Source organism: Krasilnikoviella flava (assembly GCF_900167525.1).
GTDB lineage: Bacteria > Actinomycetota > Actinomycetes > Actinomycetales > Cellulomonadaceae > Isoptericola > Isoptericola flavus.
In genome coordinates this window covers 397,539-512,881 of sequence record NZ_FUZQ01000003.1, presented here as the reverse complement: position 1 = coordinate 512,881, position 115,343 = coordinate 397,539, and the positions used below count along the sequence as shown (strand labels likewise).

99 protein-coding genes (2 of these 99 cut by a window edge) are annotated in these 115,343 nt (G+C 72.5%); 62 read left to right on the top strand and 37 right to left on the bottom strand.

Annotated features, from left to right (window positions below; translation table 11 throughout):
* The 4 genes from recF to dnaA form a co-directional block, all read right to left on the bottom strand.
* Positions 1-1,018, bottom strand: partial view of a DNA replication/repair protein RecF gene (gene recF / locus B5Y66_RS10290; protein ID WP_079574116.1) — the 5' portion only. 173 nt of this gene lie to the left of the window's left edge; only the first 1,018 of its 1,191 coding nucleotides appear in the window; it begins with the start codon at positions 1,016-1,018; its stop codon lies off the left edge, out of view.
* A gap of 82 nt (positions 1,019-1,100) precedes the next feature.
* A complete protein-coding gene (gene gnd, locus B5Y66_RS10285) occupies positions 1,101-1,994 on the bottom strand; it encodes a phosphogluconate dehydrogenase (NAD(+)-dependent, decarboxylating) (RefSeq protein ID WP_079574114.1) in 894 nt (297 codons plus the stop codon).
* 40 nt (positions 1,995-2,034) lie between these two features.
* Positions 2,035-3,168, bottom strand: a complete 1,134-nt coding sequence (dnaN, locus tag B5Y66_RS10280) for a DNA polymerase III subunit beta (protein WP_079574112.1) — start codon at positions 3,166-3,168, stop codon at positions 2,035-2,037.
* A 639-nt stretch (positions 3,169-3,807) separates the two neighbouring features.
* Positions 3,808-5,223 carry a chromosomal replication initiator protein DnaA gene (dnaA, locus tag B5Y66_RS10275; RefSeq protein ID WP_079574110.1) on the bottom strand — a complete coding sequence of 472 codons (1,416 nt, stop codon included), beginning with the start codon at positions 5,221-5,223 and terminating at the stop codon, positions 3,808-3,810.
* Between the two features lie 408 nt (positions 5,224-5,631).
* Between dnaA and rpmH the strand changes: the two genes are divergently transcribed.
* The 8 genes from rpmH (at position 5,632) to B5Y66_RS10235 (ending at position 11,601) form a co-directional block, all read left to right on the top strand.
* Positions 5,632-5,769 carry a 50S ribosomal protein L34 gene (rpmH, locus tag B5Y66_RS10270; protein ID WP_013840089.1) on the top strand — a complete coding sequence of 46 codons (138 nt, stop codon included), beginning with the start codon at positions 5,632-5,634 and terminating at the stop codon, positions 5,767-5,769.
* 3 nt (positions 5,770-5,772) lie between these two features.
* On the top strand, positions 5,773-6,162 hold the full coding sequence (rnpA, locus tag B5Y66_RS10265) for a ribonuclease P protein component (protein WP_079574108.1): 390 nt from the start codon (positions 5,773-5,775) through the stop codon (positions 6,160-6,162).
* A complete protein-coding gene (gene yidD, locus B5Y66_RS10260) occupies positions 6,159-6,488 on the top strand; it encodes a membrane protein insertion efficiency factor YidD (protein WP_079574106.1) in 330 nt (109 codons plus the stop codon). Before rnpA ends, yidD begins: the two co-directional genes overlap by 4 nt.
* Before the next feature lie 57 nt (positions 6,489-6,545).
* A complete protein-coding gene (gene yidC / locus B5Y66_RS10255) occupies positions 6,546-7,481 on the top strand; it encodes a membrane protein insertase YidC (protein WP_079574103.1) in 936 nt (311 codons plus the stop codon).
* 23 nt (positions 7,482-7,504) lie between these two features.
* Positions 7,505-8,035, top strand: a complete 531-nt coding sequence (locus tag B5Y66_RS10250; RefSeq protein WP_079574101.1) for a Jag family protein — start codon at positions 7,505-7,507, stop codon at positions 8,033-8,035.
* Positions 8,036-8,113: 78 nt separating this feature from the next.
* Positions 8,114-8,779, top strand: coding sequence for a 16S rRNA (guanine(527)-N(7))-methyltransferase RsmG (gene rsmG / locus B5Y66_RS10245; protein ID WP_079574099.1), 666 nt, complete (start codon positions 8,114-8,116; stop codon positions 8,777-8,779).
* A gap of 310 nt (positions 8,780-9,089) precedes the next feature.
* The gene (locus B5Y66_RS10240; protein ID WP_139820841.1) at positions 9,090-10,031 is read left to right on the top strand and encodes a ParA family protein; all 942 of its coding nucleotides are present in this window, start codon (positions 9,090-9,092) and stop codon (positions 10,029-10,031) included.
* 163 nt (positions 10,032-10,194) lie between these two features.
* Entirely contained in the window at positions 10,195-11,601 is a 1,407-nt protein-coding gene (locus B5Y66_RS10235) for a ParB/RepB/Spo0J family partition protein (RefSeq protein WP_139820825.1), read from the top strand.
* A gap of 2,546 nt (positions 11,602-14,147) precedes the next feature.
* Here the strand turns inward: B5Y66_RS10235 and trxA are convergent.
* The 6 genes from trxA to B5Y66_RS10205 form a co-directional block, all read right to left on the bottom strand.
* Entirely contained in the window at positions 14,148-14,480 is a 333-nt protein-coding gene (gene trxA / locus B5Y66_RS10230) for a thioredoxin (protein WP_079574095.1), read from the bottom strand.
* A gap of 33 nt (positions 14,481-14,513) precedes the next feature.
* Positions 14,514-15,563: a thioredoxin-disulfide reductase gene (gene trxB / locus B5Y66_RS10225; RefSeq protein ID WP_079574093.1), complete on the bottom strand. Its 1,050-nt coding sequence runs from the start codon at positions 15,561-15,563 to the stop codon at positions 14,514-14,516.
* Between the two features lie 105 nt (positions 15,564-15,668).
* Complete coding sequence (locus tag B5Y66_RS10220) at positions 15,669-17,630, bottom strand: protein kinase family protein (protein WP_079574091.1); 1,962 nt, start codon at positions 17,628-17,630, stop codon at positions 15,669-15,671.
* 148 nt (positions 17,631-17,778) lie between these two features.
* On the bottom strand, positions 17,779-19,572 hold the full coding sequence (gene murJ / locus B5Y66_RS10215; protein WP_245807039.1) for a murein biosynthesis integral membrane protein MurJ: 1,794 nt from the start codon (positions 19,570-19,572) through the stop codon (positions 17,779-17,781).
* Positions 19,569-21,947: a DUF6049 family protein gene (locus B5Y66_RS10210; protein ID WP_079574088.1), complete on the bottom strand. Its 2,379-nt coding sequence runs from the start codon at positions 21,945-21,947 to the stop codon at positions 19,569-19,571. The genes murJ and B5Y66_RS10210 overlap by 4 nt, the downstream gene beginning before the upstream one ends.
* Positions 21,948-21,957: 10 nt before the next feature.
* Positions 21,958-22,608, bottom strand: a complete 651-nt coding sequence (locus tag B5Y66_RS10205; RefSeq protein WP_079574086.1) for an NUDIX hydrolase — start codon at positions 22,606-22,608, stop codon at positions 21,958-21,960.
* An 82-nt stretch (positions 22,609-22,690) separates the two neighbouring features.
* Between B5Y66_RS10205 and B5Y66_RS10200 the strand changes: the two genes are divergently transcribed.
* Complete coding sequence (locus B5Y66_RS10200; RefSeq protein WP_281251996.1) at positions 22,691-24,181, top strand: CCA tRNA nucleotidyltransferase; 1,491 nt, start codon at positions 22,691-22,693, stop codon at positions 24,179-24,181.
* Positions 24,182-24,231: 50 nt separating this feature from the next.
* A complete protein-coding gene (locus tag B5Y66_RS10195) occupies positions 24,232-25,572 on the top strand; it encodes an MFS transporter (protein ID WP_079574082.1) in 1,341 nt (446 codons plus the stop codon).
* 70 nt (positions 25,573-25,642) lie between these two features.
* On the opposite strand, the gene B5Y66_RS10190 is transcribed toward B5Y66_RS10195, so the two are convergent.
* Both B5Y66_RS10190 and B5Y66_RS10185 read right to left on the bottom strand, forming a co-directional pair.
* Complete coding sequence (locus tag B5Y66_RS10190; RefSeq protein ID WP_245807038.1) at positions 25,643-27,196, bottom strand: MDR family MFS transporter; 1,554 nt, start codon at positions 27,194-27,196, stop codon at positions 25,643-25,645.
* A gap of 278 nt (positions 27,197-27,474) precedes the next feature.
* The gene (locus B5Y66_RS10185) at positions 27,475-28,809 is read right to left on the bottom strand and encodes an MFS transporter (RefSeq protein WP_079574080.1); all 1,335 of its coding nucleotides are present in this window, start codon (positions 28,807-28,809) and stop codon (positions 27,475-27,477) included.
* Between the two features lie 216 nt (positions 28,810-29,025).
* Between B5Y66_RS10185 and B5Y66_RS23230 the strand changes: the two genes are divergently transcribed.
* Genes B5Y66_RS23230 through B5Y66_RS10155 form a run of 6 tightly spaced genes read left to right on the top strand, consistent with a single transcriptional unit; the run spans position 29,026 to position 36,890 of the window.
* Positions 29,026-31,524: an ROK family protein gene (locus B5Y66_RS23230; RefSeq protein ID WP_079574078.1), complete on the top strand. Its 2,499-nt coding sequence runs from the start codon at positions 29,026-29,028 to the stop codon at positions 31,522-31,524.
* 30 nt (positions 31,525-31,554) lie between these two features.
* Positions 31,555-32,856 (top strand): ABC transporter substrate-binding protein, encoded by a 1,302-nt coding sequence (locus B5Y66_RS10175; RefSeq protein ID WP_079574076.1) that lies wholly within the window; start codon positions 31,555-31,557, stop codon positions 32,854-32,856.
* A complete protein-coding gene (locus B5Y66_RS10170; protein WP_079574074.1) occupies positions 32,853-33,848 on the top strand; it encodes a carbohydrate ABC transporter permease in 996 nt (331 codons plus the stop codon). The genes B5Y66_RS10175 and B5Y66_RS10170 overlap by 4 nt, the downstream gene beginning before the upstream one ends.
* Positions 33,841-34,731, top strand: a complete 891-nt coding sequence (locus B5Y66_RS10165) for a carbohydrate ABC transporter permease (RefSeq protein WP_079574072.1) — start codon at positions 33,841-33,843, stop codon at positions 34,729-34,731. The genes B5Y66_RS10170 and B5Y66_RS10165 overlap by 8 nt, the downstream gene beginning before the upstream one ends.
* A 9-nt stretch (positions 34,732-34,740) precedes the next feature.
* Positions 34,741-35,853 carry a Gfo/Idh/MocA family protein gene (locus tag B5Y66_RS10160; RefSeq protein ID WP_079574070.1) on the top strand — a complete coding sequence of 371 codons (1,113 nt, stop codon included), beginning with the start codon at positions 34,741-34,743 and terminating at the stop codon, positions 35,851-35,853.
* Positions 35,850-36,890 (top strand): Gfo/Idh/MocA family protein, encoded by a 1,041-nt coding sequence (locus B5Y66_RS10155; RefSeq protein ID WP_079574068.1) that lies wholly within the window; start codon positions 35,850-35,852, stop codon positions 36,888-36,890. The genes B5Y66_RS10160 and B5Y66_RS10155 overlap by 4 nt, the downstream gene beginning before the upstream one ends.
* Positions 36,891-36,977: 87 nt before the next feature.
* Here the strand turns inward: B5Y66_RS10155 and B5Y66_RS10150 are convergent, their stop codons facing one another.
* Together B5Y66_RS10150 and B5Y66_RS10145 are read right to left on the bottom strand one after the other, a co-directional pair.
* Positions 36,978-38,069, bottom strand: coding sequence for an inositol-3-phosphate synthase (locus B5Y66_RS10150; protein ID WP_079574066.1), 1,092 nt, complete (start codon positions 38,067-38,069; stop codon positions 36,978-36,980).
* Positions 38,066-38,740 (bottom strand): PadR family transcriptional regulator, encoded by a 675-nt coding sequence (locus B5Y66_RS10145; protein ID WP_079574064.1) that lies wholly within the window; start codon positions 38,738-38,740, stop codon positions 38,066-38,068. Before B5Y66_RS10145 ends, B5Y66_RS10150 begins: the two co-directional genes overlap by 4 nt.
* Before the next feature lie 315 nt (positions 38,741-39,055).
* On the opposite strand from B5Y66_RS10145, the gene B5Y66_RS10140 reads away from it, so the two are divergent.
* The 6 genes from B5Y66_RS10140 to B5Y66_RS10115 all read left to right on the top strand — a co-directional run bounded on the left by B5Y66_RS10140 (position 39,056) and on the right by B5Y66_RS10115 (position 44,631).
* Positions 39,056-41,590, top strand: coding sequence for a transglycosylase domain-containing protein (locus B5Y66_RS10140; protein WP_079574062.1), 2,535 nt, complete (start codon positions 39,056-39,058; stop codon positions 41,588-41,590).
* A gap of 157 nt (positions 41,591-41,747) precedes the next feature.
* Positions 41,748-42,038 (top strand): 30S ribosomal protein S6, encoded by a 291-nt coding sequence (gene rpsF, locus B5Y66_RS10135; protein ID WP_079574060.1) that lies wholly within the window; start codon positions 41,748-41,750, stop codon positions 42,036-42,038.
* A 104-nt stretch (positions 42,039-42,142) separates the two neighbouring features.
* On the top strand, positions 42,143-42,694 hold the full coding sequence (locus tag B5Y66_RS10130) for a single-stranded DNA-binding protein (protein ID WP_079574058.1): 552 nt from the start codon (positions 42,143-42,145) through the stop codon (positions 42,692-42,694).
* A gap of 89 nt (positions 42,695-42,783) precedes the next feature.
* Positions 42,784-43,020 (top strand): 30S ribosomal protein S18, encoded by a 237-nt coding sequence (rpsR, locus tag B5Y66_RS10125; protein ID WP_079574056.1) that lies wholly within the window; start codon positions 42,784-42,786, stop codon positions 43,018-43,020.
* Between the two features lie 20 nt (positions 43,021-43,040).
* On the top strand, positions 43,041-43,490 hold the full coding sequence (gene rplI, locus B5Y66_RS10120) for a 50S ribosomal protein L9 (protein WP_079574054.1): 450 nt from the start codon (positions 43,041-43,043) through the stop codon (positions 43,488-43,490).
* A 256-nt stretch (positions 43,491-43,746) separates the two neighbouring features.
* Positions 43,747-44,631 carry a phosphotransferase family protein gene (locus B5Y66_RS10115; RefSeq protein WP_245807037.1) on the top strand — a complete coding sequence of 295 codons (885 nt, stop codon included), beginning with the start codon at positions 43,747-43,749 and terminating at the stop codon, positions 44,629-44,631.
* Between the two features lie 149 nt (positions 44,632-44,780).
* Here B5Y66_RS10115 and B5Y66_RS10110 read toward each other — a convergent pair whose 3' ends face one another.
* Positions 44,781-48,803 (bottom strand): carboxypeptidase regulatory-like domain-containing protein, encoded by a 4,023-nt coding sequence (locus B5Y66_RS10110; RefSeq protein WP_079574050.1) that lies wholly within the window; start codon positions 48,801-48,803, stop codon positions 44,781-44,783.
* Between the two features lie 363 nt (positions 48,804-49,166).
* Here B5Y66_RS10110 and B5Y66_RS10105 point away from each other — a divergent pair, with 363 nt between their 5' ends.
* Positions 49,167-49,814, top strand: coding sequence for a winged helix-turn-helix domain-containing protein (locus B5Y66_RS10105; RefSeq protein ID WP_079574048.1), 648 nt, complete (start codon positions 49,167-49,169; stop codon positions 49,812-49,814).
* Positions 49,815-49,858: 44 nt separating this feature from the next.
* On the opposite strand, the gene B5Y66_RS10100 is transcribed toward B5Y66_RS10105, so the two are convergent.
* Entirely contained in the window at positions 49,859-51,163 is a 1,305-nt protein-coding gene (locus B5Y66_RS10100) for an MATE family efflux transporter (RefSeq protein ID WP_079574470.1), read from the bottom strand.
* A 450-nt stretch (positions 51,164-51,613) separates the two neighbouring features.
* On the opposite strand from B5Y66_RS10100, the gene B5Y66_RS10095 reads away from it, so the two are divergent.
* From B5Y66_RS10095 to B5Y66_RS10055, 9 genes are all read left to right on the top strand, one after another.
* A complete protein-coding gene (locus B5Y66_RS10095) occupies positions 51,614-54,685 on the top strand; it encodes a replicative DNA helicase (RefSeq protein ID WP_079574046.1) in 3,072 nt (1,023 codons plus the stop codon).
* 369 nt (positions 54,686-55,054) lie between these two features.
* Positions 55,055-55,390 (top strand): carboxymuconolactone decarboxylase family protein, encoded by a 336-nt coding sequence (locus B5Y66_RS10090; protein ID WP_079574044.1) that lies wholly within the window; start codon positions 55,055-55,057, stop codon positions 55,388-55,390.
* Positions 55,391-55,395: 5 nt separating this feature from the next.
* Entirely contained in the window at positions 55,396-56,547 is a 1,152-nt protein-coding gene (locus B5Y66_RS10085) for an AI-2E family transporter (RefSeq protein WP_079574042.1), read from the top strand.
* A gap of 141 nt (positions 56,548-56,688) precedes the next feature.
* Positions 56,689-57,168 carry a potassium channel family protein gene (locus tag B5Y66_RS10080; protein ID WP_079574040.1) on the top strand — a complete coding sequence of 160 codons (480 nt, stop codon included), beginning with the start codon at positions 56,689-56,691 and terminating at the stop codon, positions 57,166-57,168.
* Between the two features lie 280 nt (positions 57,169-57,448).
* Positions 57,449-57,760 (top strand): hypothetical protein, encoded by a 312-nt coding sequence (locus tag B5Y66_RS10075; protein ID WP_245807036.1) that lies wholly within the window; start codon positions 57,449-57,451, stop codon positions 57,758-57,760.
* Between the two features lie 67 nt (positions 57,761-57,827).
* Positions 57,828-58,550 (top strand): AAA family ATPase, encoded by a 723-nt coding sequence (locus B5Y66_RS10070; RefSeq protein WP_079574036.1) that lies wholly within the window; start codon positions 57,828-57,830, stop codon positions 58,548-58,550.
* 130 nt (positions 58,551-58,680) lie between these two features.
* Positions 58,681-59,004 (top strand): DapH/DapD/GlmU-related protein, encoded by a 324-nt coding sequence (locus B5Y66_RS23130; RefSeq protein WP_079574034.1) that lies wholly within the window; start codon positions 58,681-58,683, stop codon positions 59,002-59,004.
* Positions 59,005-59,096: 92 nt separating this feature from the next.
* The gene (locus B5Y66_RS10060) at positions 59,097-59,696 is read left to right on the top strand and encodes a dihydrofolate reductase family protein (protein ID WP_079574032.1); all 600 of its coding nucleotides are present in this window, start codon (positions 59,097-59,099) and stop codon (positions 59,694-59,696) included.
* Positions 59,697-59,738: 42 nt separating this feature from the next.
* Positions 59,739-60,485 carry a sulfite exporter TauE/SafE family protein gene (locus tag B5Y66_RS10055; protein WP_245807035.1) on the top strand — a complete coding sequence of 249 codons (747 nt, stop codon included), beginning with the start codon at positions 59,739-59,741 and terminating at the stop codon, positions 60,483-60,485.
* A gap of 24 nt (positions 60,486-60,509) precedes the next feature.
* On the opposite strand, the gene B5Y66_RS10050 is transcribed toward B5Y66_RS10055, so the two are convergent.
* Positions 60,510-61,856 carry a threonine/serine exporter family protein gene (locus tag B5Y66_RS10050; RefSeq protein WP_176168837.1) on the bottom strand — a complete coding sequence of 449 codons (1,347 nt, stop codon included), beginning with the start codon at positions 61,854-61,856 and terminating at the stop codon, positions 60,510-60,512.
* 168 nt (positions 61,857-62,024) lie between these two features.
* Here B5Y66_RS10050 and B5Y66_RS10045 point away from each other — a divergent pair, with 168 nt between their 5' ends.
* From B5Y66_RS10045 to B5Y66_RS10030, 4 genes are all read left to right on the top strand, one after another.
* Positions 62,025-63,323, top strand: a complete 1,299-nt coding sequence (locus B5Y66_RS10045; protein ID WP_245807034.1) for an ABC transporter substrate-binding protein — start codon at positions 62,025-62,027, stop codon at positions 63,321-63,323.
* Positions 63,320-64,237, top strand: a complete 918-nt coding sequence (locus B5Y66_RS10040; protein ID WP_079574026.1) for a carbohydrate ABC transporter permease — start codon at positions 63,320-63,322, stop codon at positions 64,235-64,237. Before B5Y66_RS10045 ends, B5Y66_RS10040 begins: the two co-directional genes overlap by 4 nt.
* Positions 64,234-65,136 carry a carbohydrate ABC transporter permease gene (locus B5Y66_RS10035; protein WP_079574024.1) on the top strand — a complete coding sequence of 301 codons (903 nt, stop codon included), beginning with the start codon at positions 64,234-64,236 and terminating at the stop codon, positions 65,134-65,136. The genes B5Y66_RS10040 and B5Y66_RS10035 overlap by 4 nt, the downstream gene beginning before the upstream one ends.
* Before the next feature lie 79 nt (positions 65,137-65,215).
* Positions 65,216-67,624, top strand: coding sequence for a glycoside hydrolase family 31 protein (locus B5Y66_RS10030; protein WP_079574022.1), 2,409 nt, complete (start codon positions 65,216-65,218; stop codon positions 67,622-67,624).
* On the opposite strand, the gene B5Y66_RS10025 is transcribed toward B5Y66_RS10030, so the two are convergent.
* Positions 67,625-68,650: a LacI family DNA-binding transcriptional regulator gene (locus B5Y66_RS10025; protein ID WP_079574464.1), complete on the bottom strand. Its 1,026-nt coding sequence runs from the start codon at positions 68,648-68,650 to the stop codon at positions 67,625-67,627. It lies immediately after the preceding gene.
* A gap of 55 nt (positions 68,651-68,705) precedes the next feature.
* On the opposite strand from B5Y66_RS10025, the gene B5Y66_RS10020 reads away from it, so the two are divergent.
* The 4 genes from B5Y66_RS10020 to B5Y66_RS10005 all read left to right on the top strand — a co-directional run bounded on the left by B5Y66_RS10020 (position 68,706) and on the right by B5Y66_RS10005 (position 73,625).
* The gene (locus B5Y66_RS10020; protein WP_079574020.1) at positions 68,706-70,583 is read left to right on the top strand and encodes a glycoside hydrolase family 2 protein; all 1,878 of its coding nucleotides are present in this window, start codon (positions 68,706-68,708) and stop codon (positions 70,581-70,583) included.
* Entirely contained in the window at positions 70,580-71,746 is a 1,167-nt protein-coding gene (locus B5Y66_RS10015) for a trans-sulfuration enzyme family protein (protein WP_079574017.1), read from the top strand. The genes B5Y66_RS10020 and B5Y66_RS10015 overlap by 4 nt, the downstream gene beginning before the upstream one ends.
* A gap of 71 nt (positions 71,747-71,817) precedes the next feature.
* On the top strand, positions 71,818-73,053 hold the full coding sequence (locus B5Y66_RS10010; RefSeq protein ID WP_079574015.1) for an MFS transporter: 1,236 nt from the start codon (positions 71,818-71,820) through the stop codon (positions 73,051-73,053).
* A complete protein-coding gene (locus B5Y66_RS10005; RefSeq protein ID WP_079574013.1) occupies positions 73,050-73,625 on the top strand; it encodes a TetR/AcrR family transcriptional regulator in 576 nt (191 codons plus the stop codon). The genes B5Y66_RS10010 and B5Y66_RS10005 overlap by 4 nt, the downstream gene beginning before the upstream one ends.
* Here the strand turns inward: B5Y66_RS10005 and B5Y66_RS10000 are convergent.
* From B5Y66_RS10000 to B5Y66_RS09990, 3 genes are all read right to left on the bottom strand, one after another.
* Positions 73,603-74,769 (bottom strand): M15 family metallopeptidase, encoded by a 1,167-nt coding sequence (locus B5Y66_RS10000; protein ID WP_079574011.1) that lies wholly within the window; start codon positions 74,767-74,769, stop codon positions 73,603-73,605. The genes B5Y66_RS10005 and B5Y66_RS10000 overlap by 23 nt on opposite strands.
* Before the next feature lie 256 nt (positions 74,770-75,025).
* Entirely contained in the window at positions 75,026-75,652 is a 627-nt protein-coding gene (locus B5Y66_RS09995; protein ID WP_079574009.1) for a DUF305 domain-containing protein, read from the bottom strand.
* Between the two features lie 100 nt (positions 75,653-75,752).
* Positions 75,753-76,217, bottom strand: coding sequence for a hypothetical protein (locus tag B5Y66_RS09990; protein WP_079574007.1), 465 nt, complete (start codon positions 76,215-76,217; stop codon positions 75,753-75,755).
* A gap of 122 nt (positions 76,218-76,339) precedes the next feature.
* Between B5Y66_RS09990 and B5Y66_RS09985 the strand changes: the two genes are divergently transcribed.
* Positions 76,340-76,660 (top strand): DUF4235 domain-containing protein, encoded by a 321-nt coding sequence (locus tag B5Y66_RS09985; RefSeq protein ID WP_079574004.1) that lies wholly within the window; start codon positions 76,340-76,342, stop codon positions 76,658-76,660.
* Positions 76,661-76,681: 21 nt separating this feature from the next.
* On the opposite strand, the gene B5Y66_RS09980 is transcribed toward B5Y66_RS09985, so the two are convergent.
* The 3 genes from B5Y66_RS09980 to B5Y66_RS09970 form a co-directional block, all read right to left on the bottom strand.
* The gene (locus B5Y66_RS09980) at positions 76,682-76,975 is read right to left on the bottom strand and encodes a DUF4287 domain-containing protein (protein WP_079574002.1); all 294 of its coding nucleotides are present in this window, start codon (positions 76,973-76,975) and stop codon (positions 76,682-76,684) included.
* Positions 76,975-77,379: a cupin domain-containing protein gene (locus B5Y66_RS09975; RefSeq protein ID WP_079574000.1), complete on the bottom strand. Its 405-nt coding sequence runs from the start codon at positions 77,377-77,379 to the stop codon at positions 76,975-76,977. The genes B5Y66_RS09980 and B5Y66_RS09975 overlap by 1 nt, the downstream gene beginning before the upstream one ends.
* A 142-nt stretch (positions 77,380-77,521) precedes the next feature.
* Positions 77,522-78,139 carry a TetR/AcrR family transcriptional regulator gene (locus B5Y66_RS09970; protein ID WP_079573998.1) on the bottom strand — a complete coding sequence of 206 codons (618 nt, stop codon included), beginning with the start codon at positions 78,137-78,139 and terminating at the stop codon, positions 77,522-77,524.
* Positions 78,140-78,215: 76 nt separating this feature from the next.
* On the opposite strand from B5Y66_RS09970, the gene B5Y66_RS09965 reads away from it, so the two are divergent.
* The 8 genes from B5Y66_RS09965 to B5Y66_RS09930 all read left to right on the top strand — a co-directional run bounded on the left by B5Y66_RS09965 (position 78,216) and on the right by B5Y66_RS09930 (position 88,457).
* Positions 78,216-79,076: an alpha/beta fold hydrolase gene (locus tag B5Y66_RS09965; RefSeq protein ID WP_079573996.1), complete on the top strand. Its 861-nt coding sequence runs from the start codon at positions 78,216-78,218 to the stop codon at positions 79,074-79,076.
* 32 nt (positions 79,077-79,108) lie between these two features.
* Positions 79,109-80,281, top strand: coding sequence for an ROK family transcriptional regulator (locus tag B5Y66_RS09960; RefSeq protein ID WP_079573994.1), 1,173 nt, complete (start codon positions 79,109-79,111; stop codon positions 80,279-80,281).
* Positions 80,282-80,327: 46 nt separating this feature from the next.
* Positions 80,328-81,575: a Gfo/Idh/MocA family protein gene (locus B5Y66_RS09955; RefSeq protein ID WP_079573992.1), complete on the top strand. Its 1,248-nt coding sequence runs from the start codon at positions 80,328-80,330 to the stop codon at positions 81,573-81,575.
* A gap of 75 nt (positions 81,576-81,650) precedes the next feature.
* A complete protein-coding gene (locus B5Y66_RS09950; RefSeq protein WP_079573990.1) occupies positions 81,651-82,562 on the top strand; it encodes a carbohydrate ABC transporter permease in 912 nt (303 codons plus the stop codon).
* A gap of 12 nt (positions 82,563-82,574) precedes the next feature.
* Complete coding sequence (locus tag B5Y66_RS09945) at positions 82,575-83,537, top strand: carbohydrate ABC transporter permease (RefSeq protein ID WP_079573988.1); 963 nt, start codon at positions 82,575-82,577, stop codon at positions 83,535-83,537.
* A gap of 11 nt (positions 83,538-83,548) precedes the next feature.
* Positions 83,549-84,907, top strand: a complete 1,359-nt coding sequence (locus B5Y66_RS09940) for an ABC transporter substrate-binding protein (protein ID WP_079573986.1) — start codon at positions 83,549-83,551, stop codon at positions 84,905-84,907.
* A gap of 31 nt (positions 84,908-84,938) precedes the next feature.
* The gene (locus B5Y66_RS09935; protein ID WP_079573984.1) at positions 84,939-85,931 is read left to right on the top strand and encodes an ArsR/SmtB family transcription factor; all 993 of its coding nucleotides are present in this window, start codon (positions 84,939-84,941) and stop codon (positions 85,929-85,931) included.
* A 105-nt stretch (positions 85,932-86,036) separates the two neighbouring features.
* Positions 86,037-88,457: a glycoside hydrolase family 43 protein gene (locus B5Y66_RS09930; RefSeq protein ID WP_079574462.1), complete on the top strand. Its 2,421-nt coding sequence runs from the start codon at positions 86,037-86,039 to the stop codon at positions 88,455-88,457.
* Between the two features lie 92 nt (positions 88,458-88,549).
* Here the strand turns inward: B5Y66_RS09930 and B5Y66_RS09925 are convergent, their stop codons facing one another.
* Positions 88,550-89,536 (bottom strand): LacI family DNA-binding transcriptional regulator, encoded by a 987-nt coding sequence (locus tag B5Y66_RS09925; RefSeq protein WP_245807033.1) that lies wholly within the window; start codon positions 89,534-89,536, stop codon positions 88,550-88,552.
* Positions 89,537-89,711: 175 nt separating this feature from the next.
* Here B5Y66_RS09925 and B5Y66_RS09920 point away from each other — a divergent pair, with 175 nt between their 5' ends.
* From B5Y66_RS09920 to B5Y66_RS09885, 8 genes are all read left to right on the top strand, one after another.
* A complete protein-coding gene (locus B5Y66_RS09920) occupies positions 89,712-90,665 on the top strand; it encodes a carbohydrate ABC transporter permease (protein WP_079573980.1) in 954 nt (317 codons plus the stop codon).
* A 3-nt stretch (positions 90,666-90,668) separates the two neighbouring features.
* Positions 90,669-91,583: a carbohydrate ABC transporter permease gene (locus tag B5Y66_RS09915; protein ID WP_079573978.1), complete on the top strand. Its 915-nt coding sequence runs from the start codon at positions 90,669-90,671 to the stop codon at positions 91,581-91,583.
* Between the two features lie 87 nt (positions 91,584-91,670).
* A complete protein-coding gene (locus B5Y66_RS09910) occupies positions 91,671-93,014 on the top strand; it encodes an ABC transporter substrate-binding protein (RefSeq protein ID WP_079573976.1) in 1,344 nt (447 codons plus the stop codon).
* A gap of 80 nt (positions 93,015-93,094) precedes the next feature.
* Complete coding sequence (locus B5Y66_RS09905) at positions 93,095-94,882, top strand: glycoside hydrolase family 35 protein (protein WP_079573974.1); 1,788 nt, start codon at positions 93,095-93,097, stop codon at positions 94,880-94,882.
* A gap of 1 nt (position 94,883) precedes the next feature.
* Positions 94,884-96,152, top strand: coding sequence for a galactokinase (gene galK / locus B5Y66_RS09900; protein WP_079573971.1), 1,269 nt, complete (start codon positions 94,884-94,886; stop codon positions 96,150-96,152).
* Between the two features lie 84 nt (positions 96,153-96,236).
* The gene (locus tag B5Y66_RS09895) at positions 96,237-99,518 is read left to right on the top strand and encodes an RICIN domain-containing protein (protein ID WP_079573969.1); all 3,282 of its coding nucleotides are present in this window, start codon (positions 96,237-96,239) and stop codon (positions 99,516-99,518) included.
* Between the two features lie 53 nt (positions 99,519-99,571).
* Complete coding sequence (locus tag B5Y66_RS09890; RefSeq protein ID WP_079573966.1) at positions 99,572-100,777, top strand: MFS transporter; 1,206 nt, start codon at positions 99,572-99,574, stop codon at positions 100,775-100,777.
* A 61-nt stretch (positions 100,778-100,838) separates the two neighbouring features.
* Positions 100,839-101,207: a DUF5808 domain-containing protein gene (locus B5Y66_RS09885; protein WP_245807032.1), complete on the top strand. Its 369-nt coding sequence runs from the start codon at positions 100,839-100,841 to the stop codon at positions 101,205-101,207.
* 54 nt (positions 101,208-101,261) lie between these two features.
* Here the strand turns inward: B5Y66_RS09885 and B5Y66_RS09880 are convergent, their stop codons facing one another.
* Both B5Y66_RS09880 and B5Y66_RS09875 read right to left on the bottom strand, forming a co-directional pair.
* Complete coding sequence (locus B5Y66_RS09880; protein WP_079573964.1) at positions 101,262-102,038, bottom strand: thioesterase family protein; 777 nt, start codon at positions 102,036-102,038, stop codon at positions 101,262-101,264.
* 167 nt (positions 102,039-102,205) lie between these two features.
* Positions 102,206-103,093, bottom strand: a complete 888-nt coding sequence (locus B5Y66_RS09875; protein WP_079573962.1) for a helix-turn-helix domain-containing protein — start codon at positions 103,091-103,093, stop codon at positions 102,206-102,208.
* A 112-nt stretch (positions 103,094-103,205) separates the two neighbouring features.
* Between B5Y66_RS09875 and B5Y66_RS09870 the strand changes: the two genes are divergently transcribed.
* Positions 103,206-104,423 (top strand): multidrug effflux MFS transporter, encoded by a 1,218-nt coding sequence (locus B5Y66_RS09870; RefSeq protein WP_079574457.1) that lies wholly within the window; start codon positions 103,206-103,208, stop codon positions 104,421-104,423.
* Between the two features lie 45 nt (positions 104,424-104,468).
* Positions 104,469-105,488, top strand: coding sequence for a zinc-dependent alcohol dehydrogenase family protein (locus B5Y66_RS09865; RefSeq protein ID WP_079573960.1), 1,020 nt, complete (start codon positions 104,469-104,471; stop codon positions 105,486-105,488).
* Positions 105,489-105,501: 13 nt separating this feature from the next.
* On the opposite strand, the gene B5Y66_RS09860 is transcribed toward B5Y66_RS09865, so the two are convergent.
* From B5Y66_RS09860 to B5Y66_RS09840, 5 genes are read right to left on the bottom strand one after another with little or no spacing between them, the layout of a single operon-like run.
* Positions 105,502-106,143, bottom strand: a complete 642-nt coding sequence (locus tag B5Y66_RS09860) for a LysE family translocator (protein ID WP_079573958.1) — start codon at positions 106,141-106,143, stop codon at positions 105,502-105,504.
* A 43-nt stretch (positions 106,144-106,186) separates the two neighbouring features.
* Positions 106,187-107,431, bottom strand: a complete 1,245-nt coding sequence (locus B5Y66_RS09855) for a Fic family protein (RefSeq protein ID WP_079573956.1) — start codon at positions 107,429-107,431, stop codon at positions 106,187-106,189.
* A 28-nt stretch (positions 107,432-107,459) separates the two neighbouring features.
* Complete coding sequence (locus B5Y66_RS09850) at positions 107,460-108,614, bottom strand: NAD(P)/FAD-dependent oxidoreductase (RefSeq protein WP_079573954.1); 1,155 nt, start codon at positions 108,612-108,614, stop codon at positions 107,460-107,462.
* Positions 108,604-108,846: a helix-turn-helix domain-containing protein gene (locus B5Y66_RS09845; RefSeq protein ID WP_079573952.1), complete on the bottom strand. Its 243-nt coding sequence runs from the start codon at positions 108,844-108,846 to the stop codon at positions 108,604-108,606. Before B5Y66_RS09845 ends, B5Y66_RS09850 begins: the two co-directional genes overlap by 11 nt.
* Positions 108,846-109,325 (bottom strand): DUF2975 domain-containing protein, encoded by a 480-nt coding sequence (locus B5Y66_RS09840; RefSeq protein WP_079573950.1) that lies wholly within the window; start codon positions 109,323-109,325, stop codon positions 108,846-108,848. The genes B5Y66_RS09845 and B5Y66_RS09840 overlap by 1 nt, the downstream gene beginning before the upstream one ends.
* A 164-nt stretch (positions 109,326-109,489) precedes the next feature.
* Between B5Y66_RS09840 and B5Y66_RS09835 the strand changes: the two genes are divergently transcribed.
* Positions 109,490-109,951, top strand: coding sequence for a DUF1330 domain-containing protein (locus tag B5Y66_RS09835; protein WP_217700771.1), 462 nt, complete (start codon positions 109,490-109,492; stop codon positions 109,949-109,951).
* Between the two features lie 34 nt (positions 109,952-109,985).
* Here B5Y66_RS09835 and B5Y66_RS09830 read toward each other — a convergent pair whose 3' ends face one another.
* Positions 109,986-110,459 carry a DinB family protein gene (locus tag B5Y66_RS09830; protein WP_322788696.1) on the bottom strand — a complete coding sequence of 158 codons (474 nt, stop codon included), beginning with the start codon at positions 110,457-110,459 and terminating at the stop codon, positions 109,986-109,988.
* 122 nt (positions 110,460-110,581) lie between these two features.
* On the bottom strand, positions 110,582-111,247 hold the full coding sequence (locus B5Y66_RS09825; RefSeq protein ID WP_079574451.1) for a hypothetical protein: 666 nt from the start codon (positions 111,245-111,247) through the stop codon (positions 110,582-110,584).
* A gap of 110 nt (positions 111,248-111,357) precedes the next feature.
* On the opposite strand from B5Y66_RS09825, the gene B5Y66_RS09820 reads away from it, so the two are divergent.
* Positions 111,358-112,599: a low temperature requirement protein A gene (locus B5Y66_RS09820; protein ID WP_217700770.1), complete on the top strand. Its 1,242-nt coding sequence runs from the start codon at positions 111,358-111,360 to the stop codon at positions 112,597-112,599.
* Here the strand turns inward: B5Y66_RS09820 and B5Y66_RS09815 are convergent.
* Together B5Y66_RS09815 and B5Y66_RS09810 are read right to left on the bottom strand one after the other, a co-directional pair.
* Positions 112,523-113,380 (bottom strand): alpha/beta fold hydrolase, encoded by an 858-nt coding sequence (locus B5Y66_RS09815; RefSeq protein WP_079573946.1) that lies wholly within the window; start codon positions 113,378-113,380, stop codon positions 112,523-112,525. The genes B5Y66_RS09820 and B5Y66_RS09815 overlap by 77 nt on opposite strands.
* Positions 113,381-113,421: 41 nt before the next feature.
* Positions 113,422-114,282 carry a CPBP family intramembrane glutamic endopeptidase gene (locus tag B5Y66_RS09810; RefSeq protein ID WP_079573944.1) on the bottom strand — a complete coding sequence of 287 codons (861 nt, stop codon included), beginning with the start codon at positions 114,280-114,282 and terminating at the stop codon, positions 113,422-113,424.
* A 156-nt stretch (positions 114,283-114,438) separates the two neighbouring features.
* Here B5Y66_RS09810 and B5Y66_RS09805 point away from each other — a divergent pair, with 156 nt between their 5' ends.
* Positions 114,439-115,029: a sugar O-acetyltransferase gene (locus B5Y66_RS09805; RefSeq protein WP_079573941.1), complete on the top strand. Its 591-nt coding sequence runs from the start codon at positions 114,439-114,441 to the stop codon at positions 115,027-115,029.
* A gap of 3 nt (positions 115,030-115,032) precedes the next feature.
* Here B5Y66_RS09805 and B5Y66_RS09800 read toward each other — a convergent pair whose 3' ends face one another.
* Positions 115,033-115,343, bottom strand: partial view of a VOC family protein gene (locus B5Y66_RS09800; protein ID WP_079573939.1) — the 3' portion only. It continues 112 nt past the right edge of the window; the window shows 311 of its 423 coding nt (coding positions 113-423); the start codon falls outside the window, past its right edge — the gene reads right to left on this strand; its stop codon occupies positions 115,033-115,035.

The window sequence follows — 115,343 nt, the reverse complement described above, 5'->3', positions numbered from 1 at the left end:
TGAGCACCGGGTCCGCGTCCGTGTCGAGGTCCGGGTCCCAGAACGCGGCGTCGGGCACGTGCTCCGGGTCGTCACCGCCACCGAGCAGTCGGTACGACGCGAGGCGCAGCGCAAGCGCGAACGACCACGACTCGCCGTGGCTCGCGTACCCCTTGGCCGGCAGGCCGGCCAGGGTGAGGACCAGGTCGTCGCGGTGCGGGCCGACGAGGCTGACCCCGCGCTCCAGCTCCTGGGGCCGGGACTCGGCCATCGCCTCCAGGATCGCCTTCTCGAGGTCCTCCGCCGCCGGGGTCGCCCCGTCGCCGGTGCCCGGCACGCTCGAGCGGTACGCGAGCTCCGCGTCCCCGTCCGCGTCGCTGACCTGCTCGTACGCGGCCGCCACGTGCGGGCGCAGGGCCTCGACGAGCGCCAGGCGCATGGCGAGGATCTGCCCGCCCAGCTGGGCCGCCCGTGCGTCCCACACCTCGAGCGTGCTGATGTCCTCGGCGCCGCCCCCCGAGCGCCGGACTCCACGCAGCGACTTGAGCAGCGCCGACCGTTGCCGCACGACGCGCTCGTAGTCACCCAGCAGGCCCGCGGCGCGGGGGAGGAGCTGCACGACCAGCTGATCGAGGAAGCGCCGGCGCCCGTCGGGGTCGCCCTTGACGAGTGCCAGGTCCTCCGGAGCAAAGAGCACGGTCCGCAGGATGCCCAGCACGTCGCGCGCACGGCCGAGCTGCCCCCGGTTCACCCGGGCCCGGTTGGCCTTGCCTGCCGTGATCTCCAACTCGACGGTGGACGCGCGCACGCCCCGCACGATCCGGGTCCGCACCACGGCCCGCTCGGCGCCGGACCGGATCAGCGGCGCGTCGTTCGCGACCCGGTGGCTGCCGAGCGTCGCGACGTAGCCGATGGCCTCGACCAGGTTGGTCTTGCCCTGGCCGTTGCGCCCGACGAACGCGTTCGGGCCGGGCTCGAGCTCGACGTCGGCCGCGGCGTAGGACCGGAAGTCGAGGAGCGACAGGTGGGAGACGTACATCAGCCTTCTCGACGGTCGAGCCTGTCGAGACCGCCTCGTGCCGGGGGCCGGGTGGTCTCGACAGGCTCGACCACCAGGGACATCACTGGGCGGGCTTGACCGCGTGCCCGCCGAACTGCTGGCGGAGCGCTGCCACGGCCTTCATCGCCGGGGACTCGTCCTGCCGGGAAGCGAACCGGGCGAACAACGCCGCCGAGATCACGGGGAGCGGCACCGCGTTGTCGATGGCCTCGTCGACGGTCCAGCGGCCCTCGCCCGAGTCGTCTACCCAGTCGTCGATCGCCGCCAGCGCCGGGTCCTCCTCGAGTGCCTTCACCATGAGGTCCAGCAGCCAGGACCGCACGACCGTGCCGCGCATCCACGCCTTCATGGTGCCGTGCACGTCGGTGACGATGTCCTTGGCCTCGAGCAGCTCGTATCCCTCGGCATACGCCTGCATGAGGCCGTACTCGATGCCGTTGTGGACCATCTTCGCGAAGTGCCCCGCACCCACCTCGCCGGCGTGCACGAAGCCCTCCTCGCGCGGACCCTCGGGACGCAGCGCGTCGAAGACGGGCATGAGCGTCCGCACGTGCCCGGCGTCGCCCCCGCACATCAGGCCGTACCCGTTCTCCAGGCCCCACACACCGCCCGAGACGCCGACGTCGACATACCCGATCCCGCGCTCGGCCAGCTCCGCGGCACGGGCCTGGTCCTCGGGGTAGTGCGAGTTCCCACCCTCGACGACGACGTCGCCCTCGCCCAGCAGCGTGCCGAGCTCCTGCACGACGCCGCGCGTCGGGTCGCCCGCCGGGACCATCACCCACACCACACGACGGTCGGCGGGCAGTGCGGCGACGAGGTCGGCCAGGGACGCGACGTCGGACACCTCGGGGCGCGGGTCGTACCCGGTGACCTCGATGCCGCCGCGGCGCAGCCGCTCGCGCATGTTGTTGCCCATCTTGCCCAGACCGACGAGTCCGATGTGGCTGACCATGGGTACCTCCGTGAGCGTGCGAGTGTGCGGGGGACGCGTGTCAGCCGGCGAACCGGATGGGCACGAGAAGGTAGCGGTACTCCGACGAGTCCTCCCCGTCGAGCGACTCCTGGCCGGTGAACTCGACCGGCTTGTTCGGGTGGGTGAACGACAGGCGGACGAAGTCCGTGCCGAGCGCGCCCAGGCCGTCCAGCAGGAACTGCGGGTTGAACGCCACCTGGATGTCCTCGCCCGCGAGCACCGCCTCGAGCGCCTCCGACGCCTGCGCGTCGTCGCCCTGGCCTGCGTCGAGCACGACCTGGCCGTCCGTGAACGACAGCCGGATCGGGGTGTTGCGTTCGGCCACCAGGGACACACGCTTGGCCGCCTCGATGAGCGGGCCGGTCGCGACCACGGCGTGGATCGGCGTCGCGTCCGGGAAGAGCCGCCGGACCGGCGGGTAGTCGCCGTCGACGAGCTGCGACGTCGTGTGCCGGCCGCCGGCCTCGAAACCGATCAGGTCGACGCCCTGCCCGGTCGACAAGCCCACGTTGACCAGCCCGCCGCCCCCGCCGAGCGACTTCGCGACGTCGGTCAGCGTCCGGGCGCGCACGAGCGCGACGGCGGAGTAGCCCGGGGTGGCCGGGGTCCAGGTCAGCTCGCGCAGCGCGAGCCGGTACCGGTCGGTCGCGATGAGGGTGATGCGCTCACCCTCGATCTCCATGCGTACGCCGGTGAGCAGGGGCAGCGTGTCGTCACGGCTCGCCGCCACGCTGACCTGCGCGACGGCATGCGTCAGCGCGTCGCCCGTGACGGTGCCGGTCAGCTCGGGCATCTGCGGCAGGGCGGGGTAGTCCTCGACCGGCATGGTCAGCAGCGTGAAGCGCGAGGCGCCGCACGTCAGGACCACCTTGGTGCCCTCGAGGGTGACGTCCACGGGCTTGTTCGGCAGCGCCCGCGAGATCTCCGCGAGGAGCCGGCCGGAGACCAGCACCGTGCCCGGCTCGGCGACCTCGGCCGGGATCGCGGCGCGGGCGGAGACCTCGTAGTCGAAGCTCGACAACCAGATGGTGCCGGCGGTGTCGACCTCGATGCGCACGCCGGCGAGCACAGGTGCCGGCGGACGCGTGGGGAGCGTGCGCGCCGTCCAGGTCACGGCCTCGGCCAGGACGTCACGCTCAACCCGGAACTTCATCCCACTCCTCGCGTTGTCGACTCGTGTCGTCGATCGATGTGGACGGACGGGAGGCGCGTCGTGCCCGGCTTCCCGGACCGTCGGAGATGACCAGACCTGCCTCGTCGTCCGAGCCAAACCCTACGCGAGACAAGGGCTCTTCGGCACGTGCTCGGTGGTCGGAGGGCCCGCGGTCGCCTGGATCGTCGCGCCGCCCTGATGAAGGTGTGTGGATTTCTCTGATGATCAAACGTTCGTCATCGTCATAGGACCTGTGGAATCTGGGGATGACGAGTGTTTCCCCAGGTCAGAGCACATTTTGGGCTGTGGAGGCTGTGGGGGCGGCCCTGTGGACGACGCCCTGCGCCTGTGGGCGACGGAATTCATACCCACAGCCGTCCACCGATCGGGTCCTCGTCGTCCACGGATCTGGGCCCGTGATCCACAGCCGTCCACAGCTTTGTCCACAGGTGTGTATCTCGGCGATGCCGTGAAACGGCGAGTTTTCCACGATTGTGCTCCACAGGGCTGGGGACAACTGGGAGAAAACGGCGGCACGGCGGCCCACAGGGTGTGGGTGGAGATGTGGAGAAACGCCAGCGGGCCCAGTCACACACCCTGTGGAGAGCGTGGACGGGCCCGCGAGGAGGTCCGAGGCGGTCAGCCGCGGTGCTGCTGCTTGATACGGCTGGTGAGCTCGGTCACCTGGTTGTACGTCGAGCGACGCTCCGCCATCTGGCCGGCGATCTTCTTGTTCGCGTGCATCACCGTGGTGTGGTCGCGGCCGCCGAACTGCTGGCCGATCTTCGGGAGCGACAGGTCCGTGAGCTCACGGCACAGATACATCGCGATCTGGCGTGCGGTCACCAGGACGCGGGAGCGCGAGGACCCGCACAGGTCGTCGATGGTGAGTCCGAAGTAGGCCGCCGTCTGCGCGATCACCATCGCAGGCGTGATCTCCTGCGTGTCGTCGTCCGTGATCAGGTCCTTGAGGACGATCTCCGCGAGGGCGAGGTCCACCTGCTGCCGGTTGAGGTTCGCGAACGCCGTGACGCGGATGAGCGCGCCCTCGAGCTCGCGGATGTTCGTCGAGATGCGCGACCCGATGTAGCTGAGCACCTCGGCCGGCACGTCGAGCCGCTCGCTCGCCGCCTTCTTGCGCAGGATGGCGATCCGCGTCTCGAGGTCCGGCGGCTGGACGTCGGTGATGAGGCCCCACTCGAACCGGGAGCGGAGGCGGTCCTCGAACCCGTTGAGCTGCTTGGGCGGGACGTCCGACGTGATCACGACCTGCTTGTCCGCGTTGTGGAGCGCGTTGAAGGTGTGGAAGAACTCCTCCATCGTCTGTTCCTTGCCCTGCAGGAACTGGATGTCGTCGATGAGGAGGACGTCGACGTCGCGGTACCGGCGCTGGAACGCGCCGGCGCGGCCCTCGCCGATGCTGTTGATGAAGTCGTTGGTGAACTCCTCGGAGTTCACGTAGCGCACCCGCACGTGCGGATAGAGGTTGTGGGCGTAGTGGCCGATGGCGTGCAGCAGGTGCGTCTTGCCGAGCCCGGAGTCCCCGTAGATGAACAGGGGGTTGTACGCCTTGGCAGGCGCCTCGGCCACGGCCACGGCAGCGGCATGGGCGAAGCGGTTGGACGACCCGATGACGAACGTCTCGAAGATGTACTTCGGGTTGAGCCGCGTGGGCTCGGCCGACTGCTTCGGGTTCGGCGGCAGAGGCGGCGCCTCCGGCTCGTCGGGGACGCCCGGCTCGAGGGGAGCGGTGTAGTCCTGCGAGGGACCGGTGAGGGTGTCGCTGCTGAGCTCGGGGTCGACCGTGATGCCGAAGCGGATGTCCCGACCCAGCGTCGACGCCATCGCGGAGACGAGCTGGTCGCGCACGCTGGTCTCGAGGTAGGCCCGGGTCTGCTCGTGCGGCACCGCGATGAACACGGTGTCCTCGAGGATCGCCATGGGCTTCGCGAGCTTGATGAAGGCGAGCTGCCGGGCCGTCATGTCCGGCCGGGCCTCGAGGGTGGCGAGCGTGTGTGCCCAGACGTCGGTGATGTTCTCGTCCGGCTGGGCCACGGGCGTCGTCCTTCGGGTCGTTCGGGATGGGGAGCGAGGTCGCGAGTCTGCCACGCCGGAACTCCGTCCACAGCGTTGTCCACATGCTGTGGAACCTGTGGATAAAGCTGTGGGCGATGACCGAACGGAGCAGCCGGCGCGACGTCGCCCCGAGATGCGTGAGGTCCTCCACATCGTAGCCACCGCCCGCCGCCCGTCGCCCCCGGGCCGGTTTGACCTGAAGGGGCTCCGCGGCGTAGCGTCATACAGCCGTTCCAGGTCCTTTTGCGCGCCCTCAGCCGGGCTGCCGGTCCTTGGGTCGGCCCGGTCGTGCTTTCACGTCTCGTACGTGAGGTCCGACCTGCGACAAGACCCCTGCATCGTCGAGGAACTGACGGTGTACTTCCCCGACGTTTCTTGGAGTACCTCGTGAGCAAGCGGACCTTCCAGCCGAACAACCGCCGTCGTGCCAAGACCCACGGCTTCCGGCTGCGCATGCGCACCCGTGCCGGCCGCGCCATCCTGGCGAACCGTCGGCGCAAGGGTCGCGCCGAGCTTTCTGCCTGACGGATGCTGCCCGCGGCGCACCGACTGCGCCGTTCCGTCGATTTCGAACGGGCGGTGCGCCGCGGCACGCGTGCAGGTCGATCGACCGTGGTGGTCCATCTCCTCGTCGACTCCGACGTCGGCCCTTCGGCCGACGGCTCGGGTGTCACGGGCGATGAACCGCCATTGGTCGGTCTTGTCGTATCCAAGGCCGTGGGGAACGCCGTGCACCGCAACCAGGTGAAGCGTCGCCTGCGCCACATCGCGGCGGCGCACCTCTCCTCTGTGCCGGCCGGGTCGCGCCTCGTGGTCCGCGCACTCCCGGCGTCGAGCTCCGCCTCCTACGCAGAGCTCGACCGCGACCTCGCGAGCAGCCTCGACCGCGCGACCGCGCGCGCACGGAGGGCAGCATGACCGCCTCGACGCTCGGCCATGGCCGCGACGTGCTGCGCAATCTTCCGGCCGCCGTCCTGATCGGTGTCCTGCGCGTCTACCAGACGGTGCTCTCCCCGCTCACGGGGCCCACCTGTAAGTACTACCCCTCGTGCTCGCAGTACGCGATCATCGCGATCCGGACGCACGGCACGCTACGGGGGACCGGTCTCGCTCTGTGGCGGATCTTGCGATGCAACCCGTGGAGCCTCGGTGGCGTCGACGACGTACCGCCAGCTCGCGCGAAGCACGTCGACACGGACGTCGACGCGCCGACGCACGAGCACCGCGGCGCAGCTCGCCACTGACCATCCCGGATCGCGCCACCGGGGACGCAGCTTTTCCGACAGAGGAGACAATTCGGGATGTTGGACACCATCCTCTACCCCATTGAGTGGGTCGTGGCCTGGATCATGTACGGGGCCCATGCGCTCTTCACGACGCTGGGCATGCAGGACGGGCCGGGCTGGGCGTGGGTGTTCTCGATCGTCGCACTGACGGTCGTCATCCGTATCGCACTGATCCCGCTGTTCTTCAAGCAGATCAAGGCTTCGCGCGGGATGCAGATGATGCAGCCCGAGCTGCAGGCGGTGCAGAAGAAGTACAAGGGCAAGACCGACCCCGCGTCCCGTGAGGCCATGGGCCGCGAGACGATGGAGCTCTACCGCAAGCACGGCACCAATCCCATGGCGTCGTGCCTGCCGATTTTGCTGCAGTCCCCGATCTTCTTCGCCTTGTTCCGAGTGCTCAACAACCTGCAGGGGATCGCGGAGGGCACGCACAAGGCCATCGGCCCGATCGACCAGCGCATCGCCGGCGACGTCGAGTCGTCTTCCCTGTTCGGCGCGCAGCTCTCCGACGTCTTCCGGACCACCGACTCGACGACGTCGCGCATCGTCGTCATCTGCCTCATCCTCCTGATGAGCGCCACCATGTTCTTCACGCAGCGCCAGCTCACGATGAAGAACATGCCGAAGGCCGCCCTTGAGGGGCCGATGGCGAGCACGCAGAAGATGATGCTCTACATCCTCCCGGTGATCTTCTTGATCTCGGGCATCAACTTCCCGGTCGGCGTGCTGATCTACTGGGTTATCTCGAACCTCTGGTCGATGGGCCAGCAGTTCTACACGATCAAGAAGATGCCCGCGCCGGGCTCTGAGGCGGAGCGGCTTCTCAAGGAGAGGCAGGCTCGCAAGGCCGCGGCCAAGGGGGCCATTGAGGCCGCGCCGGAGCCCGAGCCCGAGAAGGCACGCGGGCAGCGCGAGCAGCCCAAGCGCAAGAACCGCCAGAAGCGCGGCTGAGCAGCGAGAGGAATCGAACTCCGATGACGACGGACACGCCGGTGGAGCAGGAGCCCGACCGCACGAAGCGCCTCGAGGAAGAGGGCGAGATCGCGGCTGATTACCTCGAGGAGCTGCTCGATATCGCGGACCTCGACGGCGACATCGATCTGGACATTCAGCACGACCGCGCGGCGGTCGAGGTCGTGGCGGACGAGGACGGGGACCTTTCCGTCCTCGTGGGGAGCGACGGCGAGGTGCTGGAGGCGCTGCAGGAGCTCACCCGACTTGCCGTTCAGGCACGCACGGGGGAGCGAAGCCGCCTGATGCTCGACATCGGCGGCTTCCGCGCCACCCGGCGGCAGGAGCTGACGGCTCTTGCCGAGGACGCGATCCGTGAGGTTCGCGAGTCGGACCGCGAGATCGAGCTCGCTCCGCTGAATGCGTTCGAGCGCAAGGTGGTGCACGACACCGTGGCGGCAGCCGGCCTGGTCAGCGATTCGCGGGGCGTGGAGCCTTCGCGGTACGTGGTCGTCCAGCCGTCGCCGGAGCAGGGTGGCGCGTCGGCGTCCTGAGTGGTGTCTCGAGAGCCCGTTGTTTCACGTGAAACGACGGGCTCTCGTCATGATGTGGGAGTACGAGGGAGTGGAATCGTGAGCGAGGACGAGGCACAGGTGGCTAATGGCGCCAAAGACGAGGAGCTCGGCCGGAGCGACGCCGTCCGCGCCTACTTCGGCGACCGGTACGACCTCGTGGCGCGGTACGCCGCGAGCCTGCGAGCGGAGGGTGAGTTGCGTGGGCTGATCGGCCCCCGTGAGGTCGCCCGGCTCTGGGAGCGTCACATTCTGAACTCAGCAGCGGTGACCCCGTATCTCGGCGACGCAAAGTCTGTGGCGGACATCGGTTCCGGTGCAGGGCTCCCGGGAATCGTGCTCGCGATCCAGCGCCCCGACGTCGAGGTTCACCTGATCGAGCCGATGGAGCGGCGGACTGCGTGGCTCGAGGAGTGCGTTGACAGGCTCGACCTGAAGAACGTGCAGGTGAGGCGTGGTCGAGCCGAGGAATACCACGACGCATTCGAGGTCGACGTCGTGACGTCTCGCGCGGTGGCTGCCCTGAGCAAGCTGGCGCGAATGAGTCTTCCGCTCGTCCGGAGGGGCGGCGCGATGGTCGTGCTGAAGGGGCGCAGTGTTGAGCGGGAGATCGACCCCGCGCGTAAGGTGCTCCGCTCCTTCAAAGCTGCCGAGCCAGAGATCCTGGAGGGCCGGACGATCGCGGACGTCGAGCCCACCACCATCCTTCGCGTGCGGAGGCAATGACCGACGACCAAGTGTGCAGAACGACGGCCGGGAATGGCTTCTGTCGGTGATGTCCACAGGCCGGAGTTTTGCCCCGTCCCGGCGCCCATGAGGCCGTAGAGTGAGCGCGGAGCACCGGGCCGTGGTGGCGTCGTATGTGCCGCGACCGGTGCACAGTCCCTGTGACGAACCGGAGGAGTGGCACGTGAGCACGAGTACGGAGCACGTCGACGACGTCCCGCAGAACGATGGGACCGCGACGGGCGATCCGCACGTTTCACGTGAAACAGCGCCGGGGCTGGAGTGGGCACAAGGCGGCCTTCCTCCTGCCATCGACGGACATCGCGCGGCGCTCGTGGCATCGGTGCCAGAAGCAGACGAGTCGACTCCGCTGGCAGCTCAGCTCGCGATCGATGCCCGGCGTCGTATCGAGCTCCATGGACGACAGTTCCCACGCCCGGATCACACCCGGATCATCACGGTGGCGAACCAGAAGGGCGGGGTCGGCAAGACAACGACCACCGTCAACATCGCCGCCGGGCTTGCGCAGTCCGGGTTGAGGGTCCTGGTGATCGACAACGACCCCCAGGGGAACGCATCGACCGCGCTCGGCCTGGAGCATCGCGCGGGGACGCCCTCGATCTACGAGGTTCTGGTCGAGGACGAGCCGCTCGAGAACACCGTGCAGGCGTGCCCGACCGTCCCGGGCCTCTACGGAGTTCCGGCGACAATCGACCTGTCCGGCGCCGAGATCGAGCTGGTCTCCCTTGTTTCACGTGAAACGAGACTGCGCCGCGCTCTCGATACCTACCTGGCGCGGCGGGAGGAGCGCGGCGAGGAGCGCATCGATTACGTCCTGGTGGATTGCCCTCCGAGCCTCGGCCTCCTGACGGTCAACGCCTTCGTGGTCGGCCGTGAGGTCTTGATTCCGATCCAGTGCGAGTACTACGCGCTCGAGGGCCTGAGCCAGCTGTTGAAGACGATCGAGCTCATCAAGGCTCACCTCAACCCGCAGCTTCGCGTCTCGACCATCCTGCTGACGATGTACGACGGCAGGACGAACCTCGCGCAGCAGGTTGCAACCGAGGTGCGCGACCATTTCCCGGACCAGACACTGCGGACGACGGTGCCGCGTTCGGTGCGCATCTCGGAAGCCCCGAGCCATGCGCAGACAGTGATGACCTACGACCCAGGGTCGACCGGTTCGCTGGCCTATCTCGAGGCCGCCCGTGAGCTTGCGGAGCGTGCACCGCAGCGCGCTGAACAGGGATAACGCCCATGAGGTTCACGATCAGGGACGCTCGCACCTCCTATGACAGCGCGTCATGCCGGGCGGTGCGGGCGGATGCAATGGGGTCTCCTCACGAGGGCGGAGACGACGGTACTTCCACGACGACCAGGGGAGCGCGGAGCCATATGGTTCAGGAGGCTGGAGCATGAGTCAGAAGAAGCGTGGTCTGGGTCGCGGTCTTGGCGCCCTGATCCCCTCCGGGCCCGAAGGCGATCGCCCGGTCGATGTCTTCTTTCCCGCCGGCGAGGGACGTGAAGGCGCGGAGAGTGGATCGGCTCTCGCCACGATTGCCCCCGATCGCCCCGCCAGTGAGGCGGGTGAAGACCAAGGCCGAATGTCGCGCCGGTCTGCGTCGTGGGATTCAGCGATCGCCGGCGGGCGTCTGAGTATTCGGACAGGCGGCGACACGCAGCTCAAAGAGGCGACGAGCTCGGCCTCTTCCCCAGAGCCGGTACTTACCGACTCGAGAGAAGACACGGCGGTCCCTGCCGATCAGGGCGAGCAGCAGCACGAAGGCGACGACCTCGGCGCCGACGGGCTGTCACTCGGACTGATCACCAGCATCGAAGTTCCCGAGATCGCCGACGCCCCGGCCTCGTCGCCGTTGAATGCGGAGCCAGCGGCGGATCAGTTCGCGACCTCCTCTGCGGCTGTCGAGCAAGAGGACGAGGACGAGGGTGTCGACGACGCGGCTGTTTCACGTGAAACGGAGCTCAAGCCGGTACCAGGAGCGCGATTCGCGGAACTCCCCGTCGAGGCGATCCGGCCGAATACGTGGCAGCCGCGCAGTGTCTTCGACGATGGTGAGCTCGATGAGCTGGTGGCGTCGATTGCCGAGATCGGTGTGCTGCAGCCGATTGTCGTGCGCCCCGACCTGTCCGAGCCTGACCGATACGAACTCATCATGGGTGAGCGTCGTTGGCGCGCGACGCAGGCCGCCGGGCTGGAGACCATCCCGGCGATCGTTCGCGAGACCGACGACAGTGACATGCTGCGGGACGCTCTCCTCGAGAACCTGCACCGCGCGGCCCTCAATCCCCTCGAGGAGGCGGCCGCGTACCGACAGCTGCTGGACGACTTCGGCTGCACCCACGAGGAGCTCGCCACTCGCATCGCGAGGTCGCGTCCGCAGATCTCCAACACGCTGCGGCTGCTCAAGCTGCCCCCGTTGGTGCAGCGTCGGGTCGCGGCCGGCGTGCTGTCTGCAGGTCATGCTCGCGCCCTGCTCTCGCTCAGCGATGGGGCGGAGATCGAGCGCCTCGCTCAGCGCATTGTGTCGGAAGGCCTGTCGGTGCGTGCCACCGAGGAGATCGCCACGCTCCTGACCAGCGGCGACGGTGACAAGCCGACCCGCCGAGCGCCGCGGGCGGGGCTCCGAAGCGAGGCAATGGACGAACTGTCGACGCGGCTCGCGGACAGGTTCGAGACTCGCGTCAAGGTGAGCATCGGCAAGACGAAGGGGCGGCTCACCGTCGAGTTCGCCTCGGTCGAGGACCTCAATCGGATCCTCGGCGTGATGGCACCCGAGGATCCAGGTCTTCTGCGGTCCTGACCGATTGCACTGGCGACGGGCGCCGTTCCTTGTGGAACGGTGCCCGTTGTCATTGGCGTGCCCGCGCGGTGGCTGATGGCGCGATCGCCCCGATCTGCGTACGCGGTTTCACGTGAAACGACCAGGGGCGGCGGGTGGGTCATGGCGCGAGGACCTCGTCGACAGCGGCATGTCTTGCCTGGATGGAGAACGGGTGGGCCAGGGTCACGCTGAGCCGACAGGCGGAATCGGTGCGATCGGTGACAGGTCGCCCTTCCTGCCAGCGCACCTTGAGGTGCTGACTTGCGGCGTCCAGGGTCCTGCATTCAACGGAGAAGCTTGACCGGGTTCGCACAGTTCGTCCATTCTGCGGGGCCCGTCGCCCGGACCTCCGGATGCCGGCCGCCCGAGACGCCCAACATCGGTGGGGTGGCCCGACACGAGGTGAGCGGGCTGGCTTCCGTCGCAGCTCCGCGCAGGAGTGAGGCGCGTTTGGGCCTTGAATCGAAGGAGTGCTGGCGGGAGATCTGGACGTGACGGCTATGGCTGGCGGTGCGGTTGGCGAAGCAAGGTCGCTGAGGGTAAGGCGCCGTCGGAGGAGCGCGTTGACGCCTCCTGTTCCACGTGAAACATCGCCGGGCGTCCGTGAACCGTGTGCCCCAGGTCCGGAGCTCGCGGCGGTTCGCCAGTCCGCCTCACATGGCACGCCTTCTCGTACCTGCTCTCCAGTTTGGGGGGAGTGGTCGGCGGCGCCAAGGCCGGTCACGTTGGCCTGGACCCAACGCGGACGGACGCTAGGCGGCGAGCCTGGCTTGGCGCGGCCGTGCGCTGCGGCTTCGCAAGGACGGGGCGAAGTGCAGGTCCTCAAAGTTTGGCATGAGACCGCCGGGCGCGCCTCGATCCAGGCGATAGAGGGCGCGCAGCGAGGAGCGTGCGGACCAGATCCCGAGTCATGATCCCGGCCCCGCGCCGGACGAAGGCATCAGTGATTCTTGTCGCGCCGGCGGGCGGCGGCGCAGGTCACGGCGCTCCGAGGGCCTCGAGGGATGGTGGGACGCACGAGACGAGAGTGCCCGCCTGGAGCGCGGCCCTGTGCGCCACCAACCCGCCCTGCGGACCTGGGTATGACCTGGTCTGGAAACCTCGAGCGAGTGGGGCGACCAGCCTGGGGCTCGGAGGGACGAGATCGATCCCGCACGGAGACGGGGGGCAGAACGGGCGCACTGGTTGAACCCATCGCAATGCCCCAGTTGGGCCTGCCGGATGGGCTGCCTGATCATTGATCGGTGAGCGCGCGGCTCGCGTCGTCTGTGCTTATTCACATTGCGGTATCGGGGCTGCATGTCGTGTTCGCCTACCGCTCTAGTGGTTCGCCGAGCGGTCGAGACATGGGCGTCGGCCCCAAGATCTGGCAGATCTGGCCGGCGATGGCATGCTCTTGATCGCACCCACCCCGGGCCCCGGAACTGATCTCGACCATGGCTTTGAACCTGACACCGACCGCGGTCCCGATCTGGACAGTGTTCCGATCCGACCACCGTCCCGATCCTGGTCCTGGTGCTGGCCCCCACATGGAACGCGCACCACGGGCACGGATCAGGAACCGCTTCGGGCTCCGCCGCCGCCCACACCTTGACCGGGCCTGGCCCTCTGACTGGGCGCGACCCGGTGAACCGGGGCACAGCCCTCATGCGAGCCCTGACCGGTTCTCGGCTCTGGCCCGACTCCTGCCCGCACCGACCCTGACCTCGGCCTGACTCGGGCTCACGCTCCGCCCGCCCACGGGGTCCGACATTGACACGACGGACAGCGGGTCACTTCTGGGTGCAACCCCATGGCGCGCACCCACGGCACTGCCCTGGTCCGAGCCACGAGGCCGGGGCCCCGAACCAGGGCACGACCGTGGCCTCGGTCCGGCGGGGGGAGGTCGAGCGGCAGACCATCCGGACCCGGCTTCGACCGGGCCTCCGGCGACGCCGATCAGACGTCGCCCGTTGCGCCGCCACCGTGCTCGCCTGGGGCAGGCACGGTGGCGGCGTCGAGACCAGGAACACCGACGTGGAACGGCAGCGGCCGGCCACGGACTGGTCGTACGTGCGACGTGGGACGCGCGCTTCGGAATGGAGTCGGTCCAAGGCGGGAAGGGAGAAGGCGTTGCTGTGAGCCCACAGCTGTCTTCGGACGACCGCACCTGGTGGCCGCGCCTGCGGCGCTCGGCGGTCGCGGGTCGTTGGTTGGAGGGGCGTTACCCGGTGCGGAGGCTGCAGGAACGGATCCGCGCATGTCTTCAGTGCACCCATCGCCACAACGCGCCAGAGCCCTGGTAGGGGGACCTTCGTCGGGAGCGGGAGCGGGAGCGGGAGCGGGAGCGGGAGCGGGAGCGGGAGCGGGAGCGGGGGAGCGCTGCGATTAGACCGAAGACCTCAGCAGCACCTTGGCGGACATGGAGCGGTTGTATTTCGTCCTCGCGGAACAACGCGAGTCGTGCGGCACCGTGCGGATCACCTCCGCGCATGACGACGGCCGGCCCTGTTTCACGTGAAACAGGACCGGCCGTCGGCGCGTGCTCAGGCGGAGGGCGTGAGGACCGCGTCGATCTCCTCCTGGAGGGCGCGCTTGGGGCGCGCACCGATCACGGACTTCACGAGCTCGCCGCCGGAGTAGACGTTGAGCGTCGGGATCGACGTGATGCCATAGGCCATGGTGGTGGCCTGGTTGGCGTCGGTGTCGAGCTTGACGATCTTGATCTTGCCCTCGTACTCGTCCGAGAGCTCCTCGAGGATCGGGGCCACCATGCGGCAGGGGCCGCACCAGGTCGCCCAGAAGTCGACGAGAACCGGGACATCGGACTCGAGAACCTCGGCCTTGAACGTGTCGTCGGTGACGGCGACGGTAGCCATGTGTCGCTCCTTCGGTCAGGGTTGGGGGAGAGGTCAGCCGGCGACGGAGTCGAGGGCCGCGGGCAGCCCGTCCGGGTTCGGCTCGGCCGGGGTGCCGGCGAGGATCGCCTCGCCCTCGGCGTCAGCGACCTCGGTGAGGAAGGACTGGGCGTCGAGCGCGGCCGCGCATCCGGAACCGGCGGCGGTGATGGCCTGGCGGTAGGTATGGTCCACGGCGTCGCCACAGGCGAAGACGCCGGGCAGGTTCGTGCGGGTCGAGCGACCCTCGACGAGGATGTAGCCCTCGTCGTCGAGGTCGATCTGGCCCTTGACCAGGTCCGTGCGGGGGTCGTGCCCGATGGCGACGAACAGCCCCGTGGTGTCGAGCTCGCGCTCGGCGCCGGTGATGGTGTCGCGGAGCGTGATCCCGGTGACCTTGTTCTCGCCGGAGATCCCGGCGACCTCGCTGTTCCAGGCGAACTCGATCTTCGGGTCGGCCTGTGCGCGGTCCGCCATGATCTTCGATGCCCGGAGCGAGTCGCGACGGTGCACCACCGTCACCTTGGACGCGAACCGGGTGAGGAAGGTCGCCTCCTCCATCGCGGAGTCCCCGCCGCCCACGACAGCGATGTGCTGGTCGCGGAAGAAGAACCCGTCGCAGGTGGCGCACCACGAGACGCCGCGGCCGGAGAGCTGCTTCTCCTCGGGCAGGCCCAGCTCGCGGTAGGCGGAGCCGGTCGCGAGGATCACGGCACGGGCGCGGAAGGTCTCGCCACCGCCCGTGACGACCGTCTTGACGTCACCGGTGAGCTCGACCTGCTCGGCGTCGTCCCACAGCACGCGGGCACCGAACTTCTCGGCCTGCTCGCGCATGGCCTCCATGAGGTCCGGGCCCTGCACGCCGGTGGGGAAGCCGGGGAAGTTCTCGACCTCGGTGGTGTTCATGAGGGCGCCGCCGGCGGTGACGGAACCCGCGATGACGACGGGCGACAGACCAGCTCGCGCGGCGTACACGGCCGCGGTGTAGCCGGCCGGGCCCGAGCCGACGATGACGATGTCGTGCACGGTGGCCTCACCGGTGGTGTTGGTCGGCTGATCGGTCACGTTCTCTCCTGGTCGTCTGGTGGTCGTTCGCGTCCTGGGCGCCACCGCCCTCAACACCTTGAGGAGGTGTGGTGTTCCCGGGCGACGGCCGCCGCCCGGGAACGGTCACGAGAGGACGATCTCGTTGAGCTCCACGTAGTACTTGTCGTTGGTCTGCGGGAGCTCCGTGACCCAGATGACGAAGGAGTCCGCGACGGTCTCCTCCGAGAGGTCGAGCGTCGTCTCGGAGCTGAAGGAACCCTCGGCGAGCACCGGCCCGTCGGTGGGGTTGTCACGCGACGTCGCGCGGACCTCGACGTGCCCCCCGGACGAGTTGGTGTTGAGCGTGATCGACGTGACCGGCGCCGGCTCCTCGAGCTCGATGACGTAGCCGAGGCCGCTGCGCAGGCCGGCGAAGTCCGCGCCGTTGAACCACTGGGTGTACCAGAATGTCGACGGGTCGCCGTCGTAGGCCAGGTCCACGGCCTCCGGGTGCTGGCCCTCGCCCTCGGGGTCGAGCTGGTCGCCCGACTTGATGACCGGCCGGACCTCCGGGGTCTCCGTCGGCTCGCTCGACTCCTCGCCGCTGGGCTGCTCGGCGGCTCCACCGCCGCCGCCGGCCTCTTGGGTGGCGGCGGGGCTCTCGGCGGCGGGCGGCGCGGACGGCGACATCACCTGGGAGACGGCCCACAGGGCGCCGGCCAGCACGAGGACGACCACGAGCCCGAGCACGATCGGCGTCGGGTTCACGCCCCGCCGCTTGGGGGCGGGGGAGGACGCGAAGCCCCCGGTGTCGGCGCGCGGCTCGCCACCCCCGGGCGGCGGCGGCACGGGGGCGTGCGCGGTCTGCTGCTGTGCCGGGGCGGCCTGGGGCGCCGGGTACGCCTGATTCGTGTACGTGGCCGCGGGGGCGGCGCCGTACGCGGCCGTCGGCGCGCCGGCCTGGGGCGCGGGCGCGGACTGCTGGACCGGCGGCATGGCTGCGGTCGCCTGGGTGGGCGGCACCGGTGCCTGCGCCGCGCTGGGCGCGCCGACCGGCGGGATCGCCTGGGTGGACTGCGGCGGCACGGCGCCCGTCGGACCGGCGGCGGCCCCGGCCGCCGCACCCGCGACACCACCGAACCCGGCGGAGCGGGCGATACGCCCGCTGGAGGGGCGGCGGACCGGCGGGGCGGGCGGCGGGGTGCCCGGCAGCCCGGCACCCGCGCCGACGGCGCCCAGGACGGACGAGCGCACCGGCGGCTCGGTCGACGGCTGCACGAACTGCGGCAGCGACGCGACGACGGACACCTCGCCCCAGGGGGCGAGCGCGGCGACGACGTCGCCCGGGGTGCTCGGGGCGTCCGGGGTGCCGGTGCCGAAGGTGCGCCGCACGAGCGTGTCGAGCTCGGGGTCGACGTGCGGCACGAGCGTCGACACCGGGACGACGCCGTGCGCGTCGCGCTGTGCGGGCAGCGGGCGGACGGCGTCGGGCGCGATCCACGGCTCGTCGAGCGAGTCGCCCGGCCAGCGGGCGGTGAGCGTGTAGTAGGCGAGGGCGACGAGGTCGCGCGCGTCGGCCGCGGCCGCGCCGGAGCCCGTGATGTTCTCCCGGCCGCCGTCGACCCCGGCGAGCGCCGCGTCGATCCCGAGGCCGGTGACGACGACGCGGTGGCCGTCCACGCGCACGGCCTCGGGCCGCAGAGCCAGGTGGTGGACGCCCCGCTGCCCGGCGGCCTCGAGCGCGGCGGCAGCCTCGCCGACGACGGCGCGGGCCTGCTGGGCGTCGACGAGGCCGCCCGAGACGACCTCCGTGAGCGACGAACCGCGGTACGGCTCGGAGATGATGTAGCTGCGCTGGCCGGCACCGAGATCGGTGCTGCCGACGTCGAGCACGCGGGAGAGCCGCGGGTCGGCGACGAGCGCGGCTCGGCGCGCCGCGTCGAGCGCGGCGGACGCGTACGGGCCGTCGACGAAGGTGACCCGGACCGGGCGGTCCAGGATCTGGTCGTGCGCCTCCCACGCCTCGGCTGCGGCGAGGTCGGTGGCTGCGGGCTGCACGAGCCGATAGCGATCGACCATGACGGTCCCGGGATGGGCGGTGCTCACCTGGACTCCTCGGTGGGGGTTCGGGGGGAGAGTGTCCTCCGGTCCATCGGACCATGGTACGGGCGGGCCGGTGGCCCTGAGGCGACGCCCCGTGGGCGTGCCCGCAGGGCCCTCACGGAACCCGCGCGAGCCGGGCACGCGTGTGCCGTCATCGCTTCAGCCGCCGGAGGACGGGGGCCAGCGCGTCGTCCAGCTCGCGCACGTGCAGGACCTTGAGCGCGAGGACGTAGCCGAGGATCATCACGACGCCCGCGACCGCGGTGACCAGCACGGAGTGGCCCCAGGACGTGACGTCGTAGCCGTCGAGGAGCCGCACCGTCAGCCAGCCGAGCAGCCCGGCGACCAGCGCGCCGACCAGGGCGCGGACGTACAGCCGCAGCACCCGCCGACCGTCCATCCCCTGCAGCTTGCGGCGCATGCCGCGCACGCGCAGGAGCAGGGAGATCCAGGTGGACAGGGCGTACGCGCCGCCGGCGGCGACGGCCCACCACTGCGGCGGCAGCAGGCGGGTCGCGCCCCACAGGACGAGCACCATCGACACGGTCGCGATGACCTGGATGCCGAAGATCGACCGCCCGTCCTCGAACGCGAAGTACATGCGGCGCACCAGCACGGTCGCACCCAGGGCGACGATGCCGATCGCCATCGCCTGGATGATCGGCGCCACGGCGGCGACCCCCTCGGCATCGAGCGTCGGCAGCAGGGACGCCGTCAGCGGGACGGCGAGGACGACGAGCGCGGCCGCGGAGAACACCGAGAAGACGCCCGCGGACCGCATCCCGAGCGACATGTCGCGTCGCACACCGGGGAGGTCGCCCGCCTGCACCGCCGCCGTCATGCGCGGGAACAGCACCGTGACGATGGAGACGACCACCAGGGAATGGGGCAGCAGGTAGATCGTCATCGCGTTCGTGTACGCGGCGTTGCCGGCGAACACCTCGTCGAGGTCCGTGCCGCTCTGCCCGGCGGCGCCGAGGACGTTGGTGAGGAACAGGACGCCCACCTGCTCCAGCGCGACGGCGCCGATGGTCCAGCCGACGACCGTCCCGGCCGCGCGCAGCCCGATGCCCCGCAGGCCGAACCGGAACCGCCAGCGGAAGCCGGTGCGTCGCAGCGCGAACACGAGCACCAGGGCCTGGGCGGCGATACCGAGGGTCGCCGTGCCGGCGAGCACCGCCGTCTGCGCCGTCGACCAGGTCGACAGGTCGGAGATGCCGCGGGACGGGGCGGAGCCCCACACCGCGATGAAGGCCCCGAAGCCGATGAGGGAAACGACGTTGTTCGCGACCGGGGCGACGCCGTAGGCGCCGAACTTCCCCTGGGCGTTGAGCACCTGGCCGAGCAGCATGTAGAGGCCGTAGAAGAAGACCTGGGGGATGCACCAGTACGCGAACACGACGGCGAGGTGGCGCGCGTCGGCGTCCCAGGCCCCGCTGAGCGTCGAGAGCCAGATGATGAGCGGGGCCGCGACGACCAGCACCGCCGTGAGCAGCAGCAGGCCCAGGCCGGAGAGGGTGAGGAGCTTGTCGAGCCGCTCGCGGGCGTTGCGGGCGTTCATCGCGCGCAGGATCTGCGGGATGAGCACGGCCTGCAGCACACCGGCCGAGATGAGCGCGAACAGCATGTTGGGCAGCTTGTTCGCGATGTCGAACGCGTTGGCGACCGTACCGACGGCGCCGACGCAGGCGACCAGCAGCATCGCGCGGATCAGGCCGGAGGCGCGGGAGGCGACGGTGCCCAGCGTCATGATCACGGAGCCACGCCCGAGGCTCGTCCGCCGCACCGCGTCGCCGCCGCCCGGCGAGCCGGCGCCCGGGTCGGGCAGGCCGTCACCGGGCGCGGCGTCACCGGGCGTGCTGTCGTCCACCATGCCGTCGCGGGGAGTCGGGTCCCCGGGGCGCTCGGGCCGGCCGTCGTCGGGGAGGGCGGGCGTGTCGGTCATGAGGGGTCGGTCTCCGTGGCCTGGGCGGGGGGCGTGCGGGCGGCGGGCGGGGCGCCGCCACCCGGGTCGTGCGGGGCGTTCGGCTGGTCGTCGTGCGCGCCGTCACGGGGCACGGCGGCCGGGTCGGTGTGCGGCGGGTCGGCGTCGTCCGGCCCCTGCGGGTCGGCGGCGTCGTCCGCGACGCCCTCGTCCGTGGTCCGCGCGGAGGACCGGCCCCTGCGCACGGTACGCCAGATGCCGCCGAGGAAGAGGAGTGCCACCAGAGCGGCGACGACGGCGGTGCCCGCGGTCTCCCAGCCGGCGCGGACGCGGACGGCGAAGCTCGTGGGCCCGGCGACCACCGCACCGCTCGGCGCGAGCACCTCGACCTGCAGGTCGACGTCGCCGGAGCCGATGGCGCGCACGGGCACGTGCACGTTCGTGGACGTGCCGGCGGGCACGACGACGGTCGGCCGCGACTCGACCACGAGCCGGGACGCGTCGGGGCGCAGCACCACCGTGACGGTGGCGTCGACGGGGAGCTCGTTGGACACCGTGACGGGCAGCTTGCCGGTGTCGCTGACGAGGGTGATGTTGGAACGGTCCGCGACGCCGATGCCCTGCTGCAGGGCGTCCGACCGTTCGACCGCGAGGTCGACGGCGTGGTCGCGGGTGTCGGGCGCCGTGCGCGCGGCGACGGCGAGCGGGGCGACGAGCGCCTGGTCGGTGTCGCCGCTCAGCTCGACCGGGTCGCTCGCCACGGTCGAGAACGCGGACAGGTCGCGGTGCGAGTCGAGGAGCCGACGCACCGAGGGGGGCGCGAGCTCGCCGTCGCCGGACCGCCCGGCGCGCGCGGGGCCGTCGCGCGGGACGCGGGAGGCGGGGGCAGCGACGGTCTCCGTCAGCGGGACGACGTCGGCCCACGACGCGCCGTCGAGGTCGTCGAGCACGGTCCCCACGAGCGCGGGGTCGGGGGACCAGCCGCGCGGGAGGGCGGCGAGCACGTGCAGGTCCTGCGTGCCGGCGTCCTGCTGCTGGAGGGCGAGCAGGGCCGCGTCGGCGAGGATCCGCGTCGACGCCTCGGCGGCCGACGGTGCCGAGTCGCCGTCGGTGAGGGCGGCGAACCCTGCCGAGAGCCCGGCGTCGGCCACCAGCGCGGACACCTTGCCCGACGGCGTCTCGACCGCGGTACGGGCGGAGGCGGGAGCGCCGTCGGTGGGGGCGAGGCCCGCGGCCACGACGACCTGGTCGACGGGGGCGGCGCGGCCGACGGCGAGCGTGGCGGCGTCGGGCCGGCCCACCGGCCAGGCGACGGTGAGGTCCCAGTCCTCCGGACGCTGCCAGGACCCGCCGAGGGCAGCCTCCCCGCCGGTCGCGGCGGCGACGTCGGCGCGGGAGGGGTCGGCGTGCGCGACCGCCGCGAGGTCGGGGTCGAAACCGGGCAGGACGGCGACGTCGGCCGGTTCCCCGGACGCTGCGGCGTCCGCCGCCGTGCTCGAGAGGCTCGCCGACGTGGCGGTGGCGTCCGCGGTGGCGTCCTCGTCCCCGGTGACCGGTGCGCCGGTGAGCCGCGTGGCCCACGCCTGGGCGTCGGTGTCATCGGTGCCGGCCGCAGCTGCGACGAGGGCCGGGTCCACGGCGAGCGACATGCCGGGGGAGGTGCCGGTGACGGCGGCGGCGTCGAGCAGGCGGGACAGCCGCCCGTCCGACGCGGTGTCCGTGGCGAGGTCCAGGTCGTAGCCGTCCGGGTCGAGCGGGTCGACGGCGGGCCCGGTCACGGGGGCGGCGACGCTCACCGCGACCGGGTCGGGCGCGGTGTCCTCGGGCGCGAACAGCAGGAAGGTGTGGAGCACGTCGAGGGCAGCACCGTCGCGGGTCAGTGCCACCGACATCTCGCGAGGACCCCAGGGGTTGTCCGCGCTCAGGCCGAGGGCGTCGACCTCGAGCTCGAGCTGCACCTGTGCGGAGTCGCCGGGGGCCAGCCGGTCGACGGGCTCGACGACCTGGCTGGCGGCGGTGCCCGCGCCGTCGTCGTCGGCCCAGGCGGACAGGTCCTCGCGCGAGGTGATCGGGCGCCACGAGACGCCGAGGTCGAGAGCGGCGCCGTCCAGCGCGGCGTCGGTGCCGTTGGTGACCCGGACCGTGAGGGTCACCGTGGAACCCGGTACCGCGAGCGTGGGCGTGGACCGCACCAGCTCCACCGTCGCCGCGCCGTCGCGCGCGGCAGGTGCGGTGACGGCTCCGGGAGAGGCCGACGCCGGGCCCACGGGGAGCGCGACCAGCGCGCCCGCGCCGAGCAGGGCCGCGAGCAGGAGCAGCACGGTGAGGAGGCGGGCCGGCCGGGCGGGCGTCGGCGCGGGTGCGGCGACGGCACCCGGGGGTCGGGACGTGGTCACGCGGCGGGCCTCACTCGACGGCTCCGGGGTCGGGGTGCCCGAGCACCTCGGGAGTGCGGCGCAGCACCTGCTGCGCGACGACGGCGAGCCGCTGCTCGTTCGGATACGAGAGGCGCTCCGTCAGCTGCTCGACCGGCACCCACAGCGCGTCCTCTGCCTCGCCGTCGGGGTCGCCCTCGGCGGTGATGGTGCCGCCCTCCGCGCGCAGGAGGAAGTGGTGCACCACCTTGTGCACCCGGTGGTCCTCGCCGCTGAACCAGTAGTCGATGACGCCCAGTCGCGTGCGGACGGTGCCGAGGATGCCCGTCTCCTCGCGGATCTCGCGCACGGCCGCCTGCTCCGGCGTCTCCTCGCCCTCGAGGTGGCCCTTGGGGAGGCACCACTCGAGCCGGCCGCCGCGGTTGCGCCGCACGATGACGGCCGCCTCCGGGCCGCCCGGGGCGATCTGCACGACGAGCCCGCCCGCCGACGTCTCGTCGTACACCGGCAGGTGCGTCGTCGTGCCCGACGGGGCGACGCCGACGACGGCGGGCGTCGTCGTGCCGCGCGGACCGGCGAGGCGCGCGGGGTCGACCTTGAGCGGGTGCCCTCCCGGCGGCACGGGGACCGGCGCGGCCGGGCGCCCGCGCCGGGGGCCGGGAACCGGTGCCGGGGATGACATGCGCCCACCCTACCGAGTGACGGCGGGCCGCCGGCCCAGTCTCCGGGGCGCCCGCGGGCAGGATCTGGGAGGATGGGACGCCGTGTCGACCCCTGAACCCCCGGCCCCCGCCGCGCTGCTGCGCCGCGCCCTCGCCGTGCTGACCGAGATGGCCCCCGCCGCCGTCGAGCTGGGCGAGGTGTTCCGCGCCGCCGGTCACGAGCTCGCGCTCGTCGGCGGCCCCGTGCGCGACGCCTTCCTGGGCCGCGCGAGCCACGACCTGGACTTCGCGACGTCGGCCACGCCCGACGAGACGCAGGCCCTGCTGGCCCGCTGGGGCGACGCGCACTGGGACATCGGCAAGGAGTTCGGCACGATCGGCGCGCGCCGGTTCGCGCGCACCGGCGGCGGGTCGGGCGGCGCGTCCGGCGACGTCGTCGTCGAGGTGACCACCTACCGCAGCGACGAGTACGACCCTGCCTCCCGCAAGCCCGTCGTGGCGTTCGGGGACACGCTCGACGGCGACCTGTCGAGGCGCGACCTCACCGTGAACGCGATGGCGGTGCGGCTGCCCGACCTGACGTTCGTCGACCCGTTCGACGGCCTGAGCGACCTGGCCCGTCGCGTGCTGCGCACCCCGATCGCCCCCGAGCGGTCGTTCGACGACGACCCGCTGCGCATGATGCGCGCCGCCCGCTTCGCGGCCCAGCTCGGGTTCGACGTCGAGCCCGCGACCCGGCAGGCGATCGTCGACATGGCGGGCCGGATCGAGATCGTGTCGGCCGAACGGGTGCAGGCCGAGATCTCCAAGCTGCTGCTGAGCGACCGCCCGCGCGCCGGGCTCGAGGTGCTCGTCGACACGGGCCTGGCCGACCACGTGCTGCCCGAGCTGCCCGCGCTGCGGCTGGAGATCGACGAGCACCACCGGCACAAGGACGTGTACCAGCACTCCCTCACGGTGCTGGAGCAGGCGATCGCGCAGGAGACCGGCCCCGACGGCCCGGTGCCCGCACCCGACCTCGTGCTGCGGCTCGCGTCCCTGCTGCACGACGTCGGCAAGCCCGCTACCCGCCGCTTCGAGCCCGGCGGCGGCGTGAGCTTCCACCACCACGAGGTGGTCGGGGCCAAGCTGGTGGCCAGGCGACTGCGCGCGCTGAAGTACGAGAAGCAGGTGGTCAAGGACGTGGCGCGGCTCGTCGAGCTGCACCTGCGCTTCCACGGCTACGGCGACGGGCAGTGGACGGACTCCGCCGTGCGCCGCTACGTCACCGACGCGGGCCCGCTGCTCGAGCGCCTGCACCGGCTCACGCGCGCCGACTCCACCACGCGCAACCGGCGCAAGGCGCAGCGGCTGGCGGACTCCTACACCGGCCTGGAGGAGCGCATCGCGCACCTGCGGGAGAAGGAGGAGGTCGACGCGATCCGCCCGGACCTGGACGGCACGCAGATCATGGCTATCCTCGGCATCGCGCCGGGGCCCGCCGTCGGGCAGGCGTACCAGCACCTCCTCGCACTGCGGATGGAGCACGGCCCGCTCGGCGAGGAGCGCGCGGAGCAGGAGCTGCGAGCCTGGTGGGCCGACCGCCAGGCCTGACCTGACGCCTCGGCCGGACGGACGACCGCCGCGTCGCCAGGAGGCGGGGCATGAGCGGGTCCGGTGGGACGGCGGGGACGGCCGGTGGCGCGAGGGACGCCGACGACGCAGGAGCGCGCGAGCGGCGGGCACGCCTCGTCGTGTCGGCGTTCTACCTGGTGCAGGGCATGTGCTTCGCCGGCCTGCTCGCGCAGGTGCCGACGTTGCAGCACGACCTCGGCATCTCCGACGGCACGCTGACGCTGATCCTTCTGCTGGTGCCGGTGGTGGCCGGGGTGGGCAGCGTGCTCGCCGGGGCGCTGGCCCCGCGGGTGGGCAGCGACCGCCTGCTGCACGTGTGCGGGCCGCTGGTGGCGCTCGCGGTGCTGGGCGCGGGCCTCGCGCCGACGGTCGGCGTCCTGTACCCGGTGGTCGCGGCGGTGGGGCTGCTGCTCGGCCTGGTGGACGCGAGCATGAACATGCAGGGTGTCGAGGTGGAGCAGCGGTACGGCCGCAGCCTGCTCAACTCCTTCCACGGGGCGTGGAGCGTGGGCGGCATCCTCGGGTCGCTGGCGGCCGTGCTGGCGCACTCGCTGGGCTGGTCGCTCGCCGCCGGGCTGGGGCTCGTCGCCGCGGTGGGCGTCACCGTCGACCTCGTCGCGACGGCCGCGTCGGGGCGTGGCGCACCGCGTCCGACCGAGCGCGAGGCGGTGCCGGGCCTGGTGACGGCCGCGGGCCCGCTCCGCATCGTGAACGACGTGCCGGAGCCGGGGCGCCCTGCCGGTCGGGAGCAGGACGACGCGGGCGCCTCGCGTCCCCAGCGCCCGCCGTGGGGCCCGCTGCTGCTCGTGGGCCTCGCCGTGACGATCGTGTACGTCGCGGACTCCGCCACCTCGAACTGGTCCACCAAGTACATCCAGGACGCGCTGGGGGCGGCGGCGAACGTCGCGCCGCTGGGCCTCGCCGCCTACCTGGGGTGCCAGCTGCTGGGCCGGCTGGCCGCGGACCGGCAGGTCAACCGGTTCGGTCCGGTGGTGCCGGTGGCCGTCGGCGGGATCGTCGGGGCGGCCGGCCTCGCCGCGGTCACGCTCGCCCCCGGGCCGTGGGTGGCCGTCGTCGGGTTCGGGCTGACGGGGCTGGGCCTGAGCGTCGTGGTGCCGCTGGCGTTCTCGGTGGCCGGCCGCCTCGACCCCGAGGGCACAGGGGTCGCCGTCGCGCGCGTCAACCTCTTCAACTACGTGGGCTTCGTCGTCGGCGCGGGACTGATCGGTGCGGTGGCGGAGCTCACGAGCCTGCGACTGGCGTTCGCCGTCCCCGCACTGCTGGCGCTCGGGGTGATCGCCCTGGCGCCCGCCTTCAGGGTCGCCGCTCGCGACGCGAGCGTCGCCGCCCCCGCTCCCGAGACGCGGTGAGCGCGATCTCGGGGACCGTCGACGAGCGAACAGTCCCCGAGATCGCGCTCACCCCGTCGGAGCGGCGGTGTCAGTGCCCCGGATGAGCACCCTCGGGCGCGTCCGTCCGACGCAGCCGGGTGGCCAGCACGAGCGCGACGAGGACCACGGCCCCGCCGACGGCGAACGCGAGCTGCGCCCCGCCCGCGGTGGCCTGCGCCTGCGTGGCACCGCCCTCGAGCAGCGCCACCGACCGCAGGGTCAGCAGCGCGACGAAGAGCGCCGTGCCGGCCGCGCCGGCGAGCTGCTGGACCGTCGCGACCGCTGCCGACCCGTGCGAGTACAGCGACGGCGTGAGGCCACCGAGCGCGGAGGTGAAGGTCGGCGTGAAGATGAACGCCAGCCCGAAGCTCAGCACCATGTGGCCGAGCAGCACCAGCCACACCGCGGAGGTCGGCGTCAGGGTCGCGAAGACGACCATCGAGACGCCGACGGCGGCGACGCCGGGCAGCACGAGCGGGCGCGGCCCGAGCCGGTCGTAGAGGCGCCCGACCACCGGTCCGAGCACTCCCATCGCCAGTCCGCCGGGCAGCATGAGCAGTCCGCTGGTGACGGGCGACAGGCCCATCGCGCGCTGCAGCACGAGCGGGAGCCCGATGATCATGCCGAACATCGCGATCATGCTCACCGCCATCACCGCCAGGCCGACGGAGAAGCCCGGGGCCCGGAAGACGCGCAGGTCCAGGAGCGCGGAATCGGTGCGCTGGAGCACGAGCTGACGCCAGACGAAGAGTGCGAGGAAGGCCGCTCCGCCGACGATCGGCACCACGGGCGAGACGGCCATCGCGTGCCGCGCGGACTCGCCGAGCGCCGAGAGCCCGTAGACCAGACCTCCGAACGCGCCCACCGACAGCACCAGGGACAGCGGGTCGAGCCCGTTGCGTGCCCGGTCGGCCACGTCGCGCACGAGGAGCGCTCCGAGCGTGAGGGCGAGCAGGGCGATGGGCAGGACGACCCAGAACACCTCGCGCCAGCCGAGCGCGGTCACGACCAACCCGGACATGCTCGGGCCGAGCGCCGGCGCGACGGCGATGACCATCGACACGTTGCCCATGACGCGGCCGCGCCGGTGGTGGGGGACGGTGCTCATGACGGTCGTCATGAGCAGCGGCATCATGATCGCGGTCCCGGTCGCCTGCACGACACGGGCCGCGACGAGCACGCCGAACGTGGGTGCGATCGCGGCCATGAGGGTGCCCGCGCTGAACAGCGACATCGCCAGGATGAACGCCCCGCGGGTGCCGAGGCGCTGCAGCAGCCAGCCGGTCGTCGGGATGACGACCGCCATCGTCAGGAGGAAGCCGGTGGTCAGCCATTGCCCGCTCGACTCGGTGATCCCGAAGTCGTCCATGACCGCCGGCAGGGCCACGCCCATGGTGGTCTCGTTGAGGATGACGACGAACGCCGACGTGAGCAGGAGCGCGATGACGGTGAACTGCTGCCGTGTCAGGCGGTCCGGTGCGGGCGTCGTCGTCTCGTTCAGGGCACCGGTCGTCGCGGCGTCGGTGGTGGCGGGGGACGTCAGGAGTGCCTCCGGGGTGGTCGTACCGGGTGGGGCGGTGTCGGTCTGTCGGGGGGCTGGCACGCTGTGCTCCGCTCGCTTCGGTGCCGGGTGAGCCGGCGGAGGGCAGGAAAGGGCCGACGCCGGTGGGCGCGGCACGTCGTCGTGGTCGGTCGTGGTCCCGGGGGACGGTCACCCTCGGAGCGGTCGCCGGACGGGCGAGACCGTACTGTGTACGACCACGAACCATCCTGCGATATTCCCGCTTCCCGTGACGACCTGATTTTCGGGCCGAACTCGTCGGTCCGATCCCGGCGGGTCGCCGGCGGGTCGAGGGTGGGGTCGCGGGTAGCGGCCCGGCGTCAGGCGCGGGCGGCGGCGTCCTCGGCGCCCCCGGTCCGGCGGACGCGGGGCGGCACCTCCGCAGGCGTGCGGGCTCCGCGGGTCGCCATGATCAGCGCGGCGAGGACGTAGGCGACGGCCAGGCCGACGAAGACGCCACGGGACCAGCCGGTGTCCGGCAGGGTGAAGGCGGCGAGGGCGGCGGCGCCGACGAACGCGGCGTTGTAGAGCACGTCGTAGAAGGCGAACGCGCGGCCGCGGAACTCGTCCTCGGCGTCGCGCTGCACGATGGTGTCGACGGCGATCTTGGTGCCCTGCGCCGCCAGGCCCAGCAGCGCGGCGCCGGTGTAGACGACGACGCGGTCCGGCGTCGTCACGAGCAGGAGCTGGCTCGCGGCGGCGAGCAGCAGCATGACGGCGATCCAGCCCTGTGGGCCGGTGCGGCGCGAGAGCGTGGGCGTCAGCACCATCGCCACGGCGCCGCCGGCGCCCGTCAGGCCGATGACGACGGCGAACGTCGCCATGCCGGCGCTCTGGCTGCCGGGGTCGAGCAGGTTGCGCGAGATGAGGATCGACGCGATGAACACGACGCCGTAGAGGAAGCGGTGCACGGCCATGGCGAGCAGCGCCTGGCCGGGGGTGCGGCGCGCGACGAGGTAGCGGGCGCCGTCGGCCAGGCCGCGCGCGACCTTCGCGACCTCGCTGCGCAGGTCGGCCTCCGCGGGCGCCTCGGGGCCCAGCTGGGTGCGCCGGAGCCGCGTGGCGAGCAGGGACGCGACGCCGAAGACCAGCGCCGCGCACACCAGCGCGGAGGAGTCCTTGAGCCGGCCGGGCTCGAACGCCAGGCCGAGGACGAAGCCGATGCCGCCGCCCACGAACGCGGCGCCCGCGCCGAGCGTGGGGGACAGCGAGTTGGCGGTGAGCAGCAAGGGCCCGTCGACAACGCGAGGCAGGCCGGCGGACAGCCCGGCGAGGAGGAAGCGGTTGACCGACAGCGCCGCCAGCCCGATCGCGTAGATGGCCCAGCCGACGCCACCGGCCAGCATCACGCCTGCCATCGTGAGCGTGAGCACCAGGCGTACGGCGTTGCCCCACACCAGCACCTGGCGGCGCTGCCAGCGGTCGAGCAGCACGCCGGCGAAGGGGCCGACGATCGTGAACGGCGCGAGCATGACGGCGAACGCCCCTGCGATCGCCGCCGCGGTGCCCTGCGACTCGGGGGAGAAGAACAGGAGGGACGCGAGGCCCACCTGGAACATGCCGTCGCCGGCCTGCGAGACCAGGCGGACGGTGAAGAGCTTGCGGAAGCCCCCCAGCCGCAGCAGCGCGCGCAGCTCGTGCCAGGTCTCGCTCATCGCTCCCACGCGCCCAGCCTAGGCGTTCGGCGGTCGGCGCCACGCGGGGGCCGTCCCCCGGGCGCAGCGGAGGACGAGCGCTCCTGTTTCGAAGCGCGGCTGTGCAACTCATTGTCGGCCACTGCCCTTGTCGTCCCCGACTTATGAAGGTACCTTCCAGAAATCGCACGACGACGTGCACCGGAACGCGTCGCGTGCCGCACGACGGGAGGTCGCATGGTCCGCACCGGGCCCCGCGGGCAGGATCGACACGTCACGGACGTCCGACGCCGCAACACCCTCAGCTGCGTCGAGGTGCTGCGCGGCAGTCCGTCGACCACGCTGACGGCACTCGCGAAGGACACCGGCCTCTCCCGGCCCACGGTCGAGTCGATCGTCTCCGAGCTCGTCGAGCAGGGTCTCGCCCGCGAGGTGGCGGTGGCGGAGGAGGGCGCGCTCGGTCGCCCCGCCCGGCACTTCGCGTTCGCGGCGGACGCCCGGTACGTCGTCGGGCTCGACCTCGGGGTGCATTCCGTGACGGGGATGGTCGCCGACCTGTCGGGCCAGGTGCGCGCCGTCGTGCGGCGGACCGTCGACGGTCCGGTCGACGGCGTCGCCCGCCTCGAGGTGGCGCGCGCGGTGCAGCGCGAGCTGCTGGACGCGGTCGACGCGCCGAGGTCGCGGCTCGCCGCCGTCGCCGCGGCGGTGCCCGGGATCGTCGACGGGGCGCGGGTGCGGCTGTCGCTGCCGATCCCCGACTGGACCGGGGTCAACCTCGCGGCCCGGCTCTCGACCGGCGGCGAGCACCCGGTGGTGATCGAGAACGACATCAACATGGCCTCCCTCGCGGAGCACGCCCTGGGCGCCGCGCGCCTCGCCGACGACGTCGTGCTGGTGCAGCTCGGCCACCGTGTCGGCGCGGCCCTCGTCCTCGGCGGGCAGGTCTACCGCGGCAACCGCTTCGCCGCGGGCGAGGTCGGGGACTTCTCGTGGACCGGCTGGGACGGCTGGTGCGAGGGCAGCCTGCTCGGCGAGATCGAGCAGGCCGGCGGGGCGGAGGCCGTGGCGCTGCGGGCCCGCGAGGGCGACGCCGTCGCCCTGGGGCTGCTGCAGCAGTACGTGCGCCGCGTGGCCCCCGGCGTCGCCACGCTCGCGATGGTGGTCGACCCGGAGTGCGTCGTGCTGGGCGGTGGCCTGTCGCGCGCCGGCGAGCTGCTCCGCGCGCCGCTCCAGACGGAGGTCGACCGGCTGGTCCACCCCCGCGCGGCGGCGCCCCTGGTGACGTCGGCGTTCGCGTCGGACGGCGCGGCCCTCGGCGCGCTCGTGCGCGCGCTGGAGGTCGGCTCGCAGGACGTGTTCGGCAGCGAGATCGCCGCGCCGCCGCTGCGCGCGGCCGGCCCGGCCACGTCCCTCGCCGACGCGCTGGCCGCGGCGGACGAGGCACCGGCGCCGGCAGCCCCGGACGCCGGGGTGGGCAGAGGCCCCGGCGCCGAGGCGCAGCAGGGTGCGGGCGGCGTCGCGCAGGTCCGGGAGCCGTTGCGCGTCGCGGTGGTCGGCGTCGGGGCGCGGGCGCGCCTGGCGCAGTGGGTGGGGCGCACGGGCGTCCCCGCGCACGTGGTCCGGGCCGTCGACGTCGACCCCGCCGGCCAGGACCGGGCGCGCGAGCTGTTCGGCCCCGGGACGGCGTTCTCGACCGACCACCGGGACCTGTCGGCACGGGGCGGCACGGGCGAGGGCGTGGACGCGGCCTTCGTCTGCACGCCCGACGACACGCACGCCGACGTCGCGGAGGACCTGCTCCGCGCGGGCGTGGCCGTGTACCTCGAGAAGCCGCTGGCCACGACCACGGAGGACTGCGACCGCGTCCTCGCCGCGGCCGTGGAGACCGGCACCCGGCTGTACGTGGGGCACAACATGCGGCACATGGCCGTGGTGCGGACGATGCGGGACGTCGTCGCGCGGGGCGAGATCGGCGAGGTGCAGGCCGTGTGGTGCCGGCACTTCGTGGGCAACGGCGGCGACTACTACTTCAAGGACTGGCACGCGGAGCGGGCGCGGAGCACAGGCCTGCTGCTGCAGAAGGCCGTGCACGACATCGACGTCATCCACTGGCTCGCCGGCTCCACGACGCGCGACGTGGTCGGCATGGGCGACCTGCAGGTGTACGGCCGAGTCACGGACCGCGCCGACCGCACGGGCCAGCTCATGACCGACTGGTTCTCGTACGACAACTGGCCGCCGCTCGAGCAGCGCGGCCTGCACCCCGTGATCGACGTCGAGGACACGTCGATGATGCTCATGCGGCTCGGCAACGGCGTCCTCGCCAGCTACGAGCAGTGCCACTTCACGCCCGACTACTGGCGCAACTACACGGTCATCGGCACGCGCGGACGCCTCGAGAACGTCGGTGACGGCGACGGAGGCTCCGTGCGGGTCTGGAACCGCCGCACGTCCTGGTCCGAGCGCGGCGACGTCGAGTACCCGGTCGTCGCCGCCGGCCAGGGGCACCAGGACGCCGACCGGCTCACCGTGGACGAGTTCCTGCGGTCCGTGGCCGACGGCGCGCCGATCACCACCTCGCCGGTGATGGCCCGCGACGCGGTCGCGACGGGCATCGCCGCCACCCTCTCGCTGCGTGCAGGGTCCGCGCCGCAGCGTGTCCGGCCCGTGGCCCCCGAGGTCGCGGCCCACTTCGACGACGACGTCGACCCCGCGGCACGGAGGCCCGGGACCTGAGCGGACCCATCCAACCCGAGGAGCACCCCGATGAAGCATCTCCTGCGCAGCGCGTCCCTCGCGGGCGTCGCCGCCGTGGCACTGACGCTCTCCGCGTGCGCGGGCGGCGACGACGCCGCCGAGGACGGCGCGGCGGTCGCGCCGACCGACGCCCAGGCCGAGCTCACCTACGCGATCTGGGACGAGAACCAGAAGCCGGCGATCGACCAGAACATCAAGGACTTCAACGAGCAGTACCCGGACATCAAGGTCACCGTCGACCTGACCCCGTACCAGCAGTACTTCACCAAGCTGCAGACGCAGGGCGAGTCCCGCACCCTGCCCGACGTGTTCTGGATGAACGGCCCCAACGTCCAGCTCTACGCCGCGAACGACCTGCTCGAGCCGCTGACCGGGCTCGTGGAGGGCGGCGACCTGGACCCGTCGAAGTACCCCGACGCGCTCAACCAGCTGTACACGTACGAGGACGCGCAGTACGGCGTCCCGAAGGACTTCGACACCGTGGCGCTCTGGTACAACAAGGCGCTCTTCGAGCAGGCCGGCGTCGACCTGCCGACCGACGACTGGACGTGGGACGACTTCAACGCCGCCGCCGGCACGATCTCCGACAAGCTCTCGGACCAGGGCGTCTACGGCGTCGTCACCGAGCTCAACAGCGCGGGGCAGAGCAGCTACTACGACTCGATCCTGCAGGCGGGCGGGCACGTCATCTCGGAGGACGGCACGACGTCGGGCTACGACGACCCGGCCTCGATCGAGGGCCTGCAGCTCTGGGCCGACCTGGTGGCGGACGGCTCCGCCCCGACCCTCGAGCAGATGTCCGACACCAAGCCGAACGTCTGGTTCAACTCCGGCAAGGCGGCCATGTTCTGGTCCGGCAACTGGTCGGTGGCCGAGATGAAGGACTCGCCGAACAAGGACGACTTCGGCACGGTGCGGCTGCCCGAGGGGCCCGAGCAGCGGGCCACCGTGATCCACGGCCTCGCGAACGTCGTCGCCGCGGACAGCGAGAACAAGGAGGCGGCCAACGCCTTCCTCGCCTACCTCGGCTCCGAGGAGGCGCAGCGCACGCAGGCGGAGATGGGCGTCGCGAACCCCGCGTACACCGGGACGCAGCAGGCGTTCGTCGACTCCGTGCCGAGCTTCGGCATCGACGTCTTCCTGGAGTCCGCCGACGAGATGTCCTTCCCGTACCCGATCTCCAAGAACACGGCAGCCTGGAACGCGCTCGAGAACGAGCTGCTCCCGCAGGCGTTCTCCGGGGACCGGCCCGTCGAGGAGGTCGCCCGCGAGCTGGCCGACGCCATGAACGAGGAGCTGGCGAAGGAATGACCTCCGTCGACCGATCCCCCCGGGCGGGCGACGGCCTCGCCTCGCCCGCCCGGGGCTCCACCCGCCGCGCCGCGGCGCGCACCGGCCCGCCCCGGAAAGCACCTGCTGGCGGCGCGCGGCGCGGGCACGACGGCTGGTGGCCCGTCCTGTTCGTCCTGCCCACCATGTTCGGCGTCGTCCTGTTCTACCTGTGGCCGATCGTCCAGACCGGCTGGTTCAGCTTCACCGAGTGGGGCGCGTTCGGCGGCCAGACCTGGGTGGGCACCGAGAACTACGTGCGCCTCGCGAGCGACCCCGACCTCGGGACGGCGATCGTCAACACGCTCGTCTACACCGGGATCGTGCTGCTGGGCATCCCGATCGCGATGGTGGTCGCGAGCCTGCTGAGCCGGCCGGGCATGCGGTTCACCGCGTTCTACCGGGTGCTCTACTTCATGCCGTACGTCGCGATGCCGACGGCGGTCGCGATGGTCTGGCGCCTGATCTTCAACGGCGACTTCGGCGTGCTCAACTGGGCGCTCGGCCTGGTGGGCGTCGACGGGCCGGCGTGGACGTCCACGCCGGGGTTCGCGCTGGTCGCCGTGTCGATCGTGGGCCTGTGGACCTCGCTCGGGTTCGCCATCATCATCCTGTCGGCGGGCCTCAAGAACATCCCGTCCGAGCTGTTCGAGGCGGCCTCCCTCGACGGCGCCTCGCCGTGGCGGCAGTTCCGGTCGGTGACCGTGCCGCTGCTGACGCCCAGCGTCTTCTTCGTCACCGTCATCACCGTCATCAACGGGTTCCAGCTCTTCGACCTGCTGTACGCCCTCATGGGCCAGGGGAACCCCGCGATCCAGGAGACGCAGTCCCTCGTCTACCTCTTCTACAACGAGGCGTTCCTGCGCAACGACAAGGGCTTCGCCGCCGCCATCGCGATGGTCATCCTGCTCATCGTCGGCGCGGTGACCCTGCTCCAGTTCCGCATGCAGAGGAGGTGGGTCACCTATGCCTGAGCCGACTCTCGCCGCCCCTGCGGTGCCCGGCACGGCCGCCCGCCCGGCGCCCGCCCGGCGGCGCAGCTCGCGCCACGGCTCCAACGCCTGGGCGCACGTGCTGCTCGCGGCCGGCGGCGTGGTGATGGTGTTCCCGTTCGTGTGGCAGGTGCTCACGTCGCTGTCCACCAACGCCCAGGTGATGAGCGTGCCCCCGGTCTTCTGGCCGGGGGAGCTGCAGTGGGGCAACTATGCGGAGGTGTTCTCCAAGCTCCCGTTCCTGCAGGAGTTCTGGGTGTCCGTGTCCATCACGGTCGTGCGCACCGTCGGGCAGCTCGTCCTGTGCTCGATGGCGGGCTACGCGTTCGCGCGGATGCGGTTCCCGCTGCGCGGCGTGCTGCTGGCGCTCGTCCTGTCGATCCTCATGGTGCCGTCGCAGGTGTACCTCATCCCGCAGTACCAGATCGTCAACGGGCTCGGCTGGCTGAACACCGTGGCCGGCATCGCCGCCCCCGGCGTCTTCAGCGCGTTCGGCACCTTCCTCATGATGCAGTTCTTCAAGGGCGTGCCCGACTCGCTCGAGGAGGCCGCCCGCCTGGACGGCGCCAACCCCTTCCAGGTCTTCGCGCGCATCATGCTGCCCCTCGCGGGGCCCAGCCTCGGCGCGCTGACGATCATCACCGTCCTGTGGTCCTGGAACGACCTCCTGTGGCCGCTCGTCGTCTCGACCCGGGCCGAGAGCATGCCGCTCGCGGCCGGCATCGCGACCTTCGCCGGGCGCACCACCACCGACTACACGGTGATGATGGCGGCCAGCGTGCTCGCCATGGCCCCGATCCTGCTGCTGTTCATCGCCCTGCAGCGCCGTGTGATCGACGGCCTCGCCCATTCCGGACTCAAGTAGGGAGCACCCATGCCCGCACTGCCCGCACTGCCCGCACCGCCACCCCTCACGGTCGGCCTCGTCGGCGCCGGCGGGATGGCCCGCGCCCACGCCCCGGCCTGGCGCGCGCTCGGCACCGAGCTCGTCGTCCACTCGGTCGACGGCGCCGCCGAGCTCGCCGCGGCCCACGACGGCCGCGTCGCCGCGTCGTTCGACGAGCTGCTCGACGTCGTCGACGTCGTCGACGTCGTGACGCCCACCCCGACCCACCTCGAGGTCGCGTCGGCCGCCCTCGCGGCCGGTCGGCACGTGCTCTGCGAGAAGCCCCTGGGCCGGACGGCGGCCGACGCCCTCGCCCTGCTCGAGGCGGCCCGCGCCGCCGACCGACAGCTCTACCCCGGTCATGTCGTGCGGTACTTCCCGGAGTACGCGCTCATGCGGGCCGCGGTCCACGCCGGGGAGATCGGGACGCCGGCCGTGCTGCGGTTCGCCCGCGGCGGGGCGTTCCCCTCGTGGTCCCCGTGGTTCGCCGACGACGCGCGCTCGGGCGGCGTCGTGCTGGATCTCATGGTCCACGACCTCGACGTCGCCCGATGGGTGGCGGGGGAGGTGACCAGCGTCTTCGCCACCCGCCGGTCCCTGGAGGAGGACGGTGCGCCGCACACCCTCGCGCACGTCGTCCTCACCCATGCCGGCGGGGCGATCACCCACGTCCGCGGGCTGTGGGGCGCCCCGCACACGGCCTTCCGGACCTCGTTCCACGTGGCGGGCGACGCCGGCGTGCTGCGCTTCGACTCGGCGACGTCGGGCGGGGTGCGGTCCGACCTGCCGCCCGTCCCGACCGGCGGGCTGGCGCGTCCGGCGCCCGCGGCGGGGGAGAGCCCGTACCTCACCGAGATCCGGGAGCTCGCGCGCGCGTTCGCGGCGTCGCCGACGGCGCTGCCCGCCGACCATCCCCTCCGGCCGCGGGTGAGCGCCCTCGACGGCGTGGTCGCCGTCGAGCTCGCCGAGGCGGCGCTCACGTCGATCGACGCGGGGGAGCCGGTCGCGGTCGACACCGCCGCCCGGGTGCGCGAGCTCGGCGGCACGCCGCACCCCCCGCCCGACACCCCCGCCCTCGCAGCCGCCGGGAGCCCGGTATGACCGCCCCCACGACGCCCCTGCGCGTCGCCGTCCTGTCCTTCGCCCACGTGCACGCCGGGTCGTACATCGCCCTGCTGCGCGACCGGCCGGACGTCGAGCTCCTCACCGCCGACCCCGACGCCGCGACCGCCCCGCCGGACGAGCTGCGGGGCCGCGGGTTCGCCGACCTGCACGGCGCGCCCTACGTCGAGACCTACGCCGAGGCCCTGGAGTGGGGGCCGGACGCCGTGATCGTCTGCGCGGAGAACGCCCGGCACCGGGACGTGGCGCTCGCCGCGGCCGCGGCGGGGGCGCACGTGCTGTGCGAGAAGCCGCTCGCGACCCGGGTCGAGGACGCCGAGGCGATGCTCGCGGCGTGCGACGCCGCCGGCGTCCTGCTGATGACGGCCTACCCCGTCCGGTTCAGCCCGGAGTTCGCGACGCTGCGCGGCCTGGTGGAGTCCGGGGCGCTCGGCACGGTGCTGGGCGCGACCGGGACCAACAACGGGAAGGTCCCCTCCGGCCGGGCCTGGTTCACCGACCCCGAGCTCGCGGGCGGCGGGGCGCTCGCGGACCACGTGGTGCACGTGGCGGACCTGCTGGACGCGCTGCTCGGGGAGGAGGCGGTCGCCGTGCGTGCCGTGACCAACCGGGTCCTGCACGGCGACGACCCGCGGGTGCGGGCCGAGACCGGCGGCCTGGTCAGCATCACGTACGCCGGCGGCGCGGAGGTGACGGTGGACTGCTCGTGGTCGGTCCCCGACGGGGCGGCCACGTGGGGCGGCCTCACGCTGCAGGTGACGGGCACCGGCGGCACCGTGGAGATCGACCCGTTCGGCGCGCACGTCGACGGCTTCGTGGGCGGCGGCGCCGTGCCGGCGTGGCTGGGGTTCGGCGAGAACCTGGACGCGCTGATGCTGGAGCACTTCCTGGGGTGCGTGCGGACGGGAGCGACGCCCGGGCCGGACGGGCGCGCCGGCCTGCGCACCCTGCGGGTGGTCGCCGCCGCCCAGGAGTCCGTCGCCGCGGGCGGGGCGGTGGTGCGGCCGGCGTCCTGAGCGAGGTCGAGAAGGGCTCGGGCACGACGGAGCCGGGCACCGCACGCGGTGCCCGGCTCCGTGGTCGTGCGACGGTGGTCGCCGGCGTCAGCGCTCGATGTCGCCGCGGATGAACGCCTCGAGCTGGGCGCGGCCCGCGGTGTCCTCCATCTGCACGGGCGGCGACTTCATGAAGTACGTCGACGCGGAGAGGATCGGGCCGCCGACGCCGCGGTCCAGCGCGATCTTCGCGGCGCGCACGGCGTCGATGATGATGCCGGCCGAGTTGGGGGAGTCCCACACCTCGAGCTTGTACTCCAGGTTCAGGGGCACCTCGCCGAACGCGCGGCCCTCGAGGCGGACGTACGCCCACTTGCGGTCATCGAGCCACGCGACGTAGTCCGACGGGCCGATGTGGACGTTGCGGTCCTCCTTCTTGCCGCCGAGGGCACCCGTGAGGTTCGAGGTCACCGCCTGCGTCTTGGAGACCTTCTTCGACTCGAGACGGTCGCGCTGCAGCATGTTCTTGAAGTCCATGTTGCCGCCGACGTTCAGCTGGTACGTGCGGTCCAGCACGACGCCGCGGTCCTCGAAGAGCTTGGCGAGCACGCGGTGCGTGATCGTGGCGCCGACCTGCGACTTGATGTCGTCGCCGACGATCGGCACGCCCGCGTCCTCGAACTTCTTCGCCCACTCGGGGTCGGAGGCGATGAAGACGGGCAGGGCGTTGACGAACGCGACCTTCGCGTCGATCGCGGCCTGCGCGTAGAACTTGTCCGCCGCCTCGGAGCCCACCGGCAGGTAGGAGACGAGGACGTCGACCTTTGCGTCCTTGAGGGCCTGCACGACGTCGACCGGCTCGGCGTCCGACTCGTCGATCGTCGCGGAGTAGTAGTCGCCGAGGCCGTCGAGCGTGTGGCCGCGCTGGACGACGACGCCCGTGGGCGGCACGTCGGCGAACTTGATCGTGTTGTTCTCCGAGGCGTGGATCGCCTCGGCGAGGTCGAAGCCGACCTTCTTCGCGTCGACGTCGAACGCCGCCACGAACTCCAGGTCGCTCACGTGGTAGTCGCCGAGCTGGACGTGCATGAGGCCGGGGACGGTGTCGGTCGGGGCGGCGTCGCGGTAGTAGTGCACGCCCTGGATCAGGGACGATGCACAGTTTCCGACACCGACGATGGCAACGCGGACGGAGGTCATCCTCGCTCCTTGTTTCTCTGGGCCGGGGCGTCCTGCGCCCCGGCGCTGTGGTCGCGGGCGCGGCCGAGAGCACGGTCGCGTTCCGTGGTGATGAGTCCGTCGAGCCAACGCACCTCGCGCTCGACCTGTTCGAGCCCGTGGCGCTGCAGCTCGAGGGTGTACTCGTCGAGCCGCTCGCGGGTGCGTGCGGCAGACTCTCGGACCGCCTCCAGCCGCTCGGTGAGCCGGGTGCGCCGACCCTCGAGGATACGGATGCGGGTCTCGGCGTCCGTCTGCGCGAAGAACGCGAAGCGGACGTCGAAGTTCTCGTCCTCCCAGGCCGCCGGGCCCGACGACGCGAGGACGGTCTGGAGATGCTCCTTGCCGTCCGCGGTCAGCCGGTACACGATCCGCCCGCGCCGGCCCGACAGCGGCGCCTTGCCCGAGGACTTGGCGCCGGCCTGACGGGTGCCCGACGCCCGGCCCGCGGGGGCCGGGGCCTCGCGCTCCGTGGTCTCGATGAGGCCGCGGGCGACGAGGGACTTCAGGGCCGGATAGAGGGTGCCGTAGGAGAACGCGCGGAACGAGCCGAGCAGCAGGTTGAGCCGTTTGCGCAGCTCGTACCCGTGCAGGGGGGCGGAGTTGAGCAGGCCGAGGATGGCCGTCTCGAGCACGACAGACCTGCTGCGCACGAGGAACCCCTTCCTGTCCGATTCGTCCCGGTGTTGCCGACCCGTCGTCACGACGTATCGAGTCGATACATCGTGAGAATAGGACGCGCCGACATGATCGTGCAACGGCAAGGACCGCGGCGGGGCATGCCCGCAGTTGTGAAGGTTCCGCGGAGCGCAGGCCAGAGGGCTGGGGACGGCTGGGGGCGAACCGTCGCCCCGGGCGCCCGAGGCTCCCGCTGGCACCGTCGTATCGCCTAGTGTTCCCTGTGGTCCGCAGGCCGGCGCGAGCACCCGACGAGAGTGCCGCCGGTCCCGCACGACGAAAGGCTTGACGTGGCGAGGAGACGTCGCTTCTGGAACTACCCGCGCCCGAACAAGGGCGCGGTGCAGCGATGGCTGCCCTCCTGGCGCATCGTCGTCGGCACCGGGCTCACCGGCACGGCGCTCGGCGCCGGCCTGTTCGTGGCCGCGTGGAGCACGACGACGATCCCCGACGGCCTCGACGAGGTGAACAACCAGGCCACCACGGTCTACTGGTCGAACGGCAAGGAGATGGGCACGTTCGCGGAGCAGAAGCGCGAGCTCATCAAGTACGAGGACCTGCCGCCCTACGTGGGCAACGCCGTCGTCGCCTCCGAGGACTCGACGTTCTGGACCAACAACGGCATCGACGTCAAGGGCATCGCCCGCGCCGCCTACAGCAACTTCCAGGGCGGCGGCCGGCAGGGCGCGTCCACGCTCACGCAGCAGTACGTGGAGCGGTACTACCTCGACACGACGACGTCGTACGCGGGCAAGGCACGCGAGGCGATCATCGCGCTCAAGGTGGCGCAGACCCAGCCCAAGGAAGAGGTGCTGGAGAACTACCTCAACACCATCTACTGGGGCCGCGGCACCTACGGCATCCAGGCGGCGTCGCAGGAGTACTTCAACAAGGACGCCAAGGACCTCACGCCGTCCGAGGCGGCGATGCTGTCGGGCATCATCCCGTCCCCGGTGAACTGGGACCCGTCGATCAACCTCGACCAGGCGAAGATCCGCTGGGGGCGGAGCATCGACCGGATGTACGAGCAGGGCTACATCACCAAGGACGAGCACTCGAAGGCGGAGTTCCCGAAGTTCCAGAAGAAGCGGGAAGCCACCAACACCCAGGGCGGGCAGAAGGGTTATCTGCTCGCGGAGGTGAAGAAGGAGCTCGTCCGCTCCAAGAACAACCCCGACGGCCCCCTCGAATCCGAGGCGGAGCTGGAGACCCGGGGACTGAAGATCACCACGACGATCGACCAGAAGCTGCAGAAGACCGCCGTCGAGGTGGAGAAGACGCTGCACGACGACGGCACCTACGGCAAGGCGGACAAGAACGTCCGCATGTCGCTGGTGTCGATGGACCCGCAGACCGGTGCCGTGAAGGCGCTGTACGGCGGGCCGGACTACGTGAAGCAGTCGCTCAACACCGCCACGCAGGACGTGGTCCAGGCGGGCTCGACGTTCAAGCCGTTCACGCTCATGGCGGCGCTCGAGGACGACCACACGCTCGAGGAGAAGGTCGACGGGAACTCGGGGAAGGTCTTCCCCGCCGCGAACAACGGCGAGGACTGGACGGTCCCCAACTTCGGCGGGGCCAACTACGGCAGCAGCATCGACCTGACCACGGCGACTGCCCACTCCGTGAACACCGCGTTCGTACAGCTCAACGAGGAGGTCGGGCCCGAGAAGACCCGCGAGGTGGCTGAGCGTGCGGGCATCCGCAAGGACGAGAACTACCCCCTGTCGGCCGGCCTGTCGAACGTGCTGGGCGTCGACTCCGTGCGACCGGTCGATCTCGCGCGGGCCTACTCCACCATCGCGGCGGGCGGGTACCGCACGACGCCGCACGTGGTGGCCAAGGTCGAGACCCTCGACGGCACCACGCTCTACGAGGGCCCGTCGGAGCAGGAGAAGGAGTTCGACCCGGACGTCACCACCGCTGCGGCCTACGCGATGACCAAGGTCGTCGAGGACCCCACGGGTTCCGGCCGGGTCGCCCAGGAGCTGGACCGGCCCGTGGCCGGCAAGACGGGCACGTCGAACGACAACAAGTCGGCGTGGTTCGCGGGCTTCGTGCCGCAGCTCACGACGGTGGTCGGCCTGCGGCAGTACAAGACGCTCGACCTCGAGGCGGGCAAGATCTCCGGCCAGGACGAGATCGACGGCTTCGGCGAGTGGGACGAGATCACCGGTGGCACCTGGCCGGTGCGCGCGTGGACCGACTTCATGCAGGTCGCCACGGAGGGCATGGACGTCGAGGAGTTCCCGGAGTACGTGCCCACGCAGCCGACCTACACGCCGTCGCCCACGCCCACCGAGACGGAGGAGGAGGCGGTCACCGTGCCGAACCTCGTCGGTCAGGACGTCGCCTCCGCCACGCAGCAGCTGGAGGGGCTGCAGCTCAAGGTCCGCGCGCAGTCCCAGAACAGCGAGGAGCGCAAGGGCACCGTGCTGCAGATGTCGGGCGCGAACACCGAGGTGCCGGTCGGCACGACCATCACCCTCGTCGTCTCGACCGGGCAGCCGGAGCAGCCGGAGCAGGTCGTGGTGCCGAACGTCGTCGGGCAGCCGCGGACGACGGCCGAGCAGATGATCTACGGCGACGCCCTGCAGCCGGCCGTGCGCGAGGAGTTCAGCGACCAGCCCGTCGGCGTCGTCATCGACACGGATCCCGGCCAGGGCAACAGCGTCGACCAGGGTTCCACGGTGACGCTGATCGTCTCGAAGGGCCCGCAGGGCAACGGCAACGGCAACGGGAACCAGCCGACCGACGAGCCGTCGGGTGAGCCGACCGATCCCCCGACCGAGGACGACCTGGGCATCCTCGACGGAGAGAACTGACCGATTTCCAGGACACCCGCACGGGCGGGTATCCTGGTCGACTGGCTGTGCCTTCCACCCCGGTCCGATCCGGGGCGGAGCGCGGCCGACGCACGAATGAACCCTCCTGTCACGGAACGACCGTGACCGCTGAGACCAGAGGAGGTGGGTTGAACACATGCGTCAGTACGAGCTGATGGTGATCCTGGACCCGGAGGTCGAGGAGCGCACCGTGGCCCCGTCGCTGGAGAAGTACCTGTCGGTCATCTCGACCGAGGGTGGCTCCGTCGACAAGGTCGACATCTGGGGCCGTCGCCGCATGGCGTACGAGATCTCCAAGCGTTCCGAGGGCATCTACGCCGTCGTCGACTTCACGTCGACGCCGGACACCGCGAAGGAGCTGGACCGCCAGCTCGGCCTGAACGAGGCCGTGCTGCGCACCAAGATCCTGCGTCGCGACGCCCGCTGAGACCTGAACCGAAAACTCTGCCCGTCGCGGGCGGCGTCCCGAGAGATGTCACCGCCCTGTGATGGGATCCCCTCACGACTCTCGGACGAACGAAGGAGCATGGCATGGCTGGTGAGACCGTCATCACGGTCGTCGGAAACCTGGTCGCGGACCCGGAGCTGCGCTTCACCCCGTCAGGGGCTGCCGTCGCCAACTTCCGCATCGCGTCCACGCCGCGCACGTTCGACCGCCAGACCAACGAGTGGAAGGACGGCGAAGCGCTGTTCCTCGCCTGCTCGGTCTGGCGCGAGGCCGCGGAGAACGTCGCCGAGTCGCTGACGAAGGGCATGCGCGTCGTCGTGCAGGGCCGTCTGACGCAGCGCTCGTACGAGACCCGCGAGGGGGAGAAGCGCACCGTCGTGGAGCTGCAGGTCGACGAGGTCGGTCCGTCGCTGAGGTACGCCTCGGCGAAGGTCACCCGCGCCCAGCGCTCCGGTGGCGGCGGCGGCTTCAACGGCGGCGGCGGCAACCAGGGGGGCGGCTACGGCGGCCCCCAGGGTGGCGGCCAGGCCGGCGGAGGCTTCGGTTCTTCCGGCGGCGGTCAGAGCAACGACCCGTGGGCCACGGCCGGTCCCGCCTCCTCTGGTGGCGGGTTCTCGGACGAGCCCCCGTTCTGATCGGCGCCAGTCCCCAGATCACCCGTCCTCCGACGTCGGCCCCTGTGGCCGGCGCGTCGCGAGGACTGCACCTGTGAAGGAGCAACACCATGGCAAAGCCTGTGGTGCGCAAGCCCAAGAAGAAGGCCAACCCGCTCAAGACGGCGAAGATCGAGTCCGTCGACTACAAGGACACTGCGCTGCTGCGTAAGTTCATCTCCGACCGCGGCAAGATCCGCGCGCGTCGCGTGACCGGCGTCTCCGTCCAGGAGCAGCGCCAGATCGCTCGCGCGGTGAAGAACGCCCGTGAGATGTCGCTGCTGCCGTACTCGTCCTCGGCTCGCTGACCGGAAAGGATCACTGAATCATGTCGAAGCTGATCCTGACCCACGAGGTCACCGGTCTCGGTGAGCCCGGGGACGTCGTCGAGGTGAAGGACGGGTACGCCCGGAACTTCCTCATCCCGCGCCGCCTGGCCACCCCGTGGACCAAGGGCGCCGAGTCGCAGGTCTCCGCGATCCGCAAGGCTCGCAAGGCTCGCGAGATCGCCACGCTGGACGAGGCCAAGGCGGTGGCCGACTCGCTGGCCTCCAAGTCGGTCGTCGTCACGGCGCACGCCGGCGAGTCCGGCCGTCTGTTCGGTGCCGTCACCACTGGTGACATCGCCGACGCGGTCGTGGCCGCGTCCGGCCCGCAGGTCGACAAGCGCAAGATCGAGATCGGTCAGCCGATCAAGACGACCGGTGAGTACACCGTGTCGGTGCGCCTGCACCCTGAGGTCTCCGCGAAGATCGCCGTCAAGGTCGTCGCCGGCTGAGTCCGCTCACCGGTGGTCGAGCCTGACGAGACCACGCACGACGGCCCCTGTCCTCTCACGAGGACAGGGGCCGTCGTCGTCCCCGGAGCGTCGCGCGCGACCGCTCAGGTCGACGCGTTGTCAGCCGTTCTGAGGAGCCGCCATCACCCCACCACCATCCTTCGTCGACGGGCCGGCCACCGACCCGGCGCTGCTGCGGACGCTGGCGGCCGCCGGTCTGCCGGCAACGGGGCGGTTCGTTCCCAGGGCCGGCTGGGTGAGCCGCGCATGGGTCGGCGACGAATACGTCGTCCGACTGAGCACCGACGCACGGTTCCGCGACGCCTATCGCCACGAAGCGAGAGTCGTCGGCCTGCTCGCCGGCAGCGAGGTCCCGCACGCCCGGCACCTCGCCCACGGCGACGGCCCAGACGGGTCGTGGTACGTCTCCGCGCGCCTGCCCGGCCACACCCTGTACGACGCATGGCCGGCGGCGGACTCGCACACGCGCCGATCCATCATCGAGAGCCTCGGCGCCGCACTGCGCGCACTCCACCGCGTTCCTGTCCCGGCCGACCTGCTACCGCCCTGGCTGGCCGACGCGCTCTCCGGCGAGCCGTGGCCGGCGTTCCACCCGCCCGTCTGGGGTGCGACGCTCCAGCAGGTCGAGGCTGCCCGGCGGGTGCCCGGTCACGACCCGCACCTGCTCGCGGACGTCGCCGGGTGGGTCCAGGAGCGGCTGGCGTTGTTCGTCGACGACGTACCCGTCCTCGTCCATGGCGATCTGCACGGGTCCAACGTGATCGTCGACCAAGGACGCGTCACCGGTCTGATCGACTTCGCGGAGGCGTTGGCCCAGCCGGCGGATGCCGAGCTCGACACCGTCCTGCGCTGGTGCGCCAGAGCGCGGGAGTTCCCACCCACCCCCGACGCGCGAGGGCTCGACGAGACCACCCTGACAGAGGTCCCCGGATGGCTGCACGGCGCGTATCCGGAGCTGTTCGAGGCCGAGCATCTGCGCGAGCGGTTGAACGTCTATGACGGGTACGTGGAGCTCGCGATCTACGCACACCACCCTCATCCTGGCGTCCGCGAGACGGCGCGGGGTCGCCTCGCTCTCCTGCTTTCCGGCCACAACCATCTCGACGGACTCGCCTGGTAGCCGACCACGCAAGACGCTCGGCCGGGACTTCCCGGCCGAGCGTCTGCGTGATCGACCGGCGACCCGACGGACGACGAGATGTCCGACGGGCGCCAGATGCGGCCTGCCCGGGGGGCGGGCCGTGGTCGTTCCCTCCTGTCAGGTGCGGGTCACGGGAGCGGCTTCAGGTCGACGTCGTAGACCGACGTCTGGCCGGCGACGATCTGCGCGGTGCGGACGGCCGGGACGAACCCGTTCGCCGCGACGACGAGCTGGAGCGGCCCGTTGGGCCTGGGCATCCACCAGCCGTACGTACCGTCGGCGCCCGTGACGAGCGTCGTGTCGTACGCCTTGCCGTCGAGGTTCACGACGGCGCCGTCGAGCGGGGCACCGTCGCCGGTGACCGTGCCGGCGACCTTGCCCCAGCCGGTCGGCGCCTTGACGGTCATCAAGGCGGAGACGGTGGGCGCCGCGTACGGCGTGTCCTCGCCCGCGGTGATCGTGGCCGAGTACGCCCCGGGCTGCTCGACGACGGCGCTGAGGGTCACCGCGGCCTGGACGGACGCCCCCGGTGCGAGCGTGAGCTCGGGCGGCTGGACGTCCAGCCACGCGACGCCCGCGCCTCCGGAGGTCTCGCCGGACACGTTCATGACGAGGTGCATGTCCGGGAAGTCGACCTCCGTGGTGTCGGTCGGCTCCAGGAGGCCGCAGGCCTCCGACCGGATGTACGTCGGCGCCGTCTGCCCGGCGTCGTTCGACCCGGCGAAGAACCACCCGCCGGCCGGGACGTCGACCTCCACGACGAGCGTGCCGCCCTTCGGCACCTCGCCCGTGACGGGCACGGAGACGACCGTGCCGGCCGCGTCGGTGCCCACGGTGGCCTCGGCGCTGCCGACCAGCGTCATGTTGGCGTAGGTGAGGGCGCCGTCGAGCGTGTAGAGGTTCACGGTGAGCGGCTGTGCGGTGCGCACCGCCTCGACGCCGAAGGACACGGACGAGACGTCGAGCGAGCCGTCGATGCCGAAGTCGCTCAGCGTGAACGTCCGCAGGTAGCCGTTGTCCTGCGTGACCACCTGGTTGGTGCAGGCCGCGGAGTTGTTCGCCACGATGTCCTGCGACGCGGAGTGGGTCAGGGTGGTCTCGTCGAGCGGGACCGCCGAGAGGTCCGGCGAGACCGTCCCGGCCTTCGCACCCGACGACGCGAGGCCGTTCTTGCCGTCCGCCGTACCCAGCCCGGACCCGGTGGTGCCCATGGACGGCCCCGCGGGCTCGGGCACGGTGGCGGCGTCGGTGACGTGGCTGATCACGCCGCCGTCGGCCGCCGTCGCGCCGAGCATCTCGAAGCCGCCGCCGCCGGCGCCGAGCGTGACGTCCACCGGCTCGGTGCCGGTGTTGGTCAGCCGGAAGGCCCGGGACGCCGTGCCCCCCATGCCGAGCGCGGCCGAGACGCTCTCCTTGTTCACCTCCAGCCGGCCGGCGCCGAGCGCGACGTCCCGCGTCACGACCTGCCCGTCCTCCGTGAGGGCCGCGTTGCGGGTGGCGCCCGCGTACTCGTCCTTCGCGTAGGTGATCCCGTACCGCTCGAGCGGGAGCCGGGCGGCGTAGGTGCCGTCGGAGCCCGTGGTCACGACCGTCTCGTCCCCGTCGTCCTTCGACGTGATCGTCACGGTGACGCCCTCGACCGGCTGGTCCGTGTTCCCGTCGCTGACGGTGCCCCTCACGGAGCCCATGCCCGCCAGGTCGTAGGTGACGGACAGCCCTTCGGTGACCGCCGCCGCGTTGTACGAGAACTGGGACGCGACGGCGCCCGCGGCGTCCTCGATGCCGATCGTGGCGGAGTCGCCCCGCGCGGTGGTGGTGTCGGTGACGGGGCCGTACCCGAGGGTGACCCGCCCGTCCGCGAGGAGAGTGGCGGAGAAGTTGACCCGGTCGGTCTCGGGCCGGTACTTGCGCACGTTGCGCCACTCGACGACGAACGCGTCGACGCCCTCCACCGTGGTGACGCCGGTGTACACGGCTGACGCCGCGTCGACGTTGAGGTCGTCCCAGAACGGGTAGACGGCGGCGTTCGGCGCGGCCGCGGCGGGGAGCGCCACGTTGGACAGGCTGGTGGACGAGGCGAGGAAGTTCAGGAACCCGTTGGTCGAGACGTACGCGGTGTCGTACGCCTCGCCGTAGTACGGGAACGCGAAGGGCAGGTCGACGGACGCCGCCTTGTCGTCGCCCGTGAGCGCCAGCAGCGTGTCGCCGGACGCGACGCCCGCCGACCCCGTCGTGCAGTAGTAGCCGTAGTCGTCGAGCAGGCGCTTCAGGGCGGCGTCGACGGTCTCGTCGCCGTCCACCACGACCTCGGTGCTGAACGGCTCGGCGCAGGTGCCCGCCGAGACCGAGAGGGTGTACGTCCCGTCGGGCACGCCGGCGATCGCGTACCGCCCGTCGTCCCCGGTGGTGACGGCGTCCAGCGGGCCCGAGAGCGCGACGACGGCGCCCGCGGTGGGCGCGCCGTCCTTCTCGGTGACCGTGCCGGAGACGGTGCGCGTCGCCGCGCGCTCGAGCGTGATCGGCAGGGTGACCGTCGCGTCGACGGTCACGGCGACGTCGGCCGGCGCCGAGGCGACGTACCCGAAGGCCTGCGCGCTCACCGCGTAGTCGCCCACGGCGAGCTCGGCGGCGAACGCGCCGTCGTCTCCCGTCGTGACCGTGCGGTCGCGGGAGCCGTCGAACGTCACCTCGGCCCCGTCGACGGGGGCGCCGTCGGCGTCCGTCACGGTGCCGGTCACGAGGCCGGTGTCGCCCACGGGCGCGGCGTCGAGCAGGGTCATGACGTCGAGCCTGCCCTCGCCCCACACGTTGTTGTCGTCGGCGGTGCCGCCGCAGGTCGTGTCGTCGACGTCGACCGCCGCGCCGTCGAGCAGGGCCTGGGTCTCCTCGATCTGGCCCACGAGGCTCGGCGCCGCGCTCCACAGGAGCGCGACCGCGCCCGCGAGGTGCGGGGCCGCCATCGAGGTGCCGTTGTAGGAGGCGTACCCGTCGCCGGGGACGGACGACCGCACGTTGACGCCGGGGGCCGAGATGTTCGGCTTGACGGTGCCGTCCTCCCCGGTGCCGCGCGACGAGAACGACGCGATCGCGCCCGAGGAGTCGAACGCGCCCACGGCGTACGTGTTGGCGTTCGCGCCCGGCGACGAGGTGGTGGTGCACGCCGGGCCCTCGTTGCCGCCCGACCAGGCGCCGAAGATGCCGGCGGCCTCCCAGGCGTCGATCTGGTCGGCCATGAAGTCGTCGATCACGCCCGGGGAGTCGTAGCCCCACGAGTTGTTGACGACCTGGGGCCGCTTGCTCGGGTCGGCGTCGCTGCCGTCCACCTTGGTGGGCGCCAGGATCCACTGGCCGGACTCCAGGAGGTCGGCGTTCGAGCACGTGGCGCAGCCGTTGGCCGCGATCCAGTCCGCACCGGGGGCGACGCCGATCTGGTTGCCGGCGCCGTCGTCGCCCACCATGGTGCCCATCGTGTGGGAGCCGTGGCCGTCGGTGTCACAGGGGGAGTCACCGGCGCAGGCGTTCGACGTGTCGAACCAGTTGTAGTCGTCGACGACGCTGCCGTCGTCCTGGAGGCCCCGGTAGTGCGACGCGAGCGCGGGGTGGTCGCCCTGCACACCGGAGTCGATGTTCGCCACGGTGACGCCCTGGCCGGTGTAGCCGAGGGCCCACGCGTCGTCGGCGTTGATCGCCTGCAGGCCCCACTCGACGGACTGCGTGCCCTGGGTCGCGACCTTGTCCCGCTCGACCGGCTCCACGAGGTGGTAGCGGCGCGGGGCGCTGATGCGCTCGACCTCGGGCGACGCGGCGAGGGAGGTGGCGAGGGCGCCGTCGCCGTCGCGCACCAGGATGGCGTTGGAGATCCAGAAGGTCTCGTAGTCGGCGCCCGCGGCGTCGAGGTCCTTCACGAGCCCGGCCTGTGACGCGTCGGCGACCGCGGTGAGGGTGTCGTAGACGAAACGGCCGCGCTCGTCCCAGTCGGCGAGGTCCTTCGCGGCGGTGAGGTCGGCGGTGTCGGCGAGCTCGAGCCAGAAGTCGGTGGGACCGGCGGCGAGGTCCTTCTCGACGTCGGGCCCGATCTTCTCGTCGGGGTCGGGGACGGCGCCCGCAGGGGCGAGCGCGGGGTCCGAGGCGGCGGCGAACGCCGGCGCCACCCCGGCCGCGGACGTGGCGAGGAGGGCGAGGGCCGCGCTCGTCGCGACCCATCCCCTTCTCGCGTGAATCGACCTGGTGCGAGTCGATCGTGTGCGGATCGGTGAGTGCACGCTTCCTCCAGGTGAGGGTGCCCCCGGGTCGCGGGGGCGTCGTGACGGGCGCCCGGTCGGGGCCCACCCTCCAGCCCATCCGCCGTCGACCGGGGCGACAAGGGCGGCCGGGGGCCAGTTCCCGGTCAATCCGGGGGCAGGTCCGGGACGACGGCGGGGGCAGTCGGCGGGCGGTGTCGCCTGAACTCTGATAGGCACCTGGGTAAACGATGTCCCACGACCTTCCCGGAGCGTGTCGGACGGAGGACGGCGATGCCCCACGAGGACCTGGTCGACACGGCCGGTGGCTACGTCCTGTGCATCGGGCTGCCGCTGCAACGCGTGGGCGAGGTGGCCCGGCTGCTGCGCGGGAGAGCCGCCGTCATCGCGACGGCCGACACCGACGGCGCTCGGACGCTGCTCGGCCCGCCCGCCGCCGCGGTGATGGCCGACGACGAGGGCGGCTCGTCCCACCCCCTGGAGGTGCACGTCAGGGCCGTGGCCCCGGCGGAGGACCGTGGGACGGCCCCGGCGGTCGCCGTCGTGCCGGACGCCGGCCCGGGTGTCGCCGGGGAGGATGCCGGCGCACTCGGCGCCCTGGCCGCGGACGCCTCCCGCCTGCGGCGCCTGGTGCTGGGGGCGCTCGAGGTTGACCTCGGGGCGCGGGAGGCCACCGCGCGCGGCACGCCCGTGCACCTGTCGATGCGTGAGTTCGACCTGCTCGTCACCCTGGCGTCCGCCCCGGACCGGGTGTGGTCGTTCGCCGAGCTCACGCGGACGGTGTGGCGCACCGGCTACCTCGGCGACTCCGACCCGGTGACCTCCGCCGTCAAGCGCCTGCGCAAGCGGCTGCGGGTGGTGCCCGAGCTGCGCGTCATGTCCGTGCGCGGCATCGGCTACCGCCTCCTGGTGCCCCTGTGACCCGCGTCCCCGTCACACCGCGTTCACCGGCCTGACCGCCGGCGTCACGCGCCGGTGACCATCCAGCGTTCGCCGCGGGCGCGCAGCCCCGTGGTGAGGGCGCGGGCGAGCATGAACACGCCGGCGAACGCTCCCCACAGCCAGGCGAGCCCGACGGCGCCGTCGGGCGCCCAGGCGCGGACGGCGAGGGCGAACGGCACGTAGACGACGAGCGTGAGCATGCCCGCCCAGGCGAGGAACCGGCCGTCGCCGGCTCCGATGAGGACGCCGTCGAGCACGAACACCCAGCCGGCCATCGGCATGAGCACCCCCGTGACGACGAGGCCCGCCGTGATCGCGACCCGCACGTCGGGGTCGGCGGTGAACAGCGGGGCGATCCACCACCCCGACACGGCGAACACGACGCCGATGACGACGCCGGCGCCGACGCCCCACTGCAGGGAGCGGCGCAGGACGGCGCGCACGCGGCCGACGTCGCCGGACCCGAGGCCGTGGCCGACCAGGGCCTGGCCGGCGATGGCGAGCGCGTCGAGCGCGAAGGCGGCCAGACCCCAGAGGCTGTTGACCACCTGGTAGCCGGCCAGGGCGCTGGCGCCGAGGCTCGTCGCGACGGCGACGGTGAGCAGGATCGCGAGGCGCAGCGACGCCGTCCGGACGAACAGCGGGGCGCCCGCGCGCGCGTTGGCCCAGATGCCGGCGCGGTGCGGGCGCAGCGACGCGTGGTGGCGCCGCGCGCCGCGCACCACGACCACCGTGAGGACCGCGCCCATGCCCAGCTGCGTGGCGGCCGTGCCGATGGCCGACCCGGCGATGCCGAGGCCGGCGCCGTACACGAGGGTCACGCTGAGGATCGCGTTGACGACGGCGCCCGTGGACGCCACCCACAGCGGCGTCCGGGTGTCCTGCAGGCCGCGCAGCACGCCGGTCGACGCCAGCACCACGAGCATCCCGGGCAGCCCGATCAGCGACCAGCGCAGGTACGTGGTGGCGTACCCCGCGACGGCCGGGTCGGCGCCCATCGCCGCGACCGCCCACGGGGCGCCCACGGCCAGCACCACCGCGAGCAGGGCGCCCAGGCCGAGGGCGAGCCACATCCCGTCGATGCCGGACTGCAGCGCGTCGCGGGTGCGGCCCGCGCCGACGAGCCGGGCCACGGCGGCGGTGGTGGCGTACGCGAGGAACACGCACAGGCCGACGAGGGTGACGAGCAGCGTGGAGGCCACGGACAGCCCGGCGAGCTGCGCGGTGCCCAGGTGCCCGACGACGGCGCTGTCGACGAGCACGAACAGCGGCTCGGCCACGAGGGCGCCCAGCGCGGGCAGCGCGAGTGCCAGGATGTCGCGGTCGATGCGGCGGCGGCCCGCCCGGCCGTCGTCCTCGCCCCTGTGGACAACCTTGTGGGCGGCCTCGCCCGGTGCGTGACCGTCCGACGGCGTCGGTGAAGACGGGGTGGCGCCGGGGTGTCCGCCGTCTGGATCCGGGGTGCGGTGCACGTCACCCAACTTTCTTTCTTTCCACAGCCTGAGGGTAATGACACCGCAGGTCAGCAGCTCGCTCGAAGTTGTACACAGCCGATATCCCCAGTTGTGCACATGGCTGTCCACCGGCCGTGCACAGTCTGAGGGGCATATCCACAGGCCTGTCCACACCTGTGTCCACACCGTCGATTGCGCACCGTCGCGGGCGCGCCTAGCGTCGTCCGCGGTGTCAGTGCCCCACGGTAGAACGTGGACCTGACAGCGGGAGTCGATGTCCGGTGACGGACCGGACGCCGGCGACGGCGGGGGAGCGGGGTCAGCATGTCGATCGAGGAGCTCGAGGCGGGATATCAAGGTGCGCCCGGCGCCACCTTCGACCGCACACCTCCTCAGGACGTCGCTGCCGAGATGAGCGTGCTCGGCGGCATGCTGCTCTCCAAGGACGCCATCGCCGACGTCGTCGAGCAGATCCGCGGCAACGACTTCTACCGCCCGGCGCACGAGGCGGTCTACGACGCGATCATCGACCTGTACGGCCGCGGCGAGCCCGCCGACGCCATCACGGTGGTCGCCGAGCTCACCAAGCGCGGCGAGCTCGCCCGCGTGGGCGGCGCCCCGTACATCCACGACCTCATGGCCGGCGTCCCGACCGCCGCCAACGCCGGCTACTACGCGCGCATCGTGCAGGAGCGCGCCGTGCTGCGCCGCCTCGTCGAGGCCGGCACCAAGATCGTGCAGCTCGGCTACGCCACCGACGGCGGCGACGTCGAGGGCATCGTCAACACCGCCCAGGCGGAGATCTACGCCGTTACCGAGCGCAAGACCTCCGAGGACTACCTGCCGCTCTCCGAGATCATCGGCGGCACCATGGACGAGATCGAGGCAGCGGGGAACCGCGGCGAGGGCATGGTGGGCGTGCCCACCGGCTTCGCCGACCTCGACCGCCTCACGAACGGCCTGCACCCCGGCCAGATGATCGTCATCGCCGCACGGCCTGCCATGGGAAAGGCGCTGGCGCTCGACACCCCGCTGCCCACGCCCTCGGGCTGGACGACGATGGGCGAGGTCGCGGTGGGCGACGAGCTGATCGCCGCCGACGGGACCCCGACGCGCGTCGTCCGTGCGACCGAGGTGATGACCGGGCGGCCGTGCTACGAGGTCGTCTTCGACGACGGCACCACCATCGTCGCCGACGCGCAGCACGAGTGGTCGACGAGCCTGTCCGGCGACCCGCGTGACGCCGCGATCCGGACCACCGAGGACATCGTCGGATCGATGCGGTCCGGCGCCGCGCACACCGTCTCCCGTCATGGGGCGGCGTGGAAGGTCGTCGACGTCGTCACGGTCCCGTCGGTGCCCGTGCGCTGCGTGGAGATCGAGCACCCTTCACACCTGTACCTCGCGAGCCGGGCCATGATCCCGACGCACAACTCGACCCTGGCGATCGACATCGCGCGTGCGGCGTCGATCAAGAACCAGCAGTCGTCCGTCGTCTTCTCGCTCGAGATGAGCCGCAACGAGATCACGATGCGCCTGCTGTCCGCGGAGGCGCGGGTGCACCTCCAGAAGCTGCGCAACGGCTCCATGGGCGAGGACGACTGGCAGAAGGTCGCCAAGGTGATGGGCAAGGTCTCCGAGGCGCCGATGTTCATCGACGACTCGCCGAACATGTCGCTCACCGAGATCCGCGCCAAGTGCCGGCGGCTCAAGCAGAAGCACGACCTCAAGCTCGTCATCATCGACTACCTGCAGCTGATGACCTCCGGCAAGAAGGTCGAGTCGCGACAGCAGGAGGTCTCCGAGTTCTCCCGTGCCCTCAAGCTCCTGGCGAAGGAGATCGGGGTCCCCGTCATCGCGCTGTCGCAGCTGAACCGTGGCCCGGAGCAGCGGCAGGACAAGAAGCCGGCGATGTCGGACCTCCGTGAGTCCGGTTGTCTTACGGAGGACACCCGCATCCTTCGTGCGGACACTGGTGCCGAGACGACGATGGGCGAGCTGTTCGCGCTCAATGCCAAGGACGTCCCGGTGTGGGCGCTGAACGAGCGGCTGCAGTACGTGCGTCGCCACCTGACGCACGTGTTCCCCACCGGCGTGAAGCCGGTGTACCGCCTCCGTCTGGCATCAGGCAAGGAGATCGAGGCGACGGCCAACCACCCTTTCCTCACGTACGAGGGCTGGACGCCGCTCGGCGAGCTCGAGGTGGGGTCACGACTCGGCGTGCCCCGTCACGTGCCCGGACCGGAGCTCAACGCGGAGTGGGACGACCGGAAGGTGGTCATGCTCGCCCACCTCCTGGGAGATGGATCGTTCGTGAAGCGTCAGCCGATCCGGTACGCGTCGATCGACGAGCAGAATCTTGCCGCGGTGACCGAGGCGGCAGGAGTATTCGGCATCACGCCGGCACGTGACGACTATGCGGCGGCGCGGGTCACGACGTTGCGACTCCCTGCGCCTTACCGACTGACGCACGGTAAGCGGAACCCGATCGCGGAGTGGCTCGACGACATGGGCCTTTTCGGCGCCCGCAGCCACGAGAAGTTCGTTCCGACGAGCGTGTTCCACCTGCCGAAGCGCCAGATCGCGCTGTTCATCAAGCACATCTGGGCGACGGACGGCTCGGTGACGGTGAACAAGAACGGGCGCAGTGGTCGGATCTACTACGCGTCGACCTCGCGTCCGCTGGTCGACGGCCTGTCGCGGCTCTTGCTCCGGTTCGGCATCTCGACCCGAGTGCACCGCGCGACGCCGAAGGGGGCCTACCGCCCCGGCTACACGCTCGACGTTTCCGGGGTCGACGACCAGCGCCGATTCCTGCAGGAGATCGGTGTGCACGGCGACCGCGGCGTGAACGCCGAGCGCCTGCTACAGATCATCCGTGACACTCAGGCCAACACGAATGTTGACACCGTCCCGCGCCAGGTCTGGGACGACGTTCGTGACCTCCTTGTCGAGCGGGGGATGACCCATCGTCAGTTCGCCGAGGCGATCGGCACCCAGTTCTGCGGCAGCGCCCTGTGGAAGCGCAGCCCGTCGCGACAGCGTCTCGGAAAGATCGCCAAGGTCCTCGACAGCGAAGAGCTCGAGATCATGGCGGTCAACGACCTCCTCTGGGACGAGGTCGTCTCCATCGAGTCGTTGGGAGAGAAGCAGGTGTTCGACGCGACCGTGCTCGACACCCACAACTTCATCGCCAACGGCATCGCGGTCCACAACAGCATCGAGCAGGATGCGGACATGGTGATCCTGCTCCATCGCGAGGACGCGTACGAGAAGGAATCACCCCGCGCCGGCGAGGCGGACCTGATCGTCGCCAAGCACCGTAACGGTCCGACGGACACGATCACCGTGGCGTTCCAGGGCCACTACTCGCGGTTCGTGGACATGCAGTCCTGACGGCGGCCTTGTCGAGATGCAACCTAGATTGCACAATCCTGCGTCTATGCAGCATGGCGAGCTCTTGACCGAACGATGTGGTGCCCCTGTGGCGCCTGCCGTCGCTTCGACCTGACGGGCCGACTGCACTCACGTCGCTTCAGAAGCGACCGATTTCTGGCGCGGAGAGGTCACCGGCCTCATCCCCATGCCGTCGACGACGGTCACCTCGCGGTTCCCCGGTCGGGCGCGGGTTCACCTGATCTGGGTGAGGCGCGCTCGCTCACGACGACAGTCCAATGGACGTGGACGCTCCACACGACGGCACAGGTCTCCCGGCCCGGCCCACGGCGTCATCAACGAATCGCTGAACCCGGAAGGACGACCATCATGAGCGAACCCACCGAGGACACTCCCGTGCTCGACCTGCTGACGCAGCTGACGGCCGACTCGGTCGACGCATCGAGCCTGGACACCCGCACACTGATGCTCGTCCGACTCGCCGCGCTCGTCGCGGTCGACGCCCCAACGGTGTCCTACCTCACGAACCTGGAAGCGGCGGCAGCGTCCGGAATCGACGCCGACCAGGTTGCAGGTGTGCTCACGGCGATCGCGCCCATCGTCGGCACACCTCGCGTCCTCTCCGCGGCGGACGGCATCGCGGAGTCCCTCGAGATCGAGATCGCGGTCGCTCTCGCCGACGCCGAGGACCAGGAAGAGGCGTAGCACCCGTGTCCGGCGACGCAGGGGCCAGCGTCCCTGACGTCGACGAGCCCGCGTCGGAGAAGGAGACGACGTCGGGTTCGGCGAGGCCGCTCGCCTGGGGGCCCAAGCTCGGCATCTGGGCGTGGAGCTTCGTGGGCGTCGTCGTCATGGTCGTCATCGTCGTCCTCGCACTCGCGGCGGTGAGCGAGATCGTCCTGCCGCTGACGTTTGCCGCCGTTCTGGCCGTGTGCTTCAAGCCGCTCGCGGACCTGCTGCGACGTCACGGGGTCAGCGGCTCCGTCGCGGCGGCCTTGATCGTCCTCCTGCTGCTCGCACTCACGACGATCGTCGTCGTCGCCACCGTGCGAGGGGTCGTCCAGCAGACGGCCCAGATCGGAGGATCCGTGGACGACGCGATCGCTCACCTCGTCGCCGAATCCGACATCGACGAGGGCGCACTGGACGCGGCCCGCCAGGCGGTCGAGGAAGCGGCGCCCACGGTGACGGGTGGAGTCGTGACGGGCCTGCTGGAGGGTGTCAGCACGATCGTCGGCCTGGCCAGCGGGCTGATCCTGGGCGCACTGATCATGTACTACCTCCTCAAGGACGGCACCAAGCTCAGGGACTCGGTGGCCGCCCTGTTCGACCAGGACGACACGCGGACGGAGATCGACGGGTTCATCAGCGACTCGTGCCGAACCCTGCGCGACTACGGCCGGGGCCGCACCGCGATGTCGGCCATCGTCGCCGTCGTCATCGGGCTCGCCGCGCTCGTGCTAGGCCTGCCGCTGGTCTTCACCATCGTCGTCGTGAACTTCGTCGGCGGGTACATCCCGTACATCGGCGCATTCCTCGGCGGCGGGCTCGCCGTGATCGTTGCACTGGGCGAGGGCGGCCTGCCCACCGCAACGATCATGCTCATCGTGGTCGTCGCGTCCAACCTGCTGCTGGAGAACTTCGTGGAACCCCGGGTGATGGGCCGCACGCTCGACATCCATCCCCTGGTCGTCCTCGTGGTCACCGCGCTCGGAGGGATCGTCGGAGGGATCGTCGGACTGATCCTGGCGGTCCCCGCCTGGGTGGTCGCCACCGAGGGCCTCGCGCGGCTGCGCCGCCACGGCTTCTTCGACCGCGTGGTCACGCGTGCCAAGCCCGCGGTTCAACGGATGCTCCAGTAGCCAGATCCATCACACCCACTCACAACGTCGGAGGGAGCGGACGTGCACGCCGGCGAACCACACGAGGAGCGCGTCGACGGCGGTTCGGACACGGCTGGCACACCGCCCCTGCGGGCCTTCACCGCCAGGCGCCGACGGGCCATGATCACGCTCGGGCTGCTTCGCGCGGGCGCGACGGCGGTCCTCCTGGTGGCGCTCTACTACCTGCTGCCCCTCGATCGCGCTTCGGTTTCGTCCCTCGTGCTCGTCCTCGCCCTCAGCCTCGTGGCGCTCCTCGCGACGACGGTCTGGCAGGTGCGCGCGATCGTGCGGTCCAACTATCCCGGCATCCGGGCGACCCAGGCCCTGGCCACGGTCGCCCCGCTCTTCCTGCTCGTGTTCGCGACGACGTACTTCATGCTCTCGTTCCAGGATCCGGGATCGTTCAGCGAGCCTCTGAGTCGGTCCGACGCGCTGTACTTCACCATCACCACGTTCGCCACTGTCGGTCTGGGGGACGTCGCCCCCACGGCGGAGGGTGTGCGGCTGCTGGTCGCGGGGCAGGTCCTCCTCGACCTCGTCGTCCTCGGGCTGGGGATCAAGGTCATCCTGGGTGCGGTCAAGAAGGGTCGTATCAGCTGACCGGCACGGACGGGGGGTGCTATGGCCCCCGAGACGCCGATGTTCAACTCCCTTGCGTGCCGGATCGGGCGCTCGTGGTCGCCGACCAGAAAGCGATGCAACCTACCTTGCACACCACGCGCGACGCGCCCGGGATCGTGCAAAGGTGCAGTGGTCGTGTCCGTGCGACCTGCGCTGCACCTCGACACCTTCTGTCGGGATGCCACCTAGGTTTCACGAACCCGCGCCTATGTAGCATGGCGCGCTCCTGACCTAGTGGCATGGTTCAGAGGGGATGTGCGTGGGCGCTGCTGGACGGCCACGGGTGGTGTGCCTGTGCGGGTCGCTGCGCTTCCAGAGCCTCTTTGAATCGGAGCGGCGACGGCTGACATCCCGAGGCGTGATCGTGCTCGGTCCCGAACCGATCGACGAGGAGCTGACGCCACCCCGGCGCGAGGCTCTGGGCGAGCTGCACCTCAGGCGGATCGACATGGCGGACGAGGTCCGTGTGGTGAGCGAAGGCGGTTACGTCGGAGAAGCGACACGCCGCGAGATCGCGTACGCACGGGAGAAGGGCAAGGTCCTCAGCTCGATGGAGCCGCTCGCCCTGTGATCCTGTGGGCGGTCGTCGACAGGAGTGCCACCTCACCTCCCTCCGACCGCCCAGGCATGATGCCCACGTGGACTTCTCGCAGCCGCCGGTGGTCCGGGTCGCGCCGGACGCCGAACGTCCCCTGCCCGCCGGCGTGTGGCCGCGCACCATCCCCGCCGTCGACCAGCTGCTGCGCGACGGGTTGGACCTCCCTCCAGGCGTGACGTTCCTGGTCGGGGAGAACGGCAGCGGCAAGTCGACGCTCGTGGAGGCCGTGGCTGTCGCCTACGGCCTCTCGCCCGAGGGCGGCACCGCGCACGGGCGGCACTCGACACGCGACTCCGAGTCGCCCCTGCACCGCGCCGTCCGGCTGCAGCGTGGCGTCGGGTCGGGGCGGTGGGGCTTCTTCCTCCGCGCCGAGACGATGCACGGCTGGTACACGTTCCTCGAGGAGCACCCGGGACCGAGGGACCCGGTGTTCCACGAGATGAGCCACGGCGAGTCCTTCCTCGCCGTCCTCGAGTCCCGGTTCGACGGATCGGGCCTGTACTGCCTCGACGAGCCCGAGGCGGCGCTGAGCTTCGCCTCGACCCTCAGCCTCATGAGCGTGCTGGCGGACGTGGCCGGCCGCGGCGGGCAGGTGCTGTGCGCCACGCACTCGCCGGTGCTGGCGGCGCTGCCCGGCGCGACGATCCTGGAGGTCGGGCCGTGGGGCCTGCGCCCGACGACGTGGGAGGACCTCGAGCTCGTGCAGCACTGGCGCGCGTTCCTCGACGCGCCCGGGCGCTACCTGCGCCACCTGCTCGGGTGAGCGGCTCGGTCCACGACGTGCGAGGGCGGCGCCCGTCCGAGGCTCGACTCCCGAGCTGCCGACGTTCCGCTGCGAGTTCGGGTACAACGTCAGCGTCGGCGACCGGTTCCACGCGAACTTCGACTGCATCATGCTCGACGGCGGCAGGATCACGATCGGCGACGACGTCCTCCTCGGGCCGCGGGTGGGCATCTACACGACCAACCACGCCCTCGACGCGGGCGAGCGCGTCGCCGGCGCCTGCTACGCCCAGCCCGTCGTCATCGAGGACCGCGTCTGGGTCGGCGGCGGGGTGACGATCAACAAGGGGGTGACGATCGGGGAGGGGGCGGTGATCGGCTCGGGCAGCGTCGTGACCCGCTCCGTGCCGCCGCACACCGTGGCGGCGGGCGTGCCGGCGACCGTCCGGCGTGAGATCACCGAGGCCGACCGGACGGGGTACCTCGACGTCTGACCGGCCGACCTCCTTCCGGATGTCGAGAACGCCGCCTCGCCTCCGTCCCAGGGATGTGGGTGCCGGGAGGCGGCACCCGGAGGGAGCACGACATGACGCACTCGACCGGCCGCACGGTGGCGGCGAACCTCAGCCTCTCGCTCGACGGGCGGTACCACGGCCCCGGTGGGCCGGCGGACTTCGCCGCCTTCCTGCCCTACGTGGCCACGGACACGGCGCGCGACCACATGGCACGCATGTGCGCGGGCGCGACGACGGCGGTGCTCGGCCGGGTCAACGCCGAGGGGTTCCTGGGCTACTGGCCGTCGGTGGCCGACGACGAGGCCGCCGACCCGCGCGACCGCACGTACGCGCGATGGTTGGTCGACGCGGAGAAGGTCGTCCTCTCGCGCACGCTGACCGTCGCGCCGTGGGAGCGGGCCCGCGTGGTGGACGCCCCGGCCGCCGAGGTGGTCACGGAGCTGAAGGGCACCGGGGACGGCGACGTCCTCGTCAACAGCAGCGCGAGCGTCATCCAGCCCTTGCTGGCGGCGGACCTGCTCGACCGGCTGTACCTGCTGGTCGTCCCCGTGATCGCCGGCAGCGGGGCGCGGCTGTTCGTCGACGGCCTGCCGGGCTCCACGTGGGCGCTCACCTCCCAGGAGGTGGGGGAGCGGGGCGAGGTCGCCGTGGTCTACGACCGCGTGCGGTGAACGTCGGCGGTCCGGGACGCCGCTGACGACTACGCTGCCCGGGTGCTCGAGCCCGCCCCGCTGATCGCCGGCCTGCCGTGGACCGGGTGGGCCGTCGCCGCGCTGGTGGCGCTGCTCGTCGGCTTCTCCAAGACGGCGCTGGGCGGGCTGGGGATGATCGCGGCGGCGCTGATGGCGCTCGTCATCCCGGCCAAGGACTCGACCGGGGCGGTGCTGCTGCTCCTGCTCACGGGCGACCTCGTCGCGATCTGGGCCTACCGCAAGCACGCCGACTTCCGGATGATCGGCCGGCTCCTCGCGCCGGTGCTGGTGGGCGTGGCGCTCGGCGCGTTCTTCCTCACCGCCGTCAGCGACGACGTCATGCGGCGCACGATCGGCGGCATCCTGCTGGCGCTGCTGGTGCTCAACCTGTGGCGGGACCACCTGCGCACCGACACGCGCGCCGCCACCCTGGGCTACGGGGGGCTGGCCGGGTTCACGACGATGGTCGCGAACGCCGGCGGGCCGCCGATGAGCCTCTACCTGCTGGCCGCGCGGTACGAGAAGTGGCGGTTCCTCGGCACGACGGCATGGTTCTTCTTCACGGTCAACGTGATCAAGCTGCCGGTCGCCGTCGGGGTGGACATCGTGCGCGCGGACACGGTGGCGCTGTGGGCGGTGCTGGCGCCGGTCGTGCTGGTCGGGACGTGGATCGGGCGGCGCGTCATCGGGCACGTGGACCAGCAGCTGTTCGAGCGGCTGGTCACCGTGCTCGTGGCGCTCGCGGCGCTGAACCTGTTGCTGCTCTGACGACGGGCTGCCCCGACCGGCCGGTCACGTGGGTCGCAGGCCCCACCGCGCGGGCGCCATCGTGTAGATCTGCCGGTACAGCGCCGTGCCGACGAGGACGCCGAGGGCGATGGAGACGATCGACCCGGCGATGGTGGTCAGGCTGGCGGAGGCGACGGCGGCCCCGCCGGCGGACTGCGTGAGGCCGATCAGCCCGGTCGCGCCGGGCACGAGCAGCCAGAACGCGGGCAGGAAGCAGACGACGGCGGGCGGCGCGCCCCGGACGGTCTGCACGAGGTACGCGCACAGGGTCAGCGCGGCCGCGCCGAGGAAGCCGCTGTAGACGCCGTTGGTGACCGTCGCGCCGACGACCTGACCGCCGTAGGCGACCAGCAGCACGACGGTGAGGAAGAAGAGCGACCGCGGCGGCCCGCAGTGGTACAGGAAGATGCCGACCGAGAAGAGCAGCACGCCGATCCACGGTTGGAACGCGCCGAGGGTGGTGGGCGACGAGGCGAGGGCGGCCGAGCTCGGCACGTCGGTGATCGCCAGGGCCGCGAGGATCCCGAAGGCGAGGAACAGCAGCTGCGCCAGGCCGGACACGAGGCGGCTGGAGCCGGCCACCATGTCCCCGGCGGCGAGCTCCTGCACCCCCGTGGTGAGCGCGGCCCCGGGCAGCAGTGTGACGAGCGGCGGCACGAGCACCTGCAGCGGCTCGCTGACGACGGCGGTGTCCGCGAGCCCGAAGACGAGCAGCGCCAGCACGAACGCGGTGACGACGGGCAGGAGCGTCGCGGCGTACGTGCCCGGCCGGACGGTGAGCTTGATCGCGCCCACCAGCACGCCGAGGACGAACGCGTACAGCAGGCTGACGGGGTTGCCGCCGAGCAGCACGAGCCCGAGCCCCGCCGCGGCCAGCCCGTGCCCGGCCGTGCGCACCCACCCGGGGAACCGCGGGTGCGCGTCCCGGATCCGCTGCAGCCGCTCGACGCCCTCGGACGCGTCGATCCGGCCCGCGACGGCGTCGTCCACGACGGCGTAGACCTGCGCGGCGCGGTCGAAGCGGACCTCGCCGCCCGCCGACTCCGCGACGTCGAACCGGGTCTCCGTGTCGCCCGGCATCCGGATGAGGATCAGCGTCGGGAAGACGAACAGCGTGGTCTGGGGCGACCCGAGCGCGACGGCGACGCGCTTGAGCGTGTGCTGGATGTCGGTGGCGGCCGTCCCGACGGTGAGCAGCGCTCCGCCGAGCAGCACCAGGAACTCCTGCAGCCGCTCGGACGCGGCGTCCACCACCGGCTCGCCCTCGAGGGACCGACGACGCAGCGAGAACCTCGGGAGCCGTACGCGCAGGAGGCGGCGCCGCGCGCTCGTGCTGTCGTTCTCGGTCACCGTCCGCCGCCCTCCGCCGGGTGCACGCCGTGGATCGCTCGCCAGGCTAGGGCCGCGGTCCCGGGACGGCGACCGCGACCAGCGACCTTGACCCCCAATTTACAGCGCTGTATGTTCACTGCGGCCCGTTGCCGAGACGGTGCCGATCGTGGTCGAAGGAGACGTCGCGTGAGATCGAAGACGATGGCCGGTCCGCCGAGGACGGTGAGCCGGCGCTCGTTCCTTGCGGGAGCCGCCGGGGTGCTGGCGGCCGTCCCGCTGGCGGGGTGTGCCACGCCGGGCGGCGGCGGAGGCCGCACGCAGATCACCTTCTACGAGCAGAAGCAGGAGGTCATCGCCTACTTCGACGAGCTCCTGCGGCAGTTCGAGCGCGAGCAGCCGCACATCCGCGTCGTGCACGACTCGACGACGGCGATCGCGCCCCAGTTCGTGCGGAGCGAGCCGGGAGACGTCGGCTGCTTCAACGACAACCTGGAGCTGGCCCGCTACATCTCCCGCGGGCAGATGAGCGACCTGTCGCAGCTGCCGTCGGCGGCCACCGTGCGGACCGACATCAGCGACCTCACGGACCAGTACGCCACCTACGCCGGGCGCACCAGCGTGCTGCCGTACTCGCTGGCGGCCGCCGGGGTCATCTACAACAAGGCGATCTTCGCCGAGCACGACCTCCCCGTCCCCACCACGTGGACCGAGTTCGTCGACGTCTGCACCGCGCTGCAGAAGGCCGGCGTCACGCCGATCTACGCGACCGACCGGGACACCTGGACGCTGTGGCAGGGCCTGTTCGACTACTCCGTCGGCAGCCTCGTCGACCCGGGCGAGTTCTTCGGCCGGATGAAGGAGCTCGGCACGGACGTCGGGCCCGACTCGGACGTCTCGTTCGCCAAGACGCTGGCGGTCCCGATGGAGCGCGCCAAGACGATCTCGTCGTTCTTCAACCCGGACCACGCCGTGCGCGGCTACGCCGACGGCAACCTCGCGTTCGGCCAGGGCAAGGCCGCGATGTACCTGCAGGGCCCGTGGGCGCTGAGCCAGATCGCCATGGTGGACGAGGACCTGGAGGTCGGCACGTTCGCGCTGCCGGTGAGCGACGACCCCGACGAGCGCCAGGCCCGCGTGAACATCGACCTCTGCCTCTACATCCCTGTCGACACGGCGCACCGCGAGGAGGCCGTCGAGCTCGTCGAGTTCCTCATGCGCCCTGAGATCCTCAACGCCTACAACGCCGACAACCTCGCGTACTCGACGCTCACCGACGGGCCTGCGCAGCAGGACGAACGCCTCGCCGGCCTGCAGCAGTACGTCGACTCCGCCGCCTTCTACCAGGGCGCCGGCACCTTCGTCCCCACGTCCATCCCGCTGGGCAACTACCTGCAGGAGGCGATCCGGTCGGGGAACTTCGAGGCGATGCTCGACCAGCTCGACGCCGACTGGCGCCGCCTCGCGAGCCGGGAGGCCACGGTATGACCACGACGACCGCCCCCACCACCCCGGCCGCACCCGTCGGCCGGCGTCGACGGCACGGGCGCCCCGAGCCGATCGCCTACCTGTTCCTCGTCCCCGCGCTGCTCGTGTTCACCGCGTTCGTGGTGGTCCCGGCGCTGGTGGGCATCTTCTACAGCTTCACCGACTACGTCGGGTTCGGGAACTGGAGCTTCCTGGGCCTGCGCAACTACACCGCGCTGCTCGGCGATCCCGGCATCCGGGAGGCGTACGGGTTCACCCTCGGCTTCGCGGTCGTGACGGTGGTCGTGGCACAGGTGATCGCCCTGGTGCTCGCGATCGGCCTGTCCAAGCGCATCCGCTTCGCGGCGGGGCTGCGGGCCATCTTCGTGATCCCGATGGTCGTCTCCGGGATCGTCGTCGCCTACGTCTTCAACTACCTGTTCTCGAACACCCTGCCGGCCTTCGCCACGGCGGTGGGTCTCGACCCGCTGTCCCAGAGCATCCTCGGCAACCCGGACCTGGCGTGGCTCGCCATCGTCGTCGTGTCCGCCTGGCAGACCATCCCGGGCGCCCTGCTCGTGTACACGGCCGGGCTCACGTCGATCCCGCACGACCTGTACGAGGCGAGCTCGCTGGACGGCGCCGGACCGTGGCGGCAGTTCCGCTCCATCACCCTGCCGCTCATCGCCGGCTTCGTGCTCATCAACACGATCCTGGGGATCAAGGGGTACCTCGGCGTCTACGACATCATCGTCGGCCTCACCGGCGGCGGGCCGGGCAACGCGACGAGCAGCGTCGCGATGACGATCTTCGGTGGCTTCACGGGCGGCGACTACGCCTACCAGATGGCCAACGCGACGGTCTTCTTCGTGATCACGGTGCTCATCTCGGTGCTGCAGCTCGTCGTCTCCCGTGGAAGGAACATCCGCCTGTGACCGCCACCGCCACCGCCGTCGCGCCCGAGAGGCGCGCCCCGGCGCCGTCCGGCGACCGCCGTCGCCGTCCGGACCGCACCCGCCGCACCGGCTGGCCGCTGACCGTCGCGCTCGCCCTGTGCTCCCTCACCGTGCTCGCCCCGCTGTACGTCACGGTCACGATGGCGTTCAAGACCAGCGAGCAGTCCGTGGACGGCAACGCCTTCGCGCTGCCGGCGCCGTTCAACCCGGCGAGCTTCGCCGAGGCGTGGCAGCTGACCCGGTTCCCCGTCTCCTTCGGCATCTCCGTCGGCGTCGCGGCGCTCACCGTGGCCCTGACGCTGCTGCTGAGCTCGCTCGCGTCGTACGCCATCGTGCGGTACTGGTCGCACCGGTTCTTCCGCTGGTCGTTCGTGTATCTGCTCGCGTCGATGTTCCTGCCGTTCCCGGTGATCGCGCTGACGGAGATCAAGCTCACCGCGCTCACGGGCCTCGACAACCCTCTGGGCGTCGCCATCCTGCACGCCATGTTCCAGCTCGCGTTCAGCGTGCTGCTGTTCTCGGCTTACCTGCGCTCGATCCCGGTCGAGCTGGAGGAGAGCGCCCGCATCGACGGCGCGACGACGTGGCAGGTCTTCTGGCGCATCATCCTGCCGCTGCTGGGCCCGATGATCGCGACGGTCGGCATCTTCGCCTTCCTGGCGTCGTGGAACGACTTCATGCTGCCGTCGATGATCGTGTCCGACCCGACGCTCCAGGTGCTGCCCGTGGTGCAGAACATCTTCCAGAGCCAGTTCGGCACCAACTACAACGTGGCGTTCGCGTCGTACCTCATGGCGATGGCGCCCACCATCGTCGTGTACCTCATCGCCCAGCGGTGGGTCATCAGCGGCATCACCCAGGGCGCCGTCAAGAGCTGAGCTGTCCGGCCCCGGCCCCACCGCCCCGGCACCACCGCGCCGGCACCACCGCACCGCACGCACCACCCGAGGAGTCCCCGTGACCGACACCGTCGACACGACGCCGGCGCTGCCCGTCGTCCGCCCGCTGCCCGGCGCGGCACCGCAGGCCCGCCCCGAGCAGGAGGTGCGGGGCGCCGGCTGGCGCGTCACCGTCCTCACCGACTGCCTGTTCCGCGTCGAGTGGTCGCCCGACGGCGGCTTCGAGGACCGCGCCTCGACGTTCGCCGTGCGGCGTGACCTCGGGGAGTCGGAGTTCACCGCCCGGCCGTGGGGCGAGGGCGTCGAGATCACGACCGCGCACGCGTGGCTGCGCTACGACGGGCGGGAGCCGTCCGCGCACGGGCTGGTCGTCGAGCTGCGCGGCACGGACTCCGGGCGCTGGCGCTACGGCGAGCCCACGCACGACCTCGGCGGCACGGCGCGCACGCTCGACGACGCGGACGGGCGCATCCCGCTCGAGGCCGGCGTCGTGTCCCCGGACGGCATCGGCGTGGTCGACGACACGGAGTCGTTCCTGTTCGCCGACGACGGTGGGGTCGGCACGCGGGCGGCGGGCGGGCGCGACCTCTACGTCTTCGCGCACGGGCGCGACTACGCCCGCGCGGTGCGCGAGCTCTACGCCGTCTCCGGCGCGCCGACGCGGCTGCCGCGCTGGGCGCTCGGCAACTGGTGGAGCCGGTACCACCCGTACTCCGCGGACTCGTACCTCGAGCTGATGGACCGGTTCGACGACGAGGACGTGCCGTTCTCCGTGGCCGTCATCGACATGGACTGGCACCGGGTGGGCACGGTCCCGCCGCAGCACGGCAACGGCTGGACCGGGTACTCCTGGGAGCCCACGCTGTTCCCGGACCCGGCGGCCTTCCTGGGGGCGCTGCACGACCGCGGCATGCGGACCACCCTCAACCTGCACCCCGCCGACGGCGTGCGCGCGTTCGAGGACGCCTACCCGGCCGTGGCCGAGGCGGTGGGGATCGACCCCGCGACCGAGGCGCCCGTGCCGTTCGACCTCACCGACCCGGCGTTCGTGCGCGCGTACTTCGAGCTGCTGCACCACCCGCTCGAGGAGCAGGGCGTGGACTTCTGGTGGATCGACTGGCAGCAGGGGCGCACGTCGGGCCTGCGCGGCGTCGACCCGCTGTGGCTGCTCAACCACTTCCACCACCTCGACGCCGCGCGGCACGGCGGCCCGGGCATGACGTTCTCGCGCTACGCCGGCCCCGGCAGCCACCGGTACGCGGTCGGGTTCTCCGGCGACACCGTCGTGTCCTGGGAGTCGCTCGCGTTCCAGCCCGAGTTCACGGCCACGGCCGCGAACATCGGGTACTGCTGGTGGAGCCACGACGTCGGCGGGCACACCCGCGGGGTGCGGGACGACGAGCTCGCCACGCGGTGGGTGCAGCTCGGCGTCCTCTCGCCGATCATGCGGCTGCACTCCGCGAACAACCCGTTCATCCGCAAGGAGCCGTGGCTGTTCCCGGCCGAGCACCGGCAGGCCATGGGCGAGGCGCTGCGGCTGCGGCACCGCCTCGTGCCGTACCTGCACACGATGAACCACCGGGCCGCGGGAGGCACGCCGCTCGTCCGCCCGATGTATCACCTCGAGCCGTACCGGGGCGAGGCCTACTCCGTGCCGAACCAGTTCGCCTTCGGCAGCGAGCTGCTGGTGGCGCCGGTCGTGACGCCGCGCAGCCGGGTGTCGCTGCTGAGCCGCACCCGGGCGTGGCTGCCCGCGGGCCGGTGGACCGACGTCTTCACCGGGGCGGTCTACGCGGGCGACCGGCACGTCGAGCTGCACCGGCCGCTCGAGTCGGTGCCGGTGCTGCTGCGCGACGGCGGGATCCTGCCGCTCGCGGCCGCCGCCGAGCGGGACGCCACCCGCAACCCGGCGGGCTTCGAGGTGCTCGTCGCCCCCGGCGCGAGCGGGCGGCTCGACCTCGCGGAGGACGACGAGGGCGACGTCGTGGACCCGGCCGCCGGCGCCGGGCCCGCGGCCGTGACGCCGCTCGTCTGGGACCGCGACGCGCGCGAGCTGCGCGTCGGCGCCGTGGAGGGCCGGGCCGACGTCGTGCCCGCCAGCCGTGAGTGGACGGTCACGTTCCTCGCGCGGCGTCCCGACGCCGAGGTCACCGTGGACGGCCGCCCGGTGCCGGTGACGGGAAGCGACGGCCGCTGGAGCGTGTCGTTCACCGCGCCGTCCGGCACGGGCGCCGTGGTGCGCGTCGGGGCGCCGCTGCGCGTCGGCGTCGACCCGGCCGAGGCCGTGCGGACGGTGCTGGAGCGCGCCCAGACCGGCAACCCGGAGAAGCTCGCGGCGTGGGAGGTCGTGACCAGCGGGCGCGGCACGGTCGAGCGGCTCGCCGAGCTCGACACCGTGGGGCTGCCCCAGGATGTCCGCGGCGCGGTCGTCGAGCTGCTCGCGACGGTCGTGGACACCGCGGCCTGATCAGGCGGGGGCGCCCCCGGGCTCGGGGGCGCTCTCGCGCACGCGCAGGTCGTGCCCGACCGTCACGTGGCGGCCGGGGACGTCGAGCCCGTCGACGCGCTCCAGCAGGAGGTCGAGCGCGCGGGAGGCGAGCTCGACCGTGTCCGGCGCGACGCTGGTGATGCTGGGGACGGTGCTGGCGGTGAGCACCGTGGCGTCCCACCCGACGACGGCGACGTCTCCTGGCACGTCCAGCCCCCTGACGCGCAGCGCGCGCAGGGCACCGATCGCCGCCAGGTCGTCGCGGCACAGCAGGGCGTCGATCTCGAGCCCGGCGTCGAGCGCGTCGCCCAGCGCCGCCTCCGCCCCGAGCGCGTCGCCCTCGGCCCGCGCGACGAGGAGGGTCTCGTCGAACCGGTGCCCGGCACGCTCGAGGCCGGCCCGGTACCCGTCGAGCCGCAGCGTCGACGTGAACGACCAGGGCCCCGTCTCGTGCCCGAGGAAGCCGATGCGGCGGCGGCCGAGCCGCACCAGGTGCGTCACGGCCTGCTCCGCGGCGGCGACGTTGTCGATGGCGACCTGGTCGGCGCCGGACGGCTGCGGGTCCTCGCCGAGGAAGACGAGCGGGGTGTCCTCCCGATACGTCGCCAGGTCGGCCGCGCTCAGCGCCTGCGGGTGCAGGATGACGCCGTCGACGATCCCGGCCTCGCGGTCGCGCAGCACGGCGCGCTCGCCGTCGGGCGTGCCGCCCGTCTCCTCGAGCAGCAGGCGGTAGCCGCGCGCCGCCGAGATCCGGGCGAAGACGTGCGCCAGCTCGGCGAAGTAGGGCCGGCGCAGGTCGGGGAACGCCAGCGCGAGCATGGACGACCGACCGGTCGCGAGGCTGCGGCCCCGGAGGTTGGGCCGGTAGCCGAGCTCGTCGATGGCGGCCTGCACGCGCTCGCGCATGGCCGGGCTGACGTGCTGGTAGTCCCGGACCACGTTGGACACAGTCTTCATCGACACGCCCGCGTGCGTCGCGACGTCCTGGAGCGTCACTCTCTTCACGGGGATCACCGTAGCGTCCGTGGACCTCGGATTTACAGCGCTGTATAGTCGCGCCGTGACCACGACGACCCACGCCGCCGCCGACGCCGGCACCGCGCTCGACCGCCTCCCTCTCGCCTCCCGCCAGGACGGCACGTACCCGCGACCGCAGCAGCTGCGGGAGCGGTGGGCGTCGCTCGACGGCCCGTGGGACTTCCGCCACGACGACGCGGACGCCGGCCTCGACGCCGGCTGGGCGTCCGGCTGGGCCGCCGACGCCGCCGACAGCCGCGAGATCACCGTGCCGTTCCCGCCGGAGTCGGTAGCCTCCGGGATCGCGGAGCCCGGGTTCCACCCCGTCGTCTGGTACGCGCGGACGATCCGCCCCGCCGACCTCGAGGCCGCCGGCCGGTCCGCGGCCGCGCCCCGGGTCCTGCTGCACCTCGGCGCCGTCGACTACCGCGCCACCGTGTGGGTCGACGGCGCCCTCGTCGGCGCGCACGAGGGCGGCCACACGCCCTTCACCCTCGACCTCACCGCACACCTCGGCGACGGCACCGAGCACCGGCTCGTGGTGCGCGCCGAGGACGACCCGCACGACCTCACCCAGCCCCGCGGCAAGCAGGACTGGCACGAGGACGCGCACGCCATCTGGTACCGCCGGACCACCGGCATCTGGCAGACCGTGTGGCTCGAGGCCGTGCCGACCACGAGCGTCGACCACCTGCGCTGGGTGCCCGCCGGGCCGTCCGCCGTCGACCTCACCGTCCGGTTCCGCGGCCCGGTGGTGCCCGGGTCGCGGGTGCGGGTCGCCCTGCGGTTCGACGAGCGCGACGAGGACCTCGGCGCCGTCGAGGTCACGACCGTCCGCGCCACCTCGACGGTGGACGTCACCGTGCCGATCGCCCGGCAGCGCAACGGCCAGGCCGAGGACGAGCTGACCTGGTCGCCGGAGAAGCCGCGGCTCGTGGACGCCGTCGTGTCGGTGCACGACGCCGGCGGCGCGCTGCTCGACGCCGTCTCCTCCTACATCGGCGTCCGCAGCATCGGCGTCGCCCACGGCGCGTTCCTGCTCAACGGGCAGCCCTACGACGTGCGGTCCGTGCTCAACCAGGGCTACTGGCCCGACAGCCACCTCACCGCGCCGTCGTCCGACGCGCTGCGCCGCGAGGCGGAGCTCGTCAAGGAGCTCGGGTTCAACGCGTGCCGCGTCCACCAGAAGATCGAGGACCCGCGCTTCCTGTTCTGGGCCGACCGCCTCGGCATCCTCGTGTGGGGCGAGACGCCCGGCGCGTACGAGTTCTCGCCCACCGCGGTGCAGCGCCTCGCCCGGGAGTGGATGGAGGCCGTCGACCGCGACGTCTCGCACCCGTCGATCGTCACCTGGGTGCCGTTCAACGAGTCGTGGGGCATCCAGCACGTCGCGGACGACCCGGCCCAGCAGGCCTACTCCCGCGCGCTCACCGACCTCACGCGCGCCCTCGACCCGTCCCGCCCCGTGATCTCCAACGACGGGTGGGAGCAGCAGAACACCGACATCGTCACCGTGCACGACTACGAGGGCGACGGCGCGGCGCTCGCGCGCAGCTACGCGGACGACGCCGCCCGGGAGCGGATCGTCACCGGGATCGCGCCGTCGGGCCGGCGGCAGCTCGTGGCGGGATGGGCCGACGCCGGGCAGCCGGTGATGCTCACCGAGTTCGGCGGTGTGAACTACCAGCCGGGGGCGGCGCGCGCCGACGGCTGGGGGTACACCAGCGCCGCGGACGGCGACGACTGGGTCGCGCGGATCACGGCCCTGTACGACGCCGTCCGGGCGAGCGACTTCCTCGCCGGGTCGTGCTGGACCCAGCTCACCGACACCATGCAGGAGACGAACGGCCTGCTCACCGCCGACCGGGAGCCGAAGGTGCCGATCGAGCAGATCCGGCGCGCCGTGACGGGGGAGCGATGACGGTCAGCGACGCCGACCGGGAGATCTGCGCGGCGGCGTGGACCGGGCCCGGCCACGAGCCCGGCGCGATCGCGCCGCCGGTCTTCCAGACCAGCCTGTTCGCCAAGGACTCGTTCGCCGAGCTCGCCCGGCAGCAGGCGGCCGAGCACGAGAACTTCGTCTACAGCCGGGGCACCAACCCGACCGTCGCCTTCCTCGAGCGGCAGCTCGCCCTGCTGGAGCGGGGCGAGGCGGCCAAGTGCTTCGGCTCGGGCATGGGCGCGATCGGGGCGGTGTTCGGCGCCCTGCTGCGCAGCGGCGACCACGTCCTCTTCGTGAACAACGTGTACGGCCCGACGCTCGAGCTGGCGCGGCACCTGGAGCGCTTCGGCGTGGAGCACACGGTCGTGACCGACCCGGGTGCCGACGTCGCGAGCCACCTGCGGGAGAACACGGCGCTCGTGTACGTGGAGAGCCCGGGCACGATGCTCATGCGCCTCGTGGACCTGCGGGCGCTGACGGCGGCCGCGCGGCGCCGCGGCGTCCTCACCGCCATCGACAACACGTGGGCCACGCCCCTGTTCCAGAAGCCGCTGGAGCTGGGCGTCGACCTCGTCGTCCACTCGCTCACCAAGTACGTGGGCGGGCACAGCGACGTCGTCGGCGGCGCCGTGGTCGGGTCGGCCGGGCTGGTCCGCGAGGTGTTCTACCGCGGGCACCAGCTCTTCGGCGCCGTCATGTCCGCGATGGAGGCGTCGCTCGTGCTGCGCGGCCTGCGCACCCTGCCCGTACGGATGGAGCAGCACCAGGAGAACGCGCTGCGGGTGGTCGACCACCTGCAGGCCCACGCCGCGATCGCGGCGGTGCACCACCCGTACGCGGCCCCCGGCCCCGACGACGACCTCGTCCGCAGCCAGCTCACGGGCTTCTCCGGGCTGCTGAGCCTCGAGCTGCGCGACGGCTCCTTCGAGGCCGTGTCCCGGTTCGTCGACGCCCTGCGCGTGTTCCGGATCGGGGTGAGCTGGGGCGGCTACGAGAGCCTCGTCAGCTCACCGGTGCGGGCCGACAACGCCGACCGGCTCGCGGCCGACGGCCTGCCGCCCGGGCTCGTCCGGCTGTCCGTGGGGCTCGAGGGCTCGCGGGTCCAGCTCGCCGACCTCGACCGGGCGCTCGCCGCCGTCTGACGCCGGAGCCCGACCGCCAGATGTCTACCGCTCGGTAGGCAGATGGCCCGGGGTTGTGTACGTTTGTACGCATGCCTCTTCCCGCCCCCACGACGGTCGACCGCCGCGCCCGCGCCGCCGTCGCGGCCCTGTTCCTCACCAACGGGGCGCTGTTCGCCAACCTCGTCCCGCGCTACCCGGAGATCAAGGCGGACCTCGAGATCGGCAACGCGACGTACGGCCTCGCCGTGGCGGCGTTCCCGGCGGGCGCCATCGCCGCGGGGCTTGCCGCGGGCTTCCTGGTCCGGCGGTTCGGGTCCGCCCGGGTGGCGGTGGCGGGGACGGTCCTCACGAGCGTCGGCGTGCTCGTCGTGGGCCTCGCCCCCTCGTTCGGGCTCCTCGTGGTGGCGATGCTTCTCGGCGGGGCCATGGACGCCTGCACCGACGTGGCGCAGAACGCGCACGGCCTGCGGGTGCAGCGGCGCTACGGGCGCTCGATCCTCAACTCCTTCCACGCGGTCTGGTCGATCGGCGCCGTGCTCGGCGGGTCGATGGCTGCCGCCGCGATCGCCCTGGACGTCCCGCGCGGCGTGCACCTCGGGGTCACGGGCGCACTCTTCTCCGTCGTCGCCCTCGTGGCGCTGCGCTTCTGCCTGCCCGGCCTCGACGGCGCCACCGACGACGGCGCGGCCTCGCCCGCCACGGCCGAGGGCGCCCCGGTCCTGCGGCGCGGCCGGACGGCGCTGGTGCTGGCGGCGCTCGTGCTCGTCGCGTTCGCCGGGGCTCTCGTCGAGGACGCCGGCAGCACCTGGGCCGCCGTCTACCTCTCGGGCTCGCTGGGCGCGGCGTCCGCCGTGGCCGCCGCGGGGTTCGTCGCCCTCGTGGGGGCACAGTTCGTCGGGCGGATGCTCGGGGACCGGTTCGTGGACCGGTTCGGCCAGCGGGCGGTGGCGCGCGCGGGAGGCCTGCTCGTGGCGGTGGGCACCGGGCTGGCGCTGGCGTTCCCGTCGGTCCCCGGGACGATCGCCGGCTTCGCCTGCGCCGGCTTCGGCGTCGCGACGCTGGTGCCGGCAGCGATGCACGAGGCGGACGAGCTGCCCGGCCTGCGGGCCGGCACCGGGCTCACCGTGGTGTCCTGGCTGATGCGCCTCGGCTTCCTGCTCTCCCCGCCGGTCGTCGGCCTCATCGCCGACGCGACCAGCCTGCGCGCCGGCCTCCTCGTGCTGCCGCTCGCCGGCGTGGTCGTGGTGGTGGCCGCGGGCGTGCTCTCCGGCCGTCGCGCGGCCCGTCCCGCGGCGCGGCCGGCGGACGCCATCATGGGGTCATGACCGCCGGCACCCGACCGCGCCGCCACGATCCCGAGCGCCGCGACCGCATCATCGACGCCTGCCTCGACGTCGTCGCCACCCGCGGGGTCGAGGGCACCACGCAGCGCCGCGTCGCCGCCGCCGCGGACGTGCCGCTGGGCTCGATGACGTACCACTTCGCCGGGCGGGAGGAGCTGCTGCGCGAGGCGTTCGGGCGCTTCGCCCGCCAGGCCGCGGCGCAGTTCGACCGGCGCATGGCCGAGGCGCCGGACCGCGAGGCCGCCCTGCGTGCCGTCGTCCGGCTCATCATGCAGGACGTGTTCGCCACGCAGCGCGACCTCGTGCTCTCGCACGAGCTCTACACGCTCGCGGCGCGCGACCCCGCGTTCCGCGACCTGACGAACGACTGGATGCGCCGCAGCCGCGACGCGCTCGGCCGGCACTTCGACCCGGCGACGTGCCGGGTGCTCGACGCCTTCGTCGAGGGCATGACGATCCATCGCGCCCTGGACACGGAGCCGGCCGACGGGGTGGACGTGCTCGACGCGGTGCGCCGGCTCGCCGGGACGGTCAGTAGCCGCCCATCTGCGTGACGCCGGCGGTGTACTCCCAGTGCCACGGCTCGTACTTGGACCCGCCGGGCCGGGCCCAGTCCGGGTTGTCCCAACCGTAGGCGGGGGCGTTCGCGGCGAGCCAGTCCCACCGGGAGCCGGCGTACGTCTCGGGGCAGATGTCGACGGCGAGGCCCCAGCCGTGGTTCGACGTGCCGGGCACGGCGGCGAGGTACCCCTTGGCGGCCTTCGTCGCGACCTGCTGCGAGTAGCTGCGGAAGCCGTCCGTGATGCACATGGACTCGCCCCACGCCGCCTGGTAGGCCTCGTTGAGCTCGGCGAGGGCCACGGCCGCGTCCCCGCGGACCTGCGTGTGCCCGTCCCACAGCGTGCAGAGCTCGCTGGAGGGGATCTGCCCGTTGGAGCCCGACCCGGCGGCCTGGCCTTCGCAGCCCGGCAGCACGGGCGGCGGCGCCTGGATCTCCCCGCGGTCGAGACTCTCGACCGACATCGTCGCCTTGTCGGACACCGTGACCTTCGCGCCGCCCGCGACCGACTTCACGGCCGAGGCGGGGGCCACGCCGGTACGGGCGCCGCTGCGGGACGCGGCGCCGTCGCGGTCGTCGACGGCGGCCGCGGCGGCGGCGGTGATGGCCTCGAGCGAGCCCGTGGTGGGCCCGTCGCCGGACTCCGGCGCCGCGGCCTGCGGTGCGATCGCGGTGAGCGTCGTCGTGGTGGCGACGGCGACGGTCAGCCCGACGCCGATGCCGGCCCAGCGGCCGGGCGTGCGCCCCTTGCGGGCCGGCTTGCGGGCGGGCCGGCGCTCCGGGGAGCGCTCCGCCCGTGCGGGCTCCGCGGCGGGCGTGGGCTCGGCGGAGGTGCGGGCGGCGGCGCGGACCGGGTCGAACACGTGGGTGTGCACCACGGTGGGCGCGGGCGTGCGGACGGGCGGGGCGGGGCGCGGCTGCTCGACGGCGTGGAAGAGCTGGGTCGCGTCGGGCCGCGGAGCGGGGTTGGCGTCGGCGGGCCGGACGTCGTGGACGGGCTCGGGGGCGAGGGCCGGTTCCGGGACGTGCCGCCGGGCATCGACGGGGCGGGCGCGGCCGCCGCGGCCGGGGTCGCGCCGGCTCGGGTAGGTGCGGGTGGGTTCGGCGGTGGGGGCCGGCGCGGGCTGGGTCTGCGTCATCGCGCGGCCCGTGTCGAGGCGTCGGACGGAGCGGGCGCGCCGCGGCGCGCGGTGCTCCTCTGAACGTGGGTTGTCATGCGACCTCTCTTGCTGCCTGAACCACCGGCCGGGCAGGAACGTACCGCACCGGCAGGGGGAATGTCACGAAACGATCACGAGGTGGTCTGTGCCCGGTCGTCCCGGTGCGCCCGGGGCGGCGCGCCGGCCCGCGGGCCGGCGCGCCACCCGGGCACGTCACCGGGACGTCACCATGACGTCACCGGGACGCGAGGAGCTCCTGCATCAGCCGGATCTCGTCGGTCTGGGCGTCGACGACGGACCGGGCCATCTCGACCGCGCCGGCGTCGGCGCCGTCGGCCACCTCGGCCCTGGCCATCTCGACCGCGCCCTCGTGGTGCTCGACCATCTGCTCGAGGAACAGCCGCTCGGCGTCGGCCCCGGTGGCGTCGTCGAGGGCCTGCATGTCCTCGGCCGACATCATGCCGCCCATCCCGTGGCCCGTCGTGCCGCCGGGGGCGGGGTCGGCGCCCCAGTCGGCGAGCCATCCGGTCAGGGTCTCGATCTCGGGACCCTGGGCGGCCTTGATCTGCTGGGCCAGGTCGACCAGCTCCGGGCCGACGCCGTCCTTGGCGAGCAGGGTGTCCGACATCTCGACGGCCTGCTCGTGGTGCGGCACCATCATCTGCGCGAACATCACGTCCGCGTCGTTGACCGCGGCCTCGGACGGGTCGCCGGGCGCCGTGGCCGACGGGCTCGAGGAGCCGCCGGACATGCCGGCCATGTCGTGGCCGCCGCCGTCGTCGGCCGCGCACGCGGCGAGCGGGACGACGACGGCGAGGGCGAGCGCGGGCACGCGGGCGCGCGCCAGCAGGGAGTGCTTCATGGGAGGTGGCCTTTCTCGGAGGTTCTCGGGGTGCTTCCGCTGCCGGGCCCGTGGTCGGGCCCGTGCCGGCGGCGCGCGTCGGCGCCGTGGGCGGGCGGTCCTACGTCCGAGAGATCCCGAGGGCGTGCAGGCTGGGTCCCGACGGGCGGCGGGAGGCGGCCGGGAGCGGGAACCACGCCGCGACCTGCGGGCCCTCGACCCGCAGCAGCGCGCGGGAGCCCGGGCCGACGAACGTGAGCAGCACGGCCAGGATCATCAGGCACATCGCCGTGACCATCTCGTGCCCGCCGCACCCGCCGGCACTGCAGCCGGCGGTCCCGCCGGTGTCCTCGACGGCCGGGAAGGCCGCGTGCGCCGTCGTGCCCGTCGTCGTGCCGGAGGACGCGTGCCCTGTCGACGCGACGGTCGAGGCGAAGGCGACGGGGGCGTGGTGCCCGGCGTGCCGCGTCGCGGAGCCGCTCATGGCGTGCATGACGACGACGCCCGCCACGAGCGTGAGCACGAGGAGCACTCCGGCCAGGCGCCCGCGGCGGCCCGTCAGCAGGGGGCGCACGGTGCGGATCATGCGTCCTCCCCCTCGCGACGTACGGGCTGCCGGCCGAGCCACGGCGACCCTGGCACTGTAGCCAACGGACCCGGTCCCGTCCCGTCCGTGCGGGAACCGCGCGCCCGGCCTAGCGTCGGGACATGAGCGAGGACAACGACGCCGTCCGCACCGAGAAGGCCAGCGGGGGCAAGGCCGCGAAGATCCTGTACCGCCCGGTGGGGATCGTCAGCTCGATCGTCGGCGGGATCGTGGCGGGGCAGGTCTTCAAGCAGGTCTACAAACGGGTCGCCCCCGGGCACCCGGACGACGCGCCCACGCCCCTGCAGTCCGAGTACCGCATGCGGGAGATCCTGCTCGCGTCGCTGCTGCAGGGCGCGATCTTCTCCGTCGTGAAGGCGGCCATCGACCGGGGCGGAGCCCGCGTGTTCGAGCGGTGGACGGGGGAGTGGCCGGGCGACTGATCCGGCGCCCGGCCGCCGGGGTCACCAGTCCGCGGGGCGCGAGTCCTTCCCGTCCAGCCACAGGCGGTCGCTCGCGTCGCGGTGCGTGCCGGTGGTGCCCACGTGCTTGGTGCTGATCCGGTCGCCCTTGACGATCACGTGCGCCACCGCCTGGGCGTGCCCGTGGCCGATCCCATAGGTCTCCTTGAGCCACGCGACGACGGGCGTGGTCTTGCTGCCGGGGCCGAAGCCCTGGTCCGCGGCGGCCTCGACGAGCTGGCGCGGCGTGAGCCCGGTCTGGGTCTCGACGTTGTCGAGGTAGGCCTGGAAGGACATCAGCGGCTCTCCTGGGTCTGGGTCTGGGTCTGGGTCTGGGTCGGGGCCGCGGCCTCGGGGGAGGCCTCGTCCCGCATCTGCTGGACCATCGTGGCGGACGCATGGATGCAGACCATGCGCAGCACGCCGGTGCCGGTGTTGGTGAAGCCGTGCCAGACGTCGGGCCCGACGACGGCGGTGTCGCCCGTGCGGGCGACGACGGTCTCGGCCCCGATGCGGATCGTGGCCTCGCCCTCCAGCACCGACCAGGTCTCCGAGTAGGGGTGGCGGTGCAGGTCCGGGCCCTGGCCCGGGTCGTTGGTGACGAGGAAGAACGACACCTCCGAGCCGTGGTGGCGGCCCTCGAAGCGGAGCGTGCGCGAGCCGGGGATGCGGATCGAGTCGGCGGGGACGACGGCGGCCATGGTGGCTCCTTCGTGGGTCCGGGGTGCGTCGTCGGGCGGCTGCCCGCGGCGTGTCCCCAGCCTCGGGCGCGGTCGGCCGGCGCACGAGCGTTTCGACCCACGTCGAAAGGTCGGTCGTTCGAAAGGGTGGGTCGTCGAGAGCTCAGCGCGCCGCGGCGAGCAGCGCGGCCAGGCTGCGCCCGGCGGAGCGCAGGGGCTCCGGGTCCCGGGTCGTGCGGGCGAGCAGGAACGCCCCCTCGACGAGCATCACCATGGCGAGGGTGAGGTCGCGGGCACGGTCGGGCGCGACGTGGCGGGAGAACCATGCCGTGCCGCCCTCGACCCACGCGGCGAAGACGTCCGCGGCGGCGCCGCGGAGGGCCTCGTTCGTGTCCGCGACGTCGAGCGCCATCGTGGCGACGGGGCAGCCGTCGGCGTAGCCGTTCGCCACGAGGTCGCGGGCGGCGGAGTCGAAGGCGTGCACGACGGCGTCCACCGGGTCGTCGCGCTCGTCGAGGAGGGCGAGCACGAGCGCCATGAACTGCGGGCCGGTGGTGCGGATCATGTCCTCGGCCAGCGCGTCCTTGCCGCCGGGGAAGAAGTGGTAGATCGATCCGAACGGCGCCGCTGCCTCCGTGGCGATCTGCTTGAGCCCGGTGCCGGCGTAGCCGCGGCGCGCGAACAGGCGGGCCGCCGCGTGCCGGATCCGGGTGCGCGTGCCGGCGCCCGCGGGGGGCCCGGTGAGGAGCGGGGGCAGGTTCGAGGGGGTTGCCGCGGCCATGGCTCCAGCCTACGGTGGCTGACTAGAACGATCTATCACGTCCAGGACGCACGTCCGGAGACCGGGAGGTACGACCATGGCGGTCGTCGAGCTGGCGGCAGGGCCCGTGACCTACGAGGACACCGGCGGCACGGGGCCGGTGGTGCTGCTCGGCCACGGGCCGCCGATGGACTCGCGGGCCTGGCGCAAGGTGGTGCCGCTGCTGCCCGGCTTCCGCGTGATCACGCCGACGCTGCCGCTCGGAGGCCACCGCACGCCGATGCGCCCGGACGCCGACCTGTCCCAGCGCGGCATCGCGCGCCTGCTCGGCGACCTCCTCGACGCGCTCGACCTGACCGACGTCACGCTGGTGCTGAACGACTGGGGCGGCGGCCAGTTCCTCATCAACGACGGGCGCACCGACCGGGTGGGGCGCCTGGTGCTGGCCGCGTGCGAGGCGTTCGACAACTTCCCGCCCGGCGCGGCCAAGTCGCTCGGGGCGGCCGCCCGGGTGCCGGGCGGCATGTGGCTGCTGCTGCAGCTGTTCCGCCTGCGGGCCTTCCGGCGGATGCCGGGCGGCTACGGCGGCATGTCCGTCGCGGGGCTCCCGGACGACCTGCTCGTGGACTGGTTCGCTCCCGCCACCCGGGACCGACGCATCCGCCGGGACTTCGCCCGGTTCGCCGCCGGCGCCCCGGGGCGGTCCGAGCTGCTCCGCCTCGCGGCCGGCTGGCGCGCGTTCACGAAGCCCGTGCTGGTGGTGTGGGCGGAGCAGGACCCGCTGATGCCCGCGGCACACGGGCCGCGGCTCGCCGCGCTCTACCCGGACGCGCGGCTCGAGGTGCTGGCGGACTGCGCCACGCTGGTCGGCGAGGACCAGCCGGAGCGCTTCGCCCGGCTCGTCGCCGACTTCGCCGTGCAGGGGGGTCTCGCCGACTCGCTGAGGCCCATTCATTGACACGGTGAAGGAATAAGGGCCAGAGTGTCCGGGTGCAGCGCCGCGCAGACGTTCCTCGCCTCGGCTCGCTCGGGCCCTCCGCCCGGGCGGTGGTCCGTGCCCTGCTGCTGGCCGGCCCGCTCTCCCGGGCCGAGCTCGCGCGGCGCCTGGAGCGCTCCCCGGCGAGCATCACCAAGATCACCCAGCCGCTGCTGGCCGCCGGTCTGATCAGCGAGGACACCGCCCCGCTCGGCGAGAGCCGCGGCCGCCCGGGGGCGCCGCTGGTCCTCCAGGCGGCGCGGCACCGGTTCATCGGCGTCAAGGTCACGTCGGACGAGGTGTACGCGGTCCGGGCGGACGCCTCGGGCCTGGTGGAGGCGACCGGCCACCGCAGGCTCGCCGACGTCGCGCAGGCCACGGTCGTGGCCGAGATCATTGAACTGGTGAATGAACTCGGGGACACGGGGGAGATCCAGGCGCTCGGCGTCGGCATCGCCGGCCAGATGTCCCGCTTCGACGACACCGTGCGCGGGAACGTCTACCTCGGCTGGGACGACGTGCCGCTCGCCACGATGCTCGAGCGGGCCACCGGCATCCCCACCGTCCTCAGCGGCGACGCCCGGGCGCTGACCGCCGGGGTCCAGTGGTCCGGACCGGGCCGCGGCACGAGCGACTTCGCCGTCGTGACCGTCGGCGTCGGCGTGGGCCTCGGCATCGTCCTCGACGACACGGTGCTCGCCGGCCCGACCGGGCGGGCGGGCATGCTCGGGCACCACCGCGTCTCCGACTCCGGGCCGTCGTGCCCCCGCGGCCACCGGGGCTGCGCCTCTGCGTTCCTCACCACGGCGGCCATCACCCACGGCATCGGTGTGCCGCACGGCCGGTCCGACCTGGACCTGGCCACGGCGTTCGAGCTCGCGGAGGCGGGCGACGACGTCGCCCTGCGCGTCTTCGCCGACGCCGGCCATGCCCTGGGCGTGCTGATCGCCCAGCTCGTGAACATCCTCGGGCTGCCCGCGGTGATCCTGGCCGGCGACGGGCTCGGCATGCTCGCCCACGCCCGGCCCGCCATGGAGGCCGCGGTCGCGGAGCACCTCGACCCGCACGCCACCCCGCCGTCGGTGGTGGCGTTCTCGTCCGGCTTCGACGAGTGGGCCCGCGGGGCGGCCGTGGTCGCCTGCCAGTGGATGCTCGTCGACCCGCCCGACCCGCCCGACCCGACCTGACCCAGCACCACCCGACCCGACCTGACCCACCACCCAGGAGGATCCGTTGTCCGCACTGCCTCTCGACCCCACGGCCCCGCTCGCGGCGGACGCCGGCTCGATCAGCATCGGCATCGTCGGTGCCGGCCAGTTCTCGCGCAGCTTCGCGACGCTCTGGGACCTGCACCCGAACGTCGACCGCCTCGTCGTCACCGACCTGGTGCCGGAGCGGGCCAAGTCCCTGGCGGACCGCTACGAGCGTGCCACCGTGGTCGACAGCTTCGAGGAGATGCTCGACTCGGACGTCGACGCCGTGGCCATCTTCACCCAGCGGTGGACGCACGCGCCGCTGGTGCTGGCCGCGCTGGAGGCCGGCAAGCATGTGTACTCGGCGGTGCCGATGGCCACCGAGATCACCGACATCGAGGCGATCGTCGCCGCCGTCGAACGCTCCGGCCGCACCTACATGATGGGCGAGACGAGCTACTACAACCCGGCCACCGTCTTCATCCGGGAGAAGGTCCGCGAGGGCGCGCTCGGCCAGGTCTTCTACGCCGAGGGCGACTACGTCCACGACATGGACCTCGGGTTCTATGCCGCCTACCAGTACAGCGGCGGGGAGAACTGGAAGTCCACCGCGAGCTACCCGCCCATGCTCTACCCGACGCACGCCATCGGCGGCGTGCTCGGCGCGCTCCCGACCCGCGCCGTCAGCGTGAGCTGCATCGGCGTGGAGGACCGGCGCGGCGACGGCGTCTTCGACCGGGAGGTCAGCCAGTTCGGCAACAGCTTCTCCAACGCGACGGCGCTGTTCGAGCTGGCCGACGGCGGCGCGATGCGCACCAACGAGATGCGCCGGGTGGGCTACCCGTCCCACATCCGCGAGTCGCGGTTCCGGTTCTTCGGCACGGAGGCCAGCTTCGAGCAGCTCGCCCACCAGAGCGTCTGGAACGACAAGGAGACCTCGACGGACGTCTCTGCCGACTTCGTCCCGGTCCGCGGCGCGGCCGACGACGCGGACCTCGCCGACGTCGACCCGGCGCTGCGGGAGGCGTTCACCTCGGGCTCCACGCCGGTGCACGACCGGACCCGCCTGCCGGCCACCTACGCCGACGCCCCGAACGGGCACGAGGGCTCGCACCACTTCCTCGCGGACGACTTCGTGCGCGCCGTGGTGACCGGCGAGCACGCGCCGGTGGACGCCTGGCTCTCCGCCAGGTTCACGGCACCGGGCATCGTGGCGCACGCCTCCGCCCTGGCCGGCGGCGAGCGGCTGCCCATCCCGGACTTCGGGAGCCGCCCCGCGCGCGACTGAGCACCACCGGCCCGGCGTCGACGACGACGCCGGGCCGTGCCGAGCACTGCTTGCAACGACGCAAGGAGGAATCTGATGGCTGCACCGCCTGCACCGACCGTCCGTGGCGGACGGGTGGGCCGCCGGGACGACACCCGGCTCGCCCTGCTCTTCATCCTGCCGGCCGGCATCGGCCTGGTGGCGTTCTACTTCTGGCCGCTGCTCCGCGGCATCTGGCTGAGCTTCACGTCCTGGGACCTGCTCAGCCCGGCCCAGTTCGTCGGCCTCGACAACTATCGCGCCATGGCCGCCGACCCCGTGTTCTGGAACGCCGTGCGGGTCACCCTGCTCTACGTGGTGATCAACATCGCGCTGCAGACGGCCGTCGCGCTGGTCATCGCGGTGCTGATGCAACGGCTCAGCCGTTCGACGCTGCTGCGCTCGCTCGTGCTCGCCCCGTACCTCGTCTCGAACGTGGTCGCCGCCCTGGTCTTCCTGTGGATCCTCGACTTCCAGCTGGGCATCGGGAACCAGGTGCTGGAGTGGATCGGCCTGGAACGGATCGGGTTCTTCACCTCCGAGGCCTGGGCCATCCCCACCATCGCCGTGGTGAACGTCTGGCGGCACATGGGATACACGGCGCTGCTGATCTTCGCCGGCCTGCAGGCCATCCCGGCCACCACCTACGAGGCGGCCCGGGTGGACGGCGCGTCAGAGGTGCGGACCTTCTTCGGCATCACCCTGCCGCTGCTGCGCCCGATCCTCGGCCTGGTGCTGATCATCTCGGTGATCGGCTCGTTCCAGGTGTTCGACACCGTGGCGGTCACCACCAACGGCGGCCCCGTGGACGCCAGCCGGGTGCTGCAGCTCTACATCTACGACAAGGCGTTCGGGCAGTTCGACTTCGGCTACGCGTCCGCGCTGAGCGTGGCGATGCTGCTGATCCTGGTGGTCGTCACCTTCTTCCAGTACCGCATGACGCGGGCCGGCCAGACGGACCTGAACTAGGAGGCGGCGACCATGACCGAGACCACGACGGCACCCGCCGCACCCCTCACCGCCGGCGCTCCGGCCACCCCCGGCGAGGCGGTCCCGCGCCGCCGTCGCCGGCGGCTCACCCCGGGCCGCGTGCTGGCCTGGGCCGTGATGATCCTGCTCCTGCTCGTCACCCTGTTCCCCTTCTACTGGATGCTGCGCACGGCGCTGTCCAGCAACGGCGCCCTGTACGCGAACTCGACCTCCCTGCTGCCGGTCGACTTCAGCTGGGGCGGGTTCGAGCGCGTCTTCGGCCTGCAGAGCACCGAGGAGGCCATCGCGCAGGGCGGCTCGGGGGCCTCCATCGACTTCTGGCTCTACCTGCGCAACTCGGTGGTGGTGGCCACCGTGGTCACCGCGTGCCAGGTGTTCTTCTCCGCGATGGCCGCGTACGCGTTCTCCCGGCTGCGCTGGCGGGGGCGCAACGCCGTCTTCGGCGTCTTCCTGCTCTCCCTGATGGTGCCGGCGATCTTCACCCTGCTGCCGAACTTCATCCTGGTCCGGGAGCTGGGCCTCATCGACACGCTGCTCGGCATCATGCTGCCCGGGCTGTTCATGACGCCGTTCGCGATCTTCTTCCTGCGGCAGTTCTTCATGAACGTCTCCACCGAGGTGGAGGAGGCCGCCCTGATCGACGGCGCCAGCAAGGTCCGGGTGTTCTTCGCGATCATCATCCCGATGTCCGTGGGGCCGATCGCGACCATCTCGATCCTCACCTACATCGGGTCGTGGAACGACTACTTCTGGCCGCTGATGGTCTCGTACACCGACGACTCCCGGGTGCTCACCGTGGCCCTGGGGAACTTCAACGCGCAGTCGCCGCAGACCGGCCCGGACTGGGCGGGGCTGATGGCCGCGACCCTCGTGGCCGCGCTGCCGATGATCCTGCTCTTCCTCGTGTTCGCGAGACGGATCGTCAACTCCATCGGCTTCAGCGGGATCAAGTGAGGAGGCACACCGTGCACCACGCACGTCGTACGACCGCATCCCTGGCCGCGGCGCTCGCCGCCGGCACCCTCGCCCTCGCCGGCTGCGCCGGGCCCGGCACCGCGGCGGCCGCGGGGGACTCCGTCGTCGTGGACTACTGGTTGTGGGACTCCAACCAGCTGCCCGCCTACCAGCGGTGCGCTGACGAGTTCGAGAAGCAGAACCCGGACCTGCAGGTGCGGATCAGCCAGTACGGCTGGAACGACTACTGGCGCAAGCTCACCGCCGGGTTCGTGGCCGGCGCCGGGCCGGACGTGTTCACCGACCACCTCACCCAGTACCCCGGCTTCGCCGAGCGGGGCCTGCTGCGGGACCTCAACACCCTCGAGGCGACGGCCGACGTCGACTACGGCGGGTTCCAGGAGGGCCTGGCGGACCTGTGGGTGGGCCAGGAAGGCAGCCAGTACGGCATGCCCAAGGACTTCGACACGGTCGCGCTGTTCTACGACACGACGATGATCTCCGAGGCCGGGATGAGCCCGGAGGACATCGCGGGCCTCGACTGGAACCCGGAGGACGGCGGCAGCTTCGAGAAGGCGCTCGCCCACCTCACCGTGGACGAGAACGGGGTGCGCGGCGACGAGGAGGGCTTCGACCCGAAGAACGTCGCCGTCTACGGCCTGGCCTCGAACGGGTCGGGCGGCATGTCCGGCCAGACGACGTGGTCCTGGCTGGCGGGCGCGACCGGCTGGACGTTCACCGACGCGGACGTGTGGGGCACGGAGTACCACTTCGACGACCCGCGCGTGCAGGCGTCGCTGAAGTGGCTGTTCGGCCTGGTCGAGAAGGGGTACATGGCGCCGTACGAGGAGGTCGGCACGGAGCCCAACCCGCAGCAGGCCCTCGGCTCGGGCCGTGCCGCGATCTCGGCGAACGGCTCCTGGATGCTGGGCACGTACGCCAACCTGGAGGGCGTGGACCTGGGCATCGCCCCGCCGCCGAGCGGCCCCGTGGGCCACCCGGTGTCGATGTACAACGGCCTCGCCGACTCGATCAGCGCCCAGTCCCCGGACCCCGAGGAGGCGGCCCGGTGGGTGGCGTTCCTCGGGTCGGACGACTGCCAGCGGATCGTCGGAGAGGCGGGCGTGGTGCTCCCCGCCCGGCCGGCCGGGACCGAGGCGGCGATCGAGGCGTTCGGGGAGCGGGGCCTGGACGCCTCCGTGTTCACGGACCTGGTGGAGAAGAAGCAGACGGTCTTCTTCCCCGTGACCGAGGAGTTCGGCGCGATCGACGCCCTCATGACGCCGATGATGGACGAGATCTACATCGGGGACCGGGACGTCGCCACGCTCACGGAGGTGAACGACCAGGTCAACGGCCTGCTGAAGTGAGGGCGGTGGGGCACGCGACTACGGTGACGACGTGCCCCGCCACCCTCTTCCGAACGTCGTGGAGCTCCGCCTCGCCCCCGACGACGTCTCGGCGATCCGGTTCGGCGTCTCGCCCGGCCACGAGCTCGCGCACGCGGTGCGCGTGCTGGCCCAGCCGCACTACCACCCGCTGCAGTGGGGGTGGCTGCGCAGGGCCCGCGGCCACGCCCCGGCCCGCGCGCTCGACCTGCTGACGCTGCTCGTCGGCGCCGACGGGTACATGCCGGACTTCCTCACCTCCACGCCCGGCTGGGACCTCGGCCCCGGCGAGGAGCTCGAGCGGCTGCGGGAGGCGGACCTCGGCCCGCTGCGGGTCGACCTGCTCAAGCGGGTGGACCGCACCGTCGGCGCCGACCAGCGGCTGCTGCGGGCGCTGGCCGACCACCCCGAGCACGCCCGCGGCCTCGCCGTCGACGCCTGGCGGCAGGTGTGGGACGCGGTGCTCGCGCCGTCGTGGCCGCAGCTCGAACGGATCCTGCGGGCCGACATCGGCGCCCGGTCCCGCCGCGTCACGACCCGCGGCCTGGGCGCGATGGTCGACTCGCTGCACGAGGCCGTGACCTGGGCACCCGACGCCGTGCGCGTGCGCCTGCGGATGCACGGCGAGGTGCTCGACTGCGCCGGCAGCGGCCTCGTGCTGGTGCCGTCGGTGATGGCGCCCCGCTGCTCGGTGGTCACCGAGCCGCCCGCCCAGCCCACGCTCTTCTACCCGGCCCTGGGGGTCTCCGAGCGCTGGGCGGACGACGCCCCCGACACCTCCGCGGCGCTCGCGGACCTCCTCGGCGCCGGCCGGGCGGGCGTGCTGCTCGCCCTGCGGGGCCCGCTGTCCACGAGCGAGGTCGCCGCGGCCGGCGGGCTCGCCGTCTCGACGGCGTCGCACCACCTGGCGCTGCTGCGCGCCGCGCGGCTGGTCGACTCGCGCCGCGACGGGCCGCGCGTGCTGCACGTGCGCACGCCGCTCGGGGAGGCGCTGGTCGGGGGCTGACGGCGTAGATGTTGACGTCAACATTCACCCGTGCCAGCCTTCCGTGCGGCGGGTCCGATGCCGGACGCCGCCGCACGCCTCGCTTCGACGACGAAGGAGATGGACATGCCTCAACCCCGCGGAGACCAGGGTGCGCGGCCCCTCGGACGGAGGGCGGTCGCCGGCGGCCTCGGGCTCGCCCTCGCGCTGGTCGCCCTCCAGGCCACGGCAGGATCCGCTGCCGACGACCCTGCCGCCGACCCCGCCGACCCTGCCCTCGACGGCACGACCGCCGGCGCGCGCTACCCCGCCGTCGTCGACCCGGGCGCCGGCGCGGACGACTACTTCTCGCCGCTCTGGCCCGACGACGGCGGCGCGCACGTCCAGGCGCACGGCGGCCAGGTCGTGGAGACCGAGGAGGACGGCCGCACCGTCTACTACTGGTACGGCGAGGACCGCAGCAACGGCTACTACGGCAGCCCCGGCGTGCACGCGTACAAGTCGTACGACACCAAGAGCTGGACGGACGAGGGTGTCGTGCTCCGCTCGGTGTCCGACCCGTCCGAGCTGGAGTCCGCGTACTTCGACGACCTCTACGACACGGTCGACGACGCGGGGCAGCCGCGCGCCGAGCGGATCGAGGAGCTCGACTACCACCTGGACACGAACGACGCGGCCGACCTCACCACGATCTTCGAGCGGCCCAAGGTGATGCACAACGAGAAGACCGGGAAGTGGGTGCTGTGGTGGCACTCCGACGGGCAGACGACGCCGGGCGGCAGCATGTACGCGCGCTCGATGGCGGGCGTCGCGGTGGCGGACAGCCCCACCGGCCCGTTCCGCATGACGGGCGTGTACCGGATGCCCAACCGGACGAACTACCAGGACTGCATCTCGGCCGCCGTGCCGGGGCAGGCCCGGGACATGACCGTGTTCCAGGACGCCGACGGCACCGCTTACCTCGTGTACTCGTCGGAGGAGAACCGGTCGCTGTACGTGGCGGAGCTGGACGCCACGTACACGAACGTCACGCACACCACCGGCACGGACATGGCTGACGCCGGGCAGTACTCGGAGGACGGTCGGTACCCGTACCTCTTCGCGGACGGCACGCCCGAGGCGCCCGTGCGGGGCGAGGACTTCCAGATCGTCAAGGAGTGCGGGATGCTCGAGGCGCCCGCGCTGTTCGAGCACGGCGGCACGTACTACGCCGTCGCGTCGGGCGCGACGGGCTGGGCGCCGAACCCGCAGACGTACTACACGGCCCCCAGCCTGCTCGGGCCGTGGATCCGCGGCGTCGAGGCGGACGACGAGTACGAGGACGTCCCGTACGGCTCCATCCCCGAGGGCGGCGACGGGCTGCTGGCGGTGGGCGACACCCGGCGGTCCACGTTCGGGTCGCAGTCCACGAACGTGCTCGACCTCGGCGGCGGCCGGTTCGTCTACATGGGCGACCGCTGGAACGCCGGCGCCGCCGACTCCACGTACGTGTGGCTGCCGATCACCATCGGCGAGAACGGGCGCGCCGAGCTGCGCAACCCGGCCACGGAGGACCCCGCGCGCTGGGGTGCCGGCTGGGACGAGAGCTATGGGGACTCGCGGGGCGCGGGCGACGGGATCTGGTCGGTCGTCGACGACGGCCTGCCCGAGCGGGTGGGCCCGCGCGAGGACTTCTCGGGCGCGCTGCCGACGGCGGTGCCGGTCGAGGTCGACGGCGAGACGACGGACGTCGCGGTCACCTGGGACGCGTCGTCGTTCGACACGCGCGGCGAGCACACGATCACGGGCACGCTCGCGGCAGACGACCGGTTCGCCGCCGGGCGGACGTTCAGCCGCACGATCGAGGTGGCCGAGGAGGGTGTCGTCGAGCTGTGCGGCGCCGACGGGACGACCGTCTCGGCGAGCTTCCACCAGACCGACTGGGAGACGATGCCTGCCGCGCAGGCCTGCGACGGCAAGGCGTCGACGTCGTGGTCGACCTGGGCGAGCAGCGCCATGAAGGACGAGGTCACCTTCACCGTGGAGCCGTCGGAGGCGCGCGTCGTCGACCAGGTCGCGTTCACGAACATCGAGGGCACGATCGCCCGGTTCGGCGTCGAGTACCGCGACGCCGACGGCACCTGGCACGCGACGACCGCGCAGGATGTCGCCCCCGGTGCGAACGGCACCCGGACCGCGGTCGCCTTCGAGCCGGTCTGGGCCGCCGCCGTACGGCTCACCTTCGCCACCCCGGGCTCGTACCTCAAGATCCCCGAGCTCACGGTGGACGCCCCGCCGACGACCGTCGAGCCGGCGGTCTCCGTGCGCTGCGTGGGGACGGGGCGCGCCCAGCTCGTGACGACGGTACGCAACGCGACCGACCGGGCGGGCGACGTCGACGTCCGCACCGAGCGCGGTTCCCGTACCGTCCGGGAGCTCGCCCCGGGCGGCTCCGGTTCTGCCGTGGTGAGCACGCGGGAGGCGGCCCTCGCCGCAGGCAGCGCCACCGTGACGCTCGGCGGCGGGGACGCCGTCGCGGTCGGATACGCGGGCCGCGACTGCGACTGACACCGCCCGCCCCGCGGGGCGTGGTCAGCGCGATCTTGGCGCCGTTCCGTCGGGAGCAGCGCCAAGATCGCGCTGACGACGATCTCCCGGCGCTATGCCGGGGCGGGGCCGGTGCTCTCCCGGACGACCAGGCGGGTCGGGACGGCCTCGTGCACGTCGACGAGGGCCTCGTCGTCGCGCACCTGCTGCAGCAGCAGGTCGACGAGCCGGCGGCCGATCTCGCGGAAGTCCTGCGCCACCGTGGTCAGCGGCGGCCAGAGCTGCTCGGCGAGGTAGATGTCGTCGAAGCCCACCACGGAGATGTCCTGGGGCACGCGCCGTCCGACCTCGTGCAGTGCGTGCAGCAGGCCGGTGGCGGTCTCGTCGTTGGCGCAGAAGACGGCGGTGACGTCCGGGTCCCGGGCCAGCCGGAGGCCGGCCTCGTAGCCCGACGCGGCGCTCCAGTCGCCGCGCACCACGGCGGGGACGTCGCGGCCCGCGGCCTCGAGCGTGGCCCGCCACGCGTCGATGCGCATCTGGGCGGGGCCGGAGTCGTCCGGACCGGAGACGTGGTGCACCGTGCGGTGCCCGAGGCCGAGCAGGTGCTCGACGGCGAGCCGCGCCCCGGCGGTCTGGTCGGCGCCGACCGCGGGGTGGTGGCCGACGAAGCGCGAGTCCGACACCACGACCGGCAGGCCGGGCGGCAGGGCGAGCGTCTCGGGGCCGGCGGCCTCGGCCCGGACGATCACGAGGCCGTCGATCGCCTGGTGCCCGAGCCGGGCCACGGCTGCGGTCATGTCGTCCGACGTCGGGCTCTCGAGGTCGACCAGCGTGACCGTGTACCCCTCGACGCGCGCGGCCTCGACCACGGCCTCGACGGTCCGCGACTCGCCGGTCCGCGCGAGCCGGTGCGCGATCATGCCGATCGTCCCGAAGCTGCCGTAGCGCAGGGCGCGCGCGGCGCTGTTGGGTGCGTACCCCAGCCGATCCATCGCGCTGCGGACCTTCTCGCGCGTGGCGGGGCGCACGTTGTCCAGCCCCATCGACACGCGCGAGACCGTCTGCGAGGAGACTCCGGCGAGCGCCGCGACGTCGGCCATCGACGGCCCTGTGCGTGCGCGTGTGCCGTTGCGGCCGCCCATCGAACCTCCCGTTGCTCCGCGGTGCCGTTGCGGGACGGATCTCGGCGCCCTTGACACCGGCCGTCCCTGCGAGCACTCTAGTGACGCGGATGATGTTTACGTAAACATGTTAACGTCACCATCTGCACTCACGATGACCGGCGTCCCTGACCGGTCCGTCCCCGAAGGAGTGGCTCTTGTGACGACGGCCGTCACCGCGACTGCTCCCCGCTCCTTGCGCCGCAGCCGCCGGCGCTGGACGGGGTGGATGTTCGTCGGCCCGTTCATGCTGGTGTTCGCGCTGGTGTTCCTGGCCCCGATCGTCTACTCGCTGTACCTGTCGGTGTTCCGCACGCAGATGGTGGGCGGCACCACGTTCGTGGGCCTCGAGAACTACGCGCAGGCGCTGGCCGACCCCCAGTTCTGGGAGGGCCTCGGCCGCGTCTCGCTGTTCCTGCTGGTGCAGGTGCCGATCATGCTCGGCATCGCGCTGCTGGTGGCCCTCGCGATCGACAGCGGCCGCCTGTACGGCAAGAGCTTCTTCCGGATCTCGATCTTCATGCCGTACGCCGTGCCGGCCGTCGTCGCCGCCCTCATGTGGGGCTTCATGTACGGCACGCGCTTCGGCCTGGTGGGCAACATCAACGAGGCCCTCGGCGTCAGCCTGCCGAACCCCCTGTCGCCGGACCTCGTCCTGGCGTCGATCGGCAACATCGTCACCTGGGAGTTCGTCGGCTACAACATGCTGATCTTCTACTCCGCGCTGCGCGTGGTGCCGCACTCGCTGTACGAGGCGGCGGAGATCGACGGCGCCGGCCAGTGGCGCGTCATCAGCGCCATCAAGCTGCCCGCCATCCGCGGCGCGCTCGTCATCGCCACGATCTTCTCGATCATCGGCAGCTTCCAGCTCTTCAACGAGCCCAGCATCCTGCAGTCGCTCGCCCCGAACGCCATCACGACGTCGTACACGCCCAACCTGTACGCCTACTCGCTGTCGTTCTCCGGCCAGCAGTACAACTACTCCGCGACCGTGGCCATCATCATGGGCCTGATCACCATGGTGATCGCCTACGTGGTGCAGCTGCGCGGCATGCGCAAGGAGCCGTGACCCGTGTCGACGCTGACCGCCACCCCTGCCCGACGCGCCGTGCGCCTGCGCACCCGACGCCACCACTCGGTGGCCCGCCCCCGGCGCAGCCCTCTGCTCACCGTGCTCACCGCCGTCGTGCTCGTGTACTCGCTGGTGCCGCTGGCGTGGCTGCTCATCAACGCGACCAAGACGCAGGAAGACCTGTTCTCCTCGTTCGGCCTGTGGTTCGGCGACTCGTTCTCCCTGTGGGACAACATCGTCGCCACGCTGACCTACGACGACGGTGTCTTCGTGCGGTGGTTCGGCAACACCGTGCTGTACGTGGTCGTGGGCGCCGGCGGCGCGACGTTCCTCGCCATCCTGGGCGGCTATGCGCTCGCGAAGTTCAACTTCCCGGGCAAGCGCGGGGTGTTCGCGCTCGTGATCGGCGCGGTGGCCGTGCCGGGCACCGCGCTCGCCGTCCCGACGTTCCTCATGTTCAGCCAGCTGGGCCTGACGAACACGCCGTGGGCCGTGATCATCCCGTCGCTGATCTCGCCGTTCGGGCTGTACCTCATGTGGACGTTCGCCGCCGAGGCCATCCCGGGCGAGCTGCTCGAGGCCGCCCGGATCGACGGGGCGGGGGAGTTCCGCACCTTCTTCCGCGTGAGCCTTCCCCTGCTCGCGCCCGGGATCGTCACGGTGCTGCTGTTCACCATGGTCGCCACCTGGAACAACTACTTCCTGCCGCTGATCATGCTGCGCGACTCGTCCTGGTACCCCCTGACGCTCGGCCTCAACGCCTGGAACGCGCAGGCCGCCACCGCCGGCGGCGAGGCGATCTTCAACCTCGTGATCACCGGCGCGCTGCTGACGATCCTGCCGCTCGTCGCCGCCTTCCTGCTCCTGCAGCGCTACTGGCAGTCCGGCCTCGCGGCCGGATCCGTCAAGGAATGACCTCGTGACGTCGGGGTCTCGACAGGCTCGACCAGCAGGTTTCGACAGCCTCGACCAGCGTATTTCTGACAACGAAGTGAGGACCCCATGAACGCACGATCCCGCCACCTGGTGCGCGGCACCGCCCTCGCCGGCGTGCTCGCCCTCGGCCTGGCCGCCTGCGGCTCCGGCGACGACGGCGGCTCCGGCGGCGGCGACGCCGCGCCCGTCGACACCGCCTCTGTCCTCGAGAAGGGCGGCGAGATCACCGTCTGGGCGTGGGAGCCCACCCTCGAGGACGTCGTGACGGACTTCGAGGAGAAGTACCCGAACGTCACGGTGAACCTGGAGAACGTCGGTACCGCCAACGACCAGTACACCGCGCTGCAGAACGCGATCGCGGCCGGCGACGGCGTGCCCGACGTCGCGCAGATCGAGTACTACGCCGTGCCGCAGTTCGCCATCTCCGAGGCGCTGACGGACCTCGGCCCGCTCGGCGCGGACGAGCTGGACGGCACCTTCAGCACCGGCCCGTGGAACTCCGTGCACAGCGGCGACGGCGTCTACGGCATGCCGATGGACTCCGGCCCCATGGCCCTCTTCTACAACGACGAGGTCTTCAAGAAGTACGGCGTCGACGTGCCGACCACCTGGGACGAGTACCTCGAGGCCGCGCGCACCATCCACGAGAAGGACCCGAAGGCGTACATCGCCAACGACATCGGCGACGCCGGCTTCACCACCAGCATGATCTGGCAGGCCGGCGGGCAGCCGTACCAGGTGGACGGCACCGACGTGACGATCGACTTCGCCGGCGACGAGGGCACCCAGAAGTTCGCCGAGGTGTGGCAGCAGCTCATCGACGAGGACCTGCTGGCCCCCGTCGGCTCGTGGAGCGACGAGTGGTACCAGGGCCTCGGCAACGGCACCATCGCGACGCTGACCATCGGCGCGTGGATGCCGGCCAACCTCGAGTCCGGCGTCCCGCAGGGCAAGGGCAAGTGGCGCGTGGCCGAGATGCCGCAGTGGGAGGCCGGGCAGCACGCCACGTCGGAGAACGGCGGCTCCTCGCTGACCGTGCCCGCCGCGAGCAAGAACGCCGAGCTCGCCTACGCGTTCGTCGACTACGCCACGAACGGCGAGGGCGTGCAGGCCCGTCTCGACGGCGGCGCGTTCCCTGCCACCACGGCCGACCTCGAGTCGGACGAGTTCCGCGGCACCGAGTCCGCGTACTTCGGCGGCCAGAAGATCAACGAGGTGCTCGCGGACTCCGCGGCGAACGTCGTGGAGGGCTGGCAGTACCTGCCGTTCCAGGTGTACGCGAACTCCATCTTCAACGACACGGTGGGCCAGGCCTACGTCTCCGGCACCACGCTGGACGACGGCCTCGCGGCGTGGCAGGAGCAGTCCGCCACGTACGGCAACGGCCAGGGCTTCACCGTCAACAAGTGAGCCCGTCCGCATGACCCCGGCGGCGGGGCGCTCCGACGCCCCGCCGCCGCACCGCACCTCGTCGAAAGGCTCACCGCGCCATGCCCACGTTCGAGATCGGCGAGCGGGACTTCCTGCTCGACGGCCGCCCCTTCCAGGTGATCAGCGGGGCGCTGCACTACTTCCGCGTGCACCCCGACCAGTGGGCCGACCGGATCCGCAAGGCCCGGCTCATGGGGCTGAACACGATCGAGACGTACGTGCCGTGGAACTTCCACGCGCCCGAGCCCGACGAGTTCGACCTCGCCGGCCGGCGTGACCTGGGCCGCTTCCTCGACCTCGTCGCGGCGGAGGGGCTGCGCGCCGTCGTGCGTCCCGGCCCGTACATCTGCGCGGAGTGGGACGGCGGCGGCCTGCCGGCGTGGCTCTTCGCGGACGGGAGCGCCGGCGTCCGCCGGCACGACCCGGCGTTCCTCGAGGCCATCGGCACGTACTACGCCCACCTCCTGCCCGTCGTGGCCGAGCGGCAGGTGACGCGCGGCGGCCCGGTGCTCATGGTGCAGGTGGAGAACGAGTACGGCGCCTACCCGGGCGTGCCGGCCGACGAGCGCACCCGCTACCTGCGCGCGCTCGTCGACCTCACCCGGGCCCAGGGCATCGACGTCCCGCTCTTCACCTGCGACCAGGCCGACGACGAGCACCTGTCGCTCGGCGGCCTGCCCGAGCTGCACAAGACGGCGAACTTCGGCTCCCGGTCGCTGGAGCGGCTCGCCGTGCTGCGCCGCCACCAGCCCACGGGCCCGCTGATGTGCACGGAGTTCTGGGACGGCTGGTTCGACTCCTGGGGCCTGGAGCACCACGTCACCGCCCCGGAGACCACCGCGGCGGACCTGGACGACCTGCTCGGCGCGGGCGCGTCGGTCAACCTCTACATGTTCCACGGCGGTTCCAACCTGGGCCTCACCAACGGGGCGAACGACAAGGGCACGTACCTGCCCATCACCACGTCGTACGACTACGACGCCCCGCTGTCCGAGCACGGCGCGCCGACGGCGAAGTTCCACGCCCTGCGCGCGGTGATCGCCAAGCACGCGCCCGTGCCCGACGAGGTGCCCGTCGAGCCGGCCCCGGCGCCGGAGCTGGACGTCGTCCTCGACCGGCGCGTGGCGCTCGACGGCGTCCTGGACCTGGTGTCCGGGCGGACGTCGCGCACGTCGTCCGCGCAGCCACCGACGATGGACGACCTGCGCCAGTGGTCCGGCTTCGTGCTGTACGGCACGCGGGTCGCGGCCGACGACGCGGTGCTGGTGGCGGACGAGGTGCGCGACCGGGCGCTCGTGGCGGTCGACGGCGACCCGGTGGGCGTGCTCGACCGCACCACCCACGCCTGGTCGGTGCCGCTGCCGCGCCGGGCGGGCACGCTGACCCTGCTCGTCGAGGACCGCGGGCGCGTGAACTACGGCCCCCGGATCGGCGAGCCCAAGGGGATCGTCGGGCCGGTGCGCACCGCGACCCGCGAGCTCACCGACTGGGAGGCCGTGCCCCTGCGGCTCGACGTCGCCCCGGGGCTCCTGACCGACGCCGTGTGGCAGCCCGCCGGCGACGACGCCGCGCCGGTCGCCGGGCCGTCGTTCCACCGCGGCACCTTCGGCTCCGTGGCCGGCGCCGACCACTTCCTGCGCCTGGACGGCTGGAGCCGGGGGCTCGCCTGGGTCAACGGGGAGCTGCTGGGCCGGTACTCGGGCCAGGGCCCGACCGGCACGGTCTACGTGCCCGGGCCGCTGGTCCGCGCGGAGGGCAACGAGCTGGTGCTGCTCGAGCTGCACGGCGCGGCCGCACCCCGCGCCAGGTTCGTCGCCGCGCCCGACCTCGGCCCGACGGAGGCGTGACATGACCACGGGAGCACAGGCCGCGACGGCCGCCGCCTGGCACGACGCCTGGTCGCCCGCCGACGGCGCGCGGCGGGCCCGGGAGCTCTTCGCCCGGGCGTTCGGCGAGGACCCGGCCGGTCCGCCCGCGGGCGTGTGGTCCGCGCCGGGGCGCGTGAACCTCATCGGGGAGCACACCGACTACAACGCCGGCCTGTGCCTGCCCACGGCGCTCCCGCACCGCACGTACGTCGCGCTGCGGCCGCGGCCGGACGGCGTCGTCCGCCTGGCGTCGGCGCAGGCCGACGGGCTGTGGGAGGCCGACCTCGACGACATGGACCCGGCCGTGGGCACGACCCCCGGGTGGGGCGCGTACCTCGCGGGCGTCGCGTGGGCGCTGCGCCAGGCAGGGCACGGCGTCGGTGGCTTCGACGCGGCCGTCGACTCGTGCGTGCCGTTCGGTGCCTCGCTGTCGAGCTCCGCCGCGCTGGAGAGCGCGGTCGCCGTGGCGCTCGACGACGTGCACGGGCTCGGCCTGGGCGGCACCATCGCCGGCCGGTCCCGCCTGGTCGCGGCGTGCGTGCGCGCGGAGAACGACGTGGCCGGCGCGGCGACGGGCGGGCTCGACCAGTCCGTCTCGCTGCTGTGCCGCGCAGGGGAGGCGCTGCTGCTCGACTTCCGTCCCGGCCTCGCGCCCGAGGAGCACGCCGTCCGGCTGCCGTGGGACCTGGCCGGTGCCGGGCTCACGCTGCTGGCGGTCGACACGCGGGCGCCGCACCAGCTCGTCGACGGCCAGTACGCGGCGCGGCGCGCGTCGTGCGAGCGGGCCGCCGCGCTGCTGGGCCTCGGCAGCCTGCGCGAGGTCGTCCCGGGATCCCTGGACGACGCGCTCGCCGCGCTGGTCCCGCACGACCCGGACGGCGTGCTGCGCCGCCGCGTGCGGCACGTCGTGACCGAGACGGCGCGCACGGCGCACGTCGCCGAGCTCGTGCGGGCGGGGGCGTACGTCGAGGTCGGGCCGTTGATGACCGCGTCGCACGCCTCCCTCCGCGACGACTTCGAGGTCACCGTGCCCGAGCTCGACCTGGCGGTGGCCGCGAGCCTCGCGGCCGGTGCGCTCGGCGCCCGCATGACCGGCGGCGGCTTCGGTGGCTCGACCCTCGCGCTCGTGCGCGCGGGTGACGTGGACGCCGTCGTGGCGGAGGTAGCCGCCGCGTTCGCCGCCGCCGGCCTCGCCGCGCCCGCCTTCCTGCTCGCCCCGCCGTCCGCCCCCGCGGGCCGGACGGACTGATCCGCACCACCAGACCGCACCACCAGATCGCATACCCGTCGCACGACCCCACCCATCGCACCGACGCGAGAGAGAGGTTCACCGATGAGCCCGACGAGAAGGAACGCACGACGGCGGCTCGCCGTCGTCACCGGGGCGGCCGGCGCGCTGCTGGCGGCGGGGCTGGTCCCGGCGTCCGCGCAGCCGGCGACGACCGCCGCCACCGCCGCCTCCACCGCGACCGCCGTCGACGCCGCCGGGGTGACGGTCCGCCCGGACCCGTCTTACGCGGGGGAGCCGTTCGAGGGCTGGGGCACCAGCCTCGTGTGGTTCGCCAACGCGACGGGCGGCTACCCGGACGAGATCCGGGACCGCCTCGCCGACATGGTGTTCGGCGACGAGGGGCTGAACCTCAACATCGCGCGGTACAACATCGGCGGCGGCAACGCCCCCGACGTGCCCGACTACCTGCGCGCGGGCGGCGCCGTCGACGGCTGGTGGCAGGCGCCCGAGGGCACCACCCGCGAGGACGTGGACTGGTGGGACCCGGCGGACCCGGAGCACTGGGACGCCGACGCGGACGCCACGCAGCGCTGGTGGGTGGACCGCATCAAGGACGACGTGACGCACTGGGAGGCGTTCAGCAACTCCCCGCCGTGGTTCATGACGGAGTCCGGTTACGTCTCCGGGAACTTCGACGCCGGCACCGACCAGCTGAAGCCCGGCAGCATCGACGACTTCGCGCAGTACCTGGTGGGCGCCACCGAGCGGCTCGAGGACGCGCACGGTATCGACGTCGACACGATCGACCCGTTCAACGAGCCGAACACCGACTACTGGGGCACCCGGCTCGGCGCGGACGGCAACCCGACGGGCGGCCGGCAGGAGGGCGCCCACATGGGCCCCGAGCTGCAGCAGCAGGTGATCCCGGCGCTCGCGGACGCCCTCGACGGCTCCGGCACGGACGCGGTGATCTCGGCGATGGACGAGACCAACCCGGGCCGCTTCGCCACCAACTGGAACTCCTACCCGGACGCCGTGCGCGACCAGGTGTCCCAGCTCAACGTGCACACGTACGGCACGGGCCAGCGCACGTCGGTGCGCGACATCGCCAAGGGCGAGGACAAGCCCCTGTGGATGAGCGAGGTGGGCGGCTCCTGGTCGAGCACCGGGCAGGACTTCGAGTCCATGGAGTCCGGCCTCGGCAGCGCGCACCAGATCGCCGACGACCTGCGCGAGCTGGAGCCGTCCGCGTGGGTGTTCTGGCAGCCCGTGGAGGACTACGACAACATGGCGCCCGGCGGGGAGAGCCCCGAGGGCGGCAACTGGGGCGAGATCCAGCTCTCGTTCTCGTGCACCGAGGACGACACGCTCGAGACCTGCCCGATCTACACCAACACCAAGTACTGGGTCACCCAGAACTTCACGCACTACATCGCGCCGGGGGACCGGCTGGTGGGGGTCGACGACGCGGACAGCACCGCGGCCGTGTCCGCCGCGGGCGACGCGGCGACCGTCGTGCACGTCAACGACACGACGGCGGCGCGCGACGTCACGCTCGACCTGTCGGGCTTCGCCGACACCGCGGGCGCGACGGTCACGCCGGTGACCACCAGCACCGACGGCTACCTGGTCGAGGGCGAGCCCGTGGCCGTCGAGGATGCCGCGGCCACCCTCGCCGTGCCGGCGGAGTCGGTGACGACGTTCGTCGTCGACGGCGTCTCGGGCGTCGCGGACGACGCGCCGCTGGCGCAGGACGGCCACGTCTTCCGGATCGACGGCGCGCAGTCGGACCGCTCGCTCGCGCCCGCGGGCGGCGCCCTGCAGATCGTGACCGACGACCCGGCCGCGGCCGAGCAGCTGTGGACGCTCGACGACCTGGGCGCCCCGGAGGGCTCCGGCTCGCACCGCACCCGGTACGCCGTGACCAACGTGGCGACGGGCCAGCAGCTCGCCGTGGGCGACGACACCTCCGCGGTGCTCGCGGACGCCCCGGCCGACCCCGCCGACACGCCCGAGGCCGCGCGCTGGATCCTCTCCACGACCGGCGACGGCACGTTCACCCTGGTCAACGCGTCGTCCCGCACCTTGCTCGAGGTGGGTGGCGAGGCCACGGCCGACGGCTCGCCCGTCGGGACCTACCGGGCCACGTCGGGCGCGAACCAGCGCTGGGCCGTCGTCGACGAGACGGTGCTGGGCACGGAGCCGGTGGACGTGTTCACCACGCCGGGCGTCGCGCCCGAGCTGCCGGGCGTCGTGACGCCCGTCTACCCGGGCGGCGCGCGCGGCGAGCTGCCCGTGGCGTGGGACTTGCCCGGTGACGACGCGTGGGCGCAGGCCGGCACGGTCGAGGTCACCGGCACGGTGCAGGTCCCGGCCGGCGGCACGGTCGAGGCGACCGCCACCGTGCTGGTCGACACGCTCGAGCGGACCGAGACGGCTCGCGCCGAGGCGTACGCGGGCGAGGACGCAGCGGCGGTCGACCTGCCCGGCGCCGTCACCGCCGTCGCGGCCGGCGGCGACGAGGTGCAGCGCCCGGTGACCTGGGACGACGTCCCCGCGGGGGCGTTCGACGAGCTCGGCGTGGTCGAGCTGACCGGCGCGGCCGACGACGGCGCGGGCGGCACGCTGCCCGCCACGGTGCGGGTGCTGGTCACCGCGCCGGGGGAGGCGAACGCCGCGCTGGCCGAGGGCACCACGGCGTCGGCCACCTCCACCGAGCCCGGCTACCCGGCGTCGCGCGTCATCAACGGCGACACGTCCGACAAGGGCTGGTCCAACTGGCGCTCGGACGCCAAGAACCCCGAGGACACGCTCACCGTGACGCTCCCGGTCGCGCGCGACGTGACCGGCGTCGTGACCCGGTTCTACCGGGACGGCGGCCACCGGAGCTGGGCGACGGGCGTCACGGTCGAGGCGCGGGTCGACGGTGCCTGGCAGGCCGTGGGCGAGGCAGCCACCGACGACGCGACGCTGGTGGCCGACGTCCCCGCGGACGTGCACGCCGACGCGGTGCGTGTGGCCATGACGGCGCACGAGGACACCCACATGATCGTCAGCGAGATCGAGGTGCTGGCGAAGGTGCCCGGCGACGCGGAGCCCACGTGGGACGCGGCGGCGACCTACGACGACGGTGACGTGGTCTTCCACGACGGCGGGCAGTTCGCCGCCACCTGGTGGACCCGTGGCCAGGAGCCGGGCGCCTCGGTGCACGGGTCGTGGCAGGAGCTCGTGCGCGGCGGCGACGGCACGGCCGTGTGGACGGCGTCGCGGATCTTCGACACGGGCGACGTCGTCGTGCACGACGGCGTGCGGTACGAGGCGAAGTGGTGGACGCGCAACCAGGAGCCGGGCGGCACGAAGCACGGCCCATGGAAGGTGCTCTGACGTCGGGGTCTCCTGACCCCGACGGGGGCGGGGCCGCGCGATAGGTTCGCCCGATGCGCCGTCCCGCCCCGCAGCCCTCGTCGTCCGTCGCCCGCGTGCCGGGGTTCCGGCCCCTGCTGGCGATGTCGGCGCTGGGCTTCTCGGGCTACGCGCTGCTGCTGCCGGCCGCGCCGCTGTGGGCGGTGCACGGGGGAGCGAGCGAGGGCGGCGCCGGCCTCGTCAACGCGGTGCTCATGCTCGCCACCGTGCTCACGCAGACCACCGTGCCGTGGCTGCTGCGGCGGGTGGGGTGGCGGCTCACCATGTCGGCGGGCGTGCTGCTGCTCGGCGTGCCGTCGCTGCTGTTCATGGTGACCGACCAGCTCGGCTGGCTGCTGGCGTTCTCGGCCGTGCGCGGCACGGGGTTCGCGGTGCTGACCGTGTGCGGGTCGAGCGCCGTCGCCGCGCTCGTCGACGGGCCGCGGCACGGCCGCGCCATCGGGCTGTACGGCCTGTCGATCGCGTTCCCGCAGCTGGTGCTGGTGCCGAGCGCGGCATGGGTCGCCGAGACGCTCGACTTCCGCGTCGTCTTCGCCCTCGGTGCCCTGCCGGTGCTCGCGGTGCCGTTCGCCGCGGTGCTCGGCCGGTGCCTCGACGCCCTGGACGCCAAGGCCGACGCCGACGCCGCGAGCTTCGGGCAGGTCGACGACCAGGGGCCCGGGCGCGGGCGCGTCCTGCTCGCCCTGGTGATGCCGTCGCTGGTGCTGCTCGCGGTGACGACGCCGGGCGGGGCGCTGCTGACGTTCGCGCCGCAGTTCGCCGGGGGAGCGGGCGCCGCCGTGGCGGGGCTGCTCGGCTTCACCGCCGCGACCGCCCTCGCGCGCTGGGGCGTGGGCGGGCTCGCCGACCGGTTCGGGCCCCGCGTCTTCCTCGCGCCCCTGCTGGCGGTGTGCGCGGGCGGCCTGGTGCTGTGCGCGTGGGCGATCGCCGAGGGCGGCGCCCGGCCGGCCGTCCTCGTGCTCGGCATGACGATCGTCGGCGTCTCCTACGGCAGCCTGCAGAACCTCACGCTCGTCGCCGCGTTCGCGGCCGTCCCGGCGCGGCAGCACAGCACCGCGAGCGCCGTGTGGAACATCGGGTTCGACGCCGGGACCGGGCTGGGGTCGCTCGTGGTCGGGTTCATCGCCGCGGGGACGTCGTTCTCCGTGGGGCTGCTCACGACGGCCGTGGTGTGCGTCGTCGCGGCGGCCGCCGTCCTTCTCACCCGACCCCGGCGCTGAACGGCGCGCCCGTCGGGTGCACGATGGGAGGACCTGACGACGACGACCAGCGGAGGCCGAGATGGGCACGCAGCACGACAAGCAGCACACGAAGCTGCAGGGCAAGCCGCAGGAGAAGCCCGACCGGAAGCGGAAGGGGCCGAACCTGTTCCAGCTGGTCATGGTGGCGCTGGTCGTCGCGGCGGTCACCAAGGAGCTGCAGAAGGACAAGGAGGACCGCACCTGGCACGGCACGGTCGCCGGGTTCGTCCCCTACGAGTTCCGCGTCCCGACCGCCGAGCGGTTCCGCGAGCGCGTGTGGGACCCGGAGGGCGAGCACCTGCTCAGCCCGCACGTCTTCGGCGTCGGATGGACGCTCAACCTCGGCCGCGTGGTGGAGCTGGTCAAGCGCCGGGTCGAGAACGCGCGCGAGGACGCCGCCCCGGCCTGACACGCCGGTGTGACACGCCCGCGCCGACACCGTGTGTCGACACGGTGCGCGCGCTCACGGGGTCAGGCCTCTCACGACCAGTCCCTGCGCGAGGGCGCCGAACGCGCCGCGCTCGTCGTGGAGCACGCTGGACGTGAGGCCGGCGCCGTCGGCACCGAACACGACGGACGTGTCCAGACCGAGCCAGCCGCCCTCGGGGGCGCGGTGCAGGTGCGTCGAGAGGTCCACGTTGGGGAAGGCGACCTTCCGCGGGTCGGCGCGCACCGTCATCCCGTTCGCGACGTCGAACAGCCCGACCGTGCGGGCGAGGGCGCTCACCTCTTCGTCCTCCACGAGCGGGTGGCCGGTGCGCACCCAGACGGTGCCGCGGCCCGGCTCGTCCAGGGTGCGGCGCACGTCGATCGACGCGACGAAGGCGCCCGGCCAGTCGGTCGTCGGGTCCCACGCGGGCGTCTCGTCCGGCCCCGGTAGCGGCGCGGGTGCACCCCCGGCGAGCTCGGTGGTGTCGCCGGTCGCGGTGAGCCACGCGCGCACCGTCACGACCCGCCGCCCGCCGCACACGACCCCCGCCTCCACCAGCTCGACGCCGCGCCCCGGGCGCAGCACGCGCACGTCGGTGGTCATCTCCTCGAGGCGGTACGGGCCCCAGATGTCGAACGTCAGCCGGGTGGCCACCAGGTCGTCACGGCCGCGCTTCTCCCGGTCCGCCTCCACCAGGTGGGTGAGCAGCCCGAGCGTCGGCGCCACGTGCTGCTCGTCGGTCTTCCAGGCGCCGCCCACGTGCTCGGTGGGCTGGAACGTCGTCGCGCCGGTGCGGCGGAAGTAGGCCATGGTGTCCGTCCTTCGTGGGGAGACGGCCATCCTGCCAGGGCGCAGTTGCGGGTTCTCCCGGACGGCATTCATGTGGATGGCAGGAAGGTGACCCGCGCGGACCCCCTCGCCGCGGGCCGGGTGAGCTCTGCCCGGGAGGCGGCTCCGGTTCGTCGCGTGCCGGACCGTCAGCCGGCCTGTCCGGCGGCGACGTCGGCGGGGTCCGCGGCAGCGCCCCACGACGCCAGCAGCCGCAGCCGCTCGGCCGACGGCGAACCGGGCTCCGCCGTGTAGACGAGCAGGACCTGGCCGGGCTCGGCGGTGATGGCGAGCTCCTCGAAGGCGAGGGTCAGCTCCCCGACGACGGGGTGGTGGAAGCGCTTGGTGCCCGTGCCGTGGATGCGGACGTCGTGCGCGGCCCAGAGGGTGCGGAACGTCTCGCTGCGGGTGGACAGCTCGCCCACCAGGTCCTGGAACGCCTTGTCGTGCGGGTTCCGGCCCGCCTCGCCGCGCATCACTGCCACGCACATCTCGGCCATGAGGTCCCAGTCCGGGTAGAAGTCGCGCGCCGCGGGGTCGAGGAACTGGAACCGGGCCAGGTTGGGCGTGCGTCCGCCGTCCCCGATGACGGGGGCGTAGAACCCGCGGCCGAGCGCGTTGGTGGCGAGCAGGTTCTGCCGCGGGTCGCGGACGAACGCGACGGCGTCGGTGATCGCCTCCAGCGCCCACTGCAGGCTCGGTCGCGGGGCGCCGGGCCTGGTCGTCCGGCCGCGCGAGCGCCCGGACGTCGGGATGCCGTCGGCCGCCCGCGCGAGGTCGAGCAGGTGCGCCCGCTCGGCGTCGTCCAGGTTCAGGGCGCGGGACACGGCGTCGAGCACGGACGCGCTCGCGCCCGCGATGGCGCCCCGCTCGAGCTTCGCGTAGTACTCGACGCTGACCCCGGCCAGCATGGCCGCCTCGCTGCGGCGCAGCCCGGGCACGCGCCGGTTCGACCCGCCGGGCAGGCCCACCGCGTCCGGGGTCACCTTGGCGCGGCGCGACATGAGGAACTCGCGCACCTCGGCTCGGTTGTCCATGCCGCCAGGCTAGGCACGGACGCGGCGTCGCGGCGGCCGTGAAGGGTGTACTGGCGGTACACGGTTCGTCAGGGACTCCCGCCGCGCGGCTGCGCGGCGGACGCTGGTGGACATGCCCGCTCCCGCACTGCTGCTCCTCTTCACCGTCTTCGGGCCGATCTCCATGGACCTGTACCTCCCGGCGCTGCCCGCGCTGACGGCGGACCTCGGGGCGGCGACGTCGGTCGCCCAGCTCACCGTGACCGCCTGCCTCGTGGGGCTCGCCCTCGGGCAGCTCGTCGCGGGGCCGCTGTCGGACCGGTTCGGGCGGCGCGGCGTGCTGCTGGTCGGGGTCGTCGCCTATGTGGCGACGTCGGCCCTGTGCGCGGTCAGCCCTACCGTGGAGCTGCTGATCGGCGCCCGCTTCGTGCAAGGCCTCGCCGGCGGCGTCGGCATCGTCATCGCGCAGGCTGCGGGCCGCGACGTCTTCGAGGGTGGCGCTCTGATCCGCTTCTACGGCCGCCTGACGGTGGTCGGGGGACTCGCGGCGATCGTCGGCCCGCTGCTGGGCGGGCAGCTGGACACGGTGACCGACTGGCGCGGCCTGTTCGTCTTCCTCGCTGCCGCGGGCGCGGCCATCCTCGTCGCGGCGCTCGTCGCCTTCCCGGAGACGCTGCCCGCCGACCGCCGCACCACCGGGGGCTTCGCGCAGACCGGCCGCGACTTCCGGGTGCTGCTGTCCGACCGGGTGTTCGTCGGCGCGGTGCTGCATCAGGGCTTCATGTACGCGGCGCTGTTCGCCTACCTGTCCGGGGCGACGTTCGTGCTGCAGGGCATCTACGGGCTGTCCCCGCAGGGGTACGCGCTCGCGTTCGGCCTGAACTCCGCCGGCTTCATGGTCTGCGGGTTCCTCGCGGGCCGGGCCGCGGAGCGCTGGAGCCTGCCCGGCAGCCTCGCCGTCGGCACCGGCCTCGCCGGCCTCGGCGCCGTCGGGCTGCTGGTGTCCGGGCTGGTGGCGATGCCGCTGTGGGTCGTCATCGTGTCGCTGCTGGCGCTGGCGAGCGGCGTGGCCACGACCTCCCCGCCCGCGACGACGCTGGCCCTCGTCGGCTATCCGCGGCTGGCCGGCACGGCGTCCTCCCTGCTCGGCATGGTGCGGTTCGGCCTCGGCGGCGTGGCCGCGCCGCTGGTCGGGCTCGCCGGCGCGGCGACGATCCTGCCCCTGGGCCTCGTCACCGTCGTCGCCGTCGCCCTCGCGGCCGTCGCCTTCCTCGTGCTCGCCGGGCGTCCGCGCGCCGCGGCGCCTGGCGTCCACCGCATCGACCTCGACGCGGACCTCGTCCACTCCTGACCAGCCCTGACCACCCCGAACGAGCAACCCGAACGGAGCACCACCATGCGCGGAGTCATCCTGCACGCCCCCGGCGACGTGCGCGTCGAAGAGCGCGACGACCCCACGATCATCGAGCCCACCGACGCGATCATCCGGGTCACGGCGACCTGCATCTGCGGGTCCGACCTGTGGCCGTACCGTGGCGTGGAGGACGTCCACGACGCCGTCATGGGCCACGAGTACGTCGGCGTGGTCGAGGAGATCGGCGCGGACGTGAGGACCGTCAAGGTCGGCGACTTCGTCGTGGGCTCGTTCTGGGCGTCGGACAACACCTGCGAGATCTGCCGGTCCGGCTACCAGGCCTACTGCGTGCACCGGGTGCTCATGGGCACCCTCGGCACCCAGTCGGAGCGGGCGCGCATCCCCCTGGCCGACGGCACGCTCGTCGCGACGCCCGGGATGCCCGACGACGACCTGGTGCCGTCGCTGCTCGCCGCGTCCGACGTGCTCGGCACCGGGTGGTTCGCCGCCGTCGCCGCCGAGGCCGGCCCCGGCAAGACCGTCGCCGTGGTCGGCGACGGCGCGGTCGGGCTGCTCGGCGTCCTCGCCGCGAAGCAGCTCGGCGCCGAGCGCATCATCGCGATGTCCCGGCACGCCGACCGGCAGGCCCTGGCCCGCCGGTTCGGTGCCACGGACATCGTCGAGGAGCGGGGGGCCGCGGGCGTGGCCCGCATCAAGGAGCTGACCGGCGGGCTCGGCGCGCACTCGGTGATCGAGGCCGTCGGCACGCAGGAGTCCATGATGCAGGCCGTGCACTCCACCCGTCCCGGCGGGCACATGGGCTTCGTCGGCGTCTCCCACGACGTTGCCCTGCCTGGCGACGACATGTTCATGGCCGGCATCCACCTGCACGGCGGCCCCGCCCCGGTGCGCCGGTTCCTGCCCGAGCTGGTCCGGCTCATCTGGGACCGGGAGATCGACCCGGGCCAGGTCTTCGACCTGACCCTGCCCCTCGACCAGGCGGCCGAGGGCTACCGGGCGATGGACGAGCGCCGCGCCACCAAGGTGCTGCTCACCGTCTGAGGCGGCCGGCCGGTCACGCCTTCGCCGGCGTCAGTGCCAGGGTGCCGGCGAGGCCGAGCATCATCCCGCCGCCGGTGGCGCGGACGGCGGACAGCCGGCGCGGCGACCGCGCGAACCACGCGCGCGCCGTGCCGGCCAGGATCGCCCACGCGCCGTCGCAGACCAGCGCGATCAGGGCGAAGACGAGGCCGAGCACGAGCATCTGCAGCGGCACGGCGCCGGCGTGGAAGTCGACGAACTGGGGGAGCGCGGCGACGAAGAACACGATCGTCTTCGGGTTGGTCGCGCCGACGACGAACCCCTGCCGCAGCGTCGTCCACGACGACGCGGGCCGCACCCTCGGGTCGACGGCGACGTCGGTGCCCTCGCGCCGGTGCCGGATCGCCTGGATACCCAGGTAGGCGAGGTACGCGGCGCCGAGCAGCTTGACCACGGTGAACAGCGCGACGGACTGCGCGACGACCGAGCCGACGCCCAGCGCCACGGCGGTGATCGGCACCAGCGAACCCAGCTCGTTGCCGAGCACGCTCAGCAGCCCGCCCCGGCGGCCCAGCGACAGCGACCGACCGACGACGAACAGCACGCTCGGCCCCGGGATCGCGATCAGCACGACCGAGGCGAGGGCGAAGGCGAAAAGCGATTCCACCGGGGGCACAGGATGAACCTAGCCCTGCGCCGGGACGCCGGGAACCCCGGCGCTACCTCGCAGGTCGCGGCGTCGGCAGGGCAGTGGGCTGGATGCCGGGAACCAGGCGATCCATCATCCGCAGAAGCCTCGGGGCCTGGTAGACCTCCGAGCGGCGGAACCGGCCACCGGACGGTTCCAGGATCTGGGCCTCGAGAAGGTTGTCGATCACCTTCCGAGCGGTGACGCCGGACGTTCCGAGCGCCTGCTGGAGGTAGCGGGCGGTGATGACGGGTTGTTCGGCGAGGATCCGCAGGGCATCGTGCACTCTCGAGTCGGAGCGGAAACGGGCCACCCGCTCGGCCCAGTCGTGCTGCACCTCGGCAGACTCGATCATGATGCGTTCGGTCTCGTCGCACGCGTCCGCCAGGATGTCGGCGAAGTAGGCGACGAACTGGCTGACCGCCTCGGACCTGTCGACCGGATCTCCGTGCCGGAAGTCCGTGAGGCGGCGGACGTACTCGTCGGTGTCCCGGCGCAGCACGACGGACAGCGGGAGCACGCCCTGTTCGAGGACGGCGGCGCGGGCGAGGTAGCCGTGCACGAGCACACGTCCGGTGCGCCCGTTGCCGTCCTCGTACGGATGGATCGTCTCGAACTGGGCATGGATCAGCGCCGCCTTGATCAGCGGGCTGTCCGGGCTGCGGTTGGCGTAATCCAGCAGGTTGCCCATGAGTGGGGGCACGCGGTCGGCAGGCGGCGCGACGTAGGACGCGGTCAGCTTCGACGAGCCTCCGATCTGGACGTCGACCTCGCGGTATCCACCGATATGGACGTGTGGCGCGATGGCCCGGTGGATGTCGTGCACCGACGTGTCGTCCCACGGGTCGCGGAGGGACTCCACGCCGTCGCGCACGGAGTTCAGGTTGCCGAGGATGGCGTGGGCGGTGTCGAGCCGATCGAACTGGTAACCCTCCAGCCCGGGATCCAGGTCCTTCAGCTGGGCGACCATGACGTTCCGGGGAGTCTCGCGCAGTCCTTCCACCCACGAGGAGGAGATGGACTCGGAACGCACCAGTGTCGCGTAGAGGATCGGCTGTGGCCGGTCACGGAGCCGCTCCGCGGTACGGGCGACGCCGGCTGAGACGTCGGTGATGGCCTCCATGGCGTCCGCGTCCAGCAGCGGCGCCATCCGCATGTCCAGCTCTGCAGGGAAATAGCGGCGGTATGCGCCGCCGCGCCGGTCGGCCGATCGCATCGCACCGAGGTCGGGTACCTGGACTTCTCGCACCCACAGGGTGGGTTCGTCGGTGGTCACGGTAGCCCTCTCCTCTCTCGCCCTCTGGTTAAGGGTAGCGCGCTAGCCTTAACTGTGGAGCGCCGGCGGTTCGAGGTTCCGGGAAGGACCCGTGCCCGAAGAGGATGCGTCGCGCGGCAGCACGACCGGGAGTCGTGCGCAGCGCGGCGACACCGGCGGCGGCCACGGCGGGCGTGCGCACCAGCGACAGGCCGCGGCGCATCGTGAGCCGCCCGCGGAACCGGGCGCGCAGGGCTGCGCCGTCGTAGGCGGCGAGCTCACGACGGTCGCCGGTGCGCAGGGCGCGGTCGAGGACGTCGGCCGCGTGGGCGGACAGCCGCAGGCAAGGATCGAGGCCGCCCGCCGTGAGCGGCGAGACGGCGCCCGCGGCGTCGCCGACGAGAAGCCCGTGCGGCCCGGCGATGCGGCGCAGCAGCCCGCCGACGGGGATCGGCCCGGCCCGTCGCTCGACCGCCTCCGGCCGGGGCAGCCCCGCGAGCCCGGGGGCGCTCGCGGCGAACCGTCGTAGCGCGTCGCGCAGACCGTGCGGGTAGCGGTCGGCGTAGCCGGCGACCCCCACGTGCGCGTGCCGGCCGTCGTCGAGCACCCAGGCCAGGTAGCCGGGTGCGAGCCGCGGGTCGAGCACGCAGTGGAACGCCGGCACGGCCGCGGGGCGGTGCGGGACGGCGAAGACCTCCTCGGCGCCGACCAGCAGCTCGCGGTTGCGATCCAGGCCCAGCTCGCGCGCGACGGCGGACCGGGCGCCGTCGGCCCCGACGACGAACGTCGCGCGGACCTCGACCGGGCCGCCGGGGCCGTGCAGCAGGTGGGCGCCGTCCTGTCTCCCGAGGTACCGGGTGCCCAGCTCGAGCCGCACCCCGGCGGCGGCGGCGCGCGTGGCCAGCTCCAGGTACAGCGGCGCCATGTCGCCCACGCGGAACTCGTCGTGCGCGCTGTCGAGGGTCACGGGGTTCCGGTGCGACGGCGGGTAGAGCACCATCCGCCGGATCGGCGGGCCGAGGTGCTCGGGCGGCAGGTCGAAGTCCTCGAGCGTGCGGCGCACGAAGATGCCCGTGGTGCGGACGGTGGCATCGAGGCGGGTGCGCCGGTCGGCGAGGACGACGTCGTGCCCCCGCCGCGCGAGCTCCGTGGCGGTCCACAGCCCGGCGAGGCCCGCCCCGACCACGAGCACGTCAGCCCTCATCACCGGCACCCCCGTCCGGCGCGTCCTCGTCGTCGACCCACTCGAGCAGGTCGCCCGGCTGGCAGCCGAGCACCCGGCACATGGCGTCGAGGGTGGCGAACCGGACCGCCTTGGCGCGCCCGTTCTTGAGGACGGCCACGTTGGCGGGTGTGAGCCCGACGCGCTCCGCGAACTCGCCGACGCTCATCTTGCGACGGGCGAGCTCGACGTCCAGACGGACGACGATCGGCATCAGATCACCCCGTCGAGGTCGGTGCGCAGGTCGGTGGCCTGCCGCAGCAGCGCGCGCAGCACGACCATGAGCAGCCCGACGGCGGCCCCGACGAGCAGCACCCCGAGGAGCAGCGCGGCCAGCCCGGCCAGCCCTTCGGTGGCCACGAGCAGCACGAACGCGCCGAGCACCAGCAGCCAGGCGCCCGCGACGGCGGCCACGATGCCGTTCACCCAGACGAGCGCGTGGTCGGAGAAGATCCGGTCGTCGCGGACCATCGTCAGCAGCCGCCACGTGCAGACCACGACCGCCTCGACGCAGGCGAGGCCGACGACGGCGAGCGCCAGGAGGGGCCAGCGCAGCGGCGCCAGGTCAGGTGACTCGCCGGCCATCCGGGCGAACGCCGCGGGCAGCACGGCGACCTGGGTGACGACGAGGGCGGCGAAGGTCGCGACGAGCAGCGCGCGGAGCGGCACGACGAGACGTCGGGTGCGTGACATGCGGACGAGCGTGGGTCATCCGGCTATCGAAAGTCAATAGATATCGATCGCTCTACAGAACCTTTGCAGGATGAGTGCACCCGGTCGCCGACCATGGTGAGCTCGCTCTTGTCCTGACATCTGTGGCGCGAACCGAGGACTGTTCCAGCCCTGATCCAGCGTCGGTGATTCGTCCAGCGTCGGTGATTCTTGGTGGGGTCGGTGCCGCGTGTCTCGCCCGGATGCTTCCGGATGCCATGATCGGCGGCGTACGGAGCCCGACCGACTGGAAGGACACCATGCCCGCCTATGTCATAGCGCACCTGCAAGAGGCCGCCCCGGCCCCTGAGGTCGTGGAATACATCGAGCGCATCACCGCCACCTTCGAGCCGCACGGCGGCCGATTCCTCGTGCACGCTGCGCAGCACGAGGTGAAAGAAGGAGCTTGGCCGGGGCACGTCGTGGTGATCGGCTTCCCTGGGATCGCTGAGGCACGGGCCTGGTGGGACTCACCTGCGTACCAGGAGATCGCACCGCTGCGCTCGCGGCACATCGAGGGCGCCATCATCCTGGTCGAGGGCGTCCCCGCGGGGTACGACCCCACTGCCACCGCCAAGGCGATGCGGGAGGCCATGCCGACCGAGTAGCCCCAGGTCATGCGCTCGGCTCAGGCTCCGAGGGTCACAGCCCTTCGGCGTCAAGGAGCTGCTCACGCAGGATGTCGGCGTGCCCGCAGTGGTGGGCCAGCTCGCGCAGGACCTGCAGGTACACCCAGCGCAGCGTTCGCGGTCCGGCCCGGTGGCCGGTCGCGACGGTGTCCAGAGGCAGGTCGGTGACCATTGACCGGGCCGTCGCACAGGCAGCGCGGTGGGCCGCCGTGACGGAGGCGACGGTGTCGACGTCGGTGAGCCGGAAAGACTCCTCCGGGCTCTGAACCAGGCCGAGAGTCCGACGGGATGTGCCGCCGACGCACTCCTCGAACCACACCCGCTGCATCCATGTGACGTGCTTGAGCAGTCCGAGCAACGTCGTCGACGACGGAACGAGCCGGCGGCGGGCCTGCTCCTCGGTGAGGCCGTCGAGGGTTGACTCGAGCGCGCTCCGGTACTCCTCCACGAACGCATCGAGCTGGATGCGTTCGTCGTCCAGCGGCACATCGAACGAGCTCATGAGGGTCTCCCGCGACGTCGTAGACCGAGGGCGCGTCGGCTCGTGCGAGCGGCGACCCACGGTGGTCGGCATGCCAGACCGGGCATCAAGGACATTCTGCGACAGCCCTAGTCCTCGCCGCCGAACAGGCCGCCGTCGAGCAGCCAGTGGTAGCGCAGGCGCAGCGCGCGCTCCGTGCTGGCCACCAGCGTGGCGACGAGGAGCGCGACGTTGAGGCCCGCCGAGAGATGGACGGGCGACGTGAACGTGCCGAAGTGCTCCGCGACCGGCGGGATCTGCGAGACCTGCTCGACGATCTGCGGGACGCCGAGCACCAGCGCGAGGGCCAGGACCACCCAGGTCGCGACCCCGATGCCGCGGCTCAGGCCCGGTCGGTCGCGCTCCAGGCGGGCGCGGCGGCCCTCGGCGGACGCCGGGTCGGGGGTGAGCTGCCGCTCGCGCCCGTCGGGGGCCACGTAGTGGCAGCGCCGCAGCCCGTAGCCGCTGTTGTCCACCTGCACGGTGCCGCCGGTGACGGGGAGCTCGGCCGGAAGCTTCGACGTGGCCTGGTGGACGCCGTCGCGGTACAGCCGGGCGCGCACGTCGCCGTCGTCCGAGTCGCCCCAGAGCCGGACGTCGACGGACCACCTCTCGGGCCGGCCGTCGTCGCCGACGAGGTCGAGGTGGAAGAGCGCCCGTGACAGGGGCTGCCACCAGCGGTAGCGCTTCAGGGCATGGCCGTCCCCGGGCCTGACCCGTCGGGCGGCACGCCGACGCCTGCGGTCCGAGAACATCCCCGGCAGCGTAACCGCCACCCCGGACGCCTGGCCCGTCGGGCGCACCGGGTGCACGATGTCTCGCGGAGTCCTGCGGCTCCCGCACCGACACCACGGAGGACCGCGCGATGAGCACCCCCGAGACCACCGCCGCCCGATCGCGCCTCCTGCCGATGCGGGCGCGCGACCCGCACGAGCCCGGCAGGACGGCGAGCACGCTCGAGCTGTTCTTCGACCTCGTCTTCGTGGTCGCCGTGAGCACGGCCGCGGTGCAGCTGCACCACGCGCTCACCGAGGGGCACGTGGGTGGCGGGCTGGCCGCCTACGGGATGGTGTTCTTCGCGATCTGGTGGGCGTGGATGAACTTCACCTGGTTCGCCACGTCGTTCGACACCGACGACTGGCTCTACCGCGTCCTCACCGTGGTCCAGATGGCCGGCGTGCTGGTGCTCGCGGCCGGGATCGAGCCGGTGTTCGTCGACGGCGACTTCACGGTGGTTATCGCCGGGTACGTGGTGATGCGCGTGGCGATGATCGTGCAGTGGCTGCGCGCTTCGGGCACGGCGGGGCCGACGCGCGGCGCGACGCGCGCCTACGCGGCGGGCATCGCCGTCGTCCAGGTCTGCTGGCTCGCCCTCCTGGTGCTGCCCGAGGCGGTGCAGGGGGTGGCGTGGGTCGTGCTCGCCGCAGCCGAGCTGGCGGTCCCGGTGGTCGCGGAGACCCGCGGCCGCACGCCGTGGCACCCCCACCACATCACCGAGCGGTACGGCCTGTTCACGCTGATCCTGCTCGGCGAGAGCCTGCTCGCGTCGTCGAACGCCATCATCGAGGCACTGCACGACGAGCAGGACCTCGGCTCGCTGATCTCCGTCGCGGTGGTGACCGTCGTCGTGACCGCCGCGCTGTGGTGGATCTACTTCTGGCCGCCGCACCACCGCGCCCTGGGGGAGGAGGCCCGGCTGTCGCGGTCGCTGCGCTACGGCTATGTGCACTACTTCGTCTTCGCCGCGGCGGGTGCGTTCTCCGCGGGCATCGAGGTGGAGATCGACGCGCTCACCGGGCACACCGCGCTGAGCGACGTGGGGGCGTCGTTCACGGTCACGATCCCCATCGCCGTGTTCGTGCTGGGCATCTGGTGGATCGCGATCCGCGACAACGCCGACCGCGTGGTCAACACGGTGGTCCCGGTGGGCGCGCTGCTCGTGCTGTGCGACCCGGTGGTGCCGATCCCTGTCACGCTCACCGCCGTGATCATGGTGGCGATCGTCGTGGTGCTGGTGCTGCACCCGCCGCTCAGCGCGCCGCGACCTCTGCGAGGAGCTCGGCGGCGGGAGCCGGGTGCACCAGCCAGCCGAGGTGGCTCGAGCTGAGCGTCCGCACGTCGTAGGGGTTGTCCGGCGTGAGCGTGTCGCCCTCGCGGATCAGCCGGTCCTGCATGGCGAGCGGGAGGCTCGCGTCGTCGGTGAGGCGCACGTAGGTGCGCGGCACGGTGCCCCAGGTCGCGGCCTGCGCGACGTCGTCGGCGGTGCCGGCGTCGAGGTTCTCGTCCGGCTGGAACGTGTTGAGGAAGACGCGGAACTCGTCGTCCGTGCCGTCGGCGTGGAACACGGCCTTGAGGCCCGCGACGACCTCCGGGTCGGCGGTGCGGAAGTTGCAGCGCAGGAGGCCGACGTCCGCAGGGTTCGCGGCCAGGGCCCCGACCAGGGCGCCGGCGTCCACGGACGCCATCTCCGGCTCGGCGTTGTAAGCGGCCGCCTCGAGCTCCACGGGCGCCCAGGCGGAGACGTACACGAGGCGGTCGACCAGGTCGGGCCGGGCGTTGGCGACCGCGGTCAGCGTGACGCCGCCGCGGCTGTGCCCGACGAGCACGACGGGGCCGTGCTCGCGCGCCCGCTCGAGCACCTCGATCACGCGGGCGGCGTTGTCGGCGAGCGTCACGCCCTTGATCGCCCCCGGCGTGGTGGCGAGCCCGGCGGCGTCCTGCGGCGCCTGGTACGCGGCGGGGAAGGTCGCCTCGAAGCCGTGGCCGGGCAGGTCGACCGCCAGGGAGCGGTGGCCCCGCAGCGCGAGCTCCGCCTGGAGCGGCGCGAACGAGAACGAGTTGGCGAAGGCGCCGTGGACCAGCACGAACGTGGGGGCGGTGGGAGGCATGACAGGGAACATATCGGGTGCCGGCCCGCGACGCGGGGAGCTCAGGCGGAAGCGGGCAGCGGCGTGTCCTGACCCGTGCGGCGGGCGTTCACGGCGCGCGCGAGGAACAGGCCGACGATGCCGAGGGCGACGAACAGCAGGTTCGTCGGGCCGGCGAGGGTGACCAGGGTGTTGGTCGTGGCGCCGCCCGAGACCTCGTCGATCCCGCCGGTGGACAGGAAGAGCAGCGGGTCGAAGAGCCCGTGCAGCAGGATCGGCCAGACGAGGTTCCGGGTCACGCGCAGCGTGAGGTACATGGCGGTGCCGAAGCCGAACGTGTAGACCACGGTCAGGGCCACCGTGCCGAGGGGCATGCCCGACAGGATGTTCGCGGAGTGCAGGAGGGCGAACACGAGGGACGACACCACCATCACCGCCCACTCCGACCAGCCCCCGCGGCGCAGCATCGTCACGACGATCCCGCGGCACAGGACCTCCTCGACGAACCCCACGAGCAGGCCCGCCGCGAGGGCCGTCGCGACGACCCCGGGGGCGTAGGTGGCGTAGTCGATCCCGAGGGCGCGCAGCACGATCGGCACGAGCACGAGCGCCGGGGCCACCCACATCCACCCACGCCCGGGGAGCGCCTGGCGGGCGAAGAGCACCGGGAACCAGCGCAGCGAGACGAGGAACACCGTGAGCACGACGGCACCGACGAGCAGCGGCGCGGCCAGGCCGAGGAACACGCTGAGCGGCGTCGCGAAGATGTCGTCGGTGTCGACCAGGTCACCGAACCATGTGCCGACGAGCAGCCCGGCGAGCAGGTAGAGCGCGAGGTACACGACCGTGACCAGCAGCGCGCGCCACAGCCCGCCGCGCTCCCAGAAACCCCGCCATCGTGACGTGACCGGCGTGCCGACCATCGTGTCCCCCTGCCGTCGCGCCGTCCGGGGGCGGATGCCCCCGGCCGAACCGTAGACGCTGACGCGCGCCGGCGCGCGCGGTGCGCACCCCCTCACCGGAGGGGACGCCGCAGCGGAGCGTACGAGCGTACACATCGGCCGGGTACGCTCCGGCGCATGACACGCGACTACTTCGCCGGCGACCCCCGCAGCAACCACGAGCGCATGCTCGCCGGCGACCTGTACGTCGCGGACGACCCGGAGATCGAGCGGCGCGCGCTGCGCGCGGCGCGCCTGCAGGACGAGTACGCCCGGACCGCGCCGCGCGACCCGGCCGGCGCCCGCCCGCTCCTCGCCGACCTCCTGGGCACGCTGGGGGAGGGCGCCGTGATCCGCCCGCCGCTGTTCGTGGACTACGGCGAGAACCTCCACGTCGGGCCGCGCACGTTCGTCAACTACCACCTCACCGCGCTCGACGTGGCCCCGATCGTCATCGGGGCGGACTGCCAGATCGGCCCGAACGTGCAGCTCCTCACCCCGACGCACCCGGTCGAGCCCACCCCGCGCCGGGACAAGCTCGAGGCGGCGAAGCCGATCACCCTGGGCGACAACGTGTGGCTCGGCGGCGGCGTCATCGTCTGCCCGGGCGTCACCATCGGCGACAACTCCGTGATCGGCGCCGGCTCCGTGGTCACGCGCGACGTCCCGGCGAACGTGGTCGCGGTGGGCAACCCCGCGCGCGTCGTGCGCGACATCGCGGAGGACTGAGGCTCAGGCCTCCCCGGCGGCGGCCAGCTCGGCGTCGCTGCGCAGGATGCAGAACTCGTTGCCCTCGGGGTCGGCGAGCACCACCCACCCGCCCTTGCCGTCGGGCCGGCGGCGGTCCGCGACCTGCGTCGCGCCGAGCGCGAGCACCCGCGCGACCTCTTCCGCCTGAGTCCGGTCCGTGGGCCGCAGGTCGAGGTGCCCGCGGTTCTTGACCGTCTTGGGCTCGGGCACCTCGATGAACAGCACGCGCCCGTGGCTCTCGGCGGGCGCGTCGTGGTCGGCCGGCGGCACGATCATGCACTCCTCGTGGCCGG

Coding starts and splice junctions, on each gene's coding strand:
- rnpA (WP_079574108.1), top strand. CDS start 5,773: ATGCTGCCCGCGGCGCACCGACTGCGCCGTTCCGTCGATTTCGAACGG.
- B5Y66_RS09885 (WP_245807032.1), top strand. CDS start 100,839: ATGGGCACGCAGCACGACAAGCAGCACACGAAGCTGCAGGGCAAGCCG.
- B5Y66_RS23230 (WP_079574078.1), top strand. CDS start 29,026: ATGGTCCGCACCGGGCCCCGCGGGCAGGATCGACACGTCACGGACGTC.
- B5Y66_RS09840 (WP_079573950.1), bottom strand. CDS start 109,325: ATGTCACGCACCCGACGTCTCGTCGTGCCGCTCCGCGCGCTGCTCGTC.
- B5Y66_RS10165 (WP_079574072.1), top strand. CDS start 33,841: ATGCCTGAGCCGACTCTCGCCGCCCCTGCGGTGCCCGGCACGGCCGCC.
- yidC (WP_079574103.1), top strand. CDS start 6,546: ATGTTGGACACCATCCTCTACCCCATTGAGTGGGTCGTGGCCTGGATC.
- B5Y66_RS09875 (WP_079573962.1), bottom strand. CDS start 103,093: ATGGACAACCGAGCCGAGGTGCGCGAGTTCCTCATGTCGCGCCGCGCC.
- B5Y66_RS09880 (WP_079573964.1), bottom strand. CDS start 102,038: ATGGCCTACTTCCGCCGCACCGGCGCGACGACGTTCCAGCCCACCGAG.
- B5Y66_RS10250 (WP_079574101.1), top strand. CDS start 7,505: ATGACGACGGACACGCCGGTGGAGCAGGAGCCCGACCGCACGAAGCGC.
- B5Y66_RS10150 (WP_079574066.1), bottom strand. CDS start 38,069: ATGACCTCCGTCCGCGTTGCCATCGTCGGTGTCGGAAACTGTGCATCG.
- B5Y66_RS09845 (WP_079573952.1), bottom strand. CDS start 108,846: ATGCCGATCGTCGTCCGTCTGGACGTCGAGCTCGCCCGTCGCAAGATG.
- dnaN (WP_079574112.1), bottom strand. CDS start 3,168: ATGAAGTTCCGGGTTGAGCGTGACGTCCTGGCCGAGGCCGTGACCTGG.
- B5Y66_RS10105 (WP_079574048.1), top strand. CDS start 49,167: ATGCCCCACGAGGACCTGGTCGACACGGCCGGTGGCTACGTCCTGTGC.
- B5Y66_RS09925 (WP_245807033.1), bottom strand. CDS start 89,536: ATGGCCGACGTCGCGGCGCTCGCCGGAGTCTCCTCGCAGACGGTCTCG.
- B5Y66_RS10155 (WP_079574068.1), top strand. CDS start 35,850: ATGACCGCCCCCACGACGCCCCTGCGCGTCGCCGTCCTGTCCTTCGCC.
- B5Y66_RS10010 (WP_079574015.1), top strand. CDS start 71,818: ATGCCTCTTCCCGCCCCCACGACGGTCGACCGCCGCGCCCGCGCCGCC.
- B5Y66_RS23130 (WP_079574034.1), top strand. CDS start 58,681: ATGCTCGACGGCGGCAGGATCACGATCGGCGACGACGTCCTCCTCGGG.
- B5Y66_RS09980 (WP_079574002.1), bottom strand. CDS start 76,975: ATGTCCTTCCAGGCCTACCTCGACAACGTCGAGACCCAGACCGGGCTC.
- B5Y66_RS09870 (WP_079574457.1), top strand. CDS start 103,206: ATGCCCGCTCCCGCACTGCTGCTCCTCTTCACCGTCTTCGGGCCGATC.
- B5Y66_RS09920 (WP_079573980.1), top strand. CDS start 89,712: ATGACCGGCGTCCCTGACCGGTCCGTCCCCGAAGGAGTGGCTCTTGTG.
- B5Y66_RS10195 (WP_079574082.1), top strand. CDS start 24,232: ATGAGCGGGTCCGGTGGGACGGCGGGGACGGCCGGTGGCGCGAGGGAC.
- B5Y66_RS10185 (WP_079574080.1), bottom strand. CDS start 28,809: ATGAGCGAGACCTGGCACGAGCTGCGCGCGCTGCTGCGGCTGGGGGGC.
- B5Y66_RS09965 (WP_079573996.1), top strand. CDS start 78,216: ATGGCGGTCGTCGAGCTGGCGGCAGGGCCCGTGACCTACGAGGACACC.
- B5Y66_RS09805 (WP_079573941.1), top strand. CDS start 114,439: ATGACACGCGACTACTTCGCCGGCGACCCCCGCAGCAACCACGAGCGC.
- B5Y66_RS10005 (WP_079574013.1), top strand. CDS start 73,050: ATGACCGCCGGCACCCGACCGCGCCGCCACGATCCCGAGCGCCGCGAC.
- rpsF (WP_079574060.1), top strand. CDS start 41,748: ATGCGTCAGTACGAGCTGATGGTGATCCTGGACCCGGAGGTCGAGGAG.
- trxA (WP_079574095.1), bottom strand. CDS start 14,480: ATGGCTACCGTCGCCGTCACCGACGACACGTTCAAGGCCGAGGTTCTC.
- B5Y66_RS09990 (WP_079574007.1), bottom strand. CDS start 76,217: ATGATCCGCACCGTGCGCCCCCTGCTGACGGGCCGCCGCGGGCGCCTG.
- galK (WP_079573971.1), top strand. CDS start 94,884: ATGACCACGGGAGCACAGGCCGCGACGGCCGCCGCCTGGCACGACGCC.
- B5Y66_RS09975 (WP_079574000.1), bottom strand. CDS start 77,379: ATGGCCGCCGTCGTCCCCGCCGACTCGATCCGCATCCCCGGCTCGCGC.
- B5Y66_RS09890 (WP_079573966.1), top strand. CDS start 99,572: ATGCGCCGTCCCGCCCCGCAGCCCTCGTCGTCCGTCGCCCGCGTGCCG.
- B5Y66_RS09970 (WP_079573998.1), bottom strand. CDS start 78,139: ATGGCCGCGGCAACCCCCTCGAACCTGCCCCCGCTCCTCACCGGGCCC.
- rpsR (WP_079574056.1), top strand. CDS start 42,784: ATGGCAAAGCCTGTGGTGCGCAAGCCCAAGAAGAAGGCCAACCCGCTC.
- B5Y66_RS09865 (WP_079573960.1), top strand. CDS start 104,469: ATGCGCGGAGTCATCCTGCACGCCCCCGGCGACGTGCGCGTCGAAGAG.
- murJ (WP_245807039.1), bottom strand. CDS start 19,572: ATGACCGACACGCCCGCCCTCCCCGACGACGGCCGGCCCGAGCGCCCC.
- B5Y66_RS09815 (WP_079573946.1), bottom strand. CDS start 113,380: ATGCCTCCCACCGCCCCCACGTTCGTGCTGGTCCACGGCGCCTTCGCC.
- B5Y66_RS09950 (WP_079573990.1), top strand. CDS start 81,651: ATGGCTGCACCGCCTGCACCGACCGTCCGTGGCGGACGGGTGGGCCGC.
- B5Y66_RS10080 (WP_079574040.1), top strand. CDS start 56,689: ATGATCACGCTCGGGCTGCTTCGCGCGGGCGCGACGGCGGTCCTCCTG.
- B5Y66_RS09910 (WP_079573976.1), top strand. CDS start 91,671: ATGAACGCACGATCCCGCCACCTGGTGCGCGGCACCGCCCTCGCCGGC.
- B5Y66_RS10040 (WP_079574026.1), top strand. CDS start 63,320: ATGACCACGACGACCGCCCCCACCACCCCGGCCGCACCCGTCGGCCGG.
- B5Y66_RS10235 (WP_139820825.1), top strand. CDS start 10,195: ATGAGTCAGAAGAAGCGTGGTCTGGGTCGCGGTCTTGGCGCCCTGATC.
- B5Y66_RS10130 (WP_079574058.1), top strand. CDS start 42,143: ATGGCTGGTGAGACCGTCATCACGGTCGTCGGAAACCTGGTCGCGGAC.
- B5Y66_RS09930 (WP_079574462.1), top strand. CDS start 86,037: ATGCCTCAACCCCGCGGAGACCAGGGTGCGCGGCCCCTCGGACGGAGG.
- B5Y66_RS10170 (WP_079574074.1), top strand. CDS start 32,853: ATGACCTCCGTCGACCGATCCCCCCGGGCGGGCGACGGCCTCGCCTCG.
- B5Y66_RS10015 (WP_079574017.1), top strand. CDS start 70,580: ATGACGGTCAGCGACGCCGACCGGGAGATCTGCGCGGCGGCGTGGACC.
- B5Y66_RS10095 (WP_079574046.1), top strand. CDS start 51,614: ATGTCGATCGAGGAGCTCGAGGCGGGATATCAAGGTGCGCCCGGCGCC.
- B5Y66_RS09825 (WP_079574451.1), bottom strand. CDS start 111,247: ATGTTCTCGGACCGCAGGCGTCGGCGTGCCGCCCGACGGGTCAGGCCC.
- gnd (WP_079574114.1), bottom strand. CDS start 1,994: ATGGTCAGCCACATCGGACTCGTCGGTCTGGGCAAGATGGGCAACAAC.
- B5Y66_RS10060 (WP_079574032.1), top strand. CDS start 59,097: ATGACGCACTCGACCGGCCGCACGGTGGCGGCGAACCTCAGCCTCTCG.
- B5Y66_RS09820 (WP_217700770.1), top strand. CDS start 111,358: ATGAGCACCCCCGAGACCACCGCCGCCCGATCGCGCCTCCTGCCGATG.
- B5Y66_RS10090 (WP_079574044.1), top strand. CDS start 55,055: ATGAGCGAACCCACCGAGGACACTCCCGTGCTCGACCTGCTGACGCAG.
- B5Y66_RS09905 (WP_079573974.1), top strand. CDS start 93,095: ATGCCCACGTTCGAGATCGGCGAGCGGGACTTCCTGCTCGACGGCCGC.
- yidD (WP_079574106.1), top strand. CDS start 6,159: ATGACCGCCTCGACGCTCGGCCATGGCCGCGACGTGCTGCGCAATCTT.
- B5Y66_RS09810 (WP_079573944.1), bottom strand. CDS start 114,282: ATGGTCGGCACGCCGGTCACGTCACGATGGCGGGGTTTCTGGGAGCGC.
- B5Y66_RS09945 (WP_079573988.1), top strand. CDS start 82,575: ATGACCGAGACCACGACGGCACCCGCCGCACCCCTCACCGCCGGCGCT.
- rplI (WP_079574054.1), top strand. CDS start 43,041: ATGTCGAAGCTGATCCTGACCCACGAGGTCACCGGTCTCGGTGAGCCC.
- B5Y66_RS10205 (WP_079574086.1), bottom strand. CDS start 22,608: ATGTCATCCCCGGCACCGGTTCCCGGCCCCCGGCGCGGGCGCCCGGCC.
- B5Y66_RS09895 (WP_079573969.1), top strand. CDS start 96,237: ATGAGCCCGACGAGAAGGAACGCACGACGGCGGCTCGCCGTCGTCACC.
- B5Y66_RS10175 (WP_079574076.1), top strand. CDS start 31,555: ATGAAGCATCTCCTGCGCAGCGCGTCCCTCGCGGGCGTCGCCGCCGTG.
- B5Y66_RS09995 (WP_079574009.1), bottom strand. CDS start 75,652: ATGAAGCACTCCCTGCTGGCGCGCGCCCGCGTGCCCGCGCTCGCCCTC.
- B5Y66_RS10160 (WP_079574070.1), top strand. CDS start 34,741: ATGCCCGCACTGCCCGCACTGCCCGCACCGCCACCCCTCACGGTCGGC.
- B5Y66_RS09850 (WP_079573954.1), bottom strand. CDS start 108,614: ATGAGGGCTGACGTGCTCGTGGTCGGGGCGGGCCTCGCCGGGCTGTGG.
- B5Y66_RS09985 (WP_079574004.1), top strand. CDS start 76,340: ATGAGCGAGGACAACGACGCCGTCCGCACCGAGAAGGCCAGCGGGGGC.
- B5Y66_RS10000 (WP_079574011.1), bottom strand. CDS start 74,769: ATGACGCAGACCCAGCCCGCGCCGGCCCCCACCGCCGAACCCACCCGC.